This window comes from Ciceribacter sp. L1K22 (assembly GCF_017599385.1).
GTDB lineage: Bacteria > Pseudomonadota > Alphaproteobacteria > Rhizobiales > Rhizobiaceae > Allorhizobium.
On the sequence record NZ_JAGFPK010000001.1, the window covers coordinates 2,750,636 to 2,865,978 of the forward strand.

Annotated in this window: 99 protein-coding genes, 1 other RNA gene and 1 pseudogene; 48 read left to right on the top strand and 53 right to left on the bottom strand. The window is 62.6% G+C overall.

What is annotated here, in order from left to right:
* Window positions 1-730: 730 nt before the first annotated feature.
* The 3 genes from pncA (at window position 731) to panB (ending at window position 3,168) form a co-directional block, all read left to right on the top strand.
* On the top strand, window positions 731-1,357 hold the full coding sequence (gene pncA, locus J5J09_RS13735) for a bifunctional nicotinamidase/pyrazinamidase (protein WP_208551455.1): 627 nt from the start codon (window positions 731-733) through the stop codon (window positions 1,355-1,357).
* A 114-nt stretch (window positions 1,358-1,471) separates the two neighbouring features.
* Window positions 1,472-2,344 carry a pantoate--beta-alanine ligase gene (gene panC / locus J5J09_RS13740; RefSeq protein WP_208551456.1) on the top strand — a complete coding sequence of 291 codons (873 nt, stop codon included), beginning with the start codon at window positions 1,472-1,474 and terminating at the stop codon, window positions 2,342-2,344.
* Complete coding sequence (gene panB / locus J5J09_RS13745) at window positions 2,341-3,168, top strand: 3-methyl-2-oxobutanoate hydroxymethyltransferase (RefSeq protein ID WP_208551457.1); 828 nt, start codon at window positions 2,341-2,343, stop codon at window positions 3,166-3,168. Before panC ends, panB begins: the two co-directional genes overlap by 4 nt.
* Window positions 3,169-3,175: 7 nt before the next feature.
* Here panB and J5J09_RS13750 read toward each other — a convergent pair whose 3' ends face one another.
* Window positions 3,176-3,448 (bottom strand): DUF2164 domain-containing protein, encoded by a 273-nt coding sequence (locus J5J09_RS13750; RefSeq protein ID WP_246745842.1) that lies wholly within the window; start codon window positions 3,446-3,448, stop codon window positions 3,176-3,178.
* Window positions 3,449-3,602: 154 nt separating this feature from the next.
* Between J5J09_RS13750 and J5J09_RS13755 the strand changes: the two genes are divergently transcribed.
* Window positions 3,603-4,298 carry an AzlC family ABC transporter permease gene (locus J5J09_RS13755; protein ID WP_208553583.1) on the top strand — a complete coding sequence of 232 codons (696 nt, stop codon included), beginning with the start codon at window positions 3,603-3,605 and terminating at the stop codon, window positions 4,296-4,298.
* Window positions 4,295-4,609 carry an AzlD family protein gene (locus J5J09_RS13760; protein ID WP_208551458.1) on the top strand — a complete coding sequence of 105 codons (315 nt, stop codon included), beginning with the start codon at window positions 4,295-4,297 and terminating at the stop codon, window positions 4,607-4,609. The genes J5J09_RS13755 and J5J09_RS13760 overlap by 4 nt, the downstream gene beginning before the upstream one ends.
* Here J5J09_RS13760 and J5J09_RS13765 read toward each other — a convergent pair.
* Window positions 4,599-6,434 carry an aminopeptidase P family protein gene (locus J5J09_RS13765; protein WP_208551459.1) on the bottom strand — a complete coding sequence of 612 codons (1,836 nt, stop codon included), beginning with the start codon at window positions 6,432-6,434 and terminating at the stop codon, window positions 4,599-4,601. The two genes, J5J09_RS13760 and J5J09_RS13765, sit on opposite strands and share 11 nt — an antisense overlap.
* A gap of 286 nt (window positions 6,435-6,720) precedes the next feature.
* Between J5J09_RS13765 and J5J09_RS13770 the strand changes: the two genes are divergently transcribed.
* Window positions 6,721-6,894 (top strand): hypothetical protein, encoded by a 174-nt coding sequence (locus J5J09_RS13770; RefSeq protein WP_208551460.1) that lies wholly within the window; start codon window positions 6,721-6,723, stop codon window positions 6,892-6,894.
* Window positions 6,895-7,115: 221 nt separating this feature from the next.
* Here the strand turns inward: J5J09_RS13770 and J5J09_RS13775 are convergent, their stop codons facing one another.
* From J5J09_RS13775 to J5J09_RS13785, 3 genes are all read right to left on the bottom strand, one after another.
* Window positions 7,116-7,988: a 50S ribosomal protein L11 methyltransferase gene (locus J5J09_RS13775; protein ID WP_208551461.1), complete on the bottom strand. Its 873-nt coding sequence runs from the start codon at window positions 7,986-7,988 to the stop codon at window positions 7,116-7,118.
* 143 nt (window positions 7,989-8,131) lie between these two features.
* Complete coding sequence (locus J5J09_RS13780) at window positions 8,132-8,731, bottom strand: SCO family protein (protein ID WP_208551462.1); 600 nt, start codon at window positions 8,729-8,731, stop codon at window positions 8,132-8,134.
* A gap of 141 nt (window positions 8,732-8,872) precedes the next feature.
* Entirely contained in the window at window positions 8,873-9,031 is a 159-nt protein-coding gene (locus tag J5J09_RS13785; protein WP_208551463.1) for a hypothetical protein, read from the bottom strand.
* A gap of 137 nt (window positions 9,032-9,168) precedes the next feature.
* Here J5J09_RS13785 and J5J09_RS13790 point away from each other — a divergent pair, with 137 nt between their 5' ends.
* From J5J09_RS13790 to J5J09_RS13805, 4 genes are all read left to right on the top strand, one after another.
* A complete protein-coding gene (locus J5J09_RS13790) occupies window positions 9,169-9,957 on the top strand; it encodes a DUF2189 domain-containing protein (protein ID WP_246745843.1) in 789 nt (262 codons plus the stop codon).
* 177 nt (window positions 9,958-10,134) lie between these two features.
* Window positions 10,135-12,105 carry a methyl-accepting chemotaxis protein gene (locus J5J09_RS13795; protein ID WP_208551464.1) on the top strand — a complete coding sequence of 657 codons (1,971 nt, stop codon included), beginning with the start codon at window positions 10,135-10,137 and terminating at the stop codon, window positions 12,103-12,105.
* Window position 12,106: 1 nt separating this feature from the next.
* Complete coding sequence (locus J5J09_RS13800) at window positions 12,107-12,571, top strand: chemotaxis protein CheW (protein ID WP_208551465.1); 465 nt, start codon at window positions 12,107-12,109, stop codon at window positions 12,569-12,571.
* A gap of 198 nt (window positions 12,572-12,769) precedes the next feature.
* Window positions 12,770-13,132 carry a hypothetical protein gene (locus J5J09_RS13805; protein WP_208551466.1) on the top strand — a complete coding sequence of 121 codons (363 nt, stop codon included), beginning with the start codon at window positions 12,770-12,772 and terminating at the stop codon, window positions 13,130-13,132.
* Between the two features lie 255 nt (window positions 13,133-13,387).
* On the opposite strand, the gene J5J09_RS13810 is transcribed toward J5J09_RS13805, so the two are convergent.
* Window positions 13,388-13,879 carry a CreA family protein gene (locus J5J09_RS13810; RefSeq protein ID WP_208551467.1) on the bottom strand — a complete coding sequence of 164 codons (492 nt, stop codon included), beginning with the start codon at window positions 13,877-13,879 and terminating at the stop codon, window positions 13,388-13,390.
* 46 nt (window positions 13,880-13,925) lie between these two features.
* Window positions 13,926-14,567, bottom strand: a complete 642-nt coding sequence (locus J5J09_RS13815) for a 3'-5' exonuclease (protein ID WP_208551468.1) — start codon at window positions 14,565-14,567, stop codon at window positions 13,926-13,928.
* Window positions 14,568-14,617: 50 nt separating this feature from the next.
* Here J5J09_RS13815 and J5J09_RS13820 point away from each other — a divergent pair, with 50 nt between their 5' ends.
* The 4 genes from J5J09_RS13820 (at window position 14,618) to J5J09_RS13835 (ending at window position 18,884) form a co-directional block, all read left to right on the top strand.
* Window positions 14,618-15,259 carry a hypothetical protein gene (locus J5J09_RS13820; protein WP_208551469.1) on the top strand — a complete coding sequence of 214 codons (642 nt, stop codon included), beginning with the start codon at window positions 14,618-14,620 and terminating at the stop codon, window positions 15,257-15,259.
* A gap of 153 nt (window positions 15,260-15,412) precedes the next feature.
* Window positions 15,413-17,542, top strand: a complete 2,130-nt coding sequence (locus J5J09_RS13825) for a DEAD/DEAH box helicase (RefSeq protein WP_208551470.1) — start codon at window positions 15,413-15,415, stop codon at window positions 17,540-17,542.
* Between the two features lie 63 nt (window positions 17,543-17,605).
* A complete protein-coding gene (locus J5J09_RS13830) occupies window positions 17,606-18,469 on the top strand; it encodes a TIGR02587 family membrane protein (protein WP_208551471.1) in 864 nt (287 codons plus the stop codon).
* Window positions 18,470-18,476: 7 nt separating this feature from the next.
* The gene (locus J5J09_RS13835; protein WP_208551472.1) at window positions 18,477-18,884 is read left to right on the top strand and encodes a TIGR02588 family protein; all 408 of its coding nucleotides are present in this window, start codon (window positions 18,477-18,479) and stop codon (window positions 18,882-18,884) included.
* Window positions 18,885-18,936: 52 nt separating this feature from the next.
* Here the strand turns inward: J5J09_RS13835 and J5J09_RS13840 are convergent, their stop codons facing one another.
* Window positions 18,937-19,563, bottom strand: coding sequence for a TetR/AcrR family transcriptional regulator (locus J5J09_RS13840; protein WP_208551473.1), 627 nt, complete (start codon window positions 19,561-19,563; stop codon window positions 18,937-18,939).
* Between the two features lie 92 nt (window positions 19,564-19,655).
* Here J5J09_RS13840 and J5J09_RS13845 point away from each other — a divergent pair, with 92 nt between their 5' ends.
* From J5J09_RS13845 to J5J09_RS13855, 3 genes are read left to right on the top strand one after another with little or no spacing between them, the layout of a single operon-like run.
* Window positions 19,656-20,741 (top strand): efflux RND transporter periplasmic adaptor subunit, encoded by a 1,086-nt coding sequence (locus J5J09_RS13845; protein ID WP_208551474.1) that lies wholly within the window; start codon window positions 19,656-19,658, stop codon window positions 20,739-20,741.
* On the top strand, window positions 20,738-21,823 hold the full coding sequence (locus tag J5J09_RS13850) for an efflux RND transporter periplasmic adaptor subunit (RefSeq protein WP_208551475.1): 1,086 nt from the start codon (window positions 20,738-20,740) through the stop codon (window positions 21,821-21,823). Before J5J09_RS13845 ends, J5J09_RS13850 begins: the two co-directional genes overlap by 4 nt.
* The gene (locus J5J09_RS13855; protein ID WP_208551476.1) at window positions 21,820-24,882 is read left to right on the top strand and encodes an efflux RND transporter permease subunit; all 3,063 of its coding nucleotides are present in this window, start codon (window positions 21,820-21,822) and stop codon (window positions 24,880-24,882) included. Before J5J09_RS13850 ends, J5J09_RS13855 begins: the two co-directional genes overlap by 4 nt.
* A 58-nt stretch (window positions 24,883-24,940) precedes the next feature.
* On the opposite strand, the gene ligA is transcribed toward J5J09_RS13855, so the two are convergent.
* The 27 genes and pseudogenes from ligA to J5J09_RS13990 all read right to left on the bottom strand — a co-directional run bounded on the left by ligA (window position 24,941) and on the right by J5J09_RS13990 (window position 56,999).
* Window positions 24,941-27,100 carry an NAD-dependent DNA ligase LigA gene (gene ligA, locus J5J09_RS13860; RefSeq protein ID WP_208551477.1) on the bottom strand — a complete coding sequence of 720 codons (2,160 nt, stop codon included), beginning with the start codon at window positions 27,098-27,100 and terminating at the stop codon, window positions 24,941-24,943.
* 66 nt (window positions 27,101-27,166) lie between these two features.
* Window positions 27,167-27,979, bottom strand: a complete 813-nt coding sequence (locus J5J09_RS13865; protein WP_208551478.1) for an endonuclease/exonuclease/phosphatase family protein — start codon at window positions 27,977-27,979, stop codon at window positions 27,167-27,169.
* 37 nt (window positions 27,980-28,016) lie between these two features.
* Entirely contained in the window at window positions 28,017-29,408 is a 1,392-nt protein-coding gene (cls, locus tag J5J09_RS13870; protein WP_208553585.1) for a cardiolipin synthase, read from the bottom strand.
* Window positions 29,409-29,513: 105 nt separating this feature from the next.
* Window positions 29,514-31,187: a DNA repair protein RecN gene (gene recN / locus J5J09_RS13875; protein ID WP_208551479.1), complete on the bottom strand. Its 1,674-nt coding sequence runs from the start codon at window positions 31,185-31,187 to the stop codon at window positions 29,514-29,516.
* 30 nt (window positions 31,188-31,217) lie between these two features.
* Entirely contained in the window at window positions 31,218-32,024 is an 807-nt protein-coding gene (locus J5J09_RS13880; RefSeq protein ID WP_246745972.1) for an outer membrane protein assembly factor BamD, read from the bottom strand.
* A 264-nt stretch (window positions 32,025-32,288) separates the two neighbouring features.
* Complete coding sequence (gene lpxC / locus J5J09_RS13885) at window positions 32,289-33,254, bottom strand: UDP-3-O-acyl-N-acetylglucosamine deacetylase (protein WP_208551481.1); 966 nt, start codon at window positions 33,252-33,254, stop codon at window positions 32,289-32,291.
* A gap of 276 nt (window positions 33,255-33,530) precedes the next feature.
* The gene (gene ftsZ / locus J5J09_RS13890) at window positions 33,531-35,261 is read right to left on the bottom strand and encodes a cell division protein FtsZ (protein WP_208551482.1); all 1,731 of its coding nucleotides are present in this window, start codon (window positions 35,259-35,261) and stop codon (window positions 33,531-33,533) included.
* A 95-nt stretch (window positions 35,262-35,356) separates the two neighbouring features.
* Window positions 35,357-36,691, bottom strand: coding sequence for a cell division protein FtsA (gene ftsA, locus J5J09_RS13895; RefSeq protein ID WP_208551483.1), 1,335 nt, complete (start codon window positions 36,689-36,691; stop codon window positions 35,357-35,359).
* A complete protein-coding gene (locus tag J5J09_RS13900) occupies window positions 36,688-37,581 on the bottom strand; it encodes a cell division protein FtsQ/DivIB (protein WP_208553586.1) in 894 nt (297 codons plus the stop codon). The genes ftsA and J5J09_RS13900 overlap by 4 nt, the downstream gene beginning before the upstream one ends.
* 20 nt (window positions 37,582-37,601) lie before the next feature.
* Window positions 37,602-38,528: a D-alanine--D-alanine ligase gene (locus J5J09_RS13905; protein ID WP_208551484.1), complete on the bottom strand. Its 927-nt coding sequence runs from the start codon at window positions 38,526-38,528 to the stop codon at window positions 37,602-37,604.
* A gap of 332 nt (window positions 38,529-38,860) precedes the next feature.
* On the bottom strand, window positions 38,861-39,835 hold the full coding sequence (murB, locus tag J5J09_RS13910) for a UDP-N-acetylmuramate dehydrogenase (protein WP_208551485.1): 975 nt from the start codon (window positions 39,833-39,835) through the stop codon (window positions 38,861-38,863).
* Complete coding sequence (gene murC, locus J5J09_RS13915; protein ID WP_208551486.1) at window positions 39,836-41,248, bottom strand: UDP-N-acetylmuramate--L-alanine ligase; 1,413 nt, start codon at window positions 41,246-41,248, stop codon at window positions 39,836-39,838. It abuts the gene before it with no gap.
* Entirely contained in the window at window positions 41,245-42,366 is a 1,122-nt protein-coding gene (murG, locus tag J5J09_RS13920) for an undecaprenyldiphospho-muramoylpentapeptide beta-N-acetylglucosaminyltransferase (RefSeq protein ID WP_208551487.1), read from the bottom strand. The genes murC and murG overlap by 4 nt, the downstream gene beginning before the upstream one ends.
* 6 nt (window positions 42,367-42,372) lie before the next feature.
* Entirely contained in the window at window positions 42,373-43,527 is a 1,155-nt protein-coding gene (gene ftsW, locus J5J09_RS13925; protein ID WP_208551488.1) for a putative lipid II flippase FtsW, read from the bottom strand.
* Between the two features lies 1 nt (window position 43,528).
* Window positions 43,529-44,938 carry a UDP-N-acetylmuramoyl-L-alanine--D-glutamate ligase gene (gene murD, locus J5J09_RS13930; protein WP_208551489.1) on the bottom strand — a complete coding sequence of 470 codons (1,410 nt, stop codon included), beginning with the start codon at window positions 44,936-44,938 and terminating at the stop codon, window positions 43,529-43,531.
* A 7-nt stretch (window positions 44,939-44,945) separates the two neighbouring features.
* A complete protein-coding gene (mraY, locus tag J5J09_RS13935) occupies window positions 44,946-46,046 on the bottom strand; it encodes a phospho-N-acetylmuramoyl-pentapeptide-transferase (RefSeq protein ID WP_208551490.1) in 1,101 nt (366 codons plus the stop codon).
* Between the two features lie 24 nt (window positions 46,047-46,070).
* Window positions 46,071-47,504, bottom strand: coding sequence for a UDP-N-acetylmuramoylalanyl-D-glutamyl-2,6-diaminopimelate--D-alanyl-D-alanine ligase (locus J5J09_RS13940; RefSeq protein ID WP_208551491.1), 1,434 nt, complete (start codon window positions 47,502-47,504; stop codon window positions 46,071-46,073).
* Window positions 47,501-48,955: a UDP-N-acetylmuramoyl-L-alanyl-D-glutamate--2,6-diaminopimelate ligase gene (locus tag J5J09_RS13945; RefSeq protein ID WP_208551492.1), complete on the bottom strand. Its 1,455-nt coding sequence runs from the start codon at window positions 48,953-48,955 to the stop codon at window positions 47,501-47,503. The genes J5J09_RS13940 and J5J09_RS13945 overlap by 4 nt, the downstream gene beginning before the upstream one ends.
* 56 nt (window positions 48,956-49,011) lie before the next feature.
* On the bottom strand, window positions 49,012-50,763 hold the full coding sequence (locus J5J09_RS13950; protein WP_208551493.1) for a penicillin-binding protein 2: 1,752 nt from the start codon (window positions 50,761-50,763) through the stop codon (window positions 49,012-49,014).
* A gap of 23 nt (window positions 50,764-50,786) precedes the next feature.
* Window positions 50,787-51,131: pseudogene (locus J5J09_RS13955) on the bottom strand (hypothetical protein); the annotation flags it as partial.
* Window position 51,132: 1 nt separating this feature from the next.
* Window positions 51,133-52,158 carry a 16S rRNA (cytosine(1402)-N(4))-methyltransferase RsmH gene (gene rsmH, locus J5J09_RS13960; protein WP_208551495.1) on the bottom strand — a complete coding sequence of 342 codons (1,026 nt, stop codon included), beginning with the start codon at window positions 52,156-52,158 and terminating at the stop codon, window positions 51,133-51,135.
* A 26-nt stretch (window positions 52,159-52,184) separates the two neighbouring features.
* Window positions 52,185-52,613, bottom strand: coding sequence for a division/cell wall cluster transcriptional repressor MraZ (gene mraZ, locus J5J09_RS13965; protein WP_208551496.1), 429 nt, complete (start codon window positions 52,611-52,613; stop codon window positions 52,185-52,187).
* 386 nt (window positions 52,614-52,999) lie between these two features.
* Window positions 53,000-53,395, bottom strand: an RNA gene (rnpB, locus tag J5J09_RS13970) — RNase P RNA component class A.
* A 73-nt stretch (window positions 53,396-53,468) separates the two neighbouring features.
* Complete coding sequence (locus tag J5J09_RS13975) at window positions 53,469-54,653, bottom strand: FAD-dependent oxidoreductase (protein ID WP_208551497.1); 1,185 nt, start codon at window positions 54,651-54,653, stop codon at window positions 53,469-53,471.
* A gap of 99 nt (window positions 54,654-54,752) precedes the next feature.
* Window positions 54,753-55,268 (bottom strand): lytic transglycosylase domain-containing protein, encoded by a 516-nt coding sequence (locus J5J09_RS13980; RefSeq protein WP_208551498.1) that lies wholly within the window; start codon window positions 55,266-55,268, stop codon window positions 54,753-54,755.
* Between the two features lie 235 nt (window positions 55,269-55,503).
* Window positions 55,504-56,265: an N-acetylmuramoyl-L-alanine amidase gene (locus J5J09_RS13985; protein WP_208551499.1), complete on the bottom strand. Its 762-nt coding sequence runs from the start codon at window positions 56,263-56,265 to the stop codon at window positions 55,504-55,506.
* Window positions 56,262-56,999, bottom strand: a complete 738-nt coding sequence (locus tag J5J09_RS13990; protein ID WP_208551500.1) for a DnaJ family molecular chaperone — start codon at window positions 56,997-56,999, stop codon at window positions 56,262-56,264. Before J5J09_RS13990 ends, J5J09_RS13985 begins: the two co-directional genes overlap by 4 nt.
* Window positions 57,000-57,354: 355 nt before the next feature.
* Between J5J09_RS13990 and J5J09_RS13995 the strand changes: the two genes are divergently transcribed.
* The 3 genes from J5J09_RS13995 to J5J09_RS14005 all read left to right on the top strand — a co-directional run bounded on the left by J5J09_RS13995 (window position 57,355) and on the right by J5J09_RS14005 (window position 60,351).
* A complete protein-coding gene (locus J5J09_RS13995; RefSeq protein WP_208551501.1) occupies window positions 57,355-58,569 on the top strand; it encodes a pyrophosphate--fructose-6-phosphate 1-phosphotransferase in 1,215 nt (404 codons plus the stop codon).
* 47 nt (window positions 58,570-58,616) lie between these two features.
* Window positions 58,617-59,252, top strand: a complete 636-nt coding sequence (locus J5J09_RS14000; protein WP_208551502.1) for a LysE family translocator — start codon at window positions 58,617-58,619, stop codon at window positions 59,250-59,252.
* A 154-nt stretch (window positions 59,253-59,406) separates the two neighbouring features.
* Window positions 59,407-60,351 (top strand): lytic transglycosylase domain-containing protein, encoded by a 945-nt coding sequence (locus J5J09_RS14005; protein ID WP_246745844.1) that lies wholly within the window; start codon window positions 59,407-59,409, stop codon window positions 60,349-60,351.
* Window positions 60,352-60,362: 11 nt separating this feature from the next.
* Here J5J09_RS14005 and J5J09_RS14010 read toward each other — a convergent pair whose 3' ends face one another.
* Window positions 60,363-61,727, bottom strand: coding sequence for a serine hydrolase (locus J5J09_RS14010; RefSeq protein ID WP_208551503.1), 1,365 nt, complete (start codon window positions 61,725-61,727; stop codon window positions 60,363-60,365).
* A 171-nt stretch (window positions 61,728-61,898) separates the two neighbouring features.
* On the opposite strand from J5J09_RS14010, the gene J5J09_RS14015 reads away from it, so the two are divergent.
* From J5J09_RS14015 to J5J09_RS14035, 5 genes are all read left to right on the top strand, one after another.
* Complete coding sequence (locus tag J5J09_RS14015) at window positions 61,899-63,146, top strand: DUF3419 family protein (protein ID WP_208551504.1); 1,248 nt, start codon at window positions 61,899-61,901, stop codon at window positions 63,144-63,146.
* Window positions 63,146-63,802, top strand: coding sequence for a class I SAM-dependent methyltransferase (locus tag J5J09_RS14020; protein ID WP_208551505.1), 657 nt, complete (start codon window positions 63,146-63,148; stop codon window positions 63,800-63,802). Before J5J09_RS14015 ends, J5J09_RS14020 begins: the two co-directional genes overlap by 1 nt.
* Before the next feature lie 119 nt (window positions 63,803-63,921).
* On the top strand, window positions 63,922-64,704 hold the full coding sequence (locus J5J09_RS14025; protein WP_208551506.1) for a GH25 family lysozyme: 783 nt from the start codon (window positions 63,922-63,924) through the stop codon (window positions 64,702-64,704).
* Window positions 64,705-64,855: 151 nt separating this feature from the next.
* On the top strand, window positions 64,856-65,995 hold the full coding sequence (locus J5J09_RS14030; RefSeq protein WP_246745973.1) for a lytic murein transglycosylase: 1,140 nt from the start codon (window positions 64,856-64,858) through the stop codon (window positions 65,993-65,995).
* A gap of 155 nt (window positions 65,996-66,150) precedes the next feature.
* Entirely contained in the window at window positions 66,151-67,068 is a 918-nt protein-coding gene (locus J5J09_RS14035) for a DMT family transporter (protein WP_208551508.1), read from the top strand.
* A 461-nt stretch (window positions 67,069-67,529) separates the two neighbouring features.
* On the opposite strand, the gene metF is transcribed toward J5J09_RS14035, so the two are convergent.
* From metF to ettA, 3 genes are all read right to left on the bottom strand, one after another.
* A complete protein-coding gene (gene metF, locus J5J09_RS14040) occupies window positions 67,530-68,429 on the bottom strand; it encodes a methylenetetrahydrofolate reductase [NAD(P)H] (protein ID WP_208551509.1) in 900 nt (299 codons plus the stop codon).
* 18 nt (window positions 68,430-68,447) lie between these two features.
* Window positions 68,448-69,425 carry a metalloregulator ArsR/SmtB family transcription factor gene (locus J5J09_RS14045; protein ID WP_348646461.1) on the bottom strand — a complete coding sequence of 326 codons (978 nt, stop codon included), beginning with the start codon at window positions 69,423-69,425 and terminating at the stop codon, window positions 68,448-68,450.
* 191 nt (window positions 69,426-69,616) lie between these two features.
* The gene (gene ettA / locus J5J09_RS14050; RefSeq protein ID WP_208551511.1) at window positions 69,617-71,266 is read right to left on the bottom strand and encodes an energy-dependent translational throttle protein EttA; all 1,650 of its coding nucleotides are present in this window, start codon (window positions 71,264-71,266) and stop codon (window positions 69,617-69,619) included.
* A 218-nt stretch (window positions 71,267-71,484) separates the two neighbouring features.
* On the opposite strand from ettA, the gene J5J09_RS14055 reads away from it, so the two are divergent.
* From J5J09_RS14055 to J5J09_RS14070, 4 genes are all read left to right on the top strand, one after another.
* On the top strand, window positions 71,485-72,426 hold the full coding sequence (locus J5J09_RS14055) for an alpha/beta hydrolase (protein ID WP_208551512.1): 942 nt from the start codon (window positions 71,485-71,487) through the stop codon (window positions 72,424-72,426).
* A 90-nt stretch (window positions 72,427-72,516) separates the two neighbouring features.
* Window positions 72,517-73,479, top strand: coding sequence for a DMT family transporter (locus J5J09_RS14060; RefSeq protein ID WP_208551513.1), 963 nt, complete (start codon window positions 72,517-72,519; stop codon window positions 73,477-73,479).
* Window positions 73,476-74,678 (top strand): CaiB/BaiF CoA-transferase family protein, encoded by a 1,203-nt coding sequence (locus J5J09_RS14065; protein WP_208551514.1) that lies wholly within the window; start codon window positions 73,476-73,478, stop codon window positions 74,676-74,678. Before J5J09_RS14060 ends, J5J09_RS14065 begins: the two co-directional genes overlap by 4 nt.
* Window positions 74,675-76,339 (top strand): thiamine pyrophosphate-binding protein, encoded by a 1,665-nt coding sequence (locus J5J09_RS14070; RefSeq protein ID WP_208551515.1) that lies wholly within the window; start codon window positions 74,675-74,677, stop codon window positions 76,337-76,339. The genes J5J09_RS14065 and J5J09_RS14070 overlap by 4 nt, the downstream gene beginning before the upstream one ends.
* A gap of 23 nt (window positions 76,340-76,362) precedes the next feature.
* On the opposite strand, the gene J5J09_RS14075 is transcribed toward J5J09_RS14070, so the two are convergent.
* The 4 genes from J5J09_RS14075 to J5J09_RS14090 all read right to left on the bottom strand — a co-directional run bounded on the left by J5J09_RS14075 (window position 76,363) and on the right by J5J09_RS14090 (window position 79,791).
* Window positions 76,363-77,913, bottom strand: a complete 1,551-nt coding sequence (locus J5J09_RS14075) for an EAL domain-containing protein (RefSeq protein ID WP_348646462.1) — start codon at window positions 77,911-77,913, stop codon at window positions 76,363-76,365.
* Between the two features lie 262 nt (window positions 77,914-78,175).
* On the bottom strand, window positions 78,176-78,517 hold the full coding sequence (locus J5J09_RS14080) for a RidA family protein (RefSeq protein ID WP_208551517.1): 342 nt from the start codon (window positions 78,515-78,517) through the stop codon (window positions 78,176-78,178).
* Between the two features lie 48 nt (window positions 78,518-78,565).
* Complete coding sequence (locus tag J5J09_RS14085) at window positions 78,566-78,904, bottom strand: TIGR01244 family sulfur transferase (RefSeq protein WP_208551518.1); 339 nt, start codon at window positions 78,902-78,904, stop codon at window positions 78,566-78,568.
* A gap of 62 nt (window positions 78,905-78,966) precedes the next feature.
* A complete protein-coding gene (locus J5J09_RS14090; RefSeq protein ID WP_208551519.1) occupies window positions 78,967-79,791 on the bottom strand; it encodes an aldose 1-epimerase family protein in 825 nt (274 codons plus the stop codon).
* Between the two features lie 205 nt (window positions 79,792-79,996).
* Between J5J09_RS14090 and J5J09_RS14095 the strand changes: the two genes are divergently transcribed.
* A complete protein-coding gene (locus J5J09_RS14095) occupies window positions 79,997-81,301 on the top strand; it encodes a L,D-transpeptidase (protein WP_208553588.1) in 1,305 nt (434 codons plus the stop codon).
* Between the two features lie 78 nt (window positions 81,302-81,379).
* Here J5J09_RS14095 and J5J09_RS14100 read toward each other — a convergent pair whose 3' ends face one another.
* The 8 genes from J5J09_RS14100 to J5J09_RS14135 all read right to left on the bottom strand — a co-directional run bounded on the left by J5J09_RS14100 (window position 81,380) and on the right by J5J09_RS14135 (window position 90,374).
* Window positions 81,380-82,099 (bottom strand): ParA family protein, encoded by a 720-nt coding sequence (locus tag J5J09_RS14100; RefSeq protein ID WP_208551520.1) that lies wholly within the window; start codon window positions 82,097-82,099, stop codon window positions 81,380-81,382.
* Between the two features lie 226 nt (window positions 82,100-82,325).
* On the bottom strand, window positions 82,326-83,471 hold the full coding sequence (locus J5J09_RS14105; RefSeq protein WP_208551521.1) for an iron-containing alcohol dehydrogenase: 1,146 nt from the start codon (window positions 83,469-83,471) through the stop codon (window positions 82,326-82,328).
* The gene (locus tag J5J09_RS14110) at window positions 83,468-84,853 is read right to left on the bottom strand and encodes an aldehyde dehydrogenase family protein (RefSeq protein WP_208551522.1); all 1,386 of its coding nucleotides are present in this window, start codon (window positions 84,851-84,853) and stop codon (window positions 83,468-83,470) included. Before J5J09_RS14110 ends, J5J09_RS14105 begins: the two co-directional genes overlap by 4 nt.
* 212 nt (window positions 84,854-85,065) lie before the next feature.
* Window positions 85,066-86,433, bottom strand: a complete 1,368-nt coding sequence (locus J5J09_RS14115) for a glutamine synthetase family protein (RefSeq protein ID WP_208551523.1) — start codon at window positions 86,431-86,433, stop codon at window positions 85,066-85,068.
* A gap of 85 nt (window positions 86,434-86,518) precedes the next feature.
* Window positions 86,519-87,559, bottom strand: a complete 1,041-nt coding sequence (locus J5J09_RS14120; RefSeq protein WP_208551524.1) for a TRAP transporter substrate-binding protein — start codon at window positions 87,557-87,559, stop codon at window positions 86,519-86,521.
* A 105-nt stretch (window positions 87,560-87,664) separates the two neighbouring features.
* A complete protein-coding gene (locus J5J09_RS14125; protein WP_208553589.1) occupies window positions 87,665-88,990 on the bottom strand; it encodes a TRAP transporter large permease subunit in 1,326 nt (441 codons plus the stop codon).
* 20 nt (window positions 88,991-89,010) lie between these two features.
* Window positions 89,011-89,520 carry a TRAP transporter small permease subunit gene (locus J5J09_RS14130; protein ID WP_208551525.1) on the bottom strand — a complete coding sequence of 170 codons (510 nt, stop codon included), beginning with the start codon at window positions 89,518-89,520 and terminating at the stop codon, window positions 89,011-89,013.
* Window positions 89,521-89,603: 83 nt separating this feature from the next.
* A complete protein-coding gene (locus J5J09_RS14135) occupies window positions 89,604-90,374 on the bottom strand; it encodes an N-formylglutamate amidohydrolase (protein ID WP_208551526.1) in 771 nt (256 codons plus the stop codon).
* Between the two features lie 174 nt (window positions 90,375-90,548).
* Here J5J09_RS14135 and J5J09_RS14140 point away from each other — a divergent pair, with 174 nt between their 5' ends.
* The 6 genes from J5J09_RS14140 to J5J09_RS14165 all read left to right on the top strand — a co-directional run bounded on the left by J5J09_RS14140 (window position 90,549) and on the right by J5J09_RS14165 (window position 96,768).
* A complete protein-coding gene (locus tag J5J09_RS14140) occupies window positions 90,549-91,421 on the top strand; it encodes a MurR/RpiR family transcriptional regulator (RefSeq protein ID WP_208551527.1) in 873 nt (290 codons plus the stop codon).
* A 157-nt stretch (window positions 91,422-91,578) separates the two neighbouring features.
* Window positions 91,579-92,685: an ABC transporter substrate-binding protein gene (locus J5J09_RS14145; protein WP_208551528.1), complete on the top strand. Its 1,107-nt coding sequence runs from the start codon at window positions 91,579-91,581 to the stop codon at window positions 92,683-92,685.
* A 112-nt stretch (window positions 92,686-92,797) separates the two neighbouring features.
* Window positions 92,798-93,673 carry an ABC transporter permease subunit gene (locus J5J09_RS14150; protein ID WP_246745845.1) on the top strand — a complete coding sequence of 292 codons (876 nt, stop codon included), beginning with the start codon at window positions 92,798-92,800 and terminating at the stop codon, window positions 93,671-93,673.
* Entirely contained in the window at window positions 93,670-94,461 is a 792-nt protein-coding gene (locus J5J09_RS14155) for an ABC transporter permease (RefSeq protein WP_208551529.1), read from the top strand. Before J5J09_RS14150 ends, J5J09_RS14155 begins: the two co-directional genes overlap by 4 nt.
* 9 nt (window positions 94,462-94,470) lie before the next feature.
* Window positions 94,471-95,529: an ABC transporter ATP-binding protein gene (locus tag J5J09_RS14160; RefSeq protein WP_208551530.1), complete on the top strand. Its 1,059-nt coding sequence runs from the start codon at window positions 94,471-94,473 to the stop codon at window positions 95,527-95,529.
* Between the two features lie 84 nt (window positions 95,530-95,613).
* On the top strand, window positions 95,614-96,768 hold the full coding sequence (locus tag J5J09_RS14165) for an extracellular solute-binding protein (protein ID WP_208551531.1): 1,155 nt from the start codon (window positions 95,614-95,616) through the stop codon (window positions 96,766-96,768).
* 9 nt (window positions 96,769-96,777) lie between these two features.
* On the opposite strand, the gene J5J09_RS14170 is transcribed toward J5J09_RS14165, so the two are convergent.
* Window positions 96,778-97,752 carry a GlxA family transcriptional regulator gene (locus tag J5J09_RS14170; protein WP_208551532.1) on the bottom strand — a complete coding sequence of 325 codons (975 nt, stop codon included), beginning with the start codon at window positions 97,750-97,752 and terminating at the stop codon, window positions 96,778-96,780.
* A 101-nt stretch (window positions 97,753-97,853) separates the two neighbouring features.
* On the opposite strand from J5J09_RS14170, the gene J5J09_RS14175 reads away from it, so the two are divergent.
* The 9 genes from J5J09_RS14175 to J5J09_RS14215 all read left to right on the top strand — a co-directional run bounded on the left by J5J09_RS14175 (window position 97,854) and on the right by J5J09_RS14215 (window position 109,598).
* On the top strand, window positions 97,854-98,768 hold the full coding sequence (locus tag J5J09_RS14175; protein ID WP_208551533.1) for a 3-keto-5-aminohexanoate cleavage protein: 915 nt from the start codon (window positions 97,854-97,856) through the stop codon (window positions 98,766-98,768).
* A gap of 32 nt (window positions 98,769-98,800) precedes the next feature.
* Window positions 98,801-100,291 (top strand): carnitine 3-dehydrogenase, encoded by a 1,491-nt coding sequence (locus tag J5J09_RS14180; protein WP_208551534.1) that lies wholly within the window; start codon window positions 98,801-98,803, stop codon window positions 100,289-100,291.
* A gap of 12 nt (window positions 100,292-100,303) precedes the next feature.
* Window positions 100,304-101,464 carry an acyl-CoA dehydrogenase family protein gene (locus J5J09_RS14185; protein ID WP_208551535.1) on the top strand — a complete coding sequence of 387 codons (1,161 nt, stop codon included), beginning with the start codon at window positions 100,304-100,306 and terminating at the stop codon, window positions 101,462-101,464.
* Between the two features lie 4 nt (window positions 101,465-101,468).
* Window positions 101,469-103,523, top strand: a complete 2,055-nt coding sequence (locus J5J09_RS14190; protein WP_208551536.1) for an acetate--CoA ligase family protein — start codon at window positions 101,469-101,471, stop codon at window positions 103,521-103,523.
* A 4-nt stretch (window positions 103,524-103,527) separates the two neighbouring features.
* The gene (locus tag J5J09_RS14195) at window positions 103,528-104,310 is read left to right on the top strand and encodes a carnitinyl-CoA dehydratase (RefSeq protein WP_208551537.1); all 783 of its coding nucleotides are present in this window, start codon (window positions 103,528-103,530) and stop codon (window positions 104,308-104,310) included.
* 139 nt (window positions 104,311-104,449) lie between these two features.
* Window positions 104,450-106,039: an ABC transporter substrate-binding protein gene (locus J5J09_RS14200; protein ID WP_208551538.1), complete on the top strand. Its 1,590-nt coding sequence runs from the start codon at window positions 104,450-104,452 to the stop codon at window positions 106,037-106,039.
* Window positions 106,040-106,142: 103 nt separating this feature from the next.
* The gene (locus tag J5J09_RS14205) at window positions 106,143-107,150 is read left to right on the top strand and encodes an ABC transporter permease (protein ID WP_208551539.1); all 1,008 of its coding nucleotides are present in this window, start codon (window positions 106,143-106,145) and stop codon (window positions 107,148-107,150) included.
* Entirely contained in the window at window positions 107,147-107,974 is an 828-nt protein-coding gene (locus J5J09_RS14210) for an ABC transporter permease (RefSeq protein ID WP_208551540.1), read from the top strand. The genes J5J09_RS14205 and J5J09_RS14210 overlap by 4 nt, the downstream gene beginning before the upstream one ends.
* Window positions 107,967-109,598: an ABC transporter ATP-binding protein gene (locus tag J5J09_RS14215; protein WP_208551541.1), complete on the top strand. Its 1,632-nt coding sequence runs from the start codon at window positions 107,967-107,969 to the stop codon at window positions 109,596-109,598. Before J5J09_RS14210 ends, J5J09_RS14215 begins: the two co-directional genes overlap by 8 nt.
* Before the next feature lie 7 nt (window positions 109,599-109,605).
* Here the strand turns inward: J5J09_RS14215 and J5J09_RS14220 are convergent, their stop codons facing one another.
* Window positions 109,606-110,391 carry a helix-turn-helix transcriptional regulator gene (locus J5J09_RS14220; RefSeq protein ID WP_208551542.1) on the bottom strand — a complete coding sequence of 262 codons (786 nt, stop codon included), beginning with the start codon at window positions 110,389-110,391 and terminating at the stop codon, window positions 109,606-109,608.
* A gap of 132 nt (window positions 110,392-110,523) precedes the next feature.
* Here J5J09_RS14220 and J5J09_RS14225 point away from each other — a divergent pair, with 132 nt between their 5' ends.
* The 3 genes from J5J09_RS14225 to J5J09_RS14235 are packed head-to-tail and all read left to right on the top strand — an operon-like array spanning window position 110,524 to window position 115,238.
* Entirely contained in the window at window positions 110,524-112,113 is a 1,590-nt protein-coding gene (locus tag J5J09_RS14225; RefSeq protein WP_208551543.1) for an ABC transporter substrate-binding protein, read from the top strand.
* Between the two features lie 2 nt (window positions 112,114-112,115).
* Entirely contained in the window at window positions 112,116-114,137 is a 2,022-nt protein-coding gene (locus tag J5J09_RS14230; protein WP_208551544.1) for a CocE/NonD family hydrolase, read from the top strand.
* Window positions 114,138-114,194: 57 nt separating this feature from the next.
* A complete protein-coding gene (locus J5J09_RS14235; protein WP_208551545.1) occupies window positions 114,195-115,238 on the top strand; it encodes a zinc-dependent alcohol dehydrogenase family protein in 1,044 nt (347 codons plus the stop codon).
* Window positions 115,239-115,343 lie beyond the last annotated feature (105 nt).

Sequence of the window (115,343 nt, forward strand, 5' to 3'; positions counted from 1 at the left end):
GCAGAGAGGCCGAAGTCGCGGATAAAAACCGCCGAACGGGGTACCGGAAGGTACCACTATACTAAACTAACGAGGTGCCCCCGGTACCCCGTCCGCTTCCCCTTTTGTCTGGAGTTGAGGGGAAGGAAATTACAGGTGATGCCGAACCGGAGGGGGAGAGCCTCTGCGGGGTTTTGGGGTGCGTGATTTTTGGAGAGGGTTGGCGAATGGGATTGAAGGAGATGGATGGTGTTGCGCGAAAGGAAATGGTGGGGAAAGCCCCTCATCCGCCTGCCGGCACCTTCTCCCCGCCTGCGGGGAGAAGGAGGATGGAGCGCCGACGGTGCCACGAGTCCCTTCTCCCCGCGTGCGGGGAGAAGGTGGCGGCAGCCGGATGAGGGGCAGCGAAGGTGGCCGCAGCGGCTCAACCTCCCCCCTTGCGGGGGAGGATGGAAAATCGAAGGCTTAGGCGAGCGCAAGCCGCCTAAACTTCAGATTTTCCTGGAGAGGGGCATCGTTGCGTGGGCACCATCCTCACGGAGCCCCTCTCTTGCGAAATCCGAGGTTTGGCCCTGATCGGGCCAATTCCTCGATTTCGCTTTCTCCCCCGCAAGGGGGGAGATGGGGAAGCGGCGTGCCCCTTACTCCCACCAGGGGCGACGCCAAAACCGCACACCTGCCCTGCGGCAGCCCCCCTTGATCCCCTGCCCGGCCCTTGCCATCTTCACCCGACGAAACGAAAGGCAAACCCATGACCCGTGCGCTGCTGCTGATCGACATCCAGAACGGCTTCTGCCCCGGCGGCAACCTGCCCATCGCCGAGGGCGACGCCGTGGTGCCGGTCGCCAACCGCCTGATGAAGAGCGGCCGCTACGATCTCGTCGTCGCCTCGCAGGACTGGCATCCGGCCAATCACGGCTCGTTCGCCTCGCAGCATCCCGGCAAGGCGCCGTTCGAGATCGGCGAACTCTCCGGCAAGCCGCAGATGCTATGGCCCGACCATTGCGTCCAGGGCACGCCCGACGCCGATTTCCATCCGGACCTCGATACCGCCGCGATCGACCATGTGCAGCGGAAGGGCGAGAACGTCGCCGTCGACAGCTATTCCGCCTTCCGCGACAACGACCGCGCGGCGCTCACCGGCCTCGCCGGCTACCTCGCCTCGAAGAACGTCACCGAGCTCGACCTGATGGGCCTTGCGACCGATTACTGCGTGAAATTCTCGGCGCTGGATGCCGTCGACATGCTGCCCGGCGTGCGCGTCGCCTTCATCGAGGACGGCTCCCGCGGCATCGATCCGGAGGGCGTGAAGAGCGCGATCGAAGAGATGCGCGCGGCCGGCGTCCTGATCACGACAAGCCATGACCGCCTCGCCTGAGACACCTGTCGCAGCCCATCAGGGGAATTGCCTTTTTGCGCCGCACGCGCTAGGCCGCCTTTCAAGGACCGAACGCAACAAGGGTCCGCGGAAAATGACAGGGAGGAGCCGGTCATGAGAACCATCGGTACCATCGCCGCACTGCGCGAGCGCCTGACCGCCCATCGCCGCGCCGGCCGCAGCATCGGCTTCGTGCCGACCATGGGCTACCTGCACGAGGGGCATATGAGCCTCGTCGCCCGCTCGAAGGCGGAAAACGACGTCACGGTCGTATCGATCTTCGTCAATCCGCTGCAGTTCGGCAAGAACGAGGATCTCGCCAAATACCCGCGCGACCTTGCCCGCGACAGCCTGATGCTGGAGGCCGCCGGCGTCGATTTCCTGTTCGCGCCCGATGTCGCCGCCATGTACCCCGAACCGATGCAGACGGTCGTCGACCTGCCGAAGCTCGGCGGCCAGCTGGAGGGCGAGGCCCGTCCCGGCCATTTCGCCGGCGTCGCCACGGTCGTGACGAAACTCTTCAACATCGTCCAGCCCGACGCCGCCTATTTCGGCGAGAAGGACTACCAGCAGGTGACGATCATCCGCCGCATGGTTGATGACCTTGCCCTGCCGGTCCGCGTCGTGCCGGCCCCCACCATTCGCGAGGCAGACGGCCTCGCCTGCTCCTCGCGCAACGTCTACCTGTCGCCGGAAGAGCGCGCCGCCGCCGTCATCGTGCCGAAGGCGCTGGAGGAGGCCGACCGGCTCGTCGCCGCCGGCCTGCGCGATCCGAAGGAGTTGGAAGACGCCATAAAAACCTTCATCCGCGCCGAACCGCTGGCCGACCCGGAAGTCGTCGCCGTGCGCGATCCAAAGACTCTGGAGCCGCTGGAGCGCATCGGCGCCACCGCGCTGATCCTGCTCTACGTCCGCATCGGCCAGACCAAGCTTCTCGACAACAGGGTTCTCGGCAAGGCCGAGGCAACCGGAAAGGAAGCCGCATGAGCGCGCCCCTCCGCCAGAAGCGCATGACGCCGTCGGCCATCAAGGCTCTCAAAGGGCAGCGCCCGATCGTCTCGCTCACCTCCTACACCACGCCGATGGCGCGGCTCACCGATCCGCATTGCGATTTCCTGCTGGTCGGCGATTCCCTCGGCATGGTGCTCTACGGCATGGAAAGCACCGTCTCCGTCACCATGGAAATGATGATCGCCCACGGCCAGGCCGTCATGCGCGGCGCCAAGCAAGCCTGCGTCATCGTCGACCTGCCCTTCGGCGCCTACCAGGAATCGAAGGAACAGGCCTTCCGCAACGCCGCGCGTCTGCTCAAGGAAACCGGCTGCGACGGCGTCAAGCTCGAGGGCGGCGCGGAGATGGCCGAGACAGTCGCCTTCCTCGTCAGCCGCGGCGTGCCGGTTCTCGGCCATGTCGGGCTGATGCCGCAGCAGGTCAACACCAATGGCGGCTACCGTTCGCAGGGCCACACCGAGGCCGAGGCCGACAAGATCCGCCGGGACGCGAAAGCCATTTCCGAGGCCGGCGCCTTCGCCATGGTGATCGAGGGCACGGTCGAGCCGCTCGCCCGTGAGATCACCGCCAATGTTGCGACCGCCACCATCGGCATCGGCGCTTCGCCGGCCTGCGACGGCCAGGTGCTCGTCGTCGACGACATGCTCGGCATCTTCAACGATTTCAAGCCGCGCTTCGTCAAACACTTCGCCTCGCTCGCGCCGCTGATCTCCTCCGCCGTCGAGGATTACGCCAACGAAGTCAAGGCCCGCACCTTCCCCGCCGAGGAACACACCTTCCAGCCGCGCGTAAAGAAGTGAGGCCTTGTCAGCCGATATCGACCGGCTGTTCCAGCTGGTAGATCGCGTCGTTCAGATCCTCGATCTTGCCGAGCATCACCGACTGGGCATCGTAGAGGCCGCGATTATAAAAATGCGCGCCGATCTGCTGGGTGAAGAAATCGACGAGTTCCTCGGCCTCGAACCGTCCGAGCTCCAGTTCGAATTCGGACTCGAAATGCTCCTGCACCCTGGAGATCAGCGTGGCGAGATCCTCGGTGGAATAGTCGAGCTTCATCGTCGATCGGTTCCTTTCGTTCAAGAAACATCGCCATCGGCCTGCCAAGAGTAAGTCGAGACGCCTTTGGGATCAACCACGGCGCGCGAAGGTTCGGTTTCGTCAATCGATCCATCAGCCAAATTTGATTGTCCGCCTGCCGGCAAAGCCGTAAGGGGCGGACGAAGGAGACCTTGAAATCATGCGAGCCGATCTTGTCGAGGGCCTGCGCCAGGCGCCGCCGGTGCTGATGTCCACCATTCCCTTCGCGCTGCTGTTCGGCGCCGTCGCCGTCGGCAACGGTTTGACGGTGGCCGAGGCGACGCTGATGAGCGCGACGCTGTTTGCCGGCGCCAGCCAGCTCGTCGGCATCGAGCTCTTCGGCCATAACGTGCCTGCCTGGCTGATCGTGCTCTCCGTCTTCGCGGTGAACTTCCGCCACATCCTCTATTCCGCCGCCGTCGGCCCCTTCCTCTCCCGCTTCACCCTGCCCCAGCAGGCCGCCTCCTTCTTTCTCCTGACCGACCCGCAATTCGCGCTTGCTCTTGCCCGCGACGAAAGCGGCAAGAAGGTCACCTTCGCCTGGTACATGGGATTCGGCCTGGCGCTTTACGTCGCCTGGGTCGGCACGACCGCCGTCGGCGCTTATTTCGGCCGGCTGATCGGCGACATGGAGACCTGGGGCATCGACGTGCTGCTGCCGGTCTACTTCATGGGCCTGCTGCTCGGCTTCCGCAAGCGCGACAACTTCGCCCTCGTCGCCGCGGCGAGCGCCTTGTCCTCGGTGCTCGCCCACATCTATGTCGGCTCGCCCTGGCATGTCAGCATCGGCGCCGCCGTCGGCATCGTGGTCGCCGCCGCCCTGCCCCCGAAAGCGCCGGAGGCGTCGGAATGACCGAGATCCTGTCGCCCTACATGACCGCCGTCATTCTCCTGTCGGCGCTCGCCACCTATCTCACCCGCATCGGCGGCCATCTGGTGATCAGCCGTATGAAGACGATCCCGCCGAGGCTGGAGGCGGCGTTGAACGCCGTGCCGGCCGCCGTGCTCACCACCCTCGTCGCCCCCGCCTTCTTCGCCGGCGGCTGGGACGTCAAGGTGGCGATGACGGCCGCCTTCCTCGTCGGACTGCGCTTTTCGGCGATCCCGCTGCTCGTCGCCGGCTGGGTCACCGTCATGATCATGCGCTACGGCATCACCGGCTGAACGGCGCCGTCGCCTTTTCGAGCCAGTCCCGAACCTTGGCATCGTGGATCAGCGGCAGAAGCTCCTCGCGGGTCTTCTGGTGATAGGCATCGAGCCAGCGCAGCTCTTCCCGGGTCAGAAGCTCGGTGACGACGAGATAACGGTCGATCGGCACATAGGTCAGCGTCTCGAAGCTCATCATCGGCATGTCGCCGCCCTCCACGGGTTCCAGGTCGCGGACATAGATCAGGTTCTCGATGCGGATGCCGAAGGCGCCGGGGCGGTAGTAGCCGGGCTCGTTGGAGAGGATCATGCCGGGTAGCAGTTCCTGCGTCGCCAGCCGCGAAATTCGTTGCGGCCCCTCGTGCACGGAAAGATAGGAGCCGACGCCGTGGCCGGTGCCGTGGGCATAGTCGGCGCCAGCCTTCCAGAGCGCGATGCGCGCCAGCGGATCGAGATCGCAGCCGCGCGTGCCCTTCGGAAACCGCGCCGTGCTGATCGCGATCATGCCCTTCAGCACCAGCGTGAAGAACCGCTTCTGCTCCTCCGGTACGGCCCCGACAGCCACCGTGCGGGTGATATCGGTCGTGCCGTTGACGTACTGCCCGCCGGAATCGATCAGGAACAGTTCGCCCGGCTTCAGCACCCGGTTGGTTTCGGTCGTCACCCGGTAGTGGATGATCGCGCCGTTCTCGGCGGCCCCTGAAATCGTGTCGAAGGAAATGTCCTTCAGCGGGTTCTGCATCCGCTCGCCGACCCGCCGGCGCGCCACTTCAAGCGCCTTGGTCGCGTCGATCTCGGTGACGGAGCCCGGACGCTGGTCGCTGAGCCAGGCGAGGAACTCTACCATCGCCACGCCGTCCTGCAGATGCGCGACGGCAGAACCATTGAGCTCCACAGTGTTCTTGATTGCTCTGGGGAGCTTCGCCGGATCGCTGCCCTCCACGGCCGTTCCGCCGTCGCGGCCGATCAGGTCGTAGAAGGCGTAAGGCGTCAGGTCCGGATCGACGAGGACGCGCGCGCCATCCCGGCCAAGTGCTGCCAGACGTCCCTCGATCTCCGCCGGCTCCCGCTGGGTAGCAAGCTGGGCAAGATAGGCTTCGACCTCTATCCCGGTCTTGCGCCGGTCGAGGAAGATGTCGGCGGAGCCGTCGGCAAACACGATCGCGCGGGCCAGCGGATGCGGCGTATGCGGAACGTCGTTGCCGCGTATGTTGAAGATCCAGGCGACCGACGACGGGTCGGTGATCAGCGCCGCCCGCAAAGAGCGTTCGGCAAGATCGCCGGCGATTTTCGCGATCTTCTCCTTCGCCAACGTGCCGGCAAAGGTGTCGGTCTGGATGGTAACGGCGCCGAGCGGTTCGGGCGGACGGCCCTCCCACACGGCGTCGAGCGGGTTCTCCCCGAGAAGCACGAGGCTGCCGTCCTTCTCCGCAAGCGCCTTTTCAAGCCGCCGAACCTCGGCAGCCGTGTGCAGCCACGGATCGATGCCCAGACGGAAGCCTTTGGTGGCCCTTGCGGCAATCCAGCGGTGCGGCGGCTCGCCGACGAGGTCGCCGGGCTCGAACACCGCGCCGTCCACTTGGTCGACCAGCTGCGTCGTGTAGCGGCCATCGACAAAGACGACCGCCTGCCGTGCCGTCACGAGCGCGATACCGGCCGATCCGGTGAAGCCGGTCAACCAGGCAAGCCGCTCCGACGAGGCCGGCACGTATTCGCCCTGGTATTCATCCGCGCGTGGAACCAGGAACCCGTCGATCCCGAGAGAGGCGAAGCGGGCGCGCAGGGCGTCCACCCGCTCCTTGCCGAACTGCGGGGTGGAGGTGACGTCGAAGGACTGGAACATCGGAAGACCTGACTGACTGAAAGAAACGAACGTGAGTCGTTATAGCAAGCCCGACCGGCTTGCACAGCCGCGGCGTCGGACGTCGATGCGTGCATCGCAACATCATCTGGAGGCACGCTGCCCAATTTTGTGACAGACAACGGCCAAAAATCCGGCGAAAACGATGAAGCCTTGCGCTACACGCATAACACCCGTGCCCTAGACCCCCTCACTAAAATTGTTGCAGCGCTTATATTGAGATCATCGAACGGAGCAAGAGTGCTTCCGTAACGAAAGGATTTTCAAAATGGCAACCTCCTTCTTCCGCACCGCATACGAACGCGTCGTCGCGGCACGCGAACGTCAGGTGAGCCGCTACGTCAACGGCGCCCTGTTGAACCTCGACGATGAGACGCTGGCGTCCATGGGCACCAGCCGCGAAGAACTGCGCCGCAAGGGCGCCAAGAGCTTCGTATTCTGATCACGATCCGGTCGCCGTCTCCTCCTCCCTCCAGCGACCGAATTCCAGAGTACGAATGATCCGCTTGAGCGTCTCCTCCCAAAGGCTCGCGGATCGGATTTGCATGTAGCAAATCAGCAAGGCGGCACCATCGGTGCCGCCTTTTGCATGTTCGGAGCCTGAAACGCAAAGCGCACCTGACATGCATCAAGTGCAACGCTGCGCCGCAAAATAAGCGATAACTACTGAAGATGAATGGTGACCCAGCCGTTGCGCCAGATTGTGCGCACGTGGCGGAGGCCCGCGCCGTTATAGGCAGCGAGAACCTTCCATCGCTGCTCGGCAAGAATACCCGAGAGGATGACCGAGCCGCCGAACGCGAGATTGCCGACGAGCTGTGGCGCCATCTTCATCAGCGGACGGGCGAGAATATTGGCAACGATCAGGTCGAACGGCCCGTGGTGACGGAAGGCCGGGGAGTGGAAACCGGGTGCGGTCGCAAACTCGATGCGACCGGCGACGCCGTTCTTCCGGGCGTTTTCACGTGCCACCCGCGTGGCGATCGGATCGATGTCGGTCGCCAGCACCGGAATAGCCGCGAGCTTGGCGATGGCGATGGCAAGAACGCCACTGCCCGTGCCGAGATCGAGTGCGTTGACGACTGGGCGGGAACGCATGACGCTGTCGATGACTTCGAGGCAGCCGGCGGTCGTGCCGTGATGGCCGGTGCCAAAGGCTTGCCCCGCCTCGATCTCGATTGCAAGGTCATTGGCCCGCACTTTGTCGCGGTCATGGGCGCCGTGAACAAGGAACCGGCCGGCCCTGACGGGCTTCAGGCCTTCGAGCGATTTGGCGATCCAGTCTATGTCGGGAATGACTTCCGTTTCGATGGCGAGACCGGCGAACTCTTCCGCCAGCAGGGCCGCGAGCCGCTCGCGGATGTCGGCCTCCTCATCGGCCATCAGATAGACGGATGCCTGCCAGCGGTCAGCCTTCTCGTCGACTTCGGTCGTGGCGATCGCATAGCCCTCGTCCTCGAAGACAAGCGTCATCAGGTCGAGGATGCGGTTCGCCTGCTTCTCTGATGTGGTTACAAAGAGACGGATTTCACTCACGGCCTGCCCTCGGATGCTGGATGGAAGTATCAGCAGTCCGGTACTATGCCGGCCCCCGCGACGCAACCGGGCTGGGCGGGTCCATCGCGCGAGCGAGCGGCACCCTTGACCCGACACCGCCGCGGGCAATCCGGAGAGAAGGCCTAGCCCTTCATCAGGTTCTGCAGCTTTTCGATGGCGACATCGGGATTTTCGCCATAGGCGATCGTACCCTTGAACCGGCCCTCGGCGTCGAGCAGGAAGATCGAGGCGGTGTGGTCCATGGTGTAGTCGCCGTTCGGATCCTTCTCGTCGATCGGGATCTTCTTGGCATACACACGGAAGCCCTTCACCACTTCGGCGACCTTTTCAGGCGGGCCGGCAATGCCGGTCACGCGGTCGGTGACATTGGAAATGTAACTGCCGAGCAACTCCGGAGTATCGCGCTCCGGATCGACCGTCACGAAATAAGCATGCAGCTTCGAACCATCGGGATCGACCTTCGGCAGCCAGTCGCCGAGTTCGAACAGTGTCGTCGGGCATACTTCCGGGCAATGGGTGAAGCCGAAGAACAGAAGCGTCGGCTTGCCGCGGAAAGCCTGCTCGGTGATCGTCTGGCCGTTCTGGTCGACCAGTTCGAACGGCACCCCGAACGGCGCTTCGGCCAGTTGTTCCTGTTTTTGGCTGATCGAAAAGCTCATCCAGCCGAGCGCGCCGGCCATGACCACGACGAGCGCCCAGAGAACGATGCGGACTGTTTTCATGACATACTCCCTGCCGATCCTCGCGGACCGCGACTTCAGGCTGCCTGCTTAGCGCCAAGAAGCCGACGGATCAAATCAACAGAGACGGAAAGCGGCGTACCGCGCGGTTTTGTCTCGCCATCACGGCATCAGGAAGGCTGGTCAGAGACACCAGCTGAGTCCGTTCTGGCTGAACGCCAGAAGGATATCGGCTCCAAAACGCATCCAGCCGGCGAACACGAGACCGCTCACGGCGCCCAGAGCAAGAAGCAGGGCGACAACGGTCATTGTGCGGGGCGTTTCGGCTGTGGCTGTCGTCATGGATAGAGAATACCAGTGCCGCCCTGCCCACGAAAGCGCATTTTTTGCGAGCGTCGATCAGATTTGATAAACATCAGGGACGGGGGCGCCGGTTTGCGCCAATCTTCGCTTATCGCCTTTGATCTTGGGAGGGATTGATGGGAGACGGCACATTGGAGATGGGTGTTCCGGCCAAACCGACGATCGGGACGTTGGCGCCTGCTGACATCTCCGCGGCTCTTGCCGAAGGATGGCGGGACTTTACGCGCTACCCTACCTACGGACTTTTCTTCGGCGCCATCTATGCGTTTGGCGGCATTTTTATCGTCACCATGCTGGCCATCTACCATCTGCCCTGGATGATCATACCGGTGGCGATCGGCTTTCCGCTGGTCGGGCCCTTCGTCGCCGTCGGCCTTTACGAAGTGAGCCGCCGTCACGAGCAGGGTCGCGCAGTGACCTGGCAGGGGATTCTGACCGAAGTATTCCGACAGCGCGAACGGCAGCTTTCGTGGATGGCCTTCGTGGTGCTGTTCATCTTCTGGATCTGGATCTACCAGGTCCGCCTGCTGCTTGCGCTGTTTCTCGGCTTTCGCATCCCCGCAACGCTGGAGGCGTTCGCGACCGTCGTCACGACAACGCCGGAAGGTCTTCTTTTTCTTGCCGTGGGGACGGTCGTCGGGGCCGCACTCTCGACGTTCCTGTTTGCCGTCACAGTCATTTCGATGCCGTTGCTGCTCGACCACGAGATCGACTTCGTCACGGCGATGATCACCAGCATCCGCACCGTCGCCGCCAACCCTGTGCCGATGCTTGCGTTCGGCTTCGTCGTCGCGGCGACGGCCATCCTGGCAATGCTGCCGCTGTTCCTCGGCCTGTTGGTGGCGCTGCCGGTGCTTGGCCATGCCACCTGGCATCTCTACCGCCGCGCGATCGCTTTCGCGTAAAGGCTGCATGAGCACATAGAATATTAGCGAATGTTTAACTGTAGCAGGCGAAACTTCGCCTGCGAGGCAGATTCTGTCGAATCGCGTGGATATGACATCCGCGGACTGTGCTGCGTTCCGACCTTCGCATGACACCGACGAGGCCGATTGGGGCCATGGAAAAGCATCGAGGAACGCATGCTGGGGTTCATTGCCGGTCATAACCTGTCCGTGAAACAGAGAATGATGACGCTCGGCGCTGCCGCCGTCGTCGGTATCGCATCCATGCTCGGAGCGGGCTGGTACCAAAACAGCCGCGCCGATGCGGCCCTTGAACGCGCCATAGAAAGCCAGATCGCGATGGAACGCGTCGGCGAAATGCGGCTGGCCGTTTCCAACCTTGTGCTCGCGGCCATGGACACGATCATCGATCGCGACGAGCGCGTGGTCCAGCCGGAGCGCCTCGCGATCATGGCCGAAAGCGGCGCTATGCTTTCCGACAATGTCGAAACCCTGACATCCGTTGCGGCTGACGCGGGCCAGCCGGCGCTGATCGACGGTTATGCCGAAAAGGTCGCCGCGCTGCGCAAGGCCATCGAGGTCGACCTGAAGGCACTGGTGGAGGCCGGCGCGGAGCCTGGCTCGTATGCCGCAGCCGACGACATTATCGACAGTAGCGGCGACGAGGTCGCTGAAATGCTGACCAAGATCGCCGGGCTTGGCGGCAGGCTGATCGAACAACGGGTCTCCGAGGCACAGGAGAGTTCCGCCGAAGCGCTTTACATACAGCTGGTACTGGGCTGCATCGCCTTTGTCAGCGTTCTGGCGCTGCAGTTGATCCATGGGAATGCCATCGTCAACGGCATCCAGTCTGTCCGCGCCTTCCTGCAGTCCATCATCGACGGCAATTACCAGGCCGACGTCGCGGAAAAGGCGCGAAAGGATGAGATCGGCGACATCGCACGGTCGGCGGATCTCTTCCGTCTCGCCGCGATCGAGAAGATCCAGATGGAAGCGGAGGCCGAGAAGGAGCGCGAGGAGCGCGAGCGGGAACGGCTGAGCCGCGCGGCGGCCACCGAAGAGGATGCCCGCGTCATCAAGAGCGCAGTCGACCAGCTTGGCCAGGGCATCAACATGCTGGCCGAAGGCGATCTTTCGCCAACCATTTCGAGCGCCTTCGCCGGCGAACTCGACCGGCTGCGCTCCGACTTCAACCAGCTGACCGAGCGGCTGCGCAACGTCATGCGCGACATTGCGACCAGCACCGCCTCGATCACCGCCAACAGCCACCAGATGCGCTCGGCCGCCGACGACCTCGCACGGCGCACCGAACAGCAGGCCGCGTCGCTGGAGGAAACCTCCGCCTCGCTCGACCAGATCACCGCCACCGTCCGCACAGCCGCCGAACGGGCGGAGGAAGCCAGCCGCATGGTGGACGGCGCCAAGGATTTCGCTGAACGCTCGAGCGTGGTGGTCGGCGACGCCGTTGCCGCCATGGAGCGCATCCAGACAGCCACAGGCGAGATCGGCAAGATCATCAACGTCATCGACGAGATCGCCTTCCAGACCAACCTTCTGGCGCTCAACGCCGGCGTTGAAGCCGCCCGTGCCGGGGACGCCGGCAAGGGCTTTGCCGTCGTCGCGCAGGAAGTTCGGGCGCTCGCCGGTCGCGCGGCCGATGCGGCCCGGGACATCAAGGACCTGGTTGGAAAATCCAATGACGAGGTCAAGACCGGCGTCGATCTGGTGGCCGCCGCCGGCGAGGCGCTCCATCGGATCGGCGAAGAAGTTTTGCAGATCAACGACCACGTTAAATCAATCGTAACCGCTGCTCGTGAACAATCAGCGGGACTATCTGAAATCAACGTGGCCGTCGGCCAGATGGATCAGGTGACGCAAAAGAACGCGGCGATGGTGGAAGAAACCAATGCCGCAAGCCATACGCTGGCTCAGGACGCGGAAAACCTCACGCGACTGGTCGGCCAGTTCAAGACCGGAGGCAATGCCGCTTCCGCCCCGGTCAAGCCGGCAGCAGCGACAGCCGCGGCCGTGCCGAAAGCTTCTCCTGCCCGCGACCTGATGAACAGGGTGGCAGGATCAATCAACCGCTCCGCTCCGGCAGGCCGCGCCGGAACGGCAGCCGCAACAGAAACCTGGGAAGAGTTCTGACATGACAAACGCGATCAAACAGTCCGGGGCCTACCTCGAAATCGTTTCGTTCCACCTGGGTGACCAGGAGTTCTGCATCGACATCATGGCGATCCGCGAAATCCGCGGCTGGGCGCCGGTGACGCCGATGCCGCACACCCCGCCCTACGTGCTCGGTCTCATCAACCTGCGCGGCGCGGTGATCCCTGTTATCGACATGGCCTGCCGCCTCGGCATGAAGATGACCGAGCCGTCGGAACGCGCTGCCATCATCGTCACCGACATCGCAGGCAAGCTGGTCGGCCTCTTGGTCGAACAGGTCTCCGACATGATGACCATCAAGGGTGAGGACCTGCAGCCGGCACCGGAAATCATCCCGGAAGCCCAGCGCGCCTTCTGCCGCGGCATCGTGGCGCTGGAAAAGACCATGGTCTGCTTCCTGAACCTCGACACCGTGATTGCCGACGAGCTGGCACAGGCTGCCTGATCCGGCAATTGGGCCAAAGCACGTCCGAAATGAGGCCACGCGCTCGCGCGTGGCTTTCGCATATGTGATTTCAACCTCTGAAACTGCCTAAATTAGCAAAAATAACCGGAAAATTATCGTTATTTTTCCGGAACTTCGCCGACTCCCGTCCGTTCTTTCATCGTCCAATACAGAGACGAAAACGGAAGGAGAAACATCATGAAAAACGTTATCAAGATCGCCCTCGCCGGTATGTTCGCAGCCTCGTCGCTCGGCGGTATCGCCATGGCTCAGACGGCAACGACGACCATGGCGCCGGATGCCACCACGACCGGCTCGACCGTCGCGGACGACAACTACACCATCGTTCGCCTGAGCTCGCTGAACAACGACACGGACCGTCAGCAGTACGAGCGCCTGTCGCTTGTCGCAAACGACGCATCGCAGGTCCAGGAAGCCCAGGCTGAAGTGGCGGCGAACCCGGCTCTGGCAGCACAGCTGCAGGCCGAAAATGTCCAGATGGAAAACATCATCGAAGTGGATACCGCTGCCAACGGCGGCAAGATCATCTACGTCCGCTAACCCAGCCGGACTGGCAAGCTCCACGGATTAAGCCAGATCAGCAAACGAAGACCGCCCCGATGGGAGTCGGGGCGGTCGACGAAACGAATGGCCCTCAGGCCAGGCAAGACATTGAAAACACGGACTGGGGTTTGCCCGCTTTCCGGATGTCAATGTGATCCTGCCTCATAATAAGTATGACCAAAAGCCCTCCTCCCCCACCCGATCGGCCAAAACTGGGTTCATTTCTAAGAACCGCTTGACCTTTTTTGGGTTTTAACGCTGCGGCTTTCCCTCTTCCCATCGCACCTCTTCGCCGAAAAGCGGGACAGTCGAGATCGCCATTTTGGCCGACCCCTCGACGACCTGACGGCTGTGCGCAAGGTAGATGAGTGTGTCGTTCGCCTTGTCGTAAATCCGGTTCACCACCAGCGATTTCCAGATCAGCGAACGTCCTTCGCGAAACACTTCCTCTCCATCGTCGGACAGATCGATATCACCGATCTCGATCGGGCCGGTCTGCCGGCAGGCGATCGAGTTGTTGGACGGGTCTTCGAACCAGTTGCCATTCGACAGCCGATCGATGATCGAGCGGTCGAAATAGGTAACGTGGCAGGTCACGCCCTTCACTTTTGGATCAGACACAGCCTCGACGACGATGTCGTTGCCGACCCAGTCGACCCCGACCTTGCCGACAACCTCGGCGGCGACGGGCGTGACAAGGGCGCCGAAAACGGCGGCGGATGCCAGGAAACGGCGAAAAGGCATGGGTTTCACTCCTTTGTGATCGTTCCCATAGAGTGGGATCGCCCGGTCAGGCTTGCAAGGCCGCGCGTCGCCGCGGCGTGCGGGCGACCGAGCACGCATCATAGCCGCCGCGATAGATTCGCCCGGGATTGATACCGAGCACCGACGCAAACGCGATCAGGCTGTCCGCGCCGGCTTCCGCCGCCATGGCGAGCGACGCTTCGGCGCAGATGCGCGCATCCTCGGCCGCATTATGATGCTGGAAAGAAAGACCGAGATGCGCCGCAAGCACGTTCAGCCGGTGCGATCCGAGATCCGGCCAGTGCCGCTGCGCAAGCTTGACGCTGCACAGGTAGGAAAGCTCGGGATAGTCGAGGCCGTACATGTCGAGGCTGGCACGCAGCACGGAGAAATCGAAGGAGGCATTGTGCGCGATCATCGTCGCGCCCTCGAAATCCTCCGCGAACTCCGCCATCACATCCGGAAACTCCGGCGCGAAAGCCACATGTTCGGGGCGAATGCCGTGGATCGCGATGTTGAACGAGGAGAAGCGATTGCCCGGCGGCCGTATAAGCCTTTCCTCGACGCGCACGACCTTGCCATCCTCGATGAAGGCAAGCCCGATCGAGCACGCACTGGCGCGCGCTTCGGTGGCGGTTTCGAAATCGATGGCGATGGTCTTGCCGGCGGAGTGATATGCGATCGACATGATCCCGGCATAGGCTGCATCGGGGATTCGGGCAAGGTTTTGAGGGCAACATGCCGAAGATCGCCGGCTTTTACTGCGAGATCGACAATCCGGACGGCCACGGTCTGCCGCTTGTCTTCCTGCACGGCAGCGGGCAGGACGAGACGGTCTGGGGCGATCGGGCCGAGTGCCTGGGGCCAGACTCGCCCCGCATTCGGCTGCGCGGCAACGTCGACTGGGAAGACCGTTACGCCTTCTTCCGCCGCCGCCCCGACCGCAGCCTCGACCCTGAAGACCTCGCACGCTCGGTCGCGGAACTGGCCGTCTTTCTCGAAAACCTCACCGCGCTGCTGCCGGACCGGCCTCCCGTCATGGTCGGCTACTCCAACGGCGCCATCGCCTCGGCCGCGCTGGCAATCAAAAAGCCCGAGGCGACACGGGGCGCAATCCTCATGCGCCCGCTATCGCCCGATCCGGACGCCAGCTTCACGGGGCTGGACGGCTACCCGTTTCTGCTGATCAGCGCCACCGACGACGAGCGCCGTGCCCCGGGCGACGCCCATGTTCTCGCCGCTCAGCTGCGTGCGGCCGGCGCGGAGGTCGACCACCGCGATCTCGCCTGTGGCCACGGCTGGGATGAGGAAGGCCGCGACCTCGAACTGGCAAGACAATGGCTGGATCGGCTGGAATCGATGCGAACCCGTGCCGGATAGGCAGGCGCCGGAGCTTTTTCAGTCCGCCCCCTGTACTTTTTGCCGCCGCGAGGATAGGAACGCGGCAAAACCGTGTCGCCGGCTACGTATAGACTGCCGGCCCTGCCCTTCCATCCCTCGGGAACGGAAGGAGCGTAATCGAAAGACCGTTACATGACCCAGTTTGACGGCATCGCCCCGGCGATCGCTGAAGCCTTGCGCAAGCGCGGCTATGACACCCTGACTCCCGTTCAGCAGGCGATGATCGATCCCGAACTGGAAGGCCGCGACGCGCTCGTCTCCGCCCAGACCGGATCCGGAAAGACGGTCGCCTTCGGCCTTGCGCTGGCGCCGACGTTGCTCGAAGGCGAAAACCGCTTCGGGCGGGCCGGCGCGCCGCTGGCGCTCGCCATTGCACCGACCCGCGAACTCGCCATGCAGGTGAAGCGCGAGCTCGAATGGCTCTATGCCGAAACCGGCGCTTCGATCGCCTCCTGCGTCGGCGGCATGGACGTGCGAACCGAACGGCGCGCCCTGGAACGCGGCGCCCATATCGTCGTCGGCACTCCTGGCCGCCTGCGCGACCATATTACCCGCAACGCGCTCGACCTCTCGGCGCTGCGCGCGGTCGTGCTCGACGAGGCCGACGAAATGCTCGACCTCGGTTTCCGCGAGGATCTGGAATTCATCCTGGAAGAATCACCGGATGACCGCAGGACGTTGCTGTTCTCGGCGACCGTGCCGCGCTCCATCGCCGATCTTGCCAAGAGCTACCAGCGCGATGCCCGCCGCATCGAGACCGTGTCCGAGAAGAAGCAGCACGTCGACATCGAATACCGTGCGCTGACGGTCGCCAATCCCGACCGCGAGAACGCCATCATCAACGTGCTCCGCTACTATGAGGCGCGCAACACCATCGTATTCTGCTCGACGCGTGCGGCCGTGAACCATCTGACGGCGCGGCTGCACAATCGCGGCTTCTCGGTCGTGGCGCTGTCGGGCGAACTCTCGCAGAACGAACGGACCCATGCGCTGCAGGCCATGCGCGATGGTCGGGCACGGGTCTGTATCGCCACCGACGTTGCCGCCCGCGGCATCGACCTGCCGGGACTGGAACTCGTCATCCACGCCGACCTGCCGACCAATTCCGAAACCCTCCTGCACCGCTCGGGCCGAACCGGCCGCGCCGGCAACAAGGGCATCTCGGCGCTCATTGTTCCGGTCAATGCCCGCCGCAAGGCCGAACGCCTGCTTGGCGGCGCCAATGTGCAGCCGACCTGGGCGCTGCCGCCGTCCGCCGACGAGGTGATCGCCCGCGACGACGAACGGCTTCTGGCCGATCCCTCGCTGACGGAAGCGATCACCGAGGACGAAGCGCCGATGATCGAGGCGCTCATCGCCACCCACGGCGCCGAGCAGATCGCCGCCGCCTTCATCCGCCTGCAGCGCGGCAATCGCTCGGCGCCCGAAGACCTGATCCAGGTCAATCTGGAAGCCGCCAAGAAGCGCCGCGAGCCCGACTATGCCAATCCGTCGAGCCCGGTCACCAAGCCGCGCGGCGACTTCGGCCCGAGCGTCTGGTTCACGGTCTCCGTCGGCCGCCGGCAGAATGCCGAGCCGCGCTGGCTGATCCCGATGCTCTGCCGCAACGGCAAGATCACCAAGGACGTGATCGGCGCGATCAAGATGCAGCCCGAGGAAACCTTCGTGGAAATCGCCGAGGATGGACTGGATCGCTTCCTGTCAGCGATCGGTCCCGGCGGTCAGCTCGAGCGCGGCATCACCATCGAGCAGCTCGACGGCAAGCCAGACTTCTCCGCGCCGCCGAAGGAACGTCCCCAGCGCGACGATCGGGAGTTCGCCGACCGCAAGCCGAAGCGTGAGCGCCCGGCCCGTAGCGAAGGCGACGCGCCGGCAAAGGACTGGACCGGCAAGAAGGACTTCACGCCAAAGAAGGATTTCGCTCCGAAAAAGGATTGGGCCGCGAAAAAGGACGGCGCCGGCCGCAAGGACTGGAAGGACAAGCCGGCTCGCGACAATGCCACCCGTCCGGCGCGTCGCGGCGATGACGACCTGAGGGCTGCCGATGCCGAAGTCTGGGGCGATGCGCCGGCAAAGCCGCGCCGCGACGACAGGCGCCCCGCGGAGGCGAAGAGCTTCGGCAAGCGCGGTGACGGGCCGCGCGGTCGTGGCGACGCAGCCGGCGGACGCGAAGGACGCTTCGCCAAGCCGCAGGGCGGGCCTAAAGCCGGCGCGCGGGACGGAAAGCCCAAGGGCTTCGGTCCGAAAAAACCGCGCGGCTGATATCGGCCACGGAACCAAATACCCCGTTCCGCGTTTGGAGTACGCACCGCGGACGGGGTATTCATGGGTCAGCAGACCAGCCTGAAAGATGACAGTGTCGATCGGCACGCCGCCTCGCGGTTTATCTGGGGGCTGGCGCGCGGCGGAGCAAGCGCACTCCTGTTCTCGCTTCCCATGCTGATGACGATGGAGATGTGGGCCCTCGGCGTCTATCTCTCTCGCGACAAACTGCTGCTTCTCCTGCTTCTGAACATGCCGCTGCTCGCAGTGCTTTCCCACCGGATCGGCTTCGAGCATACCGCGACGTGGCGGCAGTCGATCCGTGACGCGCTCGTTGCCTACGGTATCGGCATCGTCGCGAGCGGTGCGATCCTCGTGCTGTTCGGCGTCATCAAGAACCACATGCCGCTCGACGAGATCATCGGCAAGATCGCGGTACAGGCAGTACCCGCCAGCATTGGCGCCCTGCTCGGCCGCAGTCAGCTTGGGACGAGCGACGAGACAGAGGATGACGACGAGGACACGGATCGACGTACCTCCTATGTCAGCGAGCTTTTCCTGATGGCGATCGGCGCCCTGTTCCTGTCGCTGAACATCGCTCCGACCGAGGAGATGATCCTCGTCTCCTACAAGATGACCTACTGGCACGCGCTCGTTGCGATCCTTTTGTCTCTCGCCGTGATGCACGGCTTCGTCTACGCCGTCTCCTTCACCGGCGGACACAGCATGGAGAAGGATGCGCCCCGATGGCACGCGTTCGTGCGCTTTACCCTGCCCGGCTACGCCATCGCCCTTCTCATCAGCCTTTATTCGCTCTGGACGTTCGAACGCCTCAACGACAGCGCCATGCTGACGGTGGCGATGTCCGTGATCGTTCTCTCCATGCCCGCGGCGATCGGCGCCGCGGCAGCCCGCCTGATCCTGTGAGGTCGCCATGTCTCCTGCAAAACAGACATTTCCCGAATCCGGCAAGCCTCACTGGATCGAGTGGGTCACCGGTGTCGTCTCCGGTTTGCTGGTAGCAAGCCTGGTGATCTGGATCGCCTACGAAGCGGTGGCCGGCGAACAGAAGCCGCCCGAACTCGTCGTGCACGCGACCCAGGTCGAGCAGATCGCCGGAGGATTCAGGGTGTCGTTCGATGTCCAGAACCGGTCCGGCACGACAGCAGCCGCCGTCGTCGTGCGCGGGGAACTGTCCGACGGCGATGAAACGGTGGAAGACGCCGAAATCACCTTCGACTACGTTCCGGCCCAATCGAAAAGCAGCGGCGCCGTGATCTTCGATCGCGATCCGGCCGAGCTGTCGATGTCGCTCCGTCCCGTCGGCTACACCGAGCCATAAGGGCATCGTTGGCAGCCGGGGGTTCGCTTGATCGCTGCCTGCTCACCGTTCCTCAATCCCGAGCGGCGGAGATGCCCTTCAGTACCAAATCGAGATGGGCTTCCATGTAGGCCGGCAGGTCGACCGTTCGCCGGCTGTCGAAGATCAACAGGTCGATCATCAGGGTCAGGATCGGCGCGACGATGATGTCGGCGTTGACGGTCGGCGAGGAGCGAAATTCTCCGGCCGCGATGCCCTCGTCCAAAATCTGCTGCGTACGGCCGATCAGCGGCTCGATGAGTTCGGCGTGGTGGGCATCGATGACTTCGGGAAAACGCGTGCCCTCCGCCACGACGAAACGCAGCAGTTCCTTCGCACGCCGGTCCTGTGTCACCTTCTCATAGGCGATCTGGAAAAACGATCGGAGCTGGTCGGCGAACGAGCCGCTGAGGCCGTCCGTTTCCCGCAAGAGATCCTCGATCGGCACAGAGACATGCCGGATCATCGCCGAGAACAGGTCCTCCTTTGTCGGGAAGTAGACATAGATCGTGCCCTTGGTGACCCCGATCCGATCCGCGATGTCCTCCACTCGTGTAGCGGAAAAACCGTTCGCGACGAACTCTTCGAACGCCGCGTCGAGGATCTGGATGGGCCGTAGCGCCTTCTGCTCTGCGCGCGTGAGCTTTCTGGCCTTGATCATCGATATACCTTTCATCGCCTCCGCGACGGAAATTCATTGACTAACGAGTCATTCAACGATACAGATTTGCCACCTATATTCAAGAGGCGATCATGCAACGGCTCCGTACAATACTTCTGGTGGCGTGCTCATGCGCCTCCCTGGCCGCCTGCGCTCCGGCGGAAGAGGCAGGCGACAAGGCTCCCCGGCACGTGGAAACGGTGACAGTCAGGGCAACGCCCTGGTCGGAGAAGGTGTCCAGCACAGGTGAAATCAATGCGCGCGTGCAGTCCGAACTGTCGTTCCGCATCAGCGGCCGCATCATTGAGCGGCTGGCCGATGTCGGCGACCGTGTCGCGGCCGGCGAGGTGCTGGCCCGCATCGACTCGGAGGAACAGCAGGCCGACCTGCAGGTGGCGCTCGCCACGCTGCAATCGGCCGAGGCGCAGCAGACGCAGGCACAGCAGGCTTTCGACCGACAGCAGAGCCTGTTCACGACGGGTGTTTCGACCCGCGCCGCGCTGGACGAGGCCCGCGAGGCGCTGCTGAGGGCCGATGCGACAGTCGATTCGGCCAAGGCCCAGGTCGACACGGCCCGCGATACCCTGGCGCAGACAGAACTGAAGGCCGACGCCAACGGCATCATCACCGCCAGAAACGCAGAGGTGGGACAGGTGGCGCAGGCGGCCCAGCTGATCTTCACCCTCGCCCAGGACGGACCGCGTGACGCCGTCTTCAACGCCGACGAGTCGCTGTTTCTCGGTCTCGGCCTTGGCCGCACGATCGAAGACGAGGTCGAGGTTCGGCCGCTGAGCGGCGGCGCGCCGATGAAGGCGATGGTTCGCGAAATTTCCCCGACCATCGACACCAGCACCGGCACGATCCGAGTCAAGCTGGCGATCGAAGGGGATCCTCAGGTGAGCCTCGGCAGCCCTGTCGTCGCAACGGCGCGCTACACGCCTGTCGACACGATCGAACTGCCCTGGTCGGCGATCGCTTCGGACGCGGGGCGGCCCGCCGTGTGGATCGTCGATCCGCAGACCAGCAAGGTATCTCTGCGTCCGGTCGAGATCCTGGTCTATGGCAGCGAGAGTTTTTCGGTCCGCTCCGGCCTCAAGCCCGGCGAAATCGTCGTCACGGCGGGGACCAAATTCATCAGCGACGGGGATGTCGTTGCCTACGAGGGGGCCGCCCAATGAACAAAATGTGTAAACTCGTCCTGGTCCTCCTGGCAGGGACGGCTCTATCGGCCTGCCAGGAAGAGGAGCAGAAGACGGCGACGGAACCCCGGCCAGTGCTCTCGGTCGTGGCGATCGCCGAGCCCGCGGTCAAGCTTGCCCTGCCCGGCATCGTCGAGGCACGGATCGAGACCGAATTCGGCTTCCGGATTCTCGGGCGCGTCGTCGCCCGCAATGTCCAGACCGGCGATCTCGTGAAGAAGGGCGACGTTCTCGCCGCCATAGATCCGCTGGCGCTTGAACTTGCCGTGAAGAGCGCGCAGTCCGACCTCGCCAACAGCGAGGCGCAGCTCGCCAACGCCATCACAACCGAGGAGCGCCAGAAAACCCTGTTCGAACGCCAGTCCGGCGCCAAGGCCGCCTATGAGACGGCGCAGCTGGAGCGCAAGACGGCGGAAGCCGCCGTCGCCAAGGCGAAAGCCAATCTGGCCAAGGCGAACGAGCAGCTCGGCTACGCGCAGCTGGTCGCCGAATTCGACGGAGTCGTCACAAGTACCTCGGCCGAAATCGGTCAGGTCGTCTCTCCAGGACAGACGATCGCCACAGTCGCACGACCGGAGGAGCGCGATGCAGTGATCGACGCACCGGAGACCGCCGGAAAGCTTTTGCAGCCGGGATCGGTTTTCGACGTGTCCCTGCAGCTCGATCCGTCGGTCCGGGCGCGCGGCATCGTCCGCGAAATCACCCCCGAAGCCGATGCCGCCACCCGGACGTTCCGCACGCGACTGACGCTGGTCGAACCGCCGGAGGTCATGCGGCTTGGCTCGGTGGTGACGGCGACCGCGGCCAACGGCGGTGAACCGGCGATCCGCCTGCCGGCATCGGCCGTCAGAACGGTCGGCGCCCAGCAGTTTGTCTGGGTGATCGACGTCTCCGCCGGCAAGGTTGCATCACGTTCCGTCACTATCGACGGCGATCCGTCGGCCGGAGGAACCGTTAACGTTCTGTCCGGAGTCGAGCCCGGTGACAGGATCGTCACCGCCGGCGTCAACACACTCGAAGAAGGCCAGTCCATCCGCGTCGATCAGGAGATGACAAAGTGAAATCCTTCAACCTCTCCGACTGGGCGCTCGAGCACCGTTCGCTCGTCTGGTACTTCATGCTCATCTTCATCGTCGCCGGCACGCTGTCCTACATCAATCTCGGCCGAGAAGAGGACCCGGCGTTCACGATCAAGACGATGATCATCAACGCCCAGTGGCCCGGCGCCTCGGCCGAAGAGGTCACGCTCCAGGTGACCGACCGGATCGAGAAGAAGCTCGAGGAGCTCGATGCGCTCGACTACACGAGAAGCATCACCAGGGCCGGCCAGACGACGATCTTCGTCGAATTGCTCGACACCACCAGGGCGGACGAGGTGCGGGACAACTGGGTCCGTGTCCGCAACATGGTCAACGATATCAGGGGCGATTTCCCGAGCGGTGTCGTAGGGCCTGCCTTCAACGACAGCTTCGGCGACGTCTACGGCAACATCTACGCCTTCACCGCTGATGGCCTGACACAGCGCCAGTTGCGCGACCTCGTCGAGGACGCCCGCGCCAAGCTGCTGACCGTGCCGAATGTCGGCAAGATCGATGTGATCGGTGCGCAGGACGAGGCGATCTATCTGGAATTCTCGACCCGCAAGATCGCGGCACTCGGCATCGACCAGCAGTCCGTCATCGCCACGCTGCAGGCGCAGAACGCCGTGACACAATCGGGCGTCGTCGAAGCGGGTGCAGAACGGATCGCCCTGCGCGTCAGCGGCCAGTTCACCTCCGAAGACAGCCTCAAGGCCATCAATCTGAGGATCAACGACCGCTTCTTCCCGCTGACCGACATCGCCACGATCAAGCGTGGCTATGTCGATCCGCCGTCTTCGCTGTTCCGCTTCAAGGGCGAGCCGGCGATCGGCCTTGCCATCGGCATGAAGACCGGCGCCAACCTGTTGACCTTCGGCGAGCAGCTCGACGCCCAGCTCGACCGCGTCGTCGCCGACCTGCCGATCGGCGTCCACGTCGAGCGGGTCTCGGATCAGCCGAAGGTGGTCGAGGAAGCCGTCTCGGGCTTCACCAGGGCCCTGTTCGAGGCGATCGTCATCGTTCTCGCGATCAGCTTCATCAGCCTTGGCATGCGCGCCGGCATGGTCGTTGCGATCTCCATCCCGCTGGTGCTGGCGATCACCTTCGTCTTCATGGAGTACACCGGCATCTCGCTGCAGCGCATCTCGCTCGGTGCGCTGATCATCGCGCTCGGCCTGCTTGTAGACGACGCCATGATCGCGGTCGAAATGATGGTGTCGCGGCTTGAGCACGGCGATACGCTGCGCAAGGCGGCGACCCACGTCTATACCTCAACCGCCTTCCCGATGCTGACCGGTACGCTTGTCACCGTCGCCGGCTTCATCCCGATCGGCCTCAACAGCAGCGCGGCGGGCGAGTTCACCTTCACGCTGTTCGTCGTGATCGCCGTCTCGCTGATCGTCTCCTGGGTGGTGGCGGTGCTGTTCACCCCACTGCTCGGCGTCACGATCCTGCCGAAGACGATGAAATCCCACCACGAGAAGAAGGGCCGCTTCGCGAGTGCCTTCGCATCGCTGCTCGCGCTCGCCATGCGTTGGCGCTGGGTAACCATCATCGCCACCGTCGTCGTCTTCGCGGTGTCGGTCGGTGGTCTGGGTCTCGTGCAGCAGCAGTTCTTCCCTGCCTCCGACCGCGTCGAACTGATCGTCGACTGGGACCTTCCGCACAACAGCACGATCGCCGAAACGAACCGGCAGATCGCCCAGTTCGAGCGGGAGAAGCTCGTCGGCAATCCCGACATCGACCATTGGTCGACCTATGTCGGCGAAGGGGCGCCGCGCTTCATCCTCTCCTATGACGTCGCGACACCCGCCCCCTCGACAGGCCAGGTGGTCATCGTCACAAAGGACCTCGAAGTACGCGACCGCCTGAGGGCCGACCTGCAGGACTATCTCGTCAAGACCTTCCCCGGCACCGACGCCTTCGTGAAGCTGCTCGACATCGGCCCGCCGGTCGGCAAGCCGGTACAATACCGGATCGGTGGTCCGGACGTGCAGAAGGTGCGCGAACTGGCCGGCAGGCTCGGCTCGATCGTCAACGGCCATCCACTGCTCTCCAACATGACCTTCGACTGGAACGAACCCTCGCGGGTCGTGAAGGTCGACGTGCTGCAGGACAAGGCTCGCCAGCTTGGCATCTCCTCGCAGGACATCGCCACCGGCCTCAACAGCATCGTCGAGGGATCGGCCGCGACGCAGGTCCGTGACGACATCTACCTGATCGACGTCATTGGCCGGGCGCAGGATTCCGAACGCGGCTCGATCGAGACGCTGAAGAACCTGCAATTGCCGAGCACCAGCGGCAAGTCGGTGCCGCTCTCGGCAATCGCCAAGTTCCGCTACGAGCTCGAACAGCCGGTGATCGCGCGCCGCGACCGTATCCCGACGATCACCGTCAAAGCGGCCGTAATCGGCCCGACCCAGCCGGCGACCATCGTCGAGCAGCTGAAACCGGCAATCGACGAGTTCGCCCGGTCGCTGCCGGCGGGCTATCAGGTGGAGGTCGGCGGTTCGGTGGAGTCGAGCGCGGAATCGCAGGGGCCGATCGTTGCCGTTGCACCTCTGATGCTGTTTGCCATGGCGACGATCCTGATGATCCAGTTGCAGAGCTTCAGCCGCCTGTTCCTGGTCTTCGCGGTCGCCCCGCTCGCCCTGATCGGCGTCGTCGCGGCATTGCTGCTCAGCAACGCGCCGATGGGCTTCGTCGCCATCCTTGGCGTGCTGGCGCTGGTCGGCATCCTGATCCGCAACTCCGTCATCCTCGTCGTCCAGATCGAGCAGTTGCGGAGCGAAGGTATCTCGCCATGGAAAGCCGTTGTGGAAGCGACCGAGCACCGCATGCGGCCGATCATGCTCACGGCAGCGGCCGCGACGCTCGCGCTCATCCCCATCTCGCGCGAAGTGTTCTGGGGACCGATGGCCTACGCCATGATGGGCGGCATCGTCGTTGGCACCGTCCTGACCCTGCTCTTCCTGCCGGCCCTCTACGTCGCCTGGTTCCGGATACCGCGCGAGGAGGACGCCGCACCGCCGGCGGTATGATGAAACTACTGAGGGCGCCGCGAGGCGCCCTCTTCACGTCCGGAGGATCTACGATCACTCAGCCGGCGATCAGCGCCAGCCATTCGTCCTCGTCCATGACGGTGACGCCGAGTTCGCGGGCCTTGTCGAGCTTCGATCCGGCGCCGGGGCCGGCCACGACGTAATCGGTTTTCTTCGACACGGAACCCGCCACCTTGGCGCCCAGCGATTCCGCCCGCGCCTTGGCCTCGTCGCGGGTGAATTTTTCCAGCGAGCCGGTAAAGACAACCGTCTTGCCGGCGACTGGGCTGCCGCTCGCTCTCGGCGCCTCCGCGTCAAGCGGTGTGACTTCCTTAAGGAGGTCTTCAATGACAGCGGTGTTCCGTGGCTCCTTGAAGAACTCGACGATCGCGGTTGCCACCACCTCGCCGATCCCTTCGATGGCGTTCAGCTCGTTCCAGGCCTCACCATGGAGCGGCGCGGCCTCCTTCATGGCCGCCGCGAAAGCCGCATAGGAGCCGTAGGAGCGCGCCAGCAGCTTGGCGGTGGTCTCGCCCACATGGCGGATGCCGAGCGCGTAGATGAACCTGTTGAGGGCGATCTCGCGGCGGGCGTCGATGGCATCGAACAGCTTCTTCACACTGACCTTGCCGAAGCCATCGATGTTTTCGAGCCTGGTCAGCGACGAGGCCTCCTGCCGGCGCTTGAGCGTGAAGATTTCCGGCGCCGTCCGGACCCGGATCGCCGGATCCTCGCTCTCGAAGAAGAAGTCGACCTGCTTGGTGCCGAGACCCTCGATGTCGAAGGCGTTGCGCGAGACGAAGTGCTTGAGGTGCTCCTTGGCCTGCGCCGAGCAGACGAAGCCACCGGTGCAGCGCGTGACGGAATCGAGTTTCCCGGTCTTCTCGTTCTTTTCCCTGACAGCATGGCTACCGCAAACCGGGCACTTCGTCGGAAACTGATACTTCGCCGCCCCTTCCGGACGCTTCTCCATGACGACGTCAAGCACCTGCGGGATGACATCCCCTGCCCGCTGCACGATGACGGTGTCGCCGATACGGATATCGTGATCCTCCTCGCGGATGCGCTGGCCGGAATTGCCGATGCCCTCGATGTAGTCGGCATTGTGCAGCGTCGCATTGGTCACCACGACACCCCCGACGGTGACCGGCGTTAGCCGCGCGACCGGCGTCAGCGCGCCGGTGCGGCCGACCTGGATGTCGATCGCCTCGACTGTGGTGAAGGCCTGTTCGGCCGGGAACTTGTGTGCCGTCGCCCAGCGCGGCGAGCGCGAACGGAAACCCAGACGCTCCTGCAGGTCGAGCCGGTCGACCTTGTAGACGACACCATCGATATCGTAGTCGAGCTCGGCGCGTTGAAGGCCGATCTGGCGGTAGTGCTCCAGGATATCCTGCGTCGAGGAGAGCCGCTTCATCAGCGGATTGACCGGAAAGCCCCAGCGCTTGAACACCTCGACCATGCCGAACTGGGTGTCTTCAGGCATGTCTGACATCTCGCCCCAGGCATAGGCGAAGAACCGCAGCTTGCGGCTTGCCGTCACCTTCGGATCGAGCTGACGCAGCGAGCCGGCGGCGGTGTTGCGCGGGTTGACGTAGGTCTGCTTGCCCTCCGCCTCCATCTGCGCGTTGAGCGCCATGAAGTCGGACTTGGCCATGTAGACCTCACCCCTCACCTCGACGACATCAGGCGCGTCGGCCGGCAGCGTGTTCGGGATTTCGCGGATCGTGCGGATATTGGCGGTGACGTTTTCGCCGGTCGTGCCGTCGCCACGCGTCGCCGCCGTCACGAGCTCGCGGTTCTCGTAGCGCAGCGACATCGACAGCCCGTCGATCTTCGGTTCGGCGGTGAAGGCGATGGAGTCGTCCGGCAGCTTGCCGAGGAACCGGTAGACGGACGAAACGAAGTCGGCGACATCCTCGTCCGAAAACGTGTTGTCGAGCGAAAGCATCGGGCGGGCATGGGTGACCTGCGAGAACACGCCGGCCGGCGCTGCGCCGACCCGTTGCGAAGGGCTGTCGGTCCGAACAAGTGTCGGAAAATGCGCCTCGATCTCGTCGTTGCGACGCTTCAGCGCGTCATAGTCCGCGTCGGAAATCTCCGGCTGGTCCTTGCCGTGATACAGCGCATCATGATGGGCGATCTCGCGCGCCAGCCGCTCGAGTTCGGCTTTCGCCTGCTCCTCGGTCAGGGTCTCGACGGGAACGAGCTGTTCGGCCATGGCATCCTCCGGAATCGTCTGCAATTCTCATAACGCAAATTCGCCGAATGGAAACCTGCGAGACGTCTAGCTTAGGCAGGCTGTGAGATCGATCCTGGCAGTAAGTGGCAGGTGATCGGAGGCCTTGCGGGCAAGCGGCGTGTCGTGAACGGCAAGATTGCCGATGAGGCCCTGCCGGTTGGCGAGAATACGGTCGAGCGACAGCACCGGCATGCGCGCCGGAAAGCTCGGCAGCGCCGGCGGCAGGGGCCCGAACAAGGCTTCGAGCCGGTTGAGCGCCGAACCATTGCCGAGGCGCCATTCGTTGAAGTCGCCCATCAGGATCGTCGGCCGGTCGTCGCGGCCACCCAGCAATTCGAGCAGAGTGTCGGCCTGCTGACGGCGCGCCCAGCGCATCAGTCCGAGATGGGCGGCGACGACGCGGATCGAGGCGCCGCGCTCGAGGTCGATTTCCGCGAGTAGCGCGCCACGCGGTTCCAGGCCCGGTAGCTTGACCTGATGCACGTCGCTGACGACACCCTGCCGAAACAGCAGCACATTGCCGTGCCAGCCGTGGGATTTCGGATTCGACGTGACCGGTACCGGAACGAGCCCCGTCTCGTGCCTGAGACGCGGCAGGTCGAGCAGCCCGGCACGCTCCCCGAACCGCATGTCCGCCTCTTGCAGCGCGATCACATCGGGACCGATCTCGCGGATCACCTCCATGACCCGGGACGGATCGAACCGGCCATCGGTGCCGACGCACTTGTGCACGTTGTAGGAGGCGACCAGCATGCTGTCGCTGTCGAGGACGTATCCAGGGTGCTGCGACGGACGCCGTTTGCGATTGCGGATAGAGGCGATCAGCGCACGGGCAAGGTTGGTGTCGTTCGTCTTCATCGCAAAGTTCCCGCTCCCTTCCCGTCGACGCTCCACCTCATAGATAGGGCGACCCCAGCCAGAAGATGCGGTCGGTCAGGCGCAGCGGAAACGGCCGCGCTTTCAACTGGTCCAGCTTCAGCTCGGTGCCGCCATCGCGGGCCGCGAGAATCCGCGCCTCCACCTTCCGCGCGAAATTGGGGTCATGCACCTCGAGGTCGATCTCGAAGTTCAGGCGCAGCGACCGGGAATCCAGGTTGGAGGAGCCGACGAAAGCCCAGTTGCCGTCGACCACCAGAAGCTTGGAATGATCGAAGGGTCCGGACGACAGGAAAACACGGCTGCCATCCTTCAGCACCATCGCGAACTGGGCCATCATCGCCCGCGCGACGATGGCGAGATTGTTCTGCGAGGGCACCACGATTTCGACCGCAACGCCACGCCGGGCGGCAGTGGCCAGCGCGCCGAGGAAGACATTGTCAGGCAGGAAATAGGGAGACATGATGCGGATCGATTTTTCCGCGATTGAGAACGCGCCTGTCAGAAGCTTGTGATTGGTCTCGATCGTCGAATCAGGACCGGAGACCACGGCCCTGGCGCACGCCGCTTGCGGCCCTGCGACCCCGATCCCGGACGAAATCCAGGGCTCGCCGGACAGGGTTTCCCCGGTTTCGAAATGCCAGTCCTCCGCCGCAACGGCGAACAGATCGGCGACAAGCGGCCCATGCACGCGGAAATGTGTATCGCGGTTCGCGGCCACGCCGCTGAAGCCGGCGCGAATGTTCATGCCACCGGCGAAGGCGATCAAACCGTCGACCACCATGATCTTGCGGTGCGTGCGCAGGTTCGCATAGGGCAGCCTGAGCCCCATGATGACCTGCCCGTTGAACGAGGCGACGGTGACCCCTCCGGCTTCGAGATAGGGCAGAATGCTGGGCACTGAATAGCGTGCGCCGACGGCATCGACCAGCACACGCACCTCGACGCCCCGCTGCCGCGCCGCGATCAGCCGGTCGGCGATGCGTTTACCGACGCGGTCGCGGTCGAAGATATAGGTTTCGAGAATGATGGACCGATCGGCCGCATCGATCGCCGTGCAGAAGGCGTCGTAGGTCTCGTCACCGCTTCCCAGAAGATCGATCTGGTTTCCGTCCACCAATGGACTGGAGGCAACCCGATCGCCGAGCCGTTTCAGGGAGGCCATGCGCGCTCCGAACCGGTGCGCATACGTTTCGTCGTCGACGATATGGGATGCGAGGATCGTCTCGACCGCCGAATGGGGAACGTGCCGGCGCAGGAGCAGCGACTTACGGCGGATTCGGTTGACGCCCGCCACCATGTAGATCAGCGCTCCGAGGATGGGCGACAGGATGATGACGCCGACCCAGCCGATCGCGGAAGGCACGTCGCGCTTGGTCATCGCCGCATGCACCGCCGCGACGCTGCCCATGGCTATGGAGAGAGCGGCGAGCACATGCGGCCAATAGGTCGAGATGATGTCCACGCGCTGTTACTCCGTTGGCCGCCGACGAGAACGACTGGAAGCGGTTTTCGTTCAATGATCTCCGGAAAGCAGTTTGGCCGCGGCCGCGCGAGCCTCGTCGGTGATCGAGGCGCCGGCGAGCATCCGGGCGATCTCCTCGGTCCGGTGCTCCGGCTGCATGCGGGCGACGCGTGTCGCGATCTTGTCGGCGGCTTTCTCGGACGGTCCCTTGGAGATCAGCAGGTGCGTCGAGGCGCGGGCGGCGACCTGCGGCGCGTGGGTGACCGACAAGACCTGCACTTTCGAGGAGAGACGTTTGAGGCGCTGACCGATCGCATCCGCCACCGCGCCCCCGACACCCGTGTCGATCTCGTCGAACACGAGCGTCGGTGCCGAACCGCGATCGGCGAGCGCGACCTTGAGTGCCAGCAGGAAGCGCGACAGTTCGCCGCCAGACGCGACTTTCATGATCGGGCCGGGTCGTGTGCCCGGATTGGTCTGAACATGGAACTCAACGGTATCGATGCCGTCGGCGGTGGCCGCCTCGGCATCGGTGGTGAGCTCGACCATGAAGCGGGCGCGCTCCAGCTTCAGCGCCGGCAGTTCGGCCATGACCGCTTCGGCGAGAGCGTCGGCGGCGTTGTGGCGCTTGGCCGACAGCGACTTCGCCGCGTGATCAAAAAGCGCCCTCGCCTCGCCGACGGCCTTGTCCAGGATCGCCAGTTTCTCTTCGCCGGCATCGAGATCGGCGAGATCGGCGACCATCTTCTCGGCGAGCGCCGGCAGATCGGACACGAGAACCGAATACTTGCGGCCGGCGGCGCGAAGCGCAAACAGCCGCTCTTCGACGCGTTCCAGCTCGCGCGGGTCGAATTCGGTGCGCCTGAGCGCGGATTCCACTTCCATCTGCGCGTTGGACAGATTGTCGAGCGCCGAATCGAGCAGTTGCACCGTCTCTTCGAGCAGGCCGGGCGCCTCATGACTCTTTCGTTCGAGCCGCCGCACCAGCGAGGCGATCAGCGGTACGGGGGAAGCATTTCCGTTGAGGAATTCGGAGGCTTCGGCAATGTCGCCGGCAATGCGTTCGGACTTCTGCATCACTGCGCGACGGTCGGCGAGCTGGTCCTCCTCGCCATCCTGCGGTGACAGCTTCTCCAGTTCATCGACGGAGGCGCGCAGATAATCCGCTTCGCGGGCGGCAGCCTCGACCTTGGCGCGATGCGCCTTGGCGGCCCGCTCGGCGTCACGCCATTTGCGATAGAGCTCGGCAACGGCCAGCGCTTCGTCCTGAAGCCCGGCAAAGGCATCGAGCAGGATACGGTGGGCGTTGGTGTCGATCAGCGCGCGGTCGTCGTGCTGACCGTGGATTTCCACGAGCAGCTGACCCGCCTGTCGCATAAGCTGCACGCTGACGGGCTGGTCGTTGACATAGGCCTTGGTGCGTCCATCAGCCGACTGCTGTCGGCGGAAAATGAGATCGCCGTCATCGTCGATGCCATTGTCGCGAAGAAGAACGCGCGCTGCATGATTCGCGGCAACGTCGAAGACCGCGGTCACCTGCCCCTTGTCGAGTCCATGTCTCACAAGCCCGCCATCGCCTCGTCCGCCGAGCGCCAGCGAGAGGCTGTCGAGCAGGATCGACTTGCCCGCGCCGGTCTCGCCGGTCAGCACCGACAGGCCGGCCTCGAAGGCGAGGTCCAGACGTTCGATCAAGACGATGTCACGGATCGACAGCTGAACCAGCATGGGCTTTCAGGTCTCGTTCGGATTCGGGGCTCACGTGCCGAGAATAAGCTTCTTGCCCGCTCTCGCAATCCAGGAGCCCGGATTTTCGCGCGGCTCCAGACCACCGGTCTGCAGAAGCTTGTAGGAATCGGCGTACCACTGGCTGTCAGGATAGTTGTGTCCGAGAACGGCCGCGGCGGTCTGCGCTTCCTGCGTCACGCCCATGGCGTAGTAGGCCTCGACGAGACGAGCAAGCGCTTCCTCGATCTGGTTGGTGTTGGAATAATCCTCGACCACCTTCCGGAACCGGGAGATGGCCGCGAGGTATTCCTTGCGCTCCAGATAGTAGCGGCCGACCTGCATCTCCTTGCCGGCGAGCTGGTCGCGGGCGAAGCGGATCTTGGCCTGGGCGTCGGGCACGTATTCGGAGTCCGGCCAATTATCGACGACTTTCTGCATCGCCTCGATGGTGCGCACCGACGGCTTCTGGTCCTGAGTCACGCTGGCGATCTGGCGCCAGTTCGACAGGCCGATCAGGTACTGCACGTAAGCCGCGTCGTCCGACTTCGGATAGAGCGCCATGTAGCGGTTGCCGCTGGAGATCGCCTCCGTGTAGCGCGAGGTGCGGTACTTGACGTAGGTGGTCATGACCAGCGCCTTCTGCGACCATTCCGAGAACGGGTGCTGCCGGTCGACCGCCTCGAATTTGCGGCCCGCCTCCGTCATGTTGCCTGCCTTCATGTTGGCAAGCCCCTGATTGTAGAGCACTTCCGGGGGATCGGTCTCGACCGCGAGCTTGGTGATGTCGATGTCGGGATCCGTCTGGCACCCGGCCAGAAGGACACCCGGGCCCGTCATGAGGACACACACGGCGGCGATACGCGCTGCTTTCTTGACCATTCTCGACCCTACATCACTCGTACGACGGTTCCCGGCCGCAGCGCCGCCGGCGAAGATCGCCTCTCTCAACTGGCGTTTCTAGCCACAAATGCGGCAAGAGGGCAACGCAATGATCGTGATTTAACGCATTTTTATGGCAGCCGGCGGGCTTGCACCAAGAATGACCGTTCGCCGATCCGTCAGATGACAAGAAAAAGGCGGGTCCGAAACCCGCCTTTTAAATCAAACCTCCGCGGCCCAGGGCGCGAAGCCCGGAACGCTGACCGCCACGAACTCGCCTGCCCTGACCCGTGTCGTGCTGCGCGACGGCGCCTCGACGATTTCATAGGCGGTCGGATCCGACAGCAGGGCCTTGAGCGCATTGGCGTTCATCTTGTGGCCGCCGCGATAGGAGCGGTAGCAGCCGATGAACTGGGCGCCGGCAAGCGCCAGGTCGCCGACGGCATCGAGGGTCTTGTGACGCACGAACTCGTCGCCGGCATACCGCAGGCCCTCGACGTTGATCACTGTGTTGTCGTCGGAAATGACGACCGAATTTTCAAGCGACGAGCCGAGCGCGAAACCGGCGGCCCAGAGCTTTTCCACATCGCGCATGAAGCCGAAGGTACGGGCGCGCGACAGTTCGTCCTTGAACGTGCCGGCGGTCAACTCACCCTGCCAGGACTGGCGCCCGATCAGCGGCGTGTCGAAATCGATCTCGACTTCGAACCGAGTGCCGTCGTGCGGACGGAATTCGGACCAGGAGGCGCCGTTATCGATTCGCACCGGCTTCAGAACGCGGATATAACGACGCTTGACGCCGAGATTGCGGATGCCGGCCTGCTCGATCGCCTCGATAAAGGGCGCGGAGCTGCCGTCCATGATCGGCATCTCGGCGCCGTCCACCTCGACGATCAAATTGTCGATGCCGAGCGCGTAGATCGCGGCCATCACATGTTCGATAGTGGCGACCGAGCCCTTGGCGGTCTTGCCGAGAACCGTGCAGAGATCGGTATTGCCGACATTGTTCGAAACGGCGCGCAGTTCCGTCGACGTTCCGTCGGCATGCTGGCGGCTGAACAGGATGCCGGTGCCGGCTTCCGCAGGCTGAAACGTGATCGACACAGGCGTGCCGGAATGAACGCCGATACCCGATATCGTTACGGGGGATTCGATTGTGGACTGGAAGCCCAGGAGGCCGATTGCCATTCTAACTTAACCTTCCGCACGGCGCGCCAAACCTTGGGACGAAAGGCGCAGCCCCATCTTTAAACACCGTCCGCACCAAAAAACGCCAAGCGGGACATCTGTCTTCACCCCATACATACGGGTGCGCGGCGGCCAAACCAAATCACTGTTTCTTTCGAATTGTTACGAATCTTCTCGAAAGAATAACTGAATATTTTCAAACGCTTGAACACGGAAAGACGAAAGGCCCGGACGAAGCCGTCCGGGCCTTTCGTTACAATGTGGTGACGGCGTCGGTCAGGTCGACTGGCGTCGCAGGAAAGCCGGAATTTCCAGCTGGTCGTCGTCATGGCCGGCATGGCTTGCCGGAACGGCGCGGCCATGGTCGTCGAGGTTGCCGCGACGCGGTGCGTAGAGGCTCGCCTCGGGCGACAGCGGGCGACGCTGCTGCGAGGCAGCCGGCGGCACGGCGGTCATGTCGGCCTGCACACCCTCTTCGTCGGCATGGCGACCGAGACTGTTGGTGATCCGCTTCAGGAGACCCATCGGGCCGCGTTCGTCAGCAGCAGCCGGCGCGGCCTGGGTGGCACGCTGGTCGATTTCCGCACGCAGAACCGGCGGGAAATCCTCCACCTTCGGCATCCGGACCGGGTCGACCGTCTGGCGTCCAACGGATGCTGCCATCGGCTCGTGCATCATCGGAGCAGGCTGCGGCGCCGGAGCGGGAGCCGCCGGACGGGTCATGACCGGGGCCGGCTGCGGCGCGGGTGCGCGCACCGGAGCCTCTGCGGCCGGCTGTGCGAACAGCTTGCTCTGCGGACGGAAGTCGCCGGCCGGCGCGGCGGGCTGTTCCATCGACGGGGCGGCCGGGCGGGCCATGGCGATTTCGAGCTCGCGCTCCATTTCAGCTTCTGCCGAGCGGATGGTTTCGGCGACCGGATCGATCGCCTTCGGTGCCTGCGCGGCGACAGGCTGAACGGCGGCCGGGGCCGGAGCCACGGCCGCGGAAGGACGGGTAACTGTTCTCTGGACCGGCTCGTAGCCCTGCTGGCCCATACCGGCCGCACGGTCGATGCCCGTGGCGACGACCGACACACGGATCAGGCCTTCCAACGCTTCGTCGAAGGTCGCGCCGAGGATGATATTGGCATCCGGATCCACTTCCTCGCGGATGCGGGTCGCAGCCTCGTCGACTTCGAACAGGGTCAGGTCACGACCGCCGGTGATCGAGATCAGCAGGCCCTGGGCGCCCTTCATCGAGGTTTCGTCGAGCAGCGGGTTCGCGATCGCGGCTTCGGCGGCCTGCATGGCGCGGCCCTGGCCGGAGGCTTCGCCGGTGCCCATCATGGCGCGGCCCATCTCGCGCATCACCGAGCGAACGTCGGCGAAGTCGAGGTTGATCAGGCCTTCCTTGACCATAAGGTCGGTGATGCAGGCAACGCCCGAGTAGAGCACCTGGTCGGCCATCGCGAAGGCGTCGGCGAAGGTGGTCTTGTCGTTGGCGATGCGGAAGAGGTTCTGGTTCGGGATGACGATCAGGGTGTCGACCGACTTCTGCAGTTCCTCGATACCCGATTCGGCGAGACGCATGCGGCGCGCGCCTTCGAAATGGAACGGCTTGGTGACGACGCCGACAGTCAGGATGCCCTTGTTGCGGGCCGCCTGGGCAACGACCGGAGCCGCACCCGTGCCGGTGCCGCCGCCCATGCCGGCGGTGACGAAGCACATGTGGGTGCCGTTCAGGTGGTCGATGATCTCGTCGATGCACTCCTCGGCTGCGGCGCGACCGACTTCCGGCTGCGAGCCGGCGCCAAGGCCTTCGGTGACGTTGACGCCGAGCTGGATGATGCGTTCGGCCTTGGTCATGGTGAGCGCCTGGGCATCCGTGTTGGCGACAACGAAGTCGACGCCCTGGAGGCCGGCGGTGATCATGTTGTTGACGGCATTGCCGCCGCCCCCGCCCACGCCGAATACGGTGATGCGCGGCTTCAGCTCGGTGATGTCTGGCTTTTGCAGCTTGATAGTCATTTACCCATTCCTTCTCTTCTCGGCCGCATCGCCAAGCCGGCCAGATATGCTAACTTCCCAGCCCTGCCCGAACCTTGTGTCGGGCGAGGACAAACTCAAAAACTTTCCTTCAGCCACTGTCCCATGCGGGCAAACCGCCCTGAGCCGTGGTTGAACGGTGAAAACAGGCCGCCCTGCCCGGCATGGGTCTCCATGTCGGCCACCTGCGGATAGATCATCAGACCCACGGCCGTGGAGAACGCCGGCCCCTTGGCTGCGGCCGGGAGGCCGGCGACACCCATGGGGCGACCAATCCGCACGTTGCGGGCCAGGATGCGGCGCGCCGCTTCCGGCAGGCCGGTCAGTTGGCTGGCGCCGCCCGTCAGCACGACCCGCTTGCCGACCACAGGGCCGAAACCCGACTTCTGGATTCGGTCGCGCATCATTTCGAGCGTTTCCTCGATCCGGGCGCGAATGATGCGGGTCACAAGTGCACGCGGCACCTGATGCGGCTGGTCGCGCTCGTCCTCGCCGATCGGCGGGATGGAGATCAGATCACGTTCGTCCGTACTGTTGGCGAGCGCCGAACCATGAACAACCTTCAGACGTTCGGCGTCTTCGATCCGGGTGGACAGGCCGCGCGCGAGGTCGGTCGTTACGTGATGACCGCCAAGGCCGATCGCGTCCGTGTGGATGAGCTTGCCTTCCGCAAAAACCGAAATCGTCGTGGTACCGCCGCCCATGTCGATCGCGGCGCAGCCGAGTTCAACCTCGTCGTCGACCAGAGCAGCAAGACCACTGGCATAGGGCGTCGCCACGACGCCCTCGACGGTAAGGTGGGCACGGTTGATGCAAAGCTCGAGATTTTTCAGCGCGGCGCGTTCGGCCGTCACCACGTGCATGTCGACCCCGAGCGCGTCGCCGAACATGCCGAGCGGATCGCGGATACCGCGTTCGCCGTCGAGCGAGAACCCGGTCGGCAATGAATGCAGCACGGCGCGGTCATGGTTCTGCGACTGCTGGCCTGCCGCGACGAGAACCTTCTTCAGATCGCTTGCCTCGACTTCCTGGCCGCCGAGATCGATGGTCGCCGTGTAGACGTCGCTGGTGATGCGACCGGCCGACACATTGACGATCAGGCTATCGATGGTGAGACCCGCCATACGCTCGGCGGCATCGACCGCCAGACGGACGACGCTCTCCACCTGATCGAGATCGGCGATGACGCCCGACTTGATGCCGCGCGACCGCTGGTGGCCGATACCAATGATCTCGACGCTGTGTGTGCGACCGGGCAGGATCGCGCTTTCCTTGCGCGGCGTCAGCCGTCCGATCATGCAGACGATCTTTGTCGAGCCGATATCGAGAACGGAAACGACGTGAGACCGCTTCGACGACAGCGGCTTTATGCGCGGGAGGCCGAAGCCCTGGGAACCAAAGAAGGGGGTCATGTGCGCTGCCCCTGCTTCTTGAGAAACTTCTCGCGCTCGGCCAGCGCCTGCTCGCGCCGCTCCTGTGCCTCGGGCGTCAGGCGGATGGCGATCCGGTCAGGGAGACGAAGATCGATGGCGGCGATGTCGCGCTCCAGAACCTGCTGCTCCGCTTCCAGACGACCCAGACGATCCATGGCCTCCGCCATGCCGGTTTCCGGCAGCTTGATGATGACGCCATTATCGAGATGCACGTCCCAGCGACGGCTGGCGACGCGGACATAGGCCTTGATCTGCGGCGTGATGGCCGGCCAGCTTGCGAATTCGGTCTCGATCGAAGACGCCGCCCGCTCGGCATCGCGACCGACGAACAGCGGCAGCGAGGCGAACTTGTTGTCGCGGAGCGGCGCAATCACGCTCCCGTTCTTTTCGATGATCGAGAGTTCGGACCCATGCTGCCAGATGCCGAAGGCCTGACGCTCTTTCAGCATGACTTCGACGGTCCGCGGATAAACCTTTCGCACCTCGGCCGTCTCGACCCAAGGCAGCACAGACAGCGCCTGACGCGCCGCACCGATATCGAGGGCGAGCAGCGACGTGGTCCCATCAAGACCCAGAAGCTGAAGGATGTCGATTTCCGATGTGTGCTGATTGCCCGAAACACGGACGTCCTCGATCGCGAACCCGGCCGCCGACGTTAGCGACTGGGCGACGGTTTGGCCGTGTCCGCCGGCGATAACGCCGTAGCCGACAACGAAGGCACAGTAGGCAGCAAACGAAAGGCGACCGAGCGCAGGCGCGATCGTGATCCGGCCGGTGCAAAGCCCGATGACGAAACGCACGGCACGGCGCAGCGGACGAGGCAGCACGAACTGCTCCGCCTGCGGTGCGACCGCCAGCCGCCCCGCCATATCGTACCGACCATGGTCGTCTAGCGAGCGCACGACGCGTCCTCCACCATCCAACGAACGAAATCACCAAAAGAATAACCGGCGTGAGCGGCCATTTCGGGCACCAGGGAGGTCGGGGTCATTCCCGGCTGGGTATTGACTTCCAGCCAGATCAGATCGCCATCCCCACCGAGACGGTCGTCGTAACGAAAGTCCGAGCGACTCACGCCACGGCATCCGATCGCCTGATGCGCCTTGACCGCGAAGTCTTGTATTTTTTGGTAAATTTTCGGTGAAATTTCCGCAGGAAGAACGTGCCGGGAGCCTCCGGCGACGTACTTGGAATCGTAATCGTAGAAGCTGTGGCCCTGCGGCACGATCTCGATGACATCGAGCGCCTTGCCGTCCATAACGCCACAGGTCAGCTCGCGGCCAGCGACATAACGCTCGACCATGACACGATCGCCATAGCGCCATTCGGAGGAGCTCAGCACCTGCGGCGGATGAGACTGATCCTCCTGCACGATGACGACGCCGAAGCTGGACCCCTCGGTGACCGGCTTCACGACGTAGGGCGGCTTGATCGGATGCTCGTGACCGATCTCCTGGCGCATCATGATCCGCGCCTCGGCAACCGGAACGCCAGCATTGGCAGCGACGATCTTCGCCTGCCCTTTGTCCATCGCAAGGGCGGAGGCAAGAACACCGGAATGCGTATAGGGAATCTGGAGATATTCGAGCACACCCTGGATGGTGCCATCCTCGCCGAAGGGCCCATGCAGCGCGTTGAAGGCGACATCGGGCTTGAGGTCTGCGAGAACGGCGGCAACGTCGCGACCGACATCGACCCGCGTCACCTTGAAGCCCTCGCCTTCGAGAGCTTCGGCGCAAGCCTTGCCCGAAGAAAGACTGACCGGCCTCTCAGAGGACAATCCACCCATCAGGACGGCGACGTGCTTGCTACCCATGAACGCTCCGGGAATTACCGACTATCACACTGCGACGAAGCGACTCGAAGACAGTGCGCGCCGACGTGGGAGCAGTAGAACGACATTAAGGTTAATGAAGCGTTTACTTTTCTTAACCGGAGGCCATAGGAGGCGAGATTTTTATCGTCTGAGCGCGATCGAAGCGAACGCGAAGACGATACTCCCGCGAACACAAGAGATTCTCCGCGACGCCTGGCAAGCTCCTGATTTTACAGAGAGAGGACGGCCAACGGCAAAGTTACGCGACTGATCTTCACCTTGGGCGACGATGCCGGCACGGAACTGCGCATAGTCCAGAGCCGAACGCCTTTTTAACCGGTCGTGACGCCCATGAACGGTTTCACCTCGCGCCCCGGCATGAAGATGCCCAGCCGCTTGATCTCCCATTCGAGCTTGACGCCTGCGTTTTCGAACACTCGCTGACGAACGGTCTCGCCGAGATACTCCAGATCGTAGCCGGTCGCGTGGCCCACATTGATCATGAAGTTGCAGTGAAGCGACGACATCTGCGCGCCGCCGATCATCAGCCCCCGGCAACCAGCCTCGTCAATCAGCTCCCAGGCCGAGTGGCCTTCCGGGTTCTTGAACGTCGAGCCGCCGGTCTTTTCCTTGACCGGCTGCACCGTCTCGCGGTGATGGCGAACCGCGTCCATGTCGGCACGGATCTTCGCCTTGTCCTCGGGGTATCCCTCGAAGGTGGCATGCGTGAAAATCAGGTCGGATGCCGCGGACGAATGGCGGTAGGAATAGCCCATCTCCGCCTTGCTCAGCCGGACGATATTGCCCTTGCGATCGACCGCCTCGACCTCGACCAGACGCTCTGAAGTATCACCGCCATTGGCGCCGGCGTTCATGCGCACGGCGCCGCCGATCGATCCCGGAATGCCGTAGTAGAAATGGAAGCCACCAATGTTGTTGTCCATCGCCATGGCGGAAATGTGCTTGTCGGGGCAGATGGCACCGGCGCGGATCAGGTTTTCGCCGGCGAGTTCGACCTGACCGAAGCCCTTGGCGGAGAGCCGGACAACCACGCCCGGAATGCCGCCGTCGCGCACCAGAAGGTTGGAGCCGACGCCGACCACCGTCAACGGAACCTCTTCCGGCAGCAGTTTCAGGAAGGCTACGAGATCGTCGACGTCGTGCGGCTGGAACATAAGCTCGGCGAGACCACCGGCCTGGAACCAGGTGACGCGATCCATCGGCGCATCGGGCGTCAGGCGCCCTTTGAGCTCGTTGGCGCCCGGTCCGAGCGATGCCAGCAGTTTTTCTCCGTCGACCTGTTTCATTCACGCACTTCCTGTCAGGGCTTCCAATTCCTTGGGCAGCGCCGCCGCCCACTGCGTAATATTGCCCGCTCCGAGCAAAATGACAAAATCTCCGGGCTGCGCCACTGAGGCAACAAGTCGCGGAAGATCGGCGGGCGTTTCCAGGTAGCGGGCGTCGCGATGGCCGCCCGACTTGATGCGCGACACCAGCGCTTCCGAATCCGCACCCTCGATCGGGTCCTCGCCCGCCGCATAGACCGGCGCCAACAGGATGCTGTCCGCATCGTTGAAGCAGTTGGCAAAATCCTCGAACAGGCTCGACAGGCGGCTGTAGCGATGCGGCTGGTGGACGGCGATGATCCGGCCCTTGCAGGCCTCGCGCGCGGCCCGCAGCACGGCGCGGATTTCGACCGGATGATGACCGTAGTCGTCGAACACCTGCACGCCGTTCCAGGTCCCCGTCAGCGTGAAGCGCCGCTTGACGCCACCGAAGCCGGAGAGCCCCTTGCGGATCGCGGCCTCATCGATCCCGAGGCGATTGGCGACGGCGATCGCCGCGCAGGCGTTCGAGATATTGTGGCGGCCGGGCATGGGCAGCATGAGATTGTTGAAGTTGAACACCTTGCCGGTGCGGCGACGGCGGATCTCCACATCGAAGAACGACTGCGTGCCTTCCAGCCTCACGTTGGAATAGCGTACGTCGGCCTGCGGGTTTTCGCCATAGGTGATGACCTTGCGGTCCTCGATCTTGCCGACCAGAGCCTGGACTTCCGGGTGATCGAGGCACATGACGCCGAAGCCGTAGAACGGCACGTTCTCGACGAACTGCCGGAAGGCGGCGCGAACGGCGTCGAAATTGCCGTAGTGGTCGAGATGTTCGGGATCGATGTTGGTGACGATCGCCACCTCGGCCGGCAGCTTCAGGAAGGTGCCGTCGGATTCGTCGGCCTCCACCACCATCCATTCGCCCTCGCCCATGCGGGCGTTGGTGCCGTAGGCGTTGATGATGCCACCATTGATGACGGTCGGGTCGAGCCCGCCAGCATCGAGCAGCGCCGCGACCATGGAGGTCGTCGTCGTCTTGCCGTGCGTGCCGCCGATGGCGATCGCGTTGCGGAAGCGCATCAGTTCTGCGAGCATCTCGGCGCGCCGGACGATCGGCAGCAGCTTTTCGCGCGCGGCGATCAGTTCCGGATTGTTCTTCTTGATCGCTGTCGAAACGACAACGACTTCGGCCTCGCCAAGGTTGGCCGCCTCGTGCCCGACGAAGACCTCGATGCCCTTGGCGCGCAACCGCTGGACATTGGCGCTGTCGGACTGGTCGGAGCCCTGCACCTTGTGGCCGAGATTGTGCAGCACCTCGGCAATGCCGCTCATGCCGATGCCGCCAATGCCGATGAAGTGGACGAGCCCGATGGAGGTCGGCATTTTCATCTTGTCATTCCCTTGTAGTCCGAAACGCGTTTGCCAGCGGCAATAGCCTCCACAAGGTCCGCAAGCAAGCGCGCGGCGTCAGGTTTGCCGACATGGCGGGCGGCCGTTGCCATGGTGGATAGCTTGTCAGGCTGCGTCATCGCGTTCTTGAGGAAGTCCGCAAGCTTCTCCGGCGTCAGCTTCGCCTGCGCGACGACCTTGGCCCCGCCGCTTGCCTCGAGCGCAGCGGCATTCGCCGCCTGGTCATGATCGAGCGCGTAAGGATAAGGCACAAGCAGCGACGGACGGCCGATCACCGAAAGCTCCGACACCGTCGACGCTCCGGACCGGCAGATGACGAGATGCGCAGCGGCGATGCGGGCCGCCATGTCGGTGAAGAAGGGCGCGATCTCGGCGGCGATGCCCATCTTGGCGTAGCACTCCCTGACCCTCTCCTCGTCCTCGGGACGCGCCTGCTGCGTGACGACCAGACGCCGGCGGAGATCATCATCAAGGAGCGTGATCGCATTGGGGATGGCGGAGGAGAAGAACTGCGCGCCCTGGCTGCCGCCGAACACCACCAGCCGGAAGGGACCTCCCTCGGGCGAAGGGGCATAGGGGATGTCGGCGGCCGCGATCACCGGCGGCCGTACCGGATTGCCAGTCAGGACCGTCTTGTCGAGATAGGCCGCGTCCTCGACGAGGAACCCGCCGGCGATCGCCCTCACCCGCTTGGCGAGCGCGGTATTGGCGCGCCCCATGACGGCGTTCTGCTCGTGTATCATCGTCGGCACGCCAAGGCCGCTTGCCGCCAGCAGCGGTGGCACCGTCGGATAGCCGCCGAAGCCGACGACAACAACCGGCTTGACCTCACGCACCAGACGGCGGGCCGCGCGATAGCCGCTCCAGAGCGTCAGCAGAGCCCGGGCGATCGCGACCGGGTTCTTCGAGCCGATCGTCGCTGACGGAATGGAGTGGACGGCCTCGGCCGGAAAGCTGCCCGCGTAGCGCTGGGCGCGGCTGTCGGTAACGAGGTGGACACGATAGCCGCGATCCGTCAGCGTATGCGCGAGCGCCTCGGCCGGAAAGAGATGCCCGCCGGTCCCGCCGGCGGAAAGAAAGACGATGCCCTTGGCCATGTTCGTTTACTCCGCCGGCACGCCGTGCATCGACCGGAACAGGCTGCGCTCCTGGGCGCGTTTTTCAGGTCGGTGACGCGTCAGCGCCAGGATGAAGCCGGCCGTCACGCAGATCGCGATCATCGACGAACCGCCGTAGGAAATCAGCGGCAGCGTCATGCCCTTGGCCGGCAGAAGTTCAAGATTGACGCCGATGTTGATCATCGACTGACTGCCGATCTGCAGCACCAGCCCGGCAACGGCGAAGCGGTTGAAGTCATCGCGCTCCCGATAGGCGTGGCTGAGCCCGCGCAACACGAGGAAGGCAAACAGCGCCACAAGCGCCATGCAGAACAGGATGCCGAACTCTTCCGCCGCGACGGAGAAGATGAAGTCGGTATGACTGTCGGGGATGATGCGCTTGACAACGCCCTCGCCCGGCCCCTGGCCGAACCAGTCACCGCGAATGATCGCCTCGCGCGCGGTATCGACCTGGAAGGTATCGCCCTCGCCGGTCCAGAACCGGTCGATACGCCCCGCCACGTGGGGAAGTGTCACATAGGCCGCGCCGAGCCCGGCGACGCCGATGCCGCCCAGGATGGTGATCCAGAGCCACGGCATGCCGGCCATAAAGAACATTGCGCCCCAGACGACCGTGGTGAGGATGGTCTGGCCGAGGTCGGGCTGCGCCACGAGAAGCGCGGCAACGACGCCGAACAGGATGATGGCGAAGAGATTGCCGGGAATGTCGGGATGGCGGGCGTGTTCGGCGAACAGCCAGGCACAGATGACGACGAAGGCAGGCTTCATGAATTCCGAAGGCTGGATGGACAGACCTGCAATAGACACCCAGCGTCGCGCGCCCTTGACCTCGACCCCGAAGAACAGCGCAAGCACCATCAGGACGATGGAAATTGCAAGCAGCAGCACGGCGGCGCGGCGCACCTGTCTCGGAGACAGAAAGGACAGGCCAATCATCACGCCGATCGCGGGCAGCATGAAGAAGGCATGACGCTTGACGAAATGGAAGCTGTCGAGACCGAGGCGCTCGGCCACAGCCGGCGACGCGGCGAAAGAGAGCATGAAACCGATGCCCATCAGAAGCAGGAACAGCACCAGGAACAGGCGGTCGATCGTCCAGAACCAATCGGCGAGCGGTCCACGCTCTGCGCGGCTGACCATGTCATTTGCCTCCTTCGGGCACGTCCACGAGCATCGTCACACCGGCAAGGCCGGCAACATGCGCGACGAACGAATCACCACGCACTTCGAAATTCTTGTACTGGTCGAAGCTTGCGCAAGCCGGGGATAGCATCACGGCGACCTCCTGCCCGTCCGCTGCCGCATCGGCCGCTGCATGTGCGACAGCCTGCTCCAGCGTCCCGGAAATCTCGTAGGGCACAACGTCGCCGAGCGTCGCGGCGAAGGCCGATGCGGCTTCGCCGATCAGATAGGCCTTGGCGATGCGCGAGAACAGCGGCTGCAGGCTGGCGATTCCTCCTTCCTTGGGAAGACCGCCGGCGATCCAGTAGATCCGATCGTAGCTGGACAGCGCCGGCGCCGCCGCCTCGGCGTTCGTCGCCTTGGAATCGTTGACGAACACCACGCTTCCGATGCGGCCAACCGGTTGCATGCGATGCTTGAGGCCTGTGAAGGAAGACAGACCGGCCCGAATTTCGTCGGGCGTGACGCCGACGGCGAGGCAGGCGGCGATGGCCGCCGCGGCATTCTGGGCATTGTGGCTGCCACGCAGCGTCTGGATGCCGTTGAGGTCGGCCAGAACCGATGTCGCACCCTGGTGCGCCTCGATGATACGGTGCCCCTCGTTATAGAACCCGCTTGCGAGCGGCTGGCGCTTGGAGATGCGCACCACCTTGCCGCCGCCGTTTTCGATGCGGTCGGCGATCAGTGCGCAATAGCTGTCGTCCAGGCCGACAATGGCCACATCGCTACCAGCGACCAGCCGTTCCTTGACCTCGGCGTAGTGCTGCATCGTCCCGTGCCGGTCGAGATGATCGGGCGTCAGGTTGAGCAGGATGCCGGCGGTCGGATTAAGCGTCGGCGCAAGATCGATCTGGTAGGACGAGCATTCGACAACGAAATACCGGCCGGCTTTCGGCGGCTCCAACGTCAGGACGGCACGGCCGATATTGCCGCCGAGCTGCGTGTCGCGGCCGGAGCTGGACAGGATATGAGCGATCAGCGCCGTCGTCGTCGACTTGCCATTGGTGCCGGTGATGGCGATGAACGGGCAGTCGGGCGCGAGCGCGCGACGCTCGCGCACGAAGAGCTCGACGTCGCCGATCACCTCGACCCCGGCGGCCTTCGCGAGCGTCACCGTCCAGTGCGGCTTCGGATGAGTGAGCGGAACGCCGGGAGACAGAACGAAGGCCGAAAGCGGCGTCCAGTCGATCTCACGCAAATCGCGCGTTGCGATCCCCTCGCCGGCGGCCTTGGCGACACTGTCGGGATTGTCGTCCCAGCAAACCACATCCGCCCCACCGGCAACGAGCGCGCGTGCTGTGGCAAGGCCGGATCCGCCAAGACCGAACAGCGCGACCTTCTTGCCGACAAAGGTGGTGACGGGGATCATGGAACCCTCACCGCAGCTTGAGCGTCGAAAGGCCGAGCATCGCGAGGCCGACGGCGATGATCCAGAAGCGGATCACGACTTGGCTTTCCGTCCACCCGAGCTTCTCGAAATGGTGGTGAATAGGCGCCATCAGAAAGACGCGTTTCCCCGTCCGCTTGAACCAGAAGACCTGGATGATGACCGACAGCGTCTCGGCCACGAACAGTCCCCCGATGATCGCCATGACGATCTCGTGCTTCGTCGCCACGGCAACGGAACCGATGAGACCGCCCAGCGCAAGCGAGCCGGTATCGCCCATGAAGATTGCGGCGGGCGGTGCGTTGAACCACAGGAAGCCAAGACCCGCCCCAATGACCGCGCCCAACAGTACCGCAAGTTCTCCGGTACCGGGCACGAAGTTGATCTGCAGGTAGTTCGCAAAGACCGCGTTACCGGAGACATAAGCGATGACGCCGAACGAGGCGGCGGCGATCATGACAGGCACAATGGCGAGGCCATCAAGACCGTCGGTCAGGTTCACCGCGTTGCCGGCAGCCACGATAACGAAGCCGCCGAACAGAACGAAGAAGATGCCGAGATTGAGCAGCAGATCCTTGAAGAACGGGAAAGCGACCGACGAGCCGAAGGTCGAGCCCTGCGGACCCGAGGCCAGCGCGGTGCGCATCATGAAATAGACGGCGATGCCGGCGATCAGGAACTCGATGCCGAGGCGCGCCTTGCCCGAGAACCCCTTGTCGCTCTGCTTTGTGACTTTGAGGTAGTCGTCATAAAAGCCGATCGCGCCGAAACCGAGCGTGACGAGGAGGGTAGCGACGACATAGGCGTTTGACAGATCGGCCCACAGCAGCGACGAGCCGACGATACCCGCCAGGATCATCAGACCGCCCATGGTCGGCGTGCCCGCCTTCTTGAAATGCGTCTGCGGACCGTCGGCGCGGATCGGTTGTCCCTTGCCCTGACGAACCCTCAGCGAGTTGATCATGGCGGGGCCGAAGAGGAAGACGATCATGGCGCCGGTGAACATCGCCGCGCCGGTTCTGAACGTAATATATCGAAAGAGATTGAAAAATTGCAGGTCGCTCGACAGTTCCACCAGCCAGATCAGCATGGGAGCCCTTTCCGAAAAGCTCGATTAATTCAGGCGCTCCGTCTCGTGGAATGCCGGATACTTGTCAAGAAGCGCCGCCACGATCTTGCCGAATCCGGTTCCGAGCGAGGATTTCACCATGAGCACGTCGTTGGCCTTGACCTTGGTCAGCGCGAACTTCGCGAGATCCTCGGTCTTTTCCCGGTACTCGACGTGAACGCTGTCCGGCAGGGCATCGCGCAGCGCCCGCATCTCCGGTCCCGCAAGCCAGACGTGGCTCACGCCAGCGGCAAGGAGCGGGCTCGCCAGTTCAGCGTGCACCCTCTCCGAAAACGCCCCCATCTCCAGCATGTCGCCAAGAACAGCGATCTGCCGCCCCTCGCCCTTCGGAGGCGTTTGGGCGAGAAGCGCTATTGCGGCACGCATCGATGCGGGATTGGCGTTATAGCTTTCATCGATCAGCGTGAAATTGCCCCTGCCGATCTTGAGCTTGTGGCGCTGTCCACGCCCCTTCACCGCCGCCAGTCCGCCAAGCGCCTGAGCCGCCGCATCGACATCAGCGCCAAGCAGCTTCACAGCGCCGAGCGCTGCCACCGCGTTTTCGGCGATGTGCTTGCCCGGTGCAGAGATAAAGACTTCGCGCGTCTCGCCGCCGAAACTGGTCCAGATCGTCGAGCTCTCGGCCGAGCCGTCATATTCAGCAAGACGGAATTCGGCTTTTGCATGCTGGCCGAAAGCATGGATGTTGTCGACGCCGGCGGCCTGGGCGGCCTTGTCGAGGAAGTCGTAAAAGGCGTTGTCGCGGTTGAGAAGCGCGTGACCGCCGGGCTCGACGCCTTCGAAAATCTCGGCCTTGGCAGCGGCGATTTCCTCAAGGCTATTAAAGTTGCCGAGATGGGCGGCGGCGATCGTGGTGATGATCGCAACATGTGGCCGGACCAGCTTGACCAGCGGCCGGATTTCGTTCGGATGGTTCATGCCGATCTCGAACACGCCGTAATCCGTGTCCTCTGGCATGCGCGCAAGCGTCAGCGGAACACCCCAGTGGTTGTTGAAGGATGCGACCGCGGCGTGAACCTTGCCGGAGGGCTCCAGCACGGTGCGCAGCATTTCCTTCGTGGTCGTCTTTCCGACCGAACCGGTGACGGCGACGATGCGTGCGCGACTACGGGCACGAGCCGCTACGCCAAGCCGCTCCAAGGCCTGCAACACGTCATCGACCACGATCATCGGAACGGTGAGGCGGCCAAGCGCCGGCAGCTTTGCCTCGCTGACGACGAGAAGCGATGCGCCATTGGCGACCGCAAGGCTTGCGAAATCATGGCCGTCGACGCGCTCGCCCTTGATGGCGAAGAAGGCTTCTTCCGGGCCGATCGAACGGCTGTCTATAGAAATACCGTTGACGCCCTCCGGCATCTGGCCGAACGGGCGCCCGCCCATGGCATCGGCCATTGCCTGCGATGTCCAGAGATAAGTCAATTCTTGAGCTCCTCCAATGCCTTGGTGAGTTCCTTGTGGTCCGAGAACGGCAGCGTGACCGACCCGACTGTCTGTCCCTCCTCATGACCCTTTCCGGCGACGATCAGCGTATCGCCGGACGATAGCATCGATACGGCAGTACGGATCGCCTCTGCCCGGTCGCCGATCTCGGTGGCACCGTTCGTCGCGGCCATGATCTCCGAACGGATTGTGGCAGGCTCTTCCGAACGCGGATTGTCGTCGGTGACGATCACCACATCCGCCAGCCGGCAGGCAATCTCGCCCATGATCGGTCGCTTGCCCTTGTCCCGGTCACCGCCGCAACCGAAGACGACGATGACGCGGCCGGTCGTGAAGGGCCGCACGGATTCCAGAACATTCTTCAGCGCATCAGGCTTGTGGGCGTAGTCGACGTAAGCGAGCGCGCCGTTTTTTGTGTGGCCGACCAGTTCCAGACGCCCGGCGGCACCCTTCAGATGCTCGAGCGCCTTCAAGGCCTTCGCCGCAGGCACGCCGGTCGATATTGCAAGACCTGCCGACACAAGCGCGTTGGCGATCTGAAAGTCACCGGCAAGCGGAATGTGCACCTCGAAGATATCGGAACCGGCATGGACCTCGGCGACCTGCTTGTGCCGGAAGTGCTCGACCCGCTTCAGCGTCAGGTAATCCCCTGCGCGACCGACGGTCCGCACATCGAGCCCGGATGCCTTCGCAACCCGGATGGCTTCCGCCGACCAGGGATCGTCGGAAAAGATCACCGCCGGAGCCCCCTTCGGCAGAAGCGTATCGAAGAGCCGCATCTTGGCGGCCATGTAGTCCTCGATCGTCGGATGGTAGTCCATGTGATCGCGACCGAGATTGGTGAAGGCACCGGCAGCAAGCTTCACGCCGTCGAGGCGCGACTGATCGAGCCCGTGGCTGGAGGCCTCCATCGCGGCATGCGTCACGCCCTCGGCGGCAAGTTCGGAAAGCAGCTTCTGCAGCGCGACCGGATCGGGAGTGGTGAGCGAACCGTACTCCTCGCGGGTCGGCGAGATCACACCCGTGGTGCCGATCTGCGCGGCTGCGAGGCCGGCGGCGGCCCAGATCTGGCGCGTGAAGGAGGCGACCGACGTCTTGCCGGCGGTGCCGGTGACGGCGACCATGGTTTGCGGTTGCGCACCGAAAAATCGTGCCGCAGCAAGCGCCAGGAAACGGCGGGGATTGTCGACAACGATGACCGGCGCGTCCGCGTCGACGCCATGGCCGGCCACGACGGCAACCGCCCCGCGCGACACGGCATCGGCAACATAAGCGGCGCCATCCGCCTTCGATCCGGACAGCGCGACGAACAGCGCTCCGGGCGTCACCTTGCGACTGTCAGCTGTGAGACCCGCGACCTCCAGTCCGCCGGCACCGGCCGGAAGAGTTTCAAGGGGTGCCAGGTCGGATGCAAGATCGGTCAGTTTCATACATGTATTCCAATTGTCGGCCCGGCCTCCAGGAGACCGGACGAATCGCTGTTCACTCAGTAAGACACAAGCATGGACGAGCCATCTTCGCCAAAACTGGGTTCTACACCGAGAATTGCGGCGCTTCTGCGAATGAGATCCTTCGTCACGGGCGCGGCGGTATAGCCGGCGGTGGGACCGCCATTGTCGTCACCCGTCTTGGGCTCGTCGACGAAGGTCATCACCACGTATTTTGGGTCGGAAATCGGGAAGGCAGCGATGAAGGCATTGAAGTTCTTGTCGCTCGAATAGCGGCCGTTCACGACCTTTTCGGCGGTTCCGGTCTTGCCGCCAACGTCGAAGCCTTCGACGCGGGCACGTCGACCGGAGCCCTGCGTCCCGTTCCATTCGAACAGGAAGCGCATGTCGTCGCTGGTCGACGGCTTCATGACCACCTGAGCGAGTGTATCGGCCTCCTCTCGAGAACGCGGAAGAAACGTCGGTGGAATGAGCTTTCCACCGTTGACAAGGGCCGAAACCGCGACAGCCGTCTGCAATGGCGTCGTCGAGACACCATGTCCGAACGAGATTGTGACCGAGTTGATCAGCTTCCACTCGCGCGGCTGCGTTGGCGTCGCGACTTCGGGGATCTCCGTATCCATCTTGGTCAGCAGACCGATCCGCGTCAGAAACTCTTTATGAGCTGCGATGCCGACCGATTCCGCCATGCGGGCGGTCCCGATGTTCGATGAATACTGGAAGATTTCCGGAACCGTCAGGACGCGTCCCTTGCCATGAAAGTCCTTGATCGTGAAACCGCCGATGCGGATCGGATAACGTGCATCGAAGCTCGACTGGAGCGTCACCTTACCCGAGTCGAGTGCCATCGCCGTCGTGAAGGCCTTGAAGGTCGACCCCATCTCGAACGTGCCGTTCGACATGCGGTTCAGCCAGCCCTCCTTGGCGCCGACGGTCGGATTGTTCGGGTCGAAATCCGGAACCGATCCCATGGCGATGACCTCGCCGGTATGCGCGTCGAGGATGACGGCACCGGCGCCGAGGGCTCCGTATTTCGAGACGGCGTTGACCAGCACCTCGCGAACGATGTTCTGCACCCTCAGATCGATGGAAAGCCGCACCGGCTCGAGCGGAGCATTGCTGGTCAACCCCGCTGCGGCGAGATCGGCAAGGCCCTGCTGGTCGATATAGCGTTCCATGCCCGCCATGCCGCGATTGTCGATATTGACGAAGCCGACGATATGGGCCGCTGTCGGTCCGCCGGGATAGAAACGGCGCTTTTCCGGCCTGAAGCCGATGCCGGGAATGCCGAGCGCGAGAATCTGGCTCTGCTGCTTCGGCGTCAACTGGCGCCGCAGCCACTGGAAATGCGAGCGCGGATTGGAGAGCTTGCGATAGGTGCCCTTGATGTCGAGGTCTGTGAGGACTGTCGCGAGCTTCTCGACCGCTTCATCCGGATCGACGATCTTGTGAGGCTCAGCGAACAGTGAGACGGTGCGGATGTCGGTCGCCAGAACCTCGCCATTGCGATCCAGGATATCGGGGCGCGACGCCATCAGACGGTCGGCCGGCAGGATGGAGGAGACGACCTCCGGATGAGCATAGCCATATTGCACGAGGCGGCCGCCGATAACTGCGTAGAAGGCGACGAAGCCGGCCATCATCAGGCCGACGCGCTTGCGGGCCAGTTCCGCCTTTCGCTTGCCCGTACCCTTGAAGGTTCCGGTGTTGAGCGAGACACCGACCCTCTGGCTGTTGGCCGAGAAATGGGCCTGGCTTTTCAGAAGCATGATCCGGGACAAAAATGACATCAGGGCTTCACCGAACCTGTTTTGATAATATCCGTCACCGAAAGTCCGTCCTCTTCGGCCACTTCGGGCTGCGGAAGTTGCGAACGAAGCATCGGGAGTTCCGCCGGACGCGCCAGCTGCGTCGACTCCGTCGGCTGAAGCTTCAGCTCATCGCCATAGACCTGGACAAGACGGTCCAGCCTGTTCGGCTGCGTCAGCAGGGCCCAGTCCGCCTTGAGCAGGTCGATCGTGTCGTGCTCCAGCTTGATCTCGGCCTCGATACGGCGAACCTCTTCCAGCTTTTCCTCGGCGTGATGCTTGATCTTGTAGGTGACCGTCGCGGTGGCGACCATGGCGCCGATCATGATGAGGTCGAAGGTGCGCAGCATGTCAGCCTCCCAATCGCTCGAGGCTCGCCAGAGCCGGAAGGTCGAATATGGCCATGTCGGCCTTGGGAGCCGGCGCGGCGGTGCGGATGCCGGCCCGCAGCTTGGCCGAGCGCGCACGGGGATTGGCCTCGGCCTCCTCCTCGCTTGCGGACACCATGCCCTTGCCGAGCGGCTCGAAGATCGCCGGGGCAACCGCCGCCATCGGCATATGCCGCGAGCCGCCGCTCTTGCCGGAGCGCTCGGAGAAAAACTTCTTCACGATACGATCCTCCAGCGAATGGAAGGTCACGACGACAAGGCGGCCGCCTGGCTTGAGAACCTGCTCGGCAGCGAACAGCGCCTTGGCAAGCTCGCCCAGTTCGTCGTTGACGAAGATGCGCAACGCCTGGAACACCCGCGTCGCGGGATGGATACGGTCAGTCATCTTGCGCGGGGTGACGATCTCGATAAGTCCGGCAAGGTCGCGCGTCGTGCGGAAGGGCTCTTTCAGCCGCTGCTTCTCGATCGCGCGGGCGATTCGGCCCGCTTGCTTCTCATCGCCGAGAAACCCGAAGATGCGGGTGAGATCGGAGACCTTGGCGCGATTGACGACGTCGGCAGCAGAGACCCCCGTGGCCGACATACGCATGTCGAGCGGACCGTTCTTCTGAAACGAGAAGCCGCGCTCGGCCTCGTCGATCTGCATGGAGGAAACGCCGATGTCGAGCACGACGCCATCAAGGCCGCCATCAGGGGCATGCTCGGAAAGACGTGAAAATTCCGAATGGATGAGCTTCAACCGGCCACCATAGCTCGCAACAAGCGCCTGACCGGCGACAATCGCGGTCGGGTCGCGGTCGAGCGCGATGACATCGGCACCTTTTTCCAGAATGGCCGAGGTGTAGCCGCCGGCGCCGAACGTACCGTCAAGAACGACCTGCCCCGCTTCGGGCGCAAGCGCCGCGAGAACCTCTGAAAGAAGAACCGGAATGTGGCGAACCGGTCCGCCTCCGGCTTCAGTTGAACCTCCGCCAGGATTCGCCATCATTCCGTTTCCTCGTCCTGCAGGGGCCACTAGCCTCTCGGCTTGCGCCCCTCCCTCGCCGCCGTCTGCGCCGTCTGAAACGCATCGGGCCGCCAAAGCTGAAAACAATCCGACCGTCCGACAAAGGTCACTTCCGAAGTGATTCCGGTGAAATCGCGGATAAAATCCGTGACCATCAACCGGCCTTCGCCGTCCAGCCGCATATGAACGCCACCGCCATGCACGAGAAGCGACAGATCGTTCGCCTCCTGCGAAAACGGATCGAGCTGCGCAAGCTGCCGCTCGTACCGTTCGAACAGGTCCGGACCGCCCACAGTGATCGCCGGAAAGACGAAATCCTGCAGGCAATAGAGATCCTGGACCTCCTTCGCCATCAGGACGGCACGAAACGGCGCAGGCACGGAGACCCGGCCCTTCGCATCGATCCTGTTCGTTGCATTGGACAAGAAGCGGTTCATGAAAACCAGAAGCCGCCCCTATCGGCAGAAGGCGGAAAACCCGCCCGGTAAACCCAACAAATCGACATGCCACCGAGGAGCGAAAAGACCCGGCAAAAACACCGGAATGCGACCGGAACGACCGCTCTCGCCCTTGAGAAATACGAACCTTCATCGGCCCTTGCGTGGCGTGATTATGGGATACCATGGGACAATATGGGCGTCAATGGGACGGAACTCGATTCCCGACCTTCGTCGATCAATCATTTATATCCGGTTAAGCTTAACGAAAGGTTAGAAAATACCGTCGACGGCCCCAAACGAGACCGCGCCCTAGAAAAGAAATAATGATTTATTTGCAGATATTTACGAGAATTTTCTTCACTCGTGCGAAGCTCGTGAAGGTGATCGCCAGTCGGCCTGTAAGCCGGGTTCTGTATGGCCCCGGTTTCCCGGAACGTGGCAGCCATTCATCTGGGACAGCACTTGCGCGCTGCCTCGTGCAACCCACCCGGATGACTGGCCCGGAAACCGGCTGGCTCGGGTTGCCCCGAGCCGCGTCATCCCTATTCGGTCTTGCTCCCGGTGGGGTTTACCATGCCGTCCCTGTCGCCAGGTCCGCGGTGGGCTCTTACCCCACCCTTTCACCCTTACCCCGAAGACGGGGCGGTTTGCTTTCTGTGGCACTTTCCCTGAGGTCGCCCTCGCCGGACGTTATCCGGCACCGTGTTTCCGTGGAGCCCGGACTTTCCTCACCCCACCGCCTTTCGGCATTGGTGGAGCGCGGCTGCCCGGCCGACTGGCAGGGGCTCCTTAGCGGAGACGGTTCGCGAATGCCAACAAATTCTCCCCGGGAGACGAACGGCGACACGTCGATCAGACGAACGTGGCGTTAAACTCCACCCCGTAGTCTCCGCCCGAGCGTCCTTCGAGCAGCAGCTCCGCGCCAAGCCGCCCGATCTCGTCGGAACTCTTGGCCGCCGCGCCGCAGCCACCGGTAAGCACGCCGATCCGCTCGCTGGCGAAATCAACCGCGGGATAGCCGCTCCGCGTGAACGAGGTCACACAGGCCGCCATGGTCGGCGGAACATGCGCGAGATCGGGAACAAGACGGTCGATAATGCGCTTGAGGTGATCGCGCGTGCCCACCCGACCGCCACTGCGGAACCACGCCCGCACATCGGGCTCGTTCGAAAGCCGCAGATCATCCGGATCACCGCCGATCTTCAGATAGACCTTGCCGTCCGGATAACGAACCGGCGGCAGGAGATAGATGTGCTCGGAGGGGTCGTCCGGCTGGTGGATCAGCGACGGCATGCCCTCGAACAAATCGCTTCTTTCAGGCGTGATTTCGAAGAAGGCAACGGTGCGCGCGTAGACGCTGAGATCGAGCCGGCGCGGCAGCAGCTTTTCGGCGATCGAGAAGCCGCCGGCGGCCACGAGCACCTTCTCCGCCGTATAGGAAGCGCCGCTATCGGTGGAAACAACAACGAGACTGCCCTCCTCCCGCACGGACACGACCGTTTCGGAAATCGGGGTCGCGCCAGCCTTTTCAGCCAGCCGCGACTGCGCCTCGACCAGCCGACGCGGATTGACGTAGCCGGCGTTCGACGCCTCGTGAACACCTTCGCAGGCATGGCCGAAACGGAAGTAGGGAAATCGTGTCGCAAGCGCCGAGGCATCCAGAAGTGTGGCCGCGACGCCAAGCGTTTGCGCTGCATCCCAGACGCGCTCGACATAGGGATCGCTGCCGCCCCGCTTTGGTCCGACGACAAGGCAACCGGCCTCGATGTAGAAATCGATGCCGCTCTCGCTTGCGATTGCGTCGTATCGGGCGATGGAGCGGTTGGCGAGCAGGGCCCAGACGGGGCTCTGGTCGATCGTGCGGGTGATGCGCGCCTCATCGTAGTGACTGGCAAAAACGCCGGCATGACTGGCGGGATCGGCAGGTTCGGACGGGCCGATGACGGCAACGCCTTCGCTGTGCCAGGCGAGATACTTGGCCGCGGCGCTTCCCATCATGCCTCGGCCGATGATGATATATTTGAACTGTGCCGTCATCGATTCCCAACATCCGTTGTCCTGGAAATCGCGATAGCACGATAGAAATCCGCGCGCATCCGGGCAAATGCAAACCGGATGCGCAGCCGGGAAATGTCGTCAGTCGAGCAGGGCCATGACCTTGCCGCAGTAGCGCTTCGAAACCGGATTCATGCGCTTCGCGCCATGGCCGGCATTGTATTTCAGGATGGTCCGGCAGGTTTCGCCCCCGCCGAGTTGGTGTGCGGCTGCGAGATACTTCATGCCGAAGCGGATATTGGTGTCGGGATCGTAGAGGCCCTTCACGGAACCGCTATAGCCCATGGAGCGTGCGGTGGCGGGCTTGATCTGCATGAGCCCAACCTCGCCTGCGCTGCCGCGCGCCTTGGGATTGAAGTTGCTCTCGATACGTACGACCGCATGCGCAAGGCTGACAGGCACGCCGTATTGCTTCGCATACTTGGCGATGATGTCGCCGTACGGGCCTTTCTTGGCGGCCTTGTCCTTCGAGCTTTCCGAACCGAACAGCGGCTTGATATGAACCTTGGTCTTGTCGTTGTCCCGGGCAAGGGCGGTGCCGGATAGAGGCATGGCGAGGGCAATGCTTGCCGCAGCAGCAACAATCAATCTGATCATGTGGGTATTCAGTCTCCGAACCTTAAGGGCGTGTTTTTAGGCTTTCGGCAAAGCTCTCTTGTTCGGCGTCCCGTAGGGAAGCCGGCCGATGATGCCCTTTCGTTGATGTTATGCGGTGGCGACCAACACGGGTGCCCGACCGCCTTTCAGCGCGGCCTTTAGACCCTGAATTTAAGGAATTCCTGTGGCACCGCGGGAAAAACGCATCTGAGAGGATCCGAAGCGGCGCCTCGCCTCAACGGTAGCGCGGTAGCGCCGTCAACAATCGATGCAGCGTTTCGACGGTCGACATGTCGGCTATGCCATCGACGCGCTCCGGCCGGAAATGACGCTGGAACGCAGCAACGACGCCTTCGGTCGCGGCGCAGAATTCACCCGTGATCTCAACATTGTAGCCATAGAGCGACAGCATCGACTGCAAGGCTTCGACCGGCTGGCCGCGATCGCCGCGCTGGAAGAACCGCCCGCCCCCGACCGGAACCGGATCGACGTAGTGGCCGACGCCGGCGGCAAACAGACTTCCCCAAGGGAAGTTCTCGCCCGGATCAACCTTGCGAACAGGGGCCACGTCGGAGTGCCCGAGCACACGCTCCGGCGGGATTTGCCAGCGCTCGCCGCAATCCCGACACAATTCGGCGACCGCGGCGATCTGCTTTTCCGGAAAAGGCGGCAAGCCGGCCGGATGCCCCGCATTGGCGATCTCGATGCCAATGGAGTGGGAATTGATGTCGGTTTCGCCCGCCCAGAAGCTTTTTCCGGCGTGCCAGGCCCGCATCACCTCGGGCACGAGTTGCACGATCCGACCGTCTTCATGAACGAAGTAGTGCGAGGAAACCTCGCTCTCAGGATTGCAGAGCCACGACAGCGCGCCCTCAGCCGACGGCATGCCGGTATAGTGCAGGAGGATGATATCGGGTGCATCGCAACCCACGCGCGGACCGCAATTGGGCGACGCCTGAACGCGCGCGCCCTTGAAATCCGGCTGGAATGGCTTCATGCGGCGCGGCGCTCTTTCTCGATCGCGGCGTAGGCAGCGTTGAATTCGGCCATGCGCTGGTTGGCGACGGCGTGAAACTCGACCGGAACGCCGCGCGCATGCAGGCGGTCGGGATGATGTTCGGCCGCAAGGCTCCTGTAGCGCTTGCGGATCGCCGCGAAATCGTCCTCCGGCGAGACCCCGAGCACCCGGTAGGGGTTGCCCTCTAGATGCAGGTGGCGTTCGACGATGTCGGCGAAGCGCTGCTCGTCGATCCCGAAGATCTCGGCGATCCGGCTGACGAAGCTCAGTTCGCGTTCATGCACGGCTCCGTCGGCCTTGGCGATATGGAAGAGACCGTCGATGATGTCCTCGAGGACCGGGCATGCCTTTTCGCAGGTCCGGCACATGGCGGCGAGCCGCTCGGCGTAGGATTCGTAACCGGCGATGTCCTGCTTGGCGAGATTGTAGAGACGAGCGACGTTGCGCGCCTCCTCCGGCGGATAGTCGAAAATCGACCGGAAAGCGTCGACCTCGGCCGTGGTCACGACTCCGTCGGCCTTGGCCATCTTGGCAGACAGCGCGATGATCGACACGGAGAATGCGACTCGGCGCCGTGTGTCGGGATCGCCTTCGAACAGAGTTCGCACAGCTTCTATCATGCCCGACAGTGCGTTTCCGGCGGTATCGGCGACTGCGCCGACAAGCCGGTCCCACAAGGATTGAATCTGTTCACAGGCGAAATCGAATATCATGATTCAGCATGACCAAATACCGCGTCCAAAAGCAAGCGAAGACGGCTGATGCGACATTAAACTTTATTCATCTTGCCTACCGGATGGATAACACCCCTTGAAAAGACGGGCCAACGTATACGCGAAGCCTCGCCTGCCGCTCTCACCACCACGACACCCAGGCAGCGACGAGGGGACCGAAACAACCCAGGAGTGCGCTGCGAAAAATTGAAACGATTATATTCGCGCGATCTCTGTGGATTGGCCGAAAGCCCTCAATTTCCTGACAAATTTTCTTTACAGATGCGCCTTAACTGTCGCATCCATTCGCCCGGAAAGCCCTTGTCGGCATGTCTTTGTGTTTCAGGAGAGTTCGATGGCCAAACAAAAAGTTGCAATGCTGACCGCCGGCGGTCTCGCCCCCTGTCTCTCGTCCTCGGTCGGCGGCCTGATCGAACGCTACACCGATATCGCGCCCGACATCGACATCATCGCCTACAAGTCCGGCTTCCGCGGCCTGCTGATGGACTATAAGATCGAGATCACCGGCGAGATGCGTGAAAAGGCGTATCTGCTGCATCGTTATGGCGGCTCTCCGATCGGCAACAGCCGCGTGAAACTGACCAATGCCGCCGACTGCGTGAAGCGCGGCCTGGTGAAGGAGGGTGAAAACCCGCTCCGCGTCGCGGCCGAACGGCTCGCTGCAGACGGCGTCACGATTCTCCATACGATCGGTGGCGATGACACCAACACGACGGCGGCCGATCTCGCCGCCTATCTCGGCGCCAATGGCTACAATCTCACCGTCGTCGGCCTGCCGAAGACGGTCGACAACGACGTCTACCCCATCAGACAGACGCTCGGCGCCTGGACGGCCGCGGAAGTTGGCGCTCGCTTCTTCGACCACGTCTCCAACGAACAGAGCGCCTCGCCGCGCACGCTCGTCATCCACGAGGTCATGGGCCGCCACTGCGGCTGGCTGACGGCGGCGACCGCCCGTGCCTACATGCAGCGCACCCGTCACAACGAGTATATCGAGGGCTTCATGATGAACGAGGAGCTCAAGAACATCGACGGGCTCTACCTGCCGGAAACGCATTTCGACATGGAATCGGAGGCGGCGCGCCTGAAGGACATCATGGACCGTACCGGCTTCGTCACCCTGTTCGTGTCGGAAGGCGCCTGCATGGACGAGATCGTCGCCGATCGCGAGGCCGCCGGAGAGGAAATCAAGCGTGACGCCTTCGGCCACGTGAAGCTAGATACGATCAATGTCGGCAACTGGTTCCAGAAGCACTTCGCCAAGCTGCTAGATGCAGACCGGTCGATGGTCCAGAAATCCGGCTACTATGCCCGCTCGGCGCCCGCGAACTACGACGACCTCCGCCTCATCCAGAGCATGGTCGATCTGGCGGTCGAAAGCGGCCTCAACAAGGTTTCCGGCGTCACAGGCCACGACGAAGACCATGGTGGAAGACTGCGCACAATCGAGTTCCCGCGCATCAGGGGTGGCAAGCCTTTCGACCTCGATACGCCCTGGTTCAAAGAAGTGATGGACTACATGGGCCATAAATACCAACCGGCCCGTTGACGACTCCCCCAATCGGTGTCTTTGCTTTTCACCGGGAGGATGCGGATATGTCGTTTGAACTCTGGATCGCCTTCGTAGCGGCCTCGGCGGTTCTGGTTGCAATACCGGGACCGACGATCCTGTTGGTGGTCTCATACGCTCTGGGTCACGGTCGCCGGACGGCGGCGGCCACGGTCACGGGTGTGGTCCTCGGCGATTTCGTCGCGATGACCGCCTCGATGCTCGGTGTCGGCGCGCTGCTGATGGCCTCCGCCGATGCCTATGCGATCCTCAGGATCATCGGCGGCGCCTATCTCGTCTACCTTGGCATTCGCCTCTGGCGCGCACCGGTCGGAGACGGCCCTTTGGCAGACAACGACAACCTGCCCGAAGAAAAGCCGCTGCGAATCCTCGGTCACGCCTTCGTCGTGACGGCGCTCAATCCGAAGAGCCTGATCTTCTTTGTAGCCTTCCTGCCCCAGTTCATCGATCCGGCAAGACCGTTCCCGCTGCAGATGGCGATCCTAGAAGTCACCTTCCTCACCATCGCGGCGGCGAACGCGCTTGCCTACGCATTAATTGCTGAAAAGGCACGCGCTTACATTCGCCGCAAGGCGGTGCGCAAGGCGATCAACCGCACCGGCGGCACGCTGCTGATTTCCGCTGGCGCCGTTACCGCAGGGTACCGCCGCATCGCCGCGTGACCCGGCACGCTTGCGACGATGGTACGCCTCGGTTTATAACTGCCTCCGCTTCGCCGCTTTTGCCGCAATTTGGCCGCTGGATTGTGAAAATCGACGAGACAGGATTCGGGACCGAAAAGGGAATCGGATCGTGACGGGGACAATGGACGTTGGCATGACCTTTAGCAGACCTATCGCCCTCAAGCTGGGGACCGCCGCTCTTATCGTCGCAGGCATCAGCGGATGCAGCTCGAGCATGGAAGACGCGGCCCGACAGGAACTGAAGGCCAATCCGAAGGTTGCAACGCCCATCAGCAGCGATCAGGCGCTCATTGCAGCCCTGACCCCTGCCCCCGAGGATCCCGCCACGGCGACGCCGGCACCGGTTATCCCCGGCACGAACACACCAGCACCGCTTCCGAACTTCCGGGTCATGGCTCTGGCCGCATCGAACGTGCCGCCGACGCCCGCCGAGGCGGAAGCCGTTGTCAAGGCACAGGAACAGGCTGCCCTTCAGGCACCCGCGATGCCCACGACCTCGACCGAGCTTGTGACGACACTGGCTCCAGCGGGCGGACCGGACGAGGCAGACGATGTCGCCGCCACCACCACCCTTGCCACAGCAGCGACGGCCGTACCGAGCGCCAAGCCGGCGGGAGGCGCTCTCGCCTACGCGGCGACGCCGGCGGTCGCATCGTTTTCCGTGCTCGAAAACAGCTATGACGTGACACCGCCGGGCCCGCCGCCGGTTCTCGACAAGCCGGCCACGACAGGCCCGACGGTTCTCAACGCGCTGATCAAGAAATACGCTGCGCTATATGAGGTCCCCGAATCACTGGTTCACCGGGTCGTGCATCGCGAAAGCCGTTATAATCCCGCCGCATACAGCAAAGGCAACTACGGCCTGATGCAGATCCGCTACAACACGGCCAAGTCCATGGGCTACGACGGCCCGGCCTCCGGCCTGTTCGACGCCGAGGCGAATATCAAGTACGCGACGAAATACCTGAAGGGCGCATGGCTCGTGGCCGACAAGGACGCGGACAGCGCGATCCGGCTCTATGCCCGCGGTTACTACTACGATGCCAAGGCGAAAGGCATGCTGCACCTCGTGCAGTAACCTCTCTCTCGTCAGTTCAGGGCATCGATGACGGCCTTCACCAGCAATTGAGGCCGGTATCCCTTGTTATAGGGCGTGAGCCCCATTCTGAGAACAGCCAGTCGCAGGCTCGGCACGACGGCGATGGTTTGTCCGTCATGACCCTGAAGCCAGAACATGTCAGGCGGCAATCCGTAGTCTTCCCTTGCATCAAAGCCCGGTCCCACCGTCCAGGTCTGCATTCGCGAATAGCGCCCGCCTGACGCTTCCGTCGGCTCCGCCATGGCGGCGACATAGCCCTCTGGCAGCAACCGTTCGCCGTTCCAGAAGCCGTCCTGCAGCAGCAAGAGCGCGAACCTGGCCCAATCGCGCGGGGTCGCATACATGTAGGAACTGCCAACGAACGTGCCTCGGGCATCTGTCTCGAAGACAGCGCTGGTCATGCCGAGCGGACGAAACAGGGCTTCGTCCGGATAGGCCAGAGCCTCGGGCCTGTCGCCGATCCGGTCCATCCACAGACGCGACAACAAGACGGCGGTTCCCGAGGAATAGTTGAATGCTGTTCCGGGGGCCTCGGCCTTCGGCCGGGCACTGGCGAAAGCCGCCATGTCCGGTTCAAGGAACAGCATCCGCGTCACATCGGCGACGTCGCCATAGAGTTCGTTGAAGCGCAGGCCATCTTCCATCGCCAGCAGCGAACGGAGCGTGATCGCCGAACGCGGATCGTCTTTCCAGTTACTGAAAAGATTGCTCTCGTCGAGCGATATCCGATCCTCAAGCACAAGACGGCCGAGAATTGCGGCGTTGACGGTCTTCGTCATCGACCAGCCGAGCAGTGGCACGTCTGGCCCGAACCCGTCGCCATAGGTTTCACCGAGGATTCGGCCGTCCTGAACGACAACGACGCCGCGCATTCCGGGGCCCTGCAGCGAGACATCCACAAGAACGGAGGCAATACGCGGATCAGTGACTGTGACATCGTTTCCCTCAGGCCACACACCGTCCGCGATAGCGGAAACTGTATCTTTCGGCGGCAGGTCACGCGCACGCTCAACATCACCGTCGGCCACGTTGGCACAGCCGAAGCCGGGTCGATTGACCGCCAGCGAAGGCGCGATGAAGCCGAGCATGCTGGCTCGCACCGTGCCGGCGTCCCGATCGACGTTGACCGTCACAAGCCGCAGCAGTGGATGACCCGGCGCCTGCACGTCGACTGCAAGCACAGCCTCCGGATCGCGTCCCGCAAGGAAGACATTCGAGCAGACCATCTTGGCGGCGTAGCCCGTTCCGACCAGAAGCAGGCTCGGAGGACTGACCAGCAGCCAGCCCAGACCTGCAATGATCAGAACCACGAGACCGATCGCGAGACCTCGCAGCAGCTTTCCGACAATCCGCATCAAACGCCTCCCGTGTCTGTCACTGTCACCATGCAAGCAGGAAACGGCCCGGCATGAAACCCCCGTCGGTCGTCGCGACGGCCGCATCCCCGGTTTCCCAAGGGGCCGTCATCAAACTGTAGCAGGAGGGGTCTAGAGCCCTTCGAACCGTAAAAGGGGATGGCAGAATCGATGACTGACCTCGCACCCGATGCCGGCTTTCGCAAGAACGGAAAGCTGAAAAGCGCCCTGCTCCAGCACAAGGCCCTGTCGAAGGACGGATTTTCCGAGCGTCTGTTCGGCCTCCTGTTCTCTGGCCTCGTCTACCCGCAGATCTGGGAGGATCCGGACGTCGATATGGAGGCGATGGAGCTCGACGAAGGTCATCGTCTCGTCACGATCGGCTCCGGCGGTTGCAACATGCTGGCCTATCTTTCGCGCAGCCCCGCAGCCATCGACGTCGTCGACCTGAACCCCAATCACATCGCACTCAACCGGCTTAAGCTCGCGGCCTTCCGGCATCTGCCCGATCACGGCTCTGTCGTCCGCATGCTGGCAAGCGAGGGAGTGGTGACCAATAGCCGAACCTTCGACCGCTACATCGCGCGGCATCTGGACGCGGTTACGCGCGCCTACTGGAACCGCAGGACGGCATCCGGTCGCAGGCGGATCGACGTCTTCAACCGCAATTTCTACCGCACCGGCCTGCTCGGCCGCTTCATCGGCGCTGGCCACTTGCTCGCCCGTATTCATGGAATCCGGCTGGAAGACATCACGAAGACCCGCTCGCTGCGCGAACAGCGGCAGTTCTTCGACGACGCGATTGCGCCGCTCTTCGACAAGCCATTCGTCAAATGGCTGACGAGCCGCAAGAGTTCGCTGTTCGGCCTTGGCATCCCGCCGCAGCAATATGACGAACTCGCAAGCCTGTCGGACGGTGGCACCATCGCTCCTGTTCTGCGTCACCGCCTGGAAAAGCTCGCCTGCCATTTTCCACTCAAGGACAACTACTTCGCCTGGCAGGCCTTTGCCCGCCGCTATCCGAAGGCCGGCGAAGGAACCCTTCCGGTCTACCTGAAGCAGGAGCACTACGCAGCAATCCGCGCCAATGTAGACCGCGTCAGCGTTCACCACGCCACCTTCACCGAACTGCTGTCGACCAAGGCGGCGTCGAGCACCGACCGCTACGTTCTGCTCGATGCGCAGGACTGGATGACGGATGGCCAGCTTTCAGAACTCTGGGGCGAGATCACCCGCACCGCAGCGCCAGGCGCGCGGGTGATCTTCCGCACCGCCGCTGAAAAAAGCATCCTCGACGGCCGACTGCCGCAAAGCCTGCACGACCAATGGGTCTATCACGCCGACCGTTCGCATGCGCTGAACCTCAAGGATCGCTCTGCGATTTATGGCGGCTTCCACGTATACGAGAAGAAGGCCTGATGGCGACCGGCTCGATCATCTCCGGGGACGGCCATGCCGAACGCATGGACCGAATGTACCGCTACCAGAGGCACATCTACGACATCACTCGCAAATACTATCTTCTCGGCCGAGACCGGGCGATTGAAAAACTGGATGTGCCGGCCAGCGCATCCCTCCTGGAGGTGGGCTGCGGGACGGGTCGCAACCTGCTGCTGGCGCATAAACGCTATCCACAGGCGCGCCTCTTCGGACTCGACATCTCCGAGGAAATGCTGTCGTCCGCACGCGCGAGTTTCCGCTCCGCGGCCACTGCGCCCGAATTCCGCGTGGCCGACGCCACGAGCTTCACGCCCGCAGACTTTGGCACCGAGGGCTTCGACCGGATACTGATCTCTTATGCATTGTCGATGATCCCAGACTGGGAGCGCGCGATCCAAGCCGCGCTGGCCGCCCTCGTTCCTGGTGGATCGCTGCACATTGTCGATTTCGGCCAGCAGGAGGGTCTGCCGCGCTGGTTCCATCACCTGCTCATACGCTGGCTCACGCGTTTTCATGTGACGCCAAGGGCGGAACTGGAGCATGTTATCCGGACAAACGCCGAAAAACGCGGCGCGCTGGTGGAGTTCGACCGGATCGGTCGCGGCTATGCCTGGCACGCGATCGTCAGGATATGAGCAAAATCTCCGGTTGATCGTCATCTCATTTTCAGGATGATGGCTTCGAATCGCGCGCCATGTTCCATGCCGACTTGCAGGCGCGCATCGGATGCCCTTGATCTACGGACCGTTTCTTTATGCGCTGGCTCATTACAGCCCTCCTGCCAATCGCGTTTCTGGTCGGCGGCTGCACCGCATCGGGCTATGACGTGCTGGAAACGGCATCGGCCAAGCCGCGCTTCGCCGACAAGGATCCCCAGGATTTCGGCAGTGTCACGCCGCACCACCATTCGGTCCACGGCATCGACGTGTCGAAGTGGAATGGCGACATCGACTGGCCCAAGGTCCGGAAGTCCGGGGTTTCCTTCGTCTTCATCAAGGCGACCGAGGGCAAGGACAGGCTCGACGCGCGCTTCACGGACTACTGGCGCGGCGCCCGCGCCGCCGGCATCCCACACGCGCCCTACCACTTCTATTATTTCTGCTCGACAGCCGACGAGCAGGCCGACTGGTTCATTCGCAATGTTCCCAAGGAATCCGTGCACTTGCCACCGGTTCTTGACGTGGAATGGAACCCGAGTTCACCGACATGCACCTACCGGCCCGGCGCTCTGACCGTCCGCGCGGAAATGCAGCGTTTCATGGACCGGATCGAAGCCCACTACGGCAAGCGCCCGATCATCTATACCTCCGTCGACTTCCATCGCGACAATCTCGTCGGCGCCTTCAAGGATTACCACTTTTGGGTCCGCGCCGTCGCACAACACCCGAAGCACATCTATGCCGACCGCCGCTGGGCCTTCTGGCAATACACCTCGACGGGCCTCATCCCCGGTATCGAGGGAGACACCGACATCAACGTCTTTGCCGGTACGGAGAAGAACTGGCGCAACTGGGTCGCGACCGTTTCCAAAGGTTGAACCGGACGATTTTCATCCTTTGGCCTTGTTCGCAAGGCAGGAGAGGCTTGACTTTCACCCCACCGTCGCGATCCGCTAAAACAGACAATTATTGAAGGACCTTCGAATGCGCGCACCATTACGTCTCGCTCTCGCTCTGTCGCTCTCCACCATGGTCGCAACCCCGCTTGCCGCCCAGCAATGCGGCGGCGATCTTGGCGCTTTCCTCGAAGGCGTGAAGCAGGAGGCAATCGCCAACGGCGCATCGCCAGAAGCGGCGGAAAAGGCGCTGCGCGGGGCGCAAATCGATCAGAAAGTGTTGTCACGCGATCGCGCGCAGGGCGTCTTCAAGCAGACTTTCCTTGAGTTCTCACAGCGCACCGTCAGCCAGGCCCGCCTCGACATCGGCCGCCAGAAGATGAAACAGTATGCCGATGTCTTCGCCCGCGCCGAAAACGAATACGGCGTGGCCCCCGGCGTCATCACCGCGTTCTGGGCGATGGAAACCGACTTCGGCGCCGTGCAGGGAGATTTCAACACCCGCAACGCATTGGTGACACTGGCGCACGACTGCCGTCGCCCGGAACTCTTCCGGCCGCAACTGCTGGCGCTGGTGATGATGGTCCAGCATGGCGACCTCGACCCTTCATCGAACACCGGCGCCTGGGCAGGCGAAATCGGTCAGGTGCAGATGCTCCCCAAGGACATTATCGAATTCGGCGTCGACGGCGACGGCGACGGCCATGTGAACGTCAAGCAGAGCTCGCCCGACGCCATCCTGACGGCGGCGAAGTTCATCCAGCATCTCGGCTACACCAAGGGCGAGCCGTGGATCCAGGAAGTGACGGTTCCCGACAATCTTCCATGGGAAAAAACCGGTTTTGACGCCGGAATGAAGGCCAGAGACTGGTTCGCCCTTGGCGTAACGCCGCGCGACGGCAATACCGCGTTTTCGCATCTGGAAGGAGAAATCCTGCTACCGCAGGGGCGCAAGGGACCGGCCTTCCTCGCGTACCCGAACTTCAACATCTACCTCGAATGGAACCAGTCGTTCATCTACACGACGTCCGCCGCCTATTTTGCGACGCGCCTGTCCGGCGCCGAGCCGTACCGGAAGGGCAATCCGGAGCAGGGTCTCGATGACGGTCAGATGAAGACGCTGCAGACAAAGCTGCAGGCGATGGGCCACGACGTCGGCAAGATCGACGGCATTCTCGGCGGCGGCACCCGCGTCGCTGTCCAGAAGGAACAGCAACGCCTCGGCATGCCGGCCGACGGATGGCCGACCCCGGCCCTGCTCAACGCGCTCTGAGTATGAAGGGTAGAGAATTTGAAGCCGCGGTCCCTGGCCGCGGCTTTTTCTTTACACCCATACAGATGCAATAATGACAAGAAACGGGTGGCGAGAGGCAGTGAGGCCTTCTAGGAAGGAGGCAACGGAATTCCACTGTCGCACCGGATGTTTCCATGGCCGCGCCGCAAGACTATCGCCTCACCTCCAAAGCATGGCTTCTTCTTGTCCTCCTGGGACTGATCTGGGGAGGCTCCTTCTTTTTCGCCCGCATCGCCGTCGCCTATGTGCCGCCCTTCACGCTGGTTCTGCTGAGGCTGTCGCTTGCCGCACTCGCTTTGCATGTCTGGCTGCGCGGCAGCTCCGATCTCTACGGCTCTCTAAGGCGGCATTGGAAGGAATTTCTGCTGATGGGGCTTCTCAACAACGCCCTGCCGCACAGCCTCATTTTCCTCGGGCAGACGCAGATCGGTGCAGGGCTTGCCGCCATCCTCAACGCAACCACGCCAATCTGGACAGTGATCATTGCCCATCAGATGACGGCCGATGAGAAGCTGTCGACCGCCAAGGTGACAGGCTGCCTGCTCGGTCTTGCGGGCACCATGGTGCTCATCGGGCCTAGCGCCCTGGCCTTGACCGACATACCGCTCTGGGCTGTCATTCTACCCGTCTCGGCCGCGCTGTCGTACGGTTTCGCGACCATCTATGGCCGTCGATTCAGGCATCTTCCGCCACAGGTCACGGCCACCGGTCAGCTGACCGCGTCGTCGATGATCATGCTACCGGTGGCGCTTCTCGTCGATCAGCCCTGGAATATAGGCCTTCCGCCCCTGACGGCAATCGCGGCGATCCTTGCGCTGGCCTGGCTGTCAACGGCCTACGGTTACATCCTGTTTTTCCGCATCATGGCGATTGCCGGCGCAACGAACACGTCACTCGTGACCCTGCTGGTGCCGCCGAGCGCGGTTCTGCTCGGGGCCGTGTTTCTCGGGGAACGGCTGGCTGTCACCGATCTGGCAGGGATGTTGCTGATTGGTTGTGGCCTCGTCGTTCTCGACGGGCGGCTCTTCGCACGCCGCGCGCGACCAGCCTAGCGGCGTGATCGAATCCCTTATTCACGCAATTAGTGTCCCGTTAACGCACGTTGATAACGCCTGCGGCAATTTGCCGGCAACCAATTGGGACATCCATTAGAGATATCGGATGAAATATTCGTCAGATATTTCAACAAATTGCCTGTTCTGGGCAAAAGTTTTCCACCGTTCCCCACTGCACCGCAGCACAGAATTCCCTTCCCAAGCGACACAAAACGGACATATTATCTAACGGTCAACACAAGGAGGCAGACATGGGACTGACCAATTCTCTCAATGTCCTGATCGTCGGTGCGGCGTTTGTGTTCATCGCGACAATGCTGTTCATCTAGCCGGAGGTGATGGACGGATCGGATGGAAAGCCATCCGGAGGCTCGGCAAAATGAGCCCTTAGCAATCAGTAGAAAGGCGCATGCGACAGGGCATGCGCCTTTTCTTTTTGTCGGAACTGAAAGCGAGGATCAGGCGGCGGCGCCCGTCTGGACCGGTTGCCCATCCCGGACACCGAGAAGCGACAGGACGGACGAGACAAGCGGTGCCTTGTTCATCGTATAGAAGTGAAACTCGGAGATGCCGCGACGGCGCAGGTCGTCAATCTGTTCGGCTGCCAGTTCGGCCGCCACCAGCGCACGCGCCTGCGGCTTGTCGTCAAGACCGACGAAGCGCTCTTCCAGCCACTGCGGCACCGAGGCTCCGCATGCGGAAGCGAAGCGCTTCAGCTGGTTGAGGTTCTGCACCGGCATGATACCAGGCACGACAGGAATGGAAATCCCGGCCGCGCGGACCCGCTCGAGGTAGCGCTCATAGACATCGTTGTCGAAGAAGAACTGGGTGAGCGCGCGGTCGGCACCGTTGTCGACCTTACGCTTCAGCATGTCGATGTCGGCGTCCACATCGCGGCTTTCCGGATGCTTCTCCGGATAGGCGGACACGGAAATCTCGAAATCGCCCATCTCCTTCAGCCCCAGGACAAGTTCGGCGGCATTGGCAAAGCCGCCCTCGTGCGGCCGATAGGTCGAGCCGACACCATCGGCCGGGTCGCCGCGCAACGCCACAAAATGACGAAGGCCCGCTGCCTGGAAGGTCCGGACGACCTCGCGAACCTCGTCCTTCGTCGCACCAACACAGGTCAGGTGCGAGGCGGTAGCAAGAGGCGTATCGGCGATCAGCCGTTTGACGGTCGAGAGCGTCGGGGCCTGCGTGCTTCCGCCGGCGCCATAGGTGACGGACACGAAGTGCGGCTGAAAGCGCGACAGCTCGGAAATGCATTGCCAGAGCTGGCCCTCGGCGTCCGGCGATTTCGGCGGGAAGAACTCGAACGAGAACCTGATCGGCTGCGGACGATTATCGGTGCGGGTCATCTCGGTTGCTCCCTTGATCTACGCTGCGGATTGCGCGGCCGCCGCAGGACGGCGGGCGAGCCAGATGGTGACGGTCAGCCCCTGAGGACCCTTGCCGGCCGGGCGAAGATCGACGGTCTTCTCGACCTCAAGCCCTGTCCGAGACAGCCATTCCGACATCGTCGAGTGCGAGAATCCGAGACGCACATGGGCATGCTCGTCGCGCAGGAATTCCAGCGAGTGCGGCGCAAGGTCTATGACAACCAGCCGACCGCCGGGCGAGAGCATGCGCGAGGCCTCGGCAAGGGCGAGCTCGGGCTGCACGAGGAAGTGCAACACCTGGTGGATGAGCACCAGGTCGAACTCGCCGCCATCGAGCGGCAGGTTGAGGATATCGCCGAGACGAACGGAGGCTTTCAAGACCCCGGCTTTGTCGAGATTGGCGCGAGCGACGGCAAGCATGTCGCGGCTTGCGTCGACGCCGACGGCGCGGCGATAGTTTGCCGACAGCAATTGCAGCATACGGCCGGTCCCGGTTCCGAGATCGAGCAGGGAGTCGACCGGATCGGCACCGACGAGCTTGAGAAGCGCAGCCTCCACCTCGGTGTCATCGACATGCAGCCGGCGCAACTCGTCCCATTCGTCGGCATGCTGGCTGAAATAGGCCTGCGCCTTCTCCGCCCTCGCCCGCTTGACACCGCCAAGACGCTCGCCGTCGCGCTGGACCACCGGATCGCCGGCATCGACCGCGGCAAGAAGCGTGCGCGCCAATTCCGCCGCACGCCCGTCCTGCTTCAGCCGGAAATAGGCCCAGGCGCCTTCCTGATAACGATCGACCAGACCGGCTTCCGCCAGGAGCTTCAGATGCCGAGAGATGCGGGGTTGCGATTGACCCAGAATATCGGTCAGATCGCTTACGGTGAGATCGCCGGAGGCGAGAAGCACCAAGAGCCGCAGCCGCGTCGGCTCGCCGGCGGCTTTCAGAAGTTCGACAAGTTCGTCACTCGAAAAGATCACGCGCGCCACCAAATGCAATCAAGATATAAACATGTCTTTATATCAACAATCGCACGAGTGCAAGCGGGAAACACGAAAGCGCCATTTCGTGGCCGGACAACGACAGGACATTGCTCACGTCAAGCGCCGCAGGACAAACAAAAACCCCGGCAAACGCGCCGGGGTTCCTGAACGAAAATCTTTTGAAATGATCAGCGGGTCAGACGCTTGTAGGTGACGCGCTTCGGGTTGACCGCGTCAGCACCGAGGCGGCGGATCTTGTCCTGTTCGTAGTCTTCGAAGTTGCCTTCGAACCACTCCACGTGGCTGTCGCCCTCGAATGCGAGAATGTGGGTCGCCAGACGGTCAAGGAACATGCGGTCGTGGCTGATGATGACGGCGCAACCGGCGAAGTTTTCGAGCGCGTCTTCGAGCGCACCGAGCGTTTCGGTGTCGAGGTCGTTGGTCGGTTCGTCGAGCAGCAGCACGTTGCCGCCGGCCTTCAGCATCTTCGCCAAATGCACGCGGTTGCGCTGGCCGCCGGAGAGATTGCCGACCTTCTGCTGCTGGTCGCCACCCTTGAAGTTGAAGGCGCCGCAGTAGGCTCTGGAGTTCATCTCGAACTTGCCGAGCTTGATGATGTCGTTGCCGCCAGAGATTTCTTCCCAGACGTTTTTCGATCCGTCCAGCGAATCGCGGCTCTGATCGACATAGCCGAGATGCACCGTATCGCCGATCCGGATTTCACCGCTGTCGGGCTTCTCCTGGCCGGTGATTATACGGAAGAGGGTCGATTTACCGGCGCCGTTCGGACCGATGATGCCGACAATACCGCCGGGCGGCAGCTTGAACGAGAGGTTCTCGAACAGCACCCGGCCGTCATAGGCCTTGGTGAGGTTTTCCGCCTCGATGACCACCTGGCCGAGGCGTTCACCGACGGGGATGATGATCTGCGCTTCGCCGGGACGGCGGTTTTCCGCTGCTGCCACCAGTTCGTCATAGGCGCGGATACGGGCCTTGGACTTGGCCTGGCGGGCCTTCGGCGAGGACGCGATCCACTCCTGTTCACGCGACAGCGCCTTCTGGCGGCTGCCTTCTTCGCGCTCTTCCTGCGCCAGGCGCTTGGCTTTGGCCTGCAGATAGGCCGAATAGTTGCCTTCGTAGGGAATGCCGCGGCCGCGGTCGAGCTCGAGGATCCAGCCGGTGACGTTGTCGAGGAAGTAGCGGTCGTGGGTGACCATCAGGATGGCGCCCGGATATTCGCGCAGGTGCTTTTCGAGCCAGGCGATCGTCTCGGCGTCCAGATGGTTGGTCGGCTCGTCGAGAAGCAGCAGGTCGGGCTTGCGCAACAGCAACTGGCAGAGCGCCACACGGCGACGCTCACCACCCGACAGTGTGTCCACGGCCGAGTCACCCGGCGGGCAGCGCAGCGCGTCCATGGCCATTTCGACCTGGCTTTCCAGATCCCAGAGGTTCTGGCTATCGATAATGTCCTGAAGCTTCGCGCCCTCTTCCGCCGTCTCGTCGGAGTAGTTCATCATCAGTTCGTTGTAGCGGTTCAGGATCGCCGTCTTGTCGGCAACGCCTTCCATCACGTTCTCGAACACGGTCTTCGTCGGATCGAGCTGAGGCTCCTGCGGCAGATAGCCGAGCGTGGCACCATCGGCGAGCCAAGCCTCGCCGGTCCATTCCTTGTCGAGCCCGGCCATGATCTTCAGAACGGTCGACTTACCGGCGCCGTTCGGACCGAGAATGCCGATCTTGGCATCGGGATAGAAGGACAGGTGGATGTTCTCGAGGATCTTCTTGTTGCCATAGGCCTTGTTGAGGCCGGACATGTGGTAGATGAACTGGCGTGCCATGAAGTGTCTGCTCCGCGCGTCAAAGGGAAAGTGGCCGCTATGTAGGCCAAAGCGGCACCTGGGGCAATGCCGGACGGCGGCTTCGGGTCCGATTGGGCCGGAAGTTGCGAATATGGTTGTGGATCGAAACGCTGCAGGCGTACCAAGGCCGCAAACGACATTGCGCCCGTGAAAAAAATCCCCTTCTGTCTCGCCATACATCGTGGAGGAGGATCCGGATGTTTTCCGAAACAAGGCGCCTTTCGAGCCCGAGCGGCGCCCTTCTTGCCTATCATTACGAGGAAGCGTTGGCTCCCGCCCGCGCGACCGTAGTCATATGCCATGGACTGATCGAGCATTCCCGTCGTTACCAGTCCTTCGCAAAATCGCTTTCAGCCAACGGTTTCAATGTTTATGCGCATGACCATCGCGGGCACGGCGAAAGTTGCTCGACGCATGCGCCCCTCGGGATTTTCGCCTTGTCCGGGGGGCCGGACAAGGTGATTCAGGACGTTCTGGCGATGCGGGAAGTCGCCCGGTCGGAACATCCGAGGCTGCCGCTGATTCTGTTCGGCCATTCCATGGGCGGATTGATCGCGCTCAACGCGGCGATCGCATATCCGCAGGCAATGGCCGGTCTGGCCATCTGGAACTCGAATTTCAACACGGGACGTGAAGGCAAAGCAGCGAAGTTCGTGCTGGCCCTGGAGCGCATGCTCAAGGGCTCTGACGTCCCGAGCAGCATCCTGCCAAGGGCCACCTTTGGTGCCTGGGGTAAGTCGATCGAGAATCGTTCGACCGAGTTCGACTGGCTGTCGCGCGACCCCGACATCGTTGCCCGTTATGCCGCCGATCCGCTCTGCCGCTTCGACGCCAGCATCTCGATGTGGCAGGACGTTCTGGAACTGGCGCAGCGACCGATGCGCAAAGGTGCCCTGTCACCGCTCAACAAACTGTTGCCGATCCATCTCGTCGGCGGCGGCCAGGACCCGGCGACGCGAAATGCTGCCGACGTGCGCTGGCTTGCGAAACGGCTGCGGCATGAGGACTTCCGAAACGTCACCATGCGGATCTACGAGGAGATGCGGCACGAAACTGTCAACGAGATCGGACGCGAGCAGGCCATCGACGATTTTTGCGACTGGATCAACGGCGTCGCCAGAAAGGCGTCGCATTCGTGAGGCGATGATCTTTCGTCTGATCCGGAATGAGGTCATGACATAACTTCAAGTGCCTGGCGACGGCCGCCGGGCTATAGGGAAAGCATGACCATGGCGACGACCAGCCTTCCGCATTCGACCGCAACGAACAGGATCGTTCACGGCCTGGGCCTGATGGTTCTTGCCATGCTTCTCGCGCCACTGATCGACGTCTTCTCCAAGTTGGCCACGCAAACAGCGTCGCCGGCGATGATCACAGCCGGTCGCTTCTTGTTCCAGGCCCTGTTCATGCTGCCTTTCGTCATGGCCAACAGCGGATGGCGCGGCCTCTCCTGGCGCCAGAGCAAGTATCATGCAATCCGTGCCGTTCTGATCACGCTGTCGATGATCTGTTTCGTTGCCACGCTTGCCGTCATGCCGGTCGCCGACGCTGTCGCAATCTTTTTCGTCGAACCCATCATCTTGACCGTTCTCGCCAGCATCTTCCTCAAGGAAACCATCGGCTGGCGGCGCTACCTCGCCTGCGTCGTTGGCTTCATCGGGGCGATGATCGTCATCCGTCCGAGTTTTCAGGAGGTCGGCTTCATCACCCTGCTGCCGATCGTCACCGCATTCTGTGTCGCAGTCTTCGCGCTGATGACGCGAGCCCTCTCGCAAAAGGAAGATCCCTGGACGATGCAGTTCCAGATGTCGCTATGGGGACTACCGATCTGTGCGGTCGTGCTTTTCGTCGGGAACTTTGCAGGCTTCGCGCCGCTGACGCCATCGCTGCCGGATAGCCTGACGATCGCATGGATGGCAGGGGTCGGGTTCGCTGCTGCGCTCTCCGGCATCCTTGCCGTCTTCGCCTATCGCGAGGCGCCGGCGTCCGTCCTGGCGCCGATGCAGTACCTGGAGATCGTCTCGGCCACGCTTTCGGGCTGGCTGGTGTTCGGTGACTTCCCGAATGCCGTCAAATGGCTCGGTATATCCATCATCATTGGCTCGGGCCTCTTCATCATCTGGCGCGAGCGCAGGGCCGCATCCCGCCCGGTGACCGAGACCGAAAAGATCACCGCCACAGTTGAACCATGACAGACACGAATTCGAACCAGCCTCCGCTCAAGGGTATCCGCGTCATCGAGCTTGCTCGCGTGCTGGCCGGTCCGTGGGCTGGACAGATGCTCGCCGATCTCGGCGCAGACGTGATCAAGGTGGAAAACCCTGAGGGAGGCGACGACACCCGCGCCTGGGGACCGCCCTTCGTCGAGGGCAAGGATGGCGAAAACCTGTCGGCAGCCTATTATCACTCGACCAACCGCAACAAGCGCTCGATCGCCATCGATTTCCGCACAGAGGAAGGCCGCGATATCGTCCACCGGCTGGTCGCCACCGCCGACGTCGTCATCGAGAACTTCAAGCTCGGCGGACTGAAGAAATACGGTCTCGACTACGACAGCCTGAAAGCCATCAACCCCAGGCTCGTCTACTGCTCGATCACCGGCTTCGGCCAGAACGGCCCTTACGCCGAATTCGCCGGCTACGATTACATCGTGCAGGGCATGTCCGGCTTCATGTCGATCACCGGCGAAAAGGACGGCGAACCGATGAAGGCGGGTGTCGCGATCGCCGACATCTTCACCGGCATTTATGCCGTCACCGCGATCCAGGCGGCCTTGATCCACGCCATGAAGACCGGAGAAGGCCAGTTCGTCGACATGGCCCTGCTCGATGTCATGTCCGCCGTGCTCGCCAACCAGAACATGAACTACCTCGTCTCCGGCAAGGCGCCCGTCAGGCTCGGCAATGCGCATCCGAACATTTCGCCCTACGAGGTCGTCCCGACCTCGGACGGCCATCTCATTCTCGCCGTCGGCAATGACGGCCAGTTCAAGCGGCTTTGCGCCATCCTCGGCATCGCCGAGGTCGCCGACGACGAGCGTTTTTCCACCAACAAGGCGCGCGTCGCCAACAAGGCTGAGGTTCGCCGCATCGTCACGACCGAGACTGTAAAGTGGACCAAACGCGATCTCCTGAGCGCGTGCGAGACCAACGCCGTGCCCGCCGGCCCGATCAACTCTATCGCCGAGATGTTCGATGACCCGCAGGTCAAGGCGCGCGAGCTGCGGATCGACCTCGAGGACCCCGACGGCAACAGCATACCCGGCGTGCGCACCCCGATCGTGCTGTCCGAAACACCCCTGACCTATACGCGGCCGAGCCCGCGCGTCGGCGAGCACCAGGACGAGATCCTGGCCGAACTCGCGGAAATCGAACGAAAGGCATCGAAATGACAAAGAAGACCGGCGGCGAACTGATCGTCGAAGCCTTGAAGGCGAACGGCGTCAAGCGTGTCTCCTGCGTGCCCGGCGAAAGCTATCTCGCGGTCCTCGACGCGCTTTACGAAAGCGGCATCGAGACGCTGGTGTGCCGCCAGGAGGGTGGTGCGGCGATGATGGCGGACTGCTGGGGCCGGCTGACCGGAGAACCGGGTATCTGCATGGTCACCCGCGGCCCAGGCGCCACCAATGCCAGCGCCGGCCTCCACATCGCCCGCCAGGATTCGATCCCGATGATCCTTTTCATTGGCCAGGTCGCGCGCGACATGCGCGAGCGCGAGGCCTTTCAGGAAGTCGAATACCGTCGGGCGCTGACGGAATACGCAAAATGGGTCGGCGAGATCGACGATGCCCGCCGTATCCCGGAATTCGTCACCCGCGCCTTCGCCGTCGCGACCTCGGGCCGACCCGGCCCGGTCGTGCTGTCACTGCCAGAGGACATGCTGACGGATATGGTGGAGGCGCCCCCCGCCCTGCCCTACACGCCTGTTGAGAGCCATCCCGGCCGAAGCCAAATCGCTACCTTTGAGACGCTGCTGAAAAACGCAGAACGGCCGATGTTCATCCTCGGCGGCACACGCTGGACCGACGAGGCGATCGCCGGCATCCAGGATTTCGCCAGCCGCTTCAAGCTGCCCGTCGGCTGCTCCTTCCGCCGCCAGATGCTGTTCGACCACATGCACCCATCATACGCGGGCGATGTCGGCATCGGAATCAATCCGTCGCTTGCAAAGGAAATCAAGGAAGCCGACCTGCTGGTCCTGATCGGCAGCCGCATGTCGGAAATGCCGTCCTCCAGCTACACCTTGATCGATATTCCCTACCCGAAGCAGAAGCTGGTCCACGTCTTCCCCGATCCGGAAGAACTCGGCCGGATGTATCGTCCCGATCTCGCGATCTGCTCCGGCCCCGCAGAGTTCGTGGAAGCCTTGGAGGACCTTGAGGCGCCTGCCGCTCCGATCTGGGCCGAGCGCAAATCGGCGATGCACGACGCCTATCTCAGATGGTCGACGCCCCCCAAGACGGGCCCCGGCGATGTCCAAATGGGACCGATCATGGAATGGATCGAGGCGAATACGGCTGACGACACCATCTTCACCAACGGTGCCGGCAACTACGCGACCTGGGTGCATCGCTTCCATCGCTTCCGCAAGTTCCGCACACAGGCCGCCCCCACCTCCGGCTCCATGGGCTACGGACTGCCGGCAGCGGTTGCCGCCAAGCAGTTGTTCCCCGAACGCGAGGTGATCTGCTTCGCGGGTGACGGCTGCTTCATGATGCACGGCCAGGAATTCGCGACTGCCATGCGCTACAATCTGCCGATCATCGTCCTGGTGATCAACAACGGCATCTACGGCACGATCCGCATGCATCAGGAGCGGGAATATCCCGGCCGCGTCAGCGCCACCGGCCTTACCAACCCTGACTTCGCCGACCTCGCCCGCGCCTATGGCGGCCACGGCGAAACGGTCGGCAAGACGGAAGAGTTCGCGGGCGCCTTCGAGCGGGCCCGCGCCTCGGGCAAACCCTCGATCATCGAGATCAAGCTGGATCCGGAAGCCATCACGCCGGCGCTGACGCTGAGCGAGATCGCCGCTGCAAGCAGGAACGGCTAGAACATCACGAGGTGGGCTGGTCCTCAGCCCGCCAGTGACCGGATCGTATCCGTGTCGAGCGCGCACAGCCGGCGGGCATCGTCCGCCGGCATGGCGCGACCGAAAAGAAAACCCTGGCCGACATCGCAGCCGAGCTCGGTCAGTGCCTTCAACTGGCTTTCGCTCTCTATGCCTTCCGCGGTCATGGTGAGGCCGAGCCCCCGGCCGAGACCAAGGACGGCGCGAACGATCTTCGCCTGCCGTTCGTCGGTCTCGAACCCTTCCACGAAGCTTCGATCGATCTTGATCTTGTCGAAGTTGAAGCGGGAAAGCTGCGACAGGCTTGAATAGCCGGTTCCGAAATCATCGAGAGCGACGCGAATTCCCGCCGCATGCAGTGTGGATACCGTGATGTCGGCCTGATGCAGATCCTGCACCAGCGCCGTCTCGGTGATCTCGATCTCCAGCCTGTGTGGCGGCAGTCCGGTTTCGCCGAGGATCTGAATGATACGCAGGCCGAGCTGCGGGTCGCGGAACTGCACGGGCGAAATGTTGAAGGCGAGATTGACGTGGTTCGGCCAGCTTTTCGCCTCGATCGACGCCCGGCGCAGGAGCTGGTCGGTCAGTTCAACGATGAGCCCTGTTTCCTCCGCGAGGGCGATAAATTCCATGGCCGGTAAGAATTCCCCGTTCCGTTCCCATCGAGCCAGGGCCTCGAAGCCGTGAACCTTCCCGCTTTTGAGATCGACCAGAGGCTGGAAATACGGGACGACCACGTGTTCCCTGAGCGCGCTGCGCAGATCGCGCTCAAGCTCGATGCGGTGCCTCAAGGCATCCTTCATCGAAGGCTCGAACCAGACTGTCTGGTTGCGCCCGCCGCGTTTGGCGACGTACATCGCAGCATCGGCATGTTGCAGGGCAGTCCGGACACCGCCCTTCCCCTTGGGCACGGAGGCAATGCCGATACTGGCGCCGATCTCGGCCGTCGTTCCGCTGAGCGCAAAGGGTTCGGAAAGCGCCGCCACGGCCGCGCTGGCTTTCGCCTGCGCCGCTTGGGCGTCCGTGGACCCCTGCAGCACGACGAATTCGTCGCCTCCGACACGAAACAGCGCGTCGCTGCCGTAGATGCCGCCAAGCCTGCGGGCGACCTCGAACAGCGCCTGGTCGCCGGCCTCGTGGCCCAGCAGGTCGTTGATCTTCTTGAAGCCGTCGAGATCGATGGAATGAACGGTGTAGCGCCCCGTGGTGCCGTTGGCCTCCATGGCCGCGACAGCCGCGTCTAGACCCCTGCGATTGTGAAGATGGGTGAGCGGATCGTGTTCGGCGAGCCAGGCGGTATCGCTTTCTGCCCGCTCCTTGGCGTTGAGCGCCCGTGCGAGCTCGACGACCCGCAAGGCGGCATAGATAAGGCTGCCGATGCCGGCGGTGGCGAGAGCGAGGATCAACTCGTCGAGCTGGTACTCTTCGTGATCAGCCACATAGTCAACAAGCGCCTCGAAGGCATCGTTCTGAACAGCGAAGAAAAGGACGCAAAGGCAGAATGCCGTAAGGATAATCGCATCCGAAAAAGCCCGACTTGTGAATGGATTACGCACCGTCTGTGTCCGCCCCGCCCCTGTGTCGGCCATGCCCTTAGGGGAAAATTCTGGCCAAGCGTGCCGACAGTAGGACACATATATATTAAGCTATTCTTATAAAATAGCGGAGAGGGCGTCCTTTCTATCGTTTCTTCGTGTCTGCTGTGCGATTTTCCGAGCATGTCCGTGTCGCAGCCGCATTCGCAGTCGCGATCACTGAAACGAAAAAGGCCGGTGTATCGCGGATACACCGGCCCATGGGCAATCGATCGTCGAAGGCTCAGAGCGCTGCAGTAACGATGAACTCGACCTTGTAGTCCGGGGTCGCGAGAGCCGCTTCGCTTGTCGCGCGAGCCGGCGGGTTCGCCGGGTCGATCCAGCCTTCCCAAACGGCGTTCATTTCGCCGAAGGTCGACATGTCCGAGAGATAGATGATCGTCTGAAGAATCTTCGACTTGTCGGTACCGGCGGCGGCAAGCAGGCGATCAACTTCGGCAAGCGCCGACTTCGACTGCTCTGTCACGCTCGTGCCCTCGCCCACCTGGCCAGCCAGATAGACAGTGTTGCCGTGAACGACGGCGCCGCTCATGCGCTTGCCAGGCTCGATACGCTTGATGGTCATGGAAATGCTCCTGTTGGTGTAAGATATTGGTCCGGCTGGAATGCCGGCTCAGCCGCGCTGGTGGAGCGCGAGTTCGTAGGTGCGGGTCGAGCGGGCGCCCGACCGGCAATAGCCGAGCATCGGCCGGTCGAACTCCTCAAGGGCGTCAACCATGTCGGCGACCGCCTCCGGCGTCACGCCCATCGGGCCGACGGGCACGTGCTTGATCTTGATCCCAAGTTCTTCCGCGCGAGCCGCGATCTCCGCGAATGTCGGCTGGCCCGGTTCCTCATTGTCAGGACGATGGCAGACGATCGACTGGAAACCCTGCGCCTTGATTGCATCGAGATCGGCAACAGTGATCTGGCCTGTGACCGCGTATTCGTCGTTGATCTGCCTGATATCCATCGCCATCGTGCTCCTCGAATGAATGTGGCAAACACTTAAGGTGCCATCGGCAGGGCGTCAATCTAAACGAAGGCGAAGGTGAGCGCGTATTCACGGGTCTCGCCCGGCGCCAGCAAGTCCAGTTCGCCCGCCTTTTCCAGTTCCGCCCGCCCGACCCAGCGGTGCGAGACGGGTTCGATGCCGAGAACGGCAGCCGGAGCGGACTGGTTGTGCCACATCTGCAGAAACGGCAGAGTATCGGTACGGAACCGCACGATGAGCGTCCGGCCACCGATAGCGGCGATCGGTCCGAGCCGTACCTCGGCCCAGCCGCCCTTTCCCGCCGGCACACAGAACACCTGGCCCGCCGGATCTCCGAACCGCCAGCCAAGCGAACCCTCCTTGATCATGGCGCCGGATATCCGGGTGGCCTCGTCGAGATGCTTCGAGCCGATGTTCATGTGGTACATCAGCATCGCGGGGAACGGCGTCTCGCCGGCATTGCAGAGCGTATCGCGCAGGTGCACCTCACCGTTGGCGCCGTCGATCCGCCAGTGCCGCGTCAGCAGCGCCTTTCCGCCGTCGGCGAGGTCAACAGGCACGCGTGCCCGGCAATCCGCATCGTCCTCGAGGCTGACATCGAGAATATCGGCCGGACGGGACGAGAACGAGCCATGCAGCGGATAGTTCGCGCCATCCTTGCCTGAGATCGGTTCAGGATGGCGGATGTGATCGGGACCGCAGGTGAAGAGAAAGCCTTCAAGCGAATGGTCGATTCGGGGGTCGCCATCATCGGGAATCGCGCGACCCGGCGACAGATCCACGCCGTCGACGACACAGGAACGAATGTCCAGCACGGACGTTGGATCGAGTGAAAGCCGCGGGCCCTTTGCCGCCTTGAAATCCATGGAAAGCCGCCTCATCTGAATTTTTCGTGACACCGCCGATTTGCCATAAGGAAGGCATTGCTTTGCCACACTTTTCCCGCATCAAGCCGAAGCTGTTAAGACGGTGTTCACCATGAATTCACCTTTTGCGGCCTACTGTCAAATGGGGAATTTTGCCGAATACCGGAGTGGAATCTCAATGAAGGCTACCGTTACGAAAAGATGGATGACAGGCACGGCGCTTGCAGCTCTGGCGGCAGCGACATCGCTTTTTGCCATGCCCTCGGTGGCGCAGGATGTCTACGGCCGCTCGCAGACGCTTCTGGTGACGCCAGAGGGCGACTTGCTTGGCTACACGCCCGAACGGGGTGAAGTCGTCGTGCGTTACGACAACAGCGGTCGCCGCATTCTCCTCGACCGCTACGGCAACATGATCGCCTACGAGATGCCTGCGGAGGAGTATTTCCCGCGCCGCCATCGCGAACCCTACTGGGGCGGTCAGGTTGCCAACGCGCCTGTATGGGAAGATGACGTCATGACCGGATCGGTGCCAGGCGATCCCGCGATCGAGCGGCAACCGTTGGAGGAAGCCCTGCCCGGCTTCCCGGACGACAGCTTCGGCGCTCAGGAGCAGCCTGAACAGCCGATGACGAAAAAGGCGATCCCTGAAATACCTGTCGGCAAGCTTTCCCGCCCCGAAGTGACGGCACTTCAGGTCTTCCTCGATCGCGAAGGCGTGTCGCCCGGCGTCATCGACGGCAAGATGGGACAGAACGTCAACAAGGCGATCGTGGCCTGGGAACAGATCACCGGCGAGACGCTGGACCCGAATGACGCCGATGGCATCATCGAGCGGCTCCGCCTCTCCGGCGGCCTCGCCTTCATGAGTTACACAATCACTGCCGGTGACGCCGCGGGTCCCTATGTGGCGGCGATTCCGGAGGATTACGCCGAGAAGGCCGCGCTTCCGGCTCTCTCCTACACTTCGACCGCCGAAATGCTGGCCGAGAAATTCCACATGGATGAAGCCTATCTCCGCGAACTTAATCCGGGGGTCGATTTCACCATTCCGGGCACCATCATCAAGGTGGTAGATCCCGGCCCGGCCAAGAAAGGTTCGGTTGCGCGCATCATTGCCGACAAGGGATTGAAGCAGGTTTTCGCCTATGGTGAGGACGGCGCGCTGATCGCCGCATATCCCGCGAGCATCGGCTCTGCCGATACGCCGTCTCCCTCTGGAACCGTCACGGTCGAGCGGATCGCCCTCAATCCCGGCTATACATACAATCCGAAGGTAAACTTCAAGCAGGGCAACAACGACCGCGTTCTGTCGATCCCACCGGGTCCCAATGGTCCTGTCGGCACCGTGTGGCTGGCGCTGTCGAAGCCGACCTACGGCATTCACGGAACGCCGGAACCCTCGAAGATCGGCCGCACCCAGAGCCACGGCTGTATCCGCCTAACCAATTGGGACGCGACCGAACTTGCCAAGATGGTGAAGCCGGGCGTGACGGTCGAGTTCATCGACTGATCGTGACTTTGGCACATGAAACGAAAGAAGCCGCCGGATGTGATTACGGCGGCTTCTTTCGTTTGGCTTGGGAGGTTATCAGGCGGCGTTGCGCACCAGCCGCAGGAAGCGACGCGGCGTCTGCGAGCGGATGACCTTGACCGGCAGAAGCCGCATGACTTCGGCCGCAAAGGCACGGGCGTTTTCCTGGGCCTTGTCGAGATTGCTGATCTTGGCAGGATCCATCCCGTACAAGGTGCCGCCACAGTCGAAGATCTCGCGATAGGCGCTGCGCTCGACGATCGGGGTATTGATGACGTTCACGCCGCGCGCCGAGAGCAAGCCCTTGATGGTTAGCAAGGCACGCGTCGTGACCATGGAGGTAACCCGGGTCAGAACGACGGAGTGCGCCACCTTCAGGTTACCCGCCTCCTCCATGAGTCGGATCAGATCGAGGATCTGGGCGCCGCCCTTGGCATCCATGGCACAGCCCTGGATCGGGATCATGACGTGGTCGGAGAGACCGATCGCCGCCGTCACCACTGCGTCCCGAGCGCCGGCGAGGTCCACGACGACATAGTCGGAGGTAGCCGACAGCTCGCGCAGGTGCCCCTGCAGCGATGCGAGCGATACTTCGGAGACGACTTCGATATTGTGCTGCGGGCCGGACAGTTCGAACCACTGGCTGATCCACCGTTGAGGATCGGCGTCCAGAATGGCGACGCGGTAGCCCTGGTGGGCGAGTTCGGTCGCGAGAAGCAGAGCGGCTGTTGTTTTGCCCGCGCCGCCTTTGGCATTGGCAAAGGAGATGACTGGCATTCTAGATCCTCAAACGTATGGCCCGAGCCAATCATTGCTCTGCGGGACACCGGCTCATGGTGCCATATTCCCACTCTTTCTAATTATGGTTAACAAACCTTCAAGAATGGGGCGAAGATCTCATCTTTAAGAAATTTCTGATATATTTTCAGTGAATTGATATCAAAAAGAAAATCTCCCGACACGTTGTGCCGGGAGACGAAGGGGCACCCCCTGAATTGAGGGGTTAGAAGCAGGCTTCGAAAAGGCTCTTGGTGTTCTCCAGCGTCATCTTTACAGGATTGCCGCCGGCACTCGGGTCCTCGATCGCCATGGCCGACAATTCCTCGATCCGGTCGGGTTTGATTCCCATCGCCGTCAGATTGTCCGGCACGTTCAGTTCGGAACGAAGCGCCAACACGTAATCGTAGAAGCCATCGAAGCCGCCGGCGATACCGAGATAAGCTGCGGCGCGCTCGATCTTGTCCTCGATGGCGTCACGATTGAACTTGAGTACCGGCGGCATGACAACGGCGTTGGTCATGCCGTGGTGGGTGTTGTAGACGGCACCGATCGGATGCGACAGCGCGTGGATGGCGCCAAGACCCTTCTGGAATGCGACCGCGCCCATGGCGGCGGCCGACATCATGTTGGTCCGTGCCTCGATGTCGGTCGCATCTTTGTAGGCGCGCGGAAGGAATTCCTTGACGAGCCGCATGCCTTCGAGCGCGATGCCCTGGCTCATCGGATGGTAGAAAGGCGAGGAATAGGCTTCCAGGCAGTGGGCGAAGGCATCCATGCCCGTGCCGGCGGTGATCATCTTCGGCATGCCGACCGTCAGTTCCGGATCGCAGATGACGACATCCGGCAGGAACTTCGGATGGAAGATGATCTTCTTCACATGGGTTTCGGAATTGGTGATGACAGAGGCGCGGCCGACTTCCGAACCGGTGCCGGCCGTTGTCGGCACGGCGACGATCGGGGCGATGCCGTCGGAATTGGCCCGCGTCCACCAGTCGCCGATATCCTCGAAATCCCAGACGGGCCGCGTCTGGCCGACCATAAAGGCGACGCACTTGCCGAGGTCGAGACCGGAACCGCCGCCGAAAGCGACGACCCCGTCATGGCCACCATCCTTGTAGGCCTTGATGCCGGCTTCCAGGTTCTTCTCGTTCGGGTTTGGATCGACATCGGCGAAGAGTGCGCGGCCAAGGCCCGCCTCTTCCAAAACGTCGAGTGCCGTCTGAGTAATCGCCATGGGCGCCAAGCCCCGATCAGTGATCAGCAGCGGCTTCTTCATGCCGAGCGATTTGCAAGCGTCCGCCAGTTCCTTGATGCGGCCACGTCCCATCTTGACGGCGGTGGGATAGCTCCAGTTGGCGACGATGTTCATTTCGTGACTTTCTTCAGGTGATAGGATTTTGGACGGGTGAGGTTCTGGAAGCCGAGTACGGAAAGAGAGCCGCCCTTGCCGGTTTCTTTCACGCCGGTCCAGCAGAGCGCCGGGTCGAGATAGTCGGCGCGGTTCATGAAGACGGTGCCGGTTTCGATGTCGCGGCCGATACGGGCGGCCCGCTCCGGATCCTGCGTCCAGAGAGAGGCAGTCAGGCCGTAGGGGCTGTCGTTCATCAGGCCGAGCGCCTCGTCGTCATTCTTGACTTTCATAACGCCAACGGCCGGACCAAAAGTCTCGTCCTTCATGAAGGCCATGGAGTGATCGACGTTCACCAGGACCTGCGGCATCAAGTAGGCGCCGCCGTCGTCCTGCGGGAACAGCTTCGGATCGACAAGCGCCTTGGCGCCCTTCGAAACCGCATCGGCGATCTGCTCGCGCACGACCTTGGCGAACCGCTTGTTGGCCATCGGGCCAAGGGTCGTTTCCTTGTCGAGCGGATTGCCGAGCTTGTAGTTCGACACCCAGGCGACAGACTTCTCGATAAAGGCATCGTAGAGGCTCTCATGCACATAGATACGCTCGATGCCGCAGCAGCACTGGCCGGAATTGTAGGTCGCGCCGTCCATCAGCGTGTCGACGGCAGCGTCGAGATCGGCATCCTCCATCACATAGCCAGGATCCTTGCCGCCGAGCTCGAGGCCGAGACCCGCAAAGGTACCGGCAGCGGCGCGCTCGATCGAACGACCGCCTTCAACCGAACCGGTAAAGTTAATGAAGTTGAAATTCCCGGCCGCGATCAGCGCGGATGTCGTCTGGTGGTCGAGGAAAAGGTTGATGAACACGTCATCGGGCACGCCAGCCTCGACGAAAGCGCGCACCATGCGCTCACCAACCAGCAGCGTCTGGGTCGCATGCTTGATGACCACGGTGTTGCCCGCCATCAGCGCCGGTGCGATCGTGTTGATCGCGGTCATGTAGGGGTAGTTCCACGGCGCAATGACGAAGACGACACCATGCGGCTCGCGCTCGATGCGACGCTCGAAGGATGCGCTCTCTTCGATGACCAGCGGCTTCAGCGAGTCGGCAGCGATGGAGGCGACATAGTTCGAACGCTCGTTGAAGCCCTTGTATTCGCCGCCGTAGCGGACCGGCCGGCCCATCATGTGGGCGAGTTCCGGCACCACCTCGTCGGCCATCTCGTTGAGGCGCGCCACACCCTTCAGCACGAGTTGCACGCGCTCTTCTAGCGGCCGGCGCGCCCAGGCCTTCTGCGCCTTGCGGGTACGCGCAACCGCCTCGGTCGCCGCTTCAAGCGACATGGCCGGGCGTTCGGCGTAAACCGATCCGTCGATCGGAGAAATGCATTGGATCATGGTCATTCCAGGGTGCTCCTCAAAAGCTCTTTGTCGCCGATACCGCGCCTCGATCCGTACCGCCATCCGTAAAGGTGACGCAGGGGTGCGTCATCGCGCTTCCCCTGGATCGGTCCGGCCGGCATGCCCTCCCTGATCGAGAGGTCGCCTAACTCTTCATATCGCCGCGATCGCGGCTTCGATATCTCCCCAAAGGGGTATCCTTAGCTCCCAGCCGATTATGCTCGCTCGAAACCGCGCGCGACTTCCCAGTCGGTGATCCGCCGATCATACTCCTCCTGTTCCCATTCAGCAGCACGGACATAGTGATCGACAACGTCATCGCCGAACGCCGCCCGCAGCATCTGGGAGTCCTTCAGAGTTTCGGCGGCCGCCCGCAGCGTGCGCGGGATTTCGCGGACGTCCTGCGCGCCATAGGCATCCCCCGTGAAGGCCGGTTCGAGCTCCATTTTCTTCTCGATCCCGTCTATGCCGGCGGCCAAAAGCGCTGCCATGGCGAGATAGGGATTGAGATCGGAGCCACCGACGCGGCATTCGACGCGGATACCCTTGGTGCCGTCGCCGCAAAGACGGTAGCCGGCGGTGCGGTTGTCCTTCGACCAGATCGCCTTGGTCGGCGCAAATGTGCCAGCCATGAAGCGCTTGTAGGAATTGATGTATGGCGCGAGGAAATACGTGATCTCTGAGGCGTGGTTGAGCAGGCCCGCCATGTAGTGCTTCATCGTCTCCGACATGCCGTACTGACCCTTCTCATCGAAGAACAGAGGCGTCTTGCCATCCGCGGACCAGAGCGACTGGTGGATATGGGAGGACGAACCGGCAGCGTTGTAATGCCACTTGGCAAGGAAGGTGATGGCCTTGCCCTTCGACCAGGCGATCTCCTTGCAGCCGTTCTTGATAATCACATGCCGGTCGGCCATGGTTAGGGCGTCGGCATAGCGCACGTTGATCTCTTCCTGGCCGGCAGAGGCCTCGCCTTTGGAGTTTTCGACAGGGATGCCGGCGCCCTGCAGGCCCTTGCGGATCGCCCGCATCACGTCCTCTTCCTTGGTGGTCTGGAAGATGTGGTAGTCCTCGTTGTATCCAGAGACCAGTTTCAGGTCGCGATAGCCGGAAAGCCGCGCCTCGTCATAGGTCTGGTCGAAGAGGAAGAATTCGAGTTCGGTCGCCATGAAGGCCTTCATGCCCATGGCTTCAAGCCGGGCGACCTGCTTCTTCAGGATAGCACGCGGCGAATGCGGCACTTCGGCATGGGTGGCGTGGTCGAGCATGTCGCAGAGAACGAGTGCGGTGCCTTCGAGCCAGGGAATACGACGCAACGTCGTAAGATCCGGCTTCATGGTATAATCGCCATAGCCCTTTTCCCAGCTCGTCGCTTTGTAACCGGAGACGGTTTCCATCTCCATGTCGGTGGCAAGCAGATAGTTGCAGCTATGCGTTTCCTTATAGGCACTCTCGACGAAATACTCCGCCTGGAAACGCTTGCCCATCAAGCGTCCCTGCATGTCCACCTGACACGCCAGAACCGTGTCAATGCGCCCCTCGGCGACGTCCTTTTTCAGATCTTCGAATGTGTACGTGGTCATCTCGGTGTTCCCAGGGCAGCGATTGGCTCATGCCGTCTTGTTTTGTGAGGGCGACCCGGTCGAAACCGGATCGCCATGTCATGTGTCAGCCGTAACGGTAAGGCTTGCCGGCCTTTTCCATGTCGGAATTGTACTTCTTGAGGATCTCGACGACCTTGCCGGTGCGCGGGGTCTGCTTGGCGACTTCCTCCCAGAACACATGCGCGGCATCTTCGACGGTCTTCCACTCAGCGTCCGGGATGCTCGTCAGTTCAAGACGACCACCTTCGGCGCGCAAGCGTGCTTCGCCCCCCCAGTACCAATGCAGGCGCTTGTAGTGCGACGAATCCATGCACATCTGCCAGAGCGTCTGCAGATGCGGCGGGACTTCCTTCCAGCGGTCGGCATTGGCGAAGAACGAACCGCACCAGCCGCCGGAGACGTTGTTGGTGAGGAAGTACTTGGTCACATCGACCCAACCCGAGGTGAAGACCTCAGTGATGCCAGACCAGGCGATCGCGTCGATTTCACCCGTCTGCATGGCAACCGGAACGTCTTCGAACGGGATGGTGACAGGGACGACGCCGAACTGCGACAGGAACTGACCGGCCGTCGGGAAGGTGAAGACGCGCAGGCCCTTCAGGTCATCGAGTTTGGTGATCGGCTTGTTGGTGGCGAAATTGCACGGATCCCATGCGCCGGCCGACAACCACTTCACACCCACTTCCGTATAGGCTTCGTCCCAGATCTCGGCGAGGCCGTATTCGTAAAACAGCGTCGGCACGTCGAGGCTGTAGCGCGAGGCGAACGGGAAGTAGCCGCCGAACACCTTGATATCGACCGGCGAGTTCATCGAGTCGTCGTCCGACTGCACCGCATCGATGGTGCCGGCCTGCATGGCGCGGAAGAGCTCCCCGGTCGGCACCAGCTGGTCGGCCGTATAGAGCTGGATTTCCATCTCGCCGTTCGCCGCCTTGTTGAAGGCATCGACCGCAGGCCGGATGACGAATTCGGCAAGCGCAGCACCGGCATAGGTCTGCAGGCGCCAGGTGATCTTGGCGTTTTGCGCCTTCACGTAGGGCGCCGCCAGAACGGCGGGGGTGGCCATCGCGGCCGTCTTCAGGAATGAACGTCTGCTGTTGGTCATGTTGTTTCCCTCTTTCTTCGTTTCTCTGGAAGACCGCGGGAACCTCAGGTCCTGCGGGTAGTGCTTGTACCGAGCCCGTTTGCCGGGCCTCTTGTCATTCGAACGCTAACCTCGAAGATAGATTTGGCTCGGGAGCCAGGTTGCGATCTGCGGAAAGACCATGATGATCACCATACCGAGCAACATGATCAAAACGAACGGCACGACAGAGCGGTAGATATCGATTAACCGGAAATCGGGCGGCGCCATCGCCTTCATGAGGAACAGATTGTAGCCGAAGGGCGGGGTCATGTAGGCGATCTGGCAGGTGATCGTGTAGAGCACGCCGTACCAGATCAGCGCGTTGTCGATCCCGAGATCGAGCTTGCCGACGAGCGGGATGTAGAGCGGCGCGACGATGACCAGCATCGCCGTGTCGTCGAGAAACGCGCCCATGACCAGAAACGACAGCTGCATCATGATCAGGATCTGCCAGGGCGACAGGCCTATATCGTTGACCAGCAGGTTTTCGATCGCGCGCACTGCACCCAGTCCGTCAAAGACCGCGCCAAAGCAGAGTGCGGCCAGGATGATCCACATGAACATGCAGGAGATGCCGAGCGTCTGCTCGAGCACCCGGTTCCAGACAGCCTTCGTCAGGCGGCCCTTGTACCAGGCCGCGAACAAGGCACCCAGTGCCCCGACCGCCGAGCTCTCGACAAGGCTGGTTACGCCCATCAGGAAGAGACCCATCATCAGGAAGAAGATGACGAATGGCAGCACGCCGGCACGCGCAAGCTTCAGCTTCTCGACCATCGGCATGTCGCGCTCTTCCTTGGGAAGGGCCGGACCAAGCGTCGGATTGAGGCGGCAGCGGATGATGATGTAGATGCAGAACAGCGTTGCAAGCAGCAGGCCCGGGAACACGCCCGCGAGCCAGAGCTGGCTGACCGGCTGGCGCGCGATCATGCCGTAGAGCACGAGAACGACGCTTGGCGGGATCAGGATCCCGAGCGAACTGCCTGCCTGGATGACGCCCGAGACCATGATCTTGTCATAGCCGCGGCGCAACAGTTCGGGCAGCGCGATCGACGCACCGATCGCCATGCCGGCCACGGACAGGCCGTTCATGGCCGAGATCACCACCATCAGGCCGATCGTGCCGACGGCGAGCCCGCCTGGCATACCGCCAAACCAGACGTGAAAGGCCTTGTAGAGATCCTCCGCGATGCCGGATTCCGACAGCATGTAGCCCATGTAGATGAACAGCGGCAGCGTCAGCAGTGGATACCACTTCATAAGCTTCATGCCGGCCGAAAAGCCCATTTCGAAGCCGCCATTGCCCCAGAGCACGGCCGCAGCCACCACGCCAACGAAGCCGATGGTCGCGAACACGCGCTGCCCGGTCAGCATCGACATCATCATCGACGAGAACATCAGGAGCGCGATCATTTCATAGCTGAGGAAGTCGGTCACGCGATCGGCCTCCCGATGGCAACCGCCAGATCCTTGATGAAGATCGACGTCGCCTGCAGGAAGGTGAGCAGGATGCCGATCACCATGACAATCTTGACCGGCGCCATATAGGGGGACCAGGAGGAGTAGCTGGTTTCGCCGTACTGAAGCGCGTAGGTCGTGCTCGACACGCCGCCCCACAGGAGGAAGAACAGGTATACGAACAGCATCATGATCGTGATCACGTCAACGACCGCCTTGGTCTTCGGCGACCAGCGGCCATAGAGCAGGTCCATGCGCACATGGCTGTCGAGCTGAAGCGAATAGGCGCCGCCCAGGAGATAATAGCCAGCCATCACGAACTGCGCCATTTCGAGTGTCCAGTGCGCCGGCAGGAACATGCTCTTGGACAGGGAGGAATAGAGCAGGATGCCCATCATCACGAAGACGCCATACATGACGATCCGTCCGACGCGCCGGTTGAACGCATCGATCACGCGCACATAGGTCCTGATCGCCTCAGGCATGAGCCACGTCTCCCGTTTTTATCTTCAATCGCATGCGTTCCCTCTTTTTTCTCGTATGCGCTTGCGTTGCTATTTCAGCCCGTTCAGGGGTCGAAGGCACCAAGGGCGGCATTGATGAGCCGCGCCAGATAACCGGCCGCCCTCTCCTGCCCGTCCACATCCGCGATCAGGTCGTTCCTGACCTCGATCATGACATTCAGCAGACCGAACGGAAGAGCGTGAAGCCTCAGGCTGTGCGTCACCCCGTCGGCAGGACCATAGGGCTCGTTGCGCTCCACTCGGTAGCCCTCCGTCGCACCATTGAGCATGGCATCGGCGAGACGGCTGTCGTCGTCGTGCAGGATGCCGATTTCGACATCGCGGCGCTTTCCCATGTACACGGGTGTGAAGCTGTGGATCGTGACCAGAACCGGCGCCGCGCCCCGCTGCCGGCGAAGCGCGATCTCGCTTGCGACCCGGTCGTGGAACGGCACGTAGAGCGCGGCCGTACGGGCGAACTTCTCCGCTGGCGAGAGGTCGCGATTGCCGGGTATCTCGTAGATTTCGCTCACCTCTGGCATCGCCGAAGGCGATTCCGGAGGTCGGTTGCAGTCATAGATCAACCGGGAAAATCGCTGTGAAATCAGCGTCGCGTCCAAAAGCTCCGCCATGCGCTCGGCAACGGCAAGCGCACCGGGATCCCAGGCAATGTGGCTGATCAGGGCATCTGACGAAAGTCCGAGATCGCCGACGCTGGCCGGCAGTCGTCGCGATGCATGCTCGCAGACGAGCAGCACGCGGCCCTGGCTCTCCGGCCTGTGCACCGCCACGGCTGCGCCGTCGCTTGCCGCCAGGATGTCCGATCGCGTCAGCATGTAAGGTTCCCCGAGGCTGGAATTCGAGAAAAGAATTCTTCACCTTCCTGTCACTGTCAATCGTGTTTCTGAAAAAATCTCTTCACGAAAAGGATTGACCCGGCCGAACTCCAGGGCAATAGTTCTGAAAAAAGCGGCAGAAGCCGCACGCCGGGGAACAAGAAAGACATCCGTTTGAACGCAACGGCCAAAACCGTTTTCGACGCCATCCACGCGCGCTTCGGCGAGCTGACGCGCGCCGAACGATTGCTGGCCGAAAGCCTGCTCGACAACTACCCGGTGTCGGGCCTCGGCAGTATCACGACGATTGCCGAAAACGCCGGCGTGTCGACGCCAACGGTGGCGCGGATGGTTCAGAAACTGGGCTACAAGGGCTACGCCGAGTTTCAGGCGAACCTTCACCAGGAGCTCGAGGCAAGCCTGTCGAACCCGATCGCCAAGCACGACCGGTGGGCGTCGAATGCGCCCGGCATGCATATCCTCAACAGATTCGCCGACGCCGTGATGAACAATATGCGCCAGACGCTTTCGGGTCTCGACAGCGCCATGTTCGACAGCGTCGTCGACCTCCTCAGCGACCGCAAGCGCAACCTCTATTTCGTCGGCGGCCGCATCACCGGCGCGCTCGCCGAATATTTCTTCACCCATATGCAGGTCATCCGCCCTAAGACGGCGCTGATCTCGTCGAACACCAGTTCCTGGCCGCAGCACGTGCTCAACATGAGCGAGGGCGACATTCTGGTGATGTTCGACATCCGCCGCTACGAGGCCGACATGGCACGGCTGGCCGAGGCCGCCAGAAACAACGGTGTCGAGATCATTCTCTTTACCGACCCATGGACCTCGCCGGCAGCCAGGCATGCCCGCCACGTCTTCAAGATCGACATCGAGGCACCTTCAGCCTGGGACTCGTCCGTCGTCACGCTCTTCGTCGTGGAAGCTCTGATCGAGGCGGTGCAAAGCGCCGCTTGGAGCGAGACCCGCGAACGCATCAACACGCTCGAAGGCCTGTTCGAACAGGCCCGTCTCTTCCGCAAGCCTAAATAACCGACGAAAGGAATGACACACAGAAGATCGACAAAGATATCAAAGGGATGAGGGGAAACACCGACGCTTGCGGCACGCGTCTGGCTTCCGTCACACAAGTATCATCGAAGACGAATAACAGTCGCGCCGACACGCGACACCAACAAGGAGAAAGACCGTGTTCCAGAACATCACCCGCCTTCTTTCCGCTACGACGGCGCTCGTCGTGGCCTCCACTTCCCTCGCCGTGGCAGAACCCAGCGCAGAGCTGATCGAAGCCGCCAAGAAGGAAGGCATGCTGACCACCATCGCCCTGCCCCACAGCTGGTGCGGCTATGGCGACGTCATCGCCGGCTTCAAGGCCAAGTACCCGGAAATCCAGGTCAACGAACTGAACCCGGACGCCGGCTCGGCCGACGAAGTGGAAGCCATCAAGGCCAACAAGGACAACAAGGGCCCGCAGGCTCCTGACGTTGTGGACGTCGGCCTCGCATTCGGCCCGCAGATGAAGGCCGAAGGCCTGCTCCAGCCGTACAAGGTCTCCACCTGGGACGAAATCCCGGAGAACATCAAGGACGCCGAAGGCTACTGGTACGGCGACTACTACGGCGTTCTGTCGTTCATCGTGAACAAGGATCTCGTCGAGAACACGCCAGCCGACTGGGCCGATCTGCTGAAGCCGGAATATGCCGGCCAGGTCGCTCTCGCCGGTGACCCGCGCGCTTCCAACCAGGCTATTCTTGGCGTTCTTGCCGCTGGTCTCCACAAGGGAGCAAAGGCTGGCGAAGAATCCGGCAAGGCCGGCCTCGAATACTTCGCCGAGCTGAACAAGGCAGGCAACTTCGTTCCGGTCATCGCCAAGGCCGGCACGATTGCCCAGGGCGCGACCCCGATCGCGATCGCATGGGACTACAACGTTCTCGCATGGCGCGACGAACTCGCCGGCAACCCGCCTGTGGAAATCGTCGTTCCGAAGACCGGTGTTCTGGCCGGTGTTTATGTCCAGGGTATTTCTGCCTATGCACCGCACCCGAACGCTGCGAAGCTGTGGATGGAATACCTCTACTCCGACGAAGGCCAGAACCTGTGGCTCAAGGGCTACTGCCACCCGGCGCGCTTCAACGCCATGGCAAAGGCCGGCAAGATCGACCAGGCTCTGCTCGATGCGCTGCCGCCGGCTGAGAGCTATGAAGCCGCTGTGTTCCCGACCGTTGAAGAGCAGAACGCCAACAAGGCCGTCGTCACAGGCGGCTGGGACAGCGTTGTCGGCGCCAACGTTCAGTAAATCCGGCTGACATTCAGGCTCCGGTCCGCCTGGCGGACCGGAGCTTGCCATTTCCCCGCTTCTGCGCCTTACTTCATAAATTGTTTACCATGCCCGCCGCGAAGGCTCTCACATGACCCAAGCTCCTCCCGCACGCAGGATGCGTTTGCCCCTGACATGGCTGGGCATCATGCCCTTCGTGATCTTCATCACGATGTTCCTGATCCTGCCGACGATGCACATCGTCATCGGTGCGTTTCAGACCCGCGACGGAAGCTTCACCCTTCAGAACATCATCGACCTCAACTCCGGGACCATCCCGTCGAGCTACTGGATTTCGGTGAAGATTTCGGTTGCCTCGGCCGCGCTCGGCAGCCTCATCGGATTTGCGATGGCGGCGGCCGTGGTGTTCGGTGCGGTGCCGCGGTGGGTCAAGTCGCCCCTTCTTACCTTCTCGGGGGTTGCCTCCAACTTCGCCGGCGTGCCCCTGGCTTTTGCCTTTCTGGCCACCTTCGGTCCTGTCGGCCTGGTCACCGTCTTTCTCCGCACCAATTTCGGCATCGTCTTGCAGCGGGATCTCGGCTTCAACATCCTGAGTTTTTGGGGCCTGACCGTCACCTATCTCTTTTTCCAGATACCGCTGATGATCCTGATCATCACGCCGGCACTTGAAGGCCTCCGCCGCGAATGGCGCGAAGCTGCGGAAATCCTTGGCGCGACAGCGCTGCAATACTGGCGCATGGTCGCCCTGCCGATCCTGTTTCCATCCCTTCTCGGCACGTTCGCACTGCTCTTCGCCAACGCATTCGGTGCCGTCGCCACCGCCATCGCGCTGACCGGATCGAGCCTCAACATCGTGCCCATCCAACTCTATGCGCAGATCCGCGGCGACGTTCTCGGCAACCCGCACCTGGGTTACGCCATGGCCTTCGGCATGATCGTCGTCACGGCGATCGCCAACGTCGTCTACATCTGGCTGCGCATCCGCGCCGAAAGGTGGCTGAAATGAGCATCTGGGCACGCATTGCCGGCTGGGCCGCGCTGATCTTCGGCCTCCTTTACTTCTTCGTCCCGCTGGGTGGCCTCTTCGAGTTTTCGATGAAGGCCCGTCGCGGCGTCTACAGCTTCGACGCCTACGTCAAGGTCTTTGCCGACCCGCAGTTCCAGCAGACGTTCGGCTATTCCGTGATCATGGCGCTGGTGACGATCGTCTTCGGCGTTCTGCTCGTCGTGCCCACGGCCTTCTGGGTGAGGCTGAAGATGCCCTGGGCTCGCCCCTACGTCGAGTTCCTGACACTAATGCCGCTCGTCATACCCGCTATCGTCATCGTCTTCGGCTATATCAGGCTCTACAACACATCAAGCTGGCTGCCGCTGACGGGATCGGTGATCGGAACAAACCTGCTGCTCGCCTTTGGCTACACGATCCTTGCGCTGCCCTACATGTATCGTGCGGTCGATACCGGATTGCGCACCATTGACGTCGCGACTCTGACCGAGGCGGCGCAGAGCCTAGGAGCCGGATGGACAACGATCCTCGGCCGGGTCATCCTCCCGAATGTCATTCCGGCAGTGCTCTCCGGCGCTTTCCTGACATTTGCGATCGTCATTGGCGAATTTACCCTCGCCGCCCTTCTCGATCGCCCGGCCTTCGGCCCGTATTTGCAGCGCATTGGTGCCAACAAACCATATGAACCGTTCGCTCTTTCGGTGATCGCCTTCGCCATTACATGGGGTTGCCTGGCTCTGATTCAGCTCGTCTCCCGCTTCCAGAAATCCGCCCAGCGCCCGGCCTGAGGACATCCCATGACATTCCTGACCCTCACCAGCATCCAGAAGTCCTTCGGGCCGGTCAAAGTCGTCCATGACTTCAACATGTCGATCGACAAGGGCGAGTTCGTCTCCTTCCTCGGTCCGTCCGGCTGCGGCAAGACGACCGTGCTGCGCATGGTCGCCGGCTTCGAGACGCCAACGGCCGGCAGTATCGTCATCAACGGCAAGGACCAGTCGCGGCTGAAGCCGAACCAGCGCAACATCGGCATGGTGTTCCAGGCCTATGCGCTGTTCCCCAACATGAATGTGTTCGACAACGTCGCCTTCGGCCTGAAGATCCACGGCATGCCGAAGCCGGACATCCAGAAGCGCGTCAAGGAAATGCTGTCGCTCATCCATCTGGAACATCTCGGCGAACGCTATCCCTACCAACTGTCCGGCGGCCAGCAGCAGCGCGTGGCGCTCGCCCGCGCGCTGGCGCCGAAGCCGCAGGTCCTCCTTCTCGACGAACCCCTGTCGGCGCTCGACGCCAAGATCCGCGTGTCACTGCGCGAGGAAATCCGTCAGATCCAGCAGCAACTCGGCATCACGACGATTTTCGTAACGCACGACCAGGAAGAGGCTCTGTCGATCTCAGACCGGGTGGTCGTGATGAATTCAGGCCGGGCCGACCAGATCGGCACACCCTTCGAGATCTACAACAAGCCCGCAACGCGCTTCGTCGCCTCTTTCGTCGGTACGCTGTCGACCATCGACGCCACTGTCGTCGACAGCGCATCGGGCAAGGCGAAGATCGGTGAACAGGTCATCGACCTGAAGCAGGCGCTTCCCGCCGCGCAGGGCGAGCGCATCCAGCTCGCGGTGCGGCCTGAAGCCGGATCGATCGCCGATGGCGCGAAAGGCGACTTTGCGCTGGATGGTCAGGTTACATCGAGCCAGTTTCTGGGTTCGGTGATCCGTACCCGCATCAATGTCGCCGGCAGCGTCGTGTCCTTTGACATGTTCAACGATCCGGGGGTCAAGCCACCGGCCATCGGCGACATGGTGTCGGTGAAGGTCGACACCGCGCACGTTCACGTCCTGCGCGATTAAACCTCCGCCCCGATAAACCTTCTGCTCACGTTTCCCCGTCATTGTCTGCTGGCGGACAAAACGGGCAAGCCGAGGGAGGTGGCAGTGGCATCGGGATGGAGACACTTTTCCGATCTGTCGGAAAGGCATTTTCTGGAGGAATACCAGCGTCTTCGGCGCGGCTCTATAACCCGAAGGCAGTTTCTGCGCGCCACCGGTCTTGCCCTTACGTGCACGTTGATCCCCGGTCTCGTCAGGCGTCCGGCCTCGGCAACGGGCGATACCAAACAGTCGGTTCGCCTCGGCACTTGGCCGAACTATCATGACCCGGAAGTTCTAAAGGCCTTCACAGAGGCCACCGGCCTTGATGTCGAAATAGAGGTATTCGGGTCCAACGAAGAGATGCTGTCGCGTCTTCGCTCCGGCCGCGCGCGCTGGGACCTCTTTATTCCGACCAACTACACCATCTCCACCTATCGCGACCTCGACCTTATCGAGGAACTTGACGGCAACCGGTTGCCGAACCTCGACATGGAGATGGAGAACTCACGTTTCACCAGACCTGGCATCATCGATGGGCGCCTGTATGCCATCCCGCGCAACTGGGGCACGACGGGCATGGCGTTCAATGGCGACGTCGTGTCGAGCCCGCCGACGACGTGGAAGGATTTCTTCGAGCTCGCCGCGACGGAGGCAAGCGGCCGCACGATCGTCCATGACTACCAGCTGACGGCGATTGGAAACGCGCTGGTGTCGCTCGGTTACTCGTTCAATTCCGTTGACGAAACCGAACTAGCGGAAGCCGAAAAGCTCCTTCTGGCGCTGAAGCCCCACCTTCTGGCGGTGGACAGCGACTATCAGGCGGCAATGCGGGCCGGCGACGCATGGCTGTCGATGTGCTGGTCCAACGATGCCGCCCAGCTTGTCCGTGACGTTCCGGCCATAAGGTATCAGATCGGGGCGGATGGTGGCGAGGTCTGGACGGATTTCTACGCAATCCCAAAAAATGCACCAAATAAACGGGCGGGTTATGCGCTCCTCGATTTCCTGCTGGCGCCTGCAATCGCCAGCCGCGAACTGGCCAACAGCGGCGCCGGCGCCACCGATGGACGGGTGTTGCGTCTCCTGCCGGACGAACTGGTGAAGAGCCGCATCAGCTATCCCGATGAGGCCGCGCTCACGCCACTGGAATTCGGCGCTGCCGTGACGCTGACCAATCCGCTCCGCCAGGAAATCATGGCACGCTTCCGCGCAGCCTGAGCCTAAGCCTCAGGCCGGCCGAAGCCGGCGCCGCGTTTCCGACGGGCTTTCCCGAAAATTGGCGCGATAGCTCCGGGCAAAGGCAGACGCCGAGTTGAAGCCCGTGGCAGCCGCGATATCGGCAAAGGCAGCACGCGTCTCGATCACCTTCCGCCGCGCCGCATTGAGCCGGAGAGCCAGATAGTGCACGTGCGGCGACACGCCGACCGTCGTATCGAAAAGCAAGGACAGGTGGCGAGCGCTGACGCCCACCCGACGCGCAAGACGCGGCAGGGTCAGCGGCTGCTCGATATGCTCCTCCATCAACCGCATCGCATGGCCGACACGGACATCGACCATCCGGATGCTGCCGGTGGACGGCATCGCCGAAGCCGAAGCATCGACCCCACCCTGCTCGTGAATGAACTGCCGCGAGACTTCCAGTGCCAGCGAATACCCATGCCGCCGGCGGATAAGCTCAAGCATAAGGTCAAGTGTCGGCAGCGAGCCGCCGGTCGTGATGCGCTTCCCGTCGATCACATAGCGCTCGCGCACCGTTCGGATCTGCGGATAGGTGGCTGCAAAGTCATCATAATCTTCCCAGTGCGTCGTCGCGGAAAAGTCATCGAGCAGCGCGGTGTCGGCGAGGAACCAGGACCCCGATTCGACGCCCGCGACCAGCGAACGGTAACGGGCGGTCTTGGCAAGCAGGGTTTTGAGCGCGGATGTCGCGTGACGACGCCAGTTGTGGCTGGAGAGGACAAAAAGCGGCGCCGTCTCGCTTTCTGGTCGGAAGGCACCGCAGACCGGAACGGGGATGCCGCTTCGCGTCTCGATCGCCTGTCCGTCGGGACTGAAGATACGCCAGCGGTACAGTTCGAGTCCGCTGATCCGGTTCGCAACGCGCAGCGGCTCGATCACCGACGCGACCAGGATCAGGTTTGTTTCAGGGATGACGAGCAGGTCTATTTCCGTGCTCTCTCCCGCGAAATGCTGCGTCGCCATAATCGCTTCAGATCCGTTTATGTATGAAATGCAGCACAAAATGAAAAGCATCGCAAGCCGGATTGCCTCGTAATGCCCCTAGACAATAAGGGAGAACGACCGTGCCGCTAGCCATGAACCGCGATGTCTTTATCACCTGCGCCGTCACAGGAGCCGGCGACACGACGTCGAAATCGAGCCACGTTCCGATCACACCGAAGCAGATCGCCGAGTCAGCGATCGACGCGGCCAAGGCCGGCGCCGCGATCGTCCATTGCCACGTCCGCGATCCGGAGACCGGTGCCGCCAGCCGTCGCAACGAGCTCTACCGCGAAGTCACCGACCGGATCCGCTCGGCCGACATCGACGTGGTGCTCAACCTGACCGCCGGCATGGGCGGCGACCTCGTGTTCGGCGGCGTCGAGACACCTTTCCCGGTCAATCCCAACGGCACCGACATGGCCGGCGCCACAGAGCGCGTGTCCCACGTCGCCGAATGCCTGCCGGAAATCTGCACGCTCGACTGCGGCACCATGAACTTCTCGCTCGGCGACTATGTCATGACAAACACGCCGTCGATGCTGCGCGCCATGGGCCAGATGATGACAGATCTCGGCGTCCGCCCGGAGATCGAGGCCTTCGACACAGGTCACCTGTGGTTCGCCAAGCAGCTCGTCGAGGAAGGCATCATCGAGGACCCGGTCCTCATCCAGCTCTGCATGGGCATCCCGTGGGGCGCCCCAGATGACCTCAACACCTTCATGGCCATGGTCAACAACGTTCCCTCCAACTGGACCTTCTCGGCCTTCTCGATCGGCCGCAACGCCATGGCCTATCCGGCAGCCGCCGTGCTGGCCGGCGGCAATGTCCGCGTCGGCCTTGAGGACAACCTCTATGTCGGCAAGGGCCAACTCGCCACCAACGCACAACTGGTCGAAAAGGCAGTGCAGGTTGTGGAAGGCATGGGCGCCCGCATCATCGGCCCTGCCGAGGTACGCGAGAAGCTGAAGCTAACGAAGCGCGCACCGCGCGGTTGATCGGGTTCGAACACAACGAGACGGGGAATTTCATGACCAAGATCAGCAAGGCAGCCTGCATCGGCGGCGGCGTCATCGGCGGGGCCTGGGCCGCCCGCTTCCTTCTGGGCGGCATCGACGTCCACATGTTCGACCCGCATCCGGAGGCAGAACGCATCGTCGGCGAGGTGCTCGCCAATGCCGAGCGCGCCTATGCCATGCTGACCATGGCGCCGCTACCTCCACGCGGCAAGCTCGTCTTCGTCAAAAGCATTGAAGACGCCGTGCAAGGCGCTGACTGGATTCAGGAAAGCGTTCCCGAACGCCTGGAGCTGAAGCGCGGAGTGATCACACAAATCGATGCGGCGGCAAGCCCCACTGCGCTGATCGGCTCGTCGACCTCCGGCCTGCTGCCGACCGACCTCCAGCGCGACATGAAGCATCCCGAACGCCTGTTTGTCGCTCACCCCTATAACCCCGTCTACCTCCTGCCGCTCGCCGAACTCGTCGGTGGCGAGAAGACCTCCCCCGCGGTGCTCGAGGATGCCAAGGCAAAGCTCGCCACCGTCGGCATGAAGGGCGTGATCATCAAGAAGGAGATCGAGGCCTTCGTCGGCGATCGCTTGCTCGAAGCCGTCTGGCGCGAGGGCCTGTGGCTGATCAAGGATGACATCTGCGATACCGAAACACTTGATGATGTCATCCGCTACTCCTTCGGCATGCGATGGGCGCAGATGGGCATGTTCGAGACCTATCGCATCGCCGGCGGCGAGGCAGGCATGCGCCACTTCATCGCCCAGTTCGGGCCGTGCCTCTCTTGGCCGTGGACCAAGCTCACCGACGTCGTCGATCTCGACGACGCATTGACCGACAAGATCGCCAGCCAGTCAGACGCCCAGTCCGGCGCCTATGGGATACGCGAGCTGGAGCGCATCCGCGATGAAAACCTGGTCGGCATCATGCATGCGCTAAAGGGTGGCAATGGCGGCAAGGGCTGGGGTGCGGGCAAGCTTCTCGCCGACTTCGAGACCCATCTGTGGGCCAACGCCCCGAAGCCTGACGTCAAGCCCTCGTCCGAGCCGATCCGCCTTCTGGACACAAAGGTCAATCCGTCCTGGGTCGACTACAACGGCCACATGACGGAGTTCCGCTACAACCAGTGCTTCGCTGATAGCGGGGATGCGCTGCTGCGCCTGATCGGCGTGGACATGGACTATGTCGCGGCCGGCCACAGTTACTACACCGTCGAGGCCCATAACCAGTGGCTCGACGAAGGCAAGCTCGGCGATTCTCTCTACGTGAAGGCGCAAATCCTGCCTTGCGACGGCAAGAAGCTGCACACCTTCATGTGGCTGCACCGCGCTTCAGACGACGCGTTGCTTGCGACCTGTGAGCACCTCATGCTCCATGTCTCCTCAAAGGAAGGCAAGGTCGTCCCGCCGCTTCCGGCCGTCCTTCAAAAGCTCGAGCCACTGCTCGCTGCCCATGCCGGCCTGCCGCTTCCGGCCAGTGCCGGGCGTGTGGTCGGACAGAAGAAAGGTTGAGGGAGGAACGCCATGAATTTCGGGCTCACCGAAGAACAGGAAATGATCGTCAAGACGGTGCGCGACTTCGTCGAGACGGAAATCTATCCGCACGAGGACATGGTCGAGCAGACCGGCGAGGTTCCGAAGGAACTCGGCCAGGAGATCGCCCGAAAGTGCAAGGAGATCGGCTTCTTCGGTTGTAATTTCCCAGAGGAAGTCGGCGGCGCCGGTCTCGACCACACCACGTTCACCCTGGTCGAGCGCGAGCTTGGCCGGGGCTCCATGGGCCTCACGGTCTTCTTCGGCCGCCCCTCCGGCATCCTGATGGCCTGCAATGACGAGCAACGCGATCGGTATCTTCTGCCCGCCGTGCGCGGCGACAAGTTCGACGCGCTGGCGATGACCGAACCCGACGCAGGCTCGGACGTGCGCGGCATGAAATGCTTCGCCAAGCCCGACGGCGACGACTGGATCGTCAACGGCACAAAGCACTTTATCAGCCACGCCAATATCGCCGACTTCGTAATCGTCTTCATCGCGACCGGCGAGGAAGATACACCGCGCGGCCCAAAGAAGCTCATCACGTGCTTCCTTGTCGACCGCGGCACGCCGGGCTTCGAAATCCGAGAGGGCTACAATTCCGTGTCCCATCGCGGTTACAAGAACTGCATCCTGACCTTCGACAATTGCCGCCTGCCGAAGAGCCAGATTCTCGGCGAACTGCACAAGGGGTTCGATATCGCCAATGACTGGCTCTACGCCACGCGCCTGACGGTCGCCGCGACCTCCGTCGGCCGCGCCCGCCGCGCATTCGACTACGCGCTGAACTACGCGGCCGAGCGCAAGCAGTTCGGAAAGCCGATCGGTGCGAACCAGGGCGTTTCCTTCAAGCTCGCCGACATGATCACCGATATCGACGCTGCCGACCTGCTGACGCTGTCCGCCGCCTGGCGCCTCGACAACGGGCTGCCCTCGAACCGGGAAATCGCGTCGGCCAAAGTCTTCGCCACCGAAATGCTGGCCCGCGTCACGGATGAGGCGATCCAGATCTTCGGTGGCATGGGCCTGATGGACGATCTGCCGCTTGCCCGCTTCTGGCGCGACGCAAGGGTCGAACGCATCTGGGACGGGACGTCCGAAATCCAGCGGCACATCATCAGTCGCGATCTGCTCCGACCGCTAGGAGCGTGATGACATGATCAGAAGCCTCGACCGCCTCATTCGGCCCAAATCCATCGCCGTCTTTGGCGGCAAGGAGGCGGGCCGTGTTGTCGAACAATGCCGCAAGATGGGCTATGCCGGCGAGATCTGGCCGGTGCATCCCACCAAGGACGAGGTCCATGGCTATCGCTGTTACCGCAGCGTCGCCGACCTCCCCTCGCCCCCGGACGCCTCCTTCGTCGGCGTCAACCGGGCTCTGACAATCGAAATCATCGGGCAGCTATCGGCCATCGGCGCCGGCGGTGCTGTCTGCTACGCCTCCGGTTTCCGCGAGGCCGTCAGCGAACTGGCCGACGGCAGCGACCTGCAGGATGCGCTCGTCGCGGCGGCCGGCGACATGCCGATCATCGGCCCCAACTGCTACGGCCTCATCAACATGCTCGACGGCGCCCTGCTCTGGCCCGACCAGCACGGCATGGTGCGCACCGATCGCGGCATCGCCATCCTCACCCAGTCGTCCAACATCGCCTGCAATATCTCCATGCAGATGCGCGGACTGCCGATTGCTTATCTGATGACCGCCGGCAACCAGGCCCAAACGGGTCTGTCGACATTGGCAAAGGCGGTTCTGGAAGACGAACGCGTTACCGCGGTCGGTCTTCACATCGAGGGTTTCGACGATATTGCCGCGCTGGAAAGCCTCGCCACCCGCGCTCGCGAACTGAAGAAACCGGTGATCGCGCTGAAGGTCGGCAAGTCCGAAGCCGCCCAGAAAGCCACGGTCTCCCACACGGCTTCGCTCGCCGGCAACGACGCGGTTGCCACCGCCCTGCTCGAACGTCTCGGTATCCCGCGCATAGATACGCTGCCGGAAATGCTGGAAACGCTGAAGCTGCTGCACGTCTTCGGACCGCTGGAAAGCGCCGAGATTTCCTCGATGAGCTGCTCCGGCGGCGAAGCATCGCTGATGTCGGACGCCGGTGAACGGCACAAGGTCGTCTACCGCGACCTGAAGCCGGAACAGTTGAAACCGCTGCGCGAAAGCCTGGGCGAGATGGTAACGCTTGCCAATCCGCTTGATTACCACACCTTCGTCTGGGGCAATCTCGAACGCCAGACCGCAGCTTTCACGGCAATGATGCAGGGCGGCTATGCCTTGAACCTGATTGTTCTCGACTTCCCGCGCGCCGATCGATGCGACGGCTCGGACTGGCTGACCACCTGCAAGGCGGTGATTGCGTCCGCCCGGGCAACCGGGGCGCGGGCCGGCATCGTCGCCAGCATGGGTGAGAACATGCCGGAGGATGTCGCGCTGTCGCTGATGGCCGACGGTGTTATTCCCTTCTTCGGCCTCGACGAGGCGCTGACGGCGGTCGAAACCGCAGGCTTCATCGGTGCCGCGTGGCGCAAGCCGAAGCCTGCACCGCTTCTGCACGCGGCACCATCCGACGGCGAAACCCGTATGCTCTACGAGGACGAGGCCAAGGCCGAACTCGCCGCTTTCGGCGTTCCGGTCCCGAAGGGGGCCAAGGCCGCAACGCCCGAGGAGGCAGCGTCTGCATCAAGCTCGATCGGCTTTCCCGTGGCGCTCAAGGGGATGGGAATCGCCCACAAGACGGAAGCGGGTGCGGTGAAGCTGAATCTGAAGACGGAAAACGAAGTTCTTGCCGCCGCACGTCAAATGGCCTCCGTCGCGAGCGGTTTTCTTGTGGAAAAGATGGCGGCAAAGCCGGTCTGCGAGATCATCATCGGGGCGACGAGAGACCCGGTGGCCGGGCCGGTTCTGACCGTCGGGGCAGGTGGCGTGCTGGTCGAACTTCTGGAAGACGCCGTGACCTTGACGCTGCCGACCGATCCTGAAACGATCCGCGCCAACATCGCACGTCTCAAGATATCGAAGCTTCTCGCTGGCTATCGAGGCAATCCGCCGGGAGATATCGACGCGCTGGTACAAACGGTCGCGGCTGTGGCACAATATGTCGCAGCCAATGCGGCAACGGTGGAGGAACTGGACCTTAATCCCCTTATGGTTTTGCCTGAGGGGGATGGTGTGGTCGCAGTCGACGCCTTGATAAGGAAGAGGAGCTGACGCCATGAGCGAGCCCATCCGGACCCGCCGCGAAAACGGCATCCTCGAGGTCACCATTGACCGCCCTAAGGCCAACGCCATCGATCTCGTCACCAGCCGCATCATGGGCAAGGTATTCCAGAATTTCCGCGACGACGATACGCTCCGTGTGGCCATCATCACAGGCGCCGGCGAAAAATTCTTCTGCCCAGGCTGGGACCTCAAGGCAGCCGCTGCGGGCGATGCGGTAGACGGCGACTACGGCGTCGGCGGCTTCGGCGGGATGCAGGAACTTCGTGACCTGAACAAGCCGATCATCTGCGCGGTCAACGGCATCTGCTGCGGCGGCGGCTTCGAAATCGCGCTGTCCACGGACCTGATCCTGGCCGCAGAACATGCGACCTTCGCCCTGCCGGAAATCCGCTCCGGTACGGTTGCTGACGCCGCCTCGATCAAGCTGCCGAAACGTATCCCCTATCATATTGCCATGGATATGCTGCTGACCGGCCGCTGGCTGACTGTCGAGGAAGGCCATCGCTGGGGTTTCGTCAACGAGATCCTGCCTCCCGACAAGCTGATGGATCGCGCCTGGGAGCTCGCCCGCCTGCTGGAAAGCGGTCCTCCCCTCGTCTACGCGGCGATCAAGGAGATCGTTCGCGACGCGGAAGGCAAGGATTTTCCGACGGCGATGAACAAGGTCACCAAGCGGCAATACCGGACCGTCGACATTCTCTATTCGAGCGAGGATCAGCTTGAGGGCGCGCGCGCCTTCGCGGAGAAGCGCGATCCCGTGTGGAAAGGAAAATAGTCTGGACACACCGCCAGCAAGAGGAGTGCGGTGCAAGCCATTATCCGAATTGAGTTTGCATATCCCATTTTGGGCAACAACGAGAAATCCGTGTCACGAACACGATATCTGGGCATGACAACAGAGAAGGAACTGGGGAATGAGTGATTTTACCAATTATTTGAAGGGCCGTGTGTCGACCGGTGGCATGAGCCGCCGCGAGTTCATGGGCCGCGCCATGGCGGCGGGCCTGACGCTGACGGCCGCAAGCACGCTTTACGCAGCTGGCGCCGCCGCCCAGGAACCGAAGCGCGGCGGACATTTGAAGCTCGGCCTTGAAGGCGGCTCCGCCACCGACAGCAAGGACCCGGCGAAATTCCTGTCGCAGTTCATGTTCTGCGTCGGCCGCTGCTGGGGCGACATGCTTGTCGAATCCGAACCGCTGACCGGCGCCCCTGTTCCGGCCCTCGCCGAAAGCTGGGAAGCCTCTGCGGACGCTGCGACCTGGACCTTCAAGATCCGCAAGGGTGTCCAGTTCCATGACGGCAAGGAACTGACGGTCGACGATGTGATCGCCACCCTGCGGCGCCATACCGACGAGAAGTCGGAATCCGGCGCGCTCGGCGTTATGAAGTCGATCAAGGACATTGCCGCAGACGGCGACAACGTCGTCCTGACGCTGACCGAAGGCAATGCCGACCTGCCGCTGCTCTTGACCGACTACCACCTGGTCATCCAGCCGAACGGCGGAAATGACGATCCGCTCGCCTCGATCGGCACCGGCCCCTACAAGATGACGAGCTTCGAGCCCGGCATCCGTGCCACCTTCGAGAGAAACCAGAACGACTGGCGCTCCGACCGTGGCTATGTCGACTCGATCGAAATCATCGGCATGAACGACGCCACCGCCCGCATCGCGGCTTTGGCATCCGGTCAGGTGCACTACATCAACCGCGTCGATCCGAAGACGGTCTCGATGCTGGAGCGCGCCCCCAACGTCGAGATCCTGAGCACCTCGGGTCGCGGCCACTACGTCTTCATCATGCATTGCAACACCGCGCCGTTCGACAATAACGACCTGCGTCTGGCGCTGAAATATGCAATGGACCGCGAGAACATGCTGAAGACCGTCCTCGGCGGCTACGGCAAGGTGGGCAACGACTTCCCGATCAACGAGACCTACGCTCTCTTCCCGGAAGGCATCGAGCAGCGCGCCTATGATCCTGACAAGGCGGCTTTCCACTTCAAGAAGTCGGGTCACTCCGGCCCGGTTCTTCTCCGCACCTCCGAAGTTGCCTTCCCCGGCGCCGTCGACGCGGCGGTTCTCTATCAGGAAAGCGCAAAGAAGGCTGGCATCGACATCGAGGTCAAGCGCGAGCCTGGCGACGGCTACTGGTCGAACGTCTGGAACGTACAGCCGTTCTCGACCTCCTACTGGGGCGGCCGTCCGACGCAGGACCAGATGTACTCCACCGCCTATCTTTCGACGGCGGACTGGAACGACACCCGCTTCCTGCGTCCGGACTTCGACAAGATCCTGCTGGAAGCCCGTTCGGAGCTGGACGAGGCCAAGCGCAAGGACATGTACCGCGACATGGCGATGATGGTCCGCGACGAAGGCGGCCTGATCCTGCCGATGTTCAACGATTTCGTGAATGCCGCGACGAAGAACGTCAAGGGCTACGTCCACGACATCGGCAACGACATGTCGAACGGCTACGTCGCGACCCGCGTCTGGCTGGAAGGCTGAGTTCCGCACGCATGCGGGGCGATAAGCCCCTTATCGGTCGATCGACCCGCGGCAGTCCCTGCCGCGGGTCATTCCCGCTATAAAGGACCTGGGCAGACTGACCATGACCAACCTTACGGATGCCGGCGACGCGCCGGCTCGAAAACTGTCGGAGCGATATCCGCTCGCCGCGCTCGTCATCCAACGCCTGGCGCTGAGCTTCGCGCTTCTTCTGGCGGTTTCGGTACTGATCTTCGGTGGCGTGGAGGCGCTTCCCGGCGACTTCGCAACCACCTATCTCGGCCAGTCGGCGACACCGCAGGCGGTCGCCAACATCCGCTCCGAACTCGGCCTCGATCGCCCCATTACAACGCGCTACTTCGAGTGGCTCGGCGGCGTTCTTCAAGGTGATTTTGGCACCTCCTGGGCCAGCCGCAATTCCGTGACCGAACAGATCGGCAAGCGCCTCGGCAATTCCCTGATGCTTGCCGGCCTGGCCGCGGCGATCTCCGTGCCGCTGGCCGTCGGCCTCGGCATGCTCGCGGTCCACTTCCGCAACCGGCTGCCCGACCGCATCATCAACGTGGTCTCGCTGGCAGCGATCTCCCTGCCCGAATTCTTCATCGGCTACCTGCTGATCCTGTTCTTCGCCATCAACACCGGGATCGCCACGTTCCCCTCGACCGTGCACGACGGCATGAGTTGGTCCGACCGCCTGGCGGCGATGGCGCTGCCGACTGCGACGCTCGTGCTTGTCGTGCTCGCCCACATGATGCGCATGACCCGCGCCGCGATCCTCTCGGTCATGTCGTCGGCCTATATGGAAACCGCCGAATTGAAGGGCCTGTCCGCCTTTCGCGCCATCGTCAAACACGCCGCTCCGAACGCCATTGCGCCGATCGTGAACGTCGTGGCACTCAACCTCGCCTACCTCGTCGTCGGCGTGGTGGTGGTCGAGGTGGTCTTCGTCTATCCCGGCATGGGCCAGTACATGGTCGACGCCGTGACGGTCCGCGACATGCCGGTCGTCCAGGCCTGCGGTTTGATCTTCGCCGCCGTCTACATTTTCCTGAACATGCTGGCGGACATCATCGCCATTGTCGCCAACCCGAGACTGAGGCATCCGAGATGAGGCTGAAAGAAATCCCCATCAGCGCCTGGGTAGGCATTCTCGGCATCTTGCTGGCCTTCTTCTGCGCGCTTTTCGCGCCATTCATCGCCCCTTACGGCGAGCGCGAGATCGTCGGTAGCGTATGGGAACCCATGGGTGGCACCTACCTTCTGGGCACCGACAACCTTGGTCGCGACCTGCTGTCGCGCATGATTTACGGGGCGCGGACCACCCTCTTCGTGGCGCTCGCCGCCACCCTGCTGTCGTTCTCGATAGGCATCATCCTGAGCTTCACAGCCGCTGTGTCGCGCGGACTTCTCGACCAGTTTCTGTCGCGCTTCAACGACCTGATGATGTCAATCCCGACCCTGATTTTCGCGCTGGTCGTGCTCGCGGTCCTGCCGCAGAACCTGTTCGTGCTGATAGGCGTCATGGCGATCCTCGATTCCACTCGCGTCTATCGCCTCGGCCGCGCCGTGGCGCTCGATGTCGCGGTTATGGAATTCGTCGAAGCGGCACGTCTTCGCGGCGAAGGACGGCTCTGGATCATCTTCCGCGAGATCCTGCCCAATACGCTCTCGCCGCTGCTTGCCGAATTCGGCCTTCGCTTCGCCTTTTCGATCCTGTTCCTGTCCACCCTCTCCTTCCTCGGCCTCGGCATTCAGCCGCCGGCGGCGGACTGGGGCGGCATGGTGAAGGACAACAAGGACGGCATCATCTTCGGCATCTCCGCCGCCCTCGTTCCGGGTTCGGCGATTGCCGCGCTCGCCGTCTGCGTCAACCTGGTGGTCGACTGGCTGCTGAAACGAACCTCCAGCCTGAAGGGAGGCCGCGGCGATGCCTGAGCTCCTGTCTGTTCGCAATCTCAAGATCGAGGCGACCTCCTATCCTCCGGGCGAGCCGCCAAAGACCATCACCATCGTCGAGGGCGTCTCCTTCGATCTGTCCAAGGGCCAGGTCCTCGGACTGATCGGCGAATCCGGCGCCGGCAAGTCGACGATCGGCCTGTCTGCGATGGCATACGGGCGCGGTGGAGTACGCATCACCGGCGGCGAGGTGCTGCTCGATGGCGAGAACATTCTCGCGCTCGGCAAGTCCGGCATCCGCAAGGTCCGCGGCGCCCGGGTCTGCTACGTGGCGCAATCGGCGGCCGCCGCCTTCAATCCGGCGCACAGGCTCGGCGACCAGGTTATCGAGGCGAGCCTCAAGCACGGACTGATGTCACGCGAGGAAGCCAAGAAGCGCGCCGTCTACCTGTTTGGCGTTCTCGGACTGCCCGACCCCGAGCACTTCGGCGACCGGTATCCGCACCAGGTCTCCGGTGGTCAATTGCAGCGCGCCATGACCGCCATGGCGCTCTGCCCGAACCCCGAATTGATCGTCTTTGACGAACCGACGACGGCGCTCGACGTGACGACCCAGATCGACGTGCTGGCCGCGATCAAGCACGCAATCGAGGAAACGGACACGGCCGCCCTCTACATTACTCACGACCTCGCCGTCGTCGCCCAGATCTCGGACGACATCATGGTTCTCCGCCATGGCAAGACGGTGGAATACGGCACGGCCCAGCAGATCATAGAGGCGCCGGTGGAGGAGTATACCAGGGCGCTCGTCAATGTCCGCCAGACCGGCAAGGAAGAAGCAGCCGACCAGTCGAACACCCTGATCAAGGTCGAACATGTAACAGCCGGCTACCCGAACGGCTTCAAGGTTCTGCACGACGTCTCGCTGCACCTGCCGAAGGGACAGACACTTGCCATCGTCGGCGAATCCGGCTCGGGAAAGTCGACGCTCGCCCGTGTCATCACCGGCCTCCTGCCGCCGCAGGAAGGAACGGTGTCCTTCGAGGGCCAACCGCTGCCGAAGGCTTTGAAGGACCGCTCGCGAGACGATCTGAGACGCATCCAGCTGATCTACCAGATGGCCGATACGGCGATGAACCCGCGCCAGACGGTGCGTGACATCATCGGCCGGCCACTGACGTTCTACTACGGCCTCCACGGTGCGGCGAAGACGGCGCGCGTGAAGGAACTGCTCGAGCAGATCGAGATGGGCTCCGGCTTCGTCGACCGCTATCCCGCCGAACTCTCCGGCGGGCAGAAGCAGCGCGTGGCGATTGCCAGGGCACTTGCCGCCAAGCCCGAAGTGCTGCTCTGCGACGAGCCGACCTCGGCGCTCGATCCGCTGGTGGCCGAAGGCATTCTGAAACTGCTGATGCGCCTGCAGGCCGAAACCCAGCTCTCGTATGTGTTCATCACCCATGACATCGCCATCGTCCGCGCGATAGCCGACTCCGTGGCTGTCATGCACCGGGGACGGCTGGTGCGCTTCGGACCGAAGTCGAAAGTGCTCGCACCGCCCTTCGACGACTATACCGACCTGCTGCTGAAATCCGTGCCCGAGATGGAAATCGGCTGGCTCGAAAAGGCGCTCGCCACCCGCAAGATGGAGAGCGCGGGCAACTGACCCGCGCTCAATACTCGTTCGGAACCGTCAGAAGCTCCGCCTCCGGAACGTCGAGAAAACTTCGGACCGTCGGCGGCAATTGCCGCGACGACAGCGGCAATACTCCGCATCGCGACAACAGTTGCCGCAGGTCCGGCTCCGCGCCGACATGCCGCCAGATCATGCGGGACGCATAGGGAAGATTGCCCTTGCGCCAGGAAACGCCCATAGTCGTTCCCCTGAGATAGGCCTTCTGGTGGATCTCGAACGGTAGCAGGATCGTCTGCGACAGCATCGTATTGATGCCCCTCGCCCGCTCGTAGATAAAGATACGATTGCGCAGGAAGGCGGCGAGGCCGACATATTTCGTATCCTGCCGGATTTCCCTTTCCCGGTCCCTTATCCGCTCGACCGTCTTCACATGCATTTGGCCGTTGTGCTCGTAAAGCCGGCTGCAGGAGCAAACGGCAAGGCCGGGCCAGGACAGCGACAGATGATAGGTCTGGTAATAGCCGGCATGCTTTCGAAGCGCCGCGAGATCGCCCGGAAGTCCTTTGAGGAGGTCGGTGGCCTCGGCCCCGCCGCGCTCAGGCCGGTGCAGCTTCTCGCCGAATACCCTGGTAGACAACGAGAAATCCGAGGCGGAGAGTCCGAAGAAGGCGGCGATCCGTGCCAGGTTGTGCGGCGACGGTCTCGTTTCGCCATTGATGTAGCGGTTGAACTGCTGCCGGTTGATGCCGACCTCGCGGCAGATGTGAGAGATCGAGCGCTGTGTCGCACACGCCGTTTTGAGATTTTCGATGAAGACATCCATGGCGTGACAGACCGCAAGAAGACAACCGGTACGGTAGCGTAAATTCGCTTAAATATGCTTCATATAGCGAAATTGTGTGGCGCACCACTCGGATTACGGTCTGGCCGACAAATCCGAAAAGGGGATCTCCAAATGTCCGATTTCAGCAAGGGTCGCACCGGCCTCATCCTCCCCACCTCTATCGACCGCCGCACCTTCCTCGGTGGCACCGCCGCCCTCGGGCTGGCAGCAGGCCTTTCCGGCGGCCTGTTCGCGTCGCCGGCTCGCGCCCAGGAGCCGAAGCGCGGTGGCGATCTCAAGCTCGGCCTCAAGGGCGGCGCCACCAGCGACGTGCTTGATCCCGCCACATACAGCGCATCCGTCCTCTTTGTGATCGGCCGCCTCTGGGGCGACACGCTGGTCGAATCCGATCCGAAGACGGGCGCACCGGTGCCGTCGCTTGCAGCCTCCTGGGAGCCGTCCGCGGACGCATCGGTCTGGACTTTCAAGATCCGCGATGACGTCGCCTTCCACGACGGCAGCAAGATGGGCGTGGCTGACGTTGTCGCCACATTGAAGCGCCACGCAGACGAAGCCTCCCAGTCCGGTGCCCTCGGCCTGCTGTCCTCAATCACCGGGATCGAGGAAAAGGCGGGAGATCTCGTCCTGACGCTGAAGGAAGGCAATGCCGACCTGCCGCTGATGCTGACCGACTACCACCTGATCATCCAGCCGAAGGGCGGCGTCGATGCGCCTGCCGCGGCAATCGGTACCGGCCCCTACACGCTGAAGAGCTTCGAGGCCGGGGTACGCGCCACCTTCGAGAAAAATGTCAGCGACTGGCGCTCCGACCGCGGTTTCGTCGACAGCGTCGAGATCCTGGTGATGAACGACACCACCGCGCGTGTCGCGGCGCTCGCCTCCGGCCAGGTCCATTTCATCAACAATGTCGATCCCAAGACCGTGCCTCTGTTGACCCGCGCACCGACGGTCGAGATTATCAGAAACGCTGGCAAGGGCTTCTACAGCTTCCTGATGCATTGCGACACCGCACCCTTCGACAACAACGACCTTCGGCTGGCACTGAAATATGCGATCGACCGGCAGGCGATTCTCGACCAGGTGCTCGGCGGCTACGGCACGCTCGGCAACGACTACCCCGTCAACGGCAACTATGCGCTGGCATCCGATGATATCGAGCAGCGCGTCTACGATCCGGACAAGGCCGCCTTCCACTTCAAGAAGTCCGGTCACGACCGTCCCGTCCTGCTGCGCACGTCGGACGCCGCCTTCGCCGGTGCCGTCGACGCGGCGATCATGTTCCAGGAAAGTGCCAGGAAGGCCGGCATTGAGATCGAGGTCAAGCGCGAGCCGGAAGACGGCTATTGGACCAATGTCTGGAACGTCCAGCCCTTCTGCGCCTCCTACTGGGGCGGTCGTCCGACGCAGGACTCGCGCTACTCGACTTCCTACCTTTCAAGCGCCGAGTGGAACGACACGCGGTTCAAGCGCGACGACTTCGACAAGATGCTGCTGCAGGCCCGCTCGGAGCTCGATGAAGCCAAGCGCAAGGACCTCTATCGCACGATGGCGCTGATGGTGCGCGACGAAGGCGGCCTCATCCTGCCTGTTTTCAACGACTACATCATGGCGTCGACGAACAAGCTCAAAGGCTATGTCGATGATATCGGTAACGACATGTCGAACGGCTATATCGGCAGCCGTATCTGGTTCGACGCGTGAGAATGGAAGCACGGGAAAACATCGTGAGCAGCAAACGCCCCTTCACCGTCATCGAAAACGAGTGGATCACCCTCAAGGACGGCACGCGGCTTGCCGCGCGCATCTGGATGCCGGATGGCGCCGAGGCCGATCCGGTACCGGCCGTCTTCGAGTTCCTGCCCTACCGCAAGCGCGACGGGACCTCGCCGCGCGACGAGAGCACCTATCCGCACTTCGCCGCCGCCGGCATCGCCGGCGTGCGCGTCGACATCAGGGGTTCCGGTGAATCAGATGGCGTCATCGACGGCGAATACACGCCGCTCGAACTGGCGAACGCCTGCGAACTCATCGGCTGGATCGCGGCCCAGCCGTGGTCGAACGGATCCGTCGGCATGATGGGAATCTCCTGGGGCGGCTTCAACTGCCTGCAGGTCGCGGCTATGAACCCTCCGGCGCTGAAGGCGGTGATCTCGATCGCCTCCACCACCGACCGCTACAACGACGACATCCACTACAAGGATGGCTGCCACCTCTCCGCCCAGCTCTCCTGGGCGGCCACGATGCAGGGCTACCAGTCGCGCTCTCCCGATCCTGAGATCGTCGGCGACCGCTGGAAGGACATGTGGCTGGAGCGGTTGGAGAAGGAACCCTTCTTCATGAAAGAGTGGCTGCCGCACCAGCGCCGCGATGCCTTCTGGAAACATGGCTCCATCGCCGAGGATTTTTCCGCGTTCAAGATCCCCGCCCTCGTCATCGCCGGCTGGGCCGACGGCTATCGCAACACGCCGATCAAGGCCGTCGAAGGTCTGGGCGACAAGGCCAAGGCCCTTATCGGCCCCTGGGTCCACAAATATCCGCATTTCGCCTGGCCGAAACCGCGCGCCGACTTCATCGGCGAGGCCATCGCATTCTGGAACCGCTGGCTGCGCGGCGAACAGAATGGCGCCGAAGCAACGCCGCAGATGCGCGCTTACATCCTCGACGCGATCCGCCCTGCCCCGCGCCGCGACCACGACGCCGGCCGCTGGATCGCCAAGGATGTCTGGACAGCACCGAGCTTCCAGACCTTCGCAGTCTCCGCTACCGGCGCCCTGACCCTCGGCGGCAAATCGGGGGTTAATGCCCGCGACGTTTTCCTGAAATCGCCGCTCGACACGGGAACGGCCTCCGGCGAATGGTTCACGTTGAAGCCTGACGTCGAGATGGCGATCGATCAGCGCAGTGACGATGCCGGCTCGCTCTGCTTCGAAACCGCTCCTCTTGACGCCGATGTCGATTTCCTCGGGCGGCCGATCGTGACGGTGGAAGTCGCCTGTGACGCCGACTGGGCAAACCTCGTCGCCCGCGTCGTGGACGTCCATCCGGATGGCACCGCTTATCGGGTCTCCTTCGGCGTCCTGAACCTTGCCCATCGCGAGAGCAACGAACATCCGAAGGCGATGCCGCACGGCCAGAAGGTCCGCATCACCGTCACGCTCGACGCCTGCGGCTATCGTTTCCGCGCCGGCCACCGGATCAGGCTCGCTCTGTCGACCAGCTACTGGCCGATGATCCTGCCGCCGCCTTCCGATCCGGGCCTGACGATCGACACCGCCAGCCTCGAACTCAAGATGCCCGAGCTCGGAGATCACCGTGACATCACGGTCAGGGAGCCGGATGATCCGAACCCGCTGCCCACCTACATCGAGCATGAGCCGTCCGAAACCGTGCGCGAGGTCATCCGCAACCTCTCGGAAAACACGACGACCTACCATATCCTTGAGGATACGGGTCTGTCCGAACATCCCGGCACCGGCCTCTCGACTCGCCAGGTGCGCGAGGAAAACTGGACGATCTCGCCCCGCGATCCCCTGTCGATGACCGGCAGTTCGACCTGGACCTGCGACATGTCCCGCCCCGGTTGGTCGGTTCGCTCCGTCGCCACATCGACGATCGCCTGCACCGCGACCGAATGGGTCATCGCCGCGCACGTGACCGCCTACGAGGGCGACACGCTGATCTTCGAGCGACATCACGGCGAGCGCATCGCGCGTGATTTCATGTAAGCGACGTGCTTTGATGGCTCGCCGTCGGCAAAGGCGGCGAGTCGCGGGGAGTATGTGATGAAGGCGATGTTCTACGAGCGTTTCGGCGAGGCTCCAAAGATCGCCACCTTGCCGGATCCCACGCCGCCGAAAGCTGGCGTCGTGCTCTCCATCACAGCGACCGGCCTCTGCCGCAGCGACTGGCACGGCTGGATGGGTCACGACCCGGATATCAATCTGCCCCACGTGCCCGGCCATGAATTCGCCGGCGTGATCGAGGCCGTCGGTCCCGAGGTGAAGCGCTTTAAGGTCGGCGATCGCGTCACCGTCCCCTTTGTTTCGGGCTGCGGCCATTGTTTCGAATGCAAGTCGGGCAACAGCCAGGTCTGCGAGGAGCAGTTCCAGCCGGGCTTCACCCATTGGGGCAGCTACGCCGAGCTGATGGCCCTCGACTATGCCGACCACAATCTGGTGAAATTGCCCGACGACATCGACGATGCGACCGCCGCGAGCCTCGGCTGCCGTTTCGCGACCTCTTTCCGGGCCGTTGTCGACCAGGGACGGCTGAAGGGCGGCGAGTGGCTCGCGGTCCACGGATGCGGTGGCGTCGGTCTCTCTGCGATCATGATCGGCAAGGCGCTCGGCGCCAAGGTCGTCGCCATCGACATTTCCGAGGAAAAACTTGCGTTTGCCCGCTCACTCGGCGCCACGGTGACCATCAACGCATCCGTCGAAACCGACATCCCCGTCGCGGTTCGTGATGCCACCGGCGGCGGCGTGCATGTCTCGGTCGATGCGCTCGGCCACCCCTCGACCTGCAACCATTCGATCCTCAACCTGCGCCGCCGAGGCCGCCACGTCCAGGTCGGCCTGCTGCTGGCCGAGCAGGCGCGCCCCGCGCTTCCCATGGACCGTGTGATCGCCCACGAACTGGAAATCTACGGCAGCCACGGCATGCAGGCATGGCGCTATGACGCGATGCTCGCGATGATCTCCGCAGGCACCTTGCAGCCGCAGAAACTGATCGGTCGGCATATCTCGCTGACGGAGGCCGTTTCGGCACTAGCAAATATGGACCGTTTCGCCGAAAGCGGTATCACCATCATCGACAGCTTTGCCTGAGGCACGCGCAAGCCGCGCTTGCGTTAACCACGCAAGCGCATGTTCCTTATGTAGAAAGTTCTGATTTTAATAGATTGTTGTCTATTATCATCAATACTGAGGTCA

Bases quoted from the DNA above. Each gene is read 5' to 3' on its own strand.
- pncA (WP_208551455.1), top strand. From the start codon at position 731: ATGACCCGTGCGCTGCTGCTGATCGACATCCAGAACGGCTTCTGCCCC.
- panC (WP_208551456.1), top strand. From the start codon at position 1,472: ATGAGAACCATCGGTACCATCGCCGCACTGCGCGAGCGCCTGACCGCC.
- panB (WP_208551457.1), top strand. From the start codon at position 2,341: ATGAGCGCGCCCCTCCGCCAGAAGCGCATGACGCCGTCGGCCATCAAG.
- J5J09_RS13760 (WP_208551458.1), top strand. From the start codon at position 4,295: ATGACCGAGATCCTGTCGCCCTACATGACCGCCGTCATTCTCCTGTCG.
- J5J09_RS13765 (WP_208551459.1), bottom strand. From the start codon at position 6,434: ATGTTCCAGTCCTTCGACGTCACCTCCACCCCGCAGTTCGGCAAGGAG.
- J5J09_RS13770 (WP_208551460.1), top strand. From the start codon at position 6,721: ATGGCAACCTCCTTCTTCCGCACCGCATACGAACGCGTCGTCGCGGCA.
- J5J09_RS13780 (WP_208551462.1), bottom strand. From the start codon at position 8,731: ATGAAAACAGTCCGCATCGTTCTCTGGGCGCTCGTCGTGGTCATGGCC.
- J5J09_RS13785 (WP_208551463.1), bottom strand. From the start codon at position 9,031: ATGACGACAGCCACAGCCGAAACGCCCCGCACAATGACCGTTGTCGCC.
- J5J09_RS13790 (WP_246745843.1), top strand. From the start codon at position 9,169: ATGGGAGACGGCACATTGGAGATGGGTGTTCCGGCCAAACCGACGATC.
- J5J09_RS13795 (WP_208551464.1), top strand. From the start codon at position 10,135: ATGCTGGGGTTCATTGCCGGTCATAACCTGTCCGTGAAACAGAGAATG.
- J5J09_RS13800 (WP_208551465.1), top strand. From the start codon at position 12,107: ATGACAAACGCGATCAAACAGTCCGGGGCCTACCTCGAAATCGTTTCG.
- J5J09_RS13805 (WP_208551466.1), top strand. From the start codon at position 12,770: ATGAAAAACGTTATCAAGATCGCCCTCGCCGGTATGTTCGCAGCCTCG.
- J5J09_RS13810 (WP_208551467.1), bottom strand. From the start codon at position 13,879: ATGCCTTTTCGCCGTTTCCTGGCATCCGCCGCCGTTTTCGGCGCCCTT.
- J5J09_RS13815 (WP_208551468.1), bottom strand. From the start codon at position 14,567: ATGTCGATCGCATATCACTCCGCCGGCAAGACCATCGCCATCGATTTC.
- J5J09_RS13820 (WP_208551469.1), top strand. From the start codon at position 14,618: ATGCCGAAGATCGCCGGCTTTTACTGCGAGATCGACAATCCGGACGGC.
- J5J09_RS13825 (WP_208551470.1), top strand. From the start codon at position 15,413: ATGACCCAGTTTGACGGCATCGCCCCGGCGATCGCTGAAGCCTTGCGC.
- J5J09_RS13830 (WP_208551471.1), top strand. From the start codon at position 17,606: ATGGGTCAGCAGACCAGCCTGAAAGATGACAGTGTCGATCGGCACGCC.
- J5J09_RS13835 (WP_208551472.1), top strand. From the start codon at position 18,477: ATGTCTCCTGCAAAACAGACATTTCCCGAATCCGGCAAGCCTCACTGG.
- J5J09_RS13840 (WP_208551473.1), bottom strand. From the start codon at position 19,563: ATGATCAAGGCCAGAAAGCTCACGCGCGCAGAGCAGAAGGCGCTACGG.
- J5J09_RS13845 (WP_208551474.1), top strand. From the start codon at position 19,656: ATGCAACGGCTCCGTACAATACTTCTGGTGGCGTGCTCATGCGCCTCC.
- J5J09_RS13850 (WP_208551475.1), top strand. From the start codon at position 20,738: ATGAACAAAATGTGTAAACTCGTCCTGGTCCTCCTGGCAGGGACGGCT.
- ligA (WP_208551477.1), bottom strand. From the start codon at position 27,100: ATGGCCGAACAGCTCGTTCCCGTCGAGACCCTGACCGAGGAGCAGGCG.
- J5J09_RS13865 (WP_208551478.1), bottom strand. From the start codon at position 27,979: ATGAAGACGAACGACACCAACCTTGCCCGTGCGCTGATCGCCTCTATC.
- cls (WP_208553585.1), bottom strand. From the start codon at position 29,408: ATGGGCAGCGTCGCGGCGGTGCATGCGGCGATGACCAAGCGCGACGTG.
- recN (WP_208551479.1), bottom strand. From the start codon at position 31,187: ATGCTGGTTCAGCTGTCGATCCGTGACATCGTCTTGATCGAACGTCTG.
- J5J09_RS13880 (WP_246745972.1), bottom strand. From the start codon at position 32,024: ATGACGGGCCCGGGTGTCCTTCTGGCCGGGTGCCAGACGGATCCCGAC.
- lpxC (WP_208551481.1), bottom strand. From the start codon at position 33,254: ATGGCAATCGGCCTCCTGGGCTTCCAGTCCACAATCGAATCCCCCGTA.
- ftsZ (WP_208551482.1), bottom strand. From the start codon at position 35,261: ATGACTATCAAGCTGCAAAAGCCAGACATCACCGAGCTGAAGCCGCGC.
- ftsA (WP_208551483.1), bottom strand. From the start codon at position 36,691: ATGACCCCCTTCTTTGGTTCCCAGGGCTTCGGCCTCCCGCGCATAAAG.
- J5J09_RS13900 (WP_208553586.1), bottom strand. From the start codon at position 37,581: ATGGCGGGGCGGCTGGCGGTCGCACCGCAGGCGGAGCAGTTCGTGCTG.
- J5J09_RS13905 (WP_208551484.1), bottom strand. From the start codon at position 38,528: ATGGGTAGCAAGCACGTCGCCGTCCTGATGGGTGGATTGTCCTCTGAG.
- murB (WP_208551485.1), bottom strand. From the start codon at position 39,835: ATGAAACAGGTCGACGGAGAAAAACTGCTGGCATCGCTCGGACCGGGC.
- murC (WP_208551486.1), bottom strand. From the start codon at position 41,248: ATGAAAATGCCGACCTCCATCGGGCTCGTCCACTTCATCGGCATTGGC.
- murG (WP_208551487.1), bottom strand. From the start codon at position 42,366: ATGGCCAAGGGCATCGTCTTTCTTTCCGCCGGCGGGACCGGCGGGCAT.
- ftsW (WP_208551488.1), bottom strand. From the start codon at position 43,527: ATGGTCAGCCGCGCAGAGCGTGGACCGCTCGCCGATTGGTTCTGGACG.
- murD (WP_208551489.1), bottom strand. From the start codon at position 44,938: ATGATCCCCGTCACCACCTTTGTCGGCAAGAAGGTCGCGCTGTTCGGT.
- mraY (WP_208551490.1), bottom strand. From the start codon at position 46,046: ATGCTGATCTGGCTGGTGGAACTGTCGAGCGACCTGCAATTTTTCAAT.
- J5J09_RS13945 (WP_208551492.1), bottom strand. From the start codon at position 48,955: ATGAAACTGACCGATCTTGCATCCGACCTGGCACCCCTTGAAACTCTT.
- J5J09_RS13950 (WP_208551493.1), bottom strand. From the start codon at position 50,763: ATGTCATTTTTGTCCCGGATCATGCTTCTGAAAAGCCAGGCCCATTTC.
- rsmH (WP_208551495.1), bottom strand. From the start codon at position 52,158: ATGATGGCGAATCCTGGCGGAGGTTCAACTGAAGCCGGAGGCGGACCG.
- mraZ (WP_208551496.1), bottom strand. From the start codon at position 52,613: ATGAACCGCTTCTTGTCCAATGCAACGAACAGGATCGATGCGAAGGGC.
- J5J09_RS13975 (WP_208551497.1), bottom strand. From the start codon at position 54,653: ATGACGGCACAGTTCAAATATATCATCATCGGCCGAGGCATGATGGGA.
- J5J09_RS13980 (WP_208551498.1), bottom strand. From the start codon at position 55,268: ATGATCAGATTGATTGTTGCTGCTGCGGCAAGCATTGCCCTCGCCATG.
- J5J09_RS13985 (WP_208551499.1), bottom strand. From the start codon at position 56,265: ATGAAGCCATTCCAGCCGGATTTCAAGGGCGCGCGCGTTCAGGCGTCG.
- J5J09_RS13990 (WP_208551500.1), bottom strand. From the start codon at position 56,999: ATGATATTCGATTTCGCCTGTGAACAGATTCAATCCTTGTGGGACCGG.
- J5J09_RS13995 (WP_208551501.1), top strand. From the start codon at position 57,355: ATGGCCAAACAAAAAGTTGCAATGCTGACCGCCGGCGGTCTCGCCCCC.
- J5J09_RS14000 (WP_208551502.1), top strand. From the start codon at position 58,617: ATGTCGTTTGAACTCTGGATCGCCTTCGTAGCGGCCTCGGCGGTTCTG.
- J5J09_RS14005 (WP_246745844.1), top strand. From the start codon at position 59,407: ATGACCTTTAGCAGACCTATCGCCCTCAAGCTGGGGACCGCCGCTCTT.
- J5J09_RS14010 (WP_208551503.1), bottom strand. From the start codon at position 61,727: ATGCGGATTGTCGGAAAGCTGCTGCGAGGTCTCGCGATCGGTCTCGTG.
- J5J09_RS14015 (WP_208551504.1), top strand. From the start codon at position 61,899: ATGACTGACCTCGCACCCGATGCCGGCTTTCGCAAGAACGGAAAGCTG.
- J5J09_RS14020 (WP_208551505.1), top strand. From the start codon at position 63,146: ATGGCGACCGGCTCGATCATCTCCGGGGACGGCCATGCCGAACGCATG.
- J5J09_RS14025 (WP_208551506.1), top strand. From the start codon at position 63,922: ATGCGCTGGCTCATTACAGCCCTCCTGCCAATCGCGTTTCTGGTCGGC.
- J5J09_RS14030 (WP_246745973.1), top strand. From the start codon at position 64,856: ATGGTCGCAACCCCGCTTGCCGCCCAGCAATGCGGCGGCGATCTTGGC.
- J5J09_RS14035 (WP_208551508.1), top strand. From the start codon at position 66,151: ATGGCCGCGCCGCAAGACTATCGCCTCACCTCCAAAGCATGGCTTCTT.
- metF (WP_208551509.1), bottom strand. From the start codon at position 68,429: ATGACCCGCACCGATAATCGTCCGCAGCCGATCAGGTTCTCGTTCGAG.
- ettA (WP_208551511.1), bottom strand. From the start codon at position 71,266: ATGGCACGCCAGTTCATCTACCACATGTCCGGCCTCAACAAGGCCTAT.
- J5J09_RS14055 (WP_208551512.1), top strand. From the start codon at position 71,485: ATGTTTTCCGAAACAAGGCGCCTTTCGAGCCCGAGCGGCGCCCTTCTT.
- J5J09_RS14060 (WP_208551513.1), top strand. From the start codon at position 72,517: ATGGCGACGACCAGCCTTCCGCATTCGACCGCAACGAACAGGATCGTT.
- J5J09_RS14065 (WP_208551514.1), top strand. From the start codon at position 73,476: ATGACAGACACGAATTCGAACCAGCCTCCGCTCAAGGGTATCCGCGTC.
- J5J09_RS14070 (WP_208551515.1), top strand. From the start codon at position 74,675: ATGACAAAGAAGACCGGCGGCGAACTGATCGTCGAAGCCTTGAAGGCG.
- J5J09_RS14080 (WP_208551517.1), bottom strand. From the start codon at position 78,517: ATGACCATCAAGCGTATCGAGCCTGGCAAGCGCATGAGCGGCGCCGTC.
- J5J09_RS14085 (WP_208551518.1), bottom strand. From the start codon at position 78,904: ATGGATATCAGGCAGATCAACGACGAATACGCGGTCACAGGCCAGATC.
- J5J09_RS14090 (WP_208551519.1), bottom strand. From the start codon at position 79,791: ATGGATTTCAAGGCGGCAAAGGGCCCGCGGCTTTCACTCGATCCAACG.
- J5J09_RS14095 (WP_208553588.1), top strand. From the start codon at position 79,997: ATGACAGGCACGGCGCTTGCAGCTCTGGCGGCAGCGACATCGCTTTTT.
- J5J09_RS14100 (WP_208551520.1), bottom strand. From the start codon at position 82,099: ATGCCAGTCATCTCCTTTGCCAATGCCAAAGGCGGCGCGGGCAAAACA.
- J5J09_RS14105 (WP_208551521.1), bottom strand. From the start codon at position 83,471: ATGAACATCGTCGCCAACTGGAGCTATCCCACCGCCGTCAAGATGGGA.
- J5J09_RS14110 (WP_208551522.1), bottom strand. From the start codon at position 84,853: ATGACCATGATCCAATGCATTTCTCCGATCGACGGATCGGTTTACGCC.
- J5J09_RS14115 (WP_208551523.1), bottom strand. From the start codon at position 86,433: ATGACCACGTACACATTCGAAGATCTGAAAAAGGACGTCGCCGAGGGG.
- J5J09_RS14120 (WP_208551524.1), bottom strand. From the start codon at position 87,559: ATGACCAACAGCAGACGTTCATTCCTGAAGACGGCCGCGATGGCCACC.
- J5J09_RS14125 (WP_208553589.1), bottom strand. From the start codon at position 88,990: ATGATCGCGCTCCTGATGTTCTCGTCGATGATGATGTCGATGCTGACC.
- J5J09_RS14130 (WP_208551525.1), bottom strand. From the start codon at position 89,520: ATGCCTGAGGCGATCAGGACCTATGTGCGCGTGATCGATGCGTTCAAC.
- J5J09_RS14135 (WP_208551526.1), bottom strand. From the start codon at position 90,374: ATGCTGACGCGATCGGACATCCTGGCGGCAAGCGACGGCGCAGCCGTG.
- J5J09_RS14150 (WP_246745845.1), top strand. From the start codon at position 92,798: ATGACCCAAGCTCCTCCCGCACGCAGGATGCGTTTGCCCCTGACATGG.
- J5J09_RS14155 (WP_208551529.1), top strand. From the start codon at position 93,670: ATGAGCATCTGGGCACGCATTGCCGGCTGGGCCGCGCTGATCTTCGGC.
- J5J09_RS14160 (WP_208551530.1), top strand. From the start codon at position 94,471: ATGACATTCCTGACCCTCACCAGCATCCAGAAGTCCTTCGGGCCGGTC.
- J5J09_RS14170 (WP_208551532.1), bottom strand. From the start codon at position 97,752: ATGGCGACGCAGCATTTCGCGGGAGAGAGCACGGAAATAGACCTGCTC.
- J5J09_RS14180 (WP_208551534.1), top strand. From the start codon at position 98,801: ATGACCAAGATCAGCAAGGCAGCCTGCATCGGCGGCGGCGTCATCGGC.
- J5J09_RS14185 (WP_208551535.1), top strand. From the start codon at position 100,304: ATGAATTTCGGGCTCACCGAAGAACAGGAAATGATCGTCAAGACGGTG.
- J5J09_RS14190 (WP_208551536.1), top strand. From the start codon at position 101,469: ATGATCAGAAGCCTCGACCGCCTCATTCGGCCCAAATCCATCGCCGTC.
- J5J09_RS14195 (WP_208551537.1), top strand. From the start codon at position 103,528: ATGAGCGAGCCCATCCGGACCCGCCGCGAAAACGGCATCCTCGAGGTC.
- J5J09_RS14200 (WP_208551538.1), top strand. From the start codon at position 104,450: ATGAGTGATTTTACCAATTATTTGAAGGGCCGTGTGTCGACCGGTGGC.
- J5J09_RS14205 (WP_208551539.1), top strand. From the start codon at position 106,143: ATGACCAACCTTACGGATGCCGGCGACGCGCCGGCTCGAAAACTGTCG.
- J5J09_RS14210 (WP_208551540.1), top strand. From the start codon at position 107,147: ATGAGGCTGAAAGAAATCCCCATCAGCGCCTGGGTAGGCATTCTCGGC.
- J5J09_RS14215 (WP_208551541.1), top strand. From the start codon at position 107,967: ATGCCTGAGCTCCTGTCTGTTCGCAATCTCAAGATCGAGGCGACCTCC.
- J5J09_RS14220 (WP_208551542.1), bottom strand. From the start codon at position 110,391: ATGGATGTCTTCATCGAAAATCTCAAAACGGCGTGTGCGACACAGCGC.
- J5J09_RS14225 (WP_208551543.1), top strand. From the start codon at position 110,524: ATGTCCGATTTCAGCAAGGGTCGCACCGGCCTCATCCTCCCCACCTCT.
- J5J09_RS14230 (WP_208551544.1), top strand. From the start codon at position 112,116: ATGGAAGCACGGGAAAACATCGTGAGCAGCAAACGCCCCTTCACCGTC.
- J5J09_RS14235 (WP_208551545.1), top strand. From the start codon at position 114,195: ATGAAGGCGATGTTCTACGAGCGTTTCGGCGAGGCTCCAAAGATCGCC.